Here is a 115343-nt window from a genome sequence, read left to right on the forward strand (position 1 = left end):
CTTCATCCGCGACTGGCTGGCCCGCCACGACCGCCGGGACTGCCCCGTCTACCTCGTCGGCGAGAGCTACGGCGGCCACCGGCTGGCCACGCTCTGCGCGGAGGTCGGCGACATCGACGTGGCGGGGCTCGTCTTCGTCTCGCCGCTGCTGGACGCGACGGCGTCCACCCTCGCGCCCGGCAACGACCTGCCGCACGTGCTCGAACTGCCCACGATGGCGGTCGCCGCCTGGGCGCACGGCCGCGCGTCGGCCGGCGCGCCGGACGCCGCGACGGTGTTCGACCGGGCCCAGGAGTTCGCGCAGTCGCGCTTCCTGACGGCGCTGCACCTCGGCTCGGCGCTCCCCCAGGACGAACGCGCCGCCGTCGCCGAGCGGGTCGCCGAGCTCATCGGGCTGCCCGTCGGGCAGGTGCTGGCCGCGGACCTGCGCGTCGGCAGCGAGGACTTCCTGCGTACGCTGCTCGCCGACCGGGACGAGCTGGTCGGCCGGCTCGACACGAGGGTGACCGGCCCGATGCCGCCCCCACCCGAGGACGACCGGCCGCTCGCGGCCGACGACCCGGCGTTCGGCATCGGCAGGTCCAACGTCATCCTCTCCGAGGAGCTGGCCGACTATCTCAGGCGCGAGGCCGGGGCTACCGACGAGGGCACCTACGTCTCGCTCTCCCTGGAGCTCAACTTCGCCTTCGACTGGCGCGGCGAGCACCCCAAGGCCGACTTCTACCGCAACCCCACCAAGCACGTCGCGCAGCTCCTGCGCGAGCGCCCCGGCATCCGCGTGCTCGTGACCGGCGGCTATTTCGACCTGGCCACGCCCCTGGCCGCGAGCACGCACGCGATCCGGCACGCCGGGGTGCCGGCGTCGAACGTCCACGTGCTGCCGCTCGTGGCGGGGCACTCCCTCGGCGACGGCGAGTCGCTGGAAACCGCCGTCTCCGCCGTACGCGCGCTCCTCGCCCCTCAAGGACAGGCCCGATGACCCTCCCCACGCTCTCCCTCACCCTGTCGCCGCGCCCCGAAGGCATCGACGTCGAATACGTGCTGCAGTCGCCGTCCGTCCCGGCGGGCCAGGCGGTCTGCCGCCTGCCGGGTGTCGTCGTCGGTATCCCCGGCGTCACCCTGCGCACCGCCGACCTGCGCGTCACCGACGACCTCGGCGAGCTCCCGATCAGCGAGGAGGCCGAGCCGCCCACGTCGAGCTGGGCGTATCGCCGGTGGTGCGCCACGCGTGACAGCGTCGGCGATGTCAAGGTGGCCTACTTCGCACCGGTACGCGCCGTGGACTCCACCACCAGGAACGGCCCGATGTTCGACCTGCGCGCCGAGGCGGGCGGCGTGCACGGGGCGGGCATCTCGTTCCTGGCCCTGCCCGACACCACCCACGACTACGCCATCACCCTGCGCTGGGCCGGCCACGGCGTCTCCAGTTTCGGCGAGGGCGACGTCGAGCTGACGGGCACCGCCGAGAAGCTGGCGTTCAGCTACTACTTCGCCGGACCAATAACGAAATATCCGGACTCGGGGCCGTTCGCGATGTACTGGCTGAGCGAGCCCTCCTTCGACACCGTCGCCGTGGCCACCCAGATCGAGCGTATCTACCGGGCGATGTGCGACTTCTTCCGCGAACCCGAGCCCGGGCACCGGGTCTTCATCCGCAAGCACCCCTACCGGGGCAACGGCGGCACCGCGCTGCACCGCTCGTTCATGTTCGGCTGGAGCGAGGCCGAGTCACCGGCCGCCGAAGACCTCACCTCGCTGCTCGCGCACGAGACCGCGCACAACTGGCCGCACCTCGACGGCGAGCACGGCGACGTCAGCTGGTACACCGAGGGCACCGCCGAGTACTACTCGATCGTGCTGCCCCACCGCGCCGGGCTCATCGACGACGACGCGTTCCTCCGCCTGATCAACGACCGCGCCCGGAGCTACTACACCAATCCCCTCCAGACGCTGAGCAACCGGGCGGCCGCCGAGCGGTTCTGGAAGGACCAGCGGGCGCAGCGGGTCCCGTACGGGCGCGGCCTGTTCTACTTCCTCGGCCTCGACGCCAAGCTCCGCGCGGCCGGCCGCCGCCCCCTCGACGAGCTCGTGCTCACCGTGCTCGACCGGAAGCGGGCAGGGGAGAAGGTCGGCATGCCCGAGTGGGTCGACCTGGTGGTCGCCGAGCTGGGCGAGCAGGCCAGGCGCGACTTCGCGGCGCTGGAGGCGGGCGAGTGGATGGTCCCCGCCTCCGACGCCCTCGGGCCCCCTTTCCGGCGCGAGGACCTCCGCGACCGCGTCGCGGAGGTCGGGTTCGACCTCGGCAGCATGGAGACCGGCGTCGTCGCGGGGCTGGTGGCCGGATCGGCCGCCGACCGGGCGGGCATGCGTGAAGGTGACCGCATCCTGGCCGGACCCAGCGGCTCCGACCTGGCCAAGGGCTCACCCGCCGAGGTCACGTTCACGCTCGGGCGCGGCTCGCGACGGTTGGAGGTGTCGTACGAGCCGCGCGGCGCCGAGGTCGCCTCCTACCGCTGGGTGCCGGCGTAGCCGTCGTGGAGGTACCGGCCGCGGAGCTCTGAGATCAGCTCCTCGTCCACGCCGAGCCGGTCGGTGACGTAACGCCGAACGGAGCCGTGAGCCGCCGCCAGGTCGGCCAGGAAGAGCCGCATGATCTCGGCGGGGGCTCTGCCGTACCCGGGCCACCTCAGCTCGCGGCCCGGGTGCGCCGCCCGCCAGTCGGCGATCAGCCGGTCGGTGGCCAGCTCGGTCAGCGCGAAATCCCGCACGATGTCGTCTTCCGGCACCTCCAGCAAGGCCAGCACCAGCGCGGCCACCAGCCCGGTCCTGTCCTTGCCCGAGGCGCAGTGGAACACCAGCGGCTCGTCCGCCGAGGCGATGACCTCCAGGGCCTGCCGCAGCTCCGCGACCCCGTCGAGGGCGACCTCGGCGTAGCGGTCGGCCAGGAAGCGCCACGGGTCGGCGTCCGGGTCGATCTCCGCCTGGTCGTAGGGCCGGTGCTCGATGCTGAGGTTGTGATAGGCGACCCCGTCGTGGTGCGGCACCCGCCCCCTGGCCTCGATCTCCCAGGGGTAGCGCAGGTCGATCACCGTACGGACGCCCAAGCCCAGGAAACGCTCCCAGTCCTCGCCGTCCAGCTTGGCCAGCGAATCGGATCTGAACAGCCGCCCCCACCGCACCACGCTCCCGTCGGCGGCCCGGTAGCCGCCGAGATCCCGGAAGTTGTGCAGCCGCTCGAACGCGATATGTCTTCTCACGCGGTCACTCTACGACCGCCCCAGGCCCGCGTAGTGCCCGGCGATCTCGTCGCTGGTCGTCAGCCATACGCCGTCGTGGCCGGCGACGTACTCCAGCGCCTGGTCCAGGTACTTCGCCCGGAACGCCTGGCCGATGACGAACGGGTGCAGCGCCAGTGCCATGACCCGCCCGCTCTCGGCGGACTCCGCGTAGAGCTGGTCGAACTGGTCCTTGACCAGCTGCACGAAGTCGCCGCCGCTCCTGCCGTGCATCGTGAAGATGCCCAGGTCGTTGAGTTCGAGCGAGTACGGCACGCTCAGCATCCCCGGGACGTTCAGCCGGTACGGCTGGTCGTCGTTGGTCCAGTCGAGCACGTAACCCAGGCCGAGCTCGGCGACGGCGGGTGGACCGCCTGCTGCGGGAGACCACGCTCAGCGTGGAGTCCATCGCCGCGCGGGTCGGCTTCACCGACTCGCGGGCGCTGCGGCGGGCCATCCACCGCTGGTACGGCCACGGCCCCGCCGTCATCCGGGCCGGCGGCCCCACGTAGCCCGCTCCGCGCGGACGGCCGGAGATGACCGGCGTCCCTGATCAACGGCTCGGGCCAATGGACAACGTCACCGTCTGGCTGGTCATCGACGGGCCCCGTAGTCAGGGATCGCTGGCAGACGTCCAGCAGCGCGAGAGGAGAGCAAACGTGAGATCACCTTTGAGGCTGCGCCGTGCGGCGGTCGTCCTGGCCGTGAGCGGCGCGGTCGTCACGAGCGGGTTGACCGCCGGCGCGGCCCGCGCCGACATCGACCCGTTCGGAGGGTTCGACCCCGGCTCCGGATTCCTGCCGTCGGACGACTCGGGCGGCCTCAACATTCCCGGCCTCCCCGGCATCCCGAGCATTCCCGGCATCGGGGACATCGGATCCGGGCCCGCCCGTAGCTCTGGCGAGGACAGCCCTTCCTTGTCCTTGGAGGAGCCCGAGAGCGGCGGGGACACGCCCACCGGTACGGGCGACCAGCCGGGTCCGGCCACTCCGAAGACGTTCCCGAAGACCAGCGGGGGTTCCAAGCTTCCCGCCTGGCTCGAACGGGTTCTGGAGCGTGGCGCGAACGCCGCCATCGACCGGTACATCGTCGGCCGCCCGGGAAGCGGCCAGCCGCAGCGTCCCTCCCAGGGCTCCCCGGCACCGGCGCAGCGGGGCACACCGGGCCAACCGGCCCAGCAAGCTCCCCAGGCCCGGCAGGACTCCTACGGACGGCAGGGCTCCTACGGCCAGGACGGTTCGTACGGACGGCAGGGCTCTTACGGGCGGCAGGTCATGCGGTTGCGGCCGAGCCTGCAGCGGCAGACCTGCCGCGTCCCCGCCTACGTCCGCCTGTACGGGACGACGGCCCGCACGGGCAAGTTCACCCCGAGGTTCTACATCGGCGGCGACAACCTCGGCAAAACACTCGTCCTCGGCGGCAACACCTATCTGGCGCCCTTCGGTGACAAGCTCGCGAAGAGCAGCACGGCCGAGTACGCCTTCCTGTCCGAGTCGGGCGACGAGCTCCGCAACCGGCAGCCCACGGTCGCCAGGAACACCGTCCTGGAGGACCGCACCAGGTACGCCGCCTCCTTCCTGACCAGGGGCGTCCGGTACATCGTGATCGTCCGGTACGTGAACACCTGCGGCGAGCCGGTCGTCGACATCCTCGGCAAGGTCAAGGTGGGCTGACGATGAGACTCATAAACCCGCGCCGCCTGCTGCCCGTCCTCGCCGCGCTCGCGGTGATCACCGGAAGCGGAGCCGTGGCGACCGGCCCGGCCCGCGCCGACGTCATCGACCTGTGGTCCGACCCGGAGGAGCCCAGCTGGTACGAGGACCTCTATGACGATGACACGGAGGACGAGCCCGTGACCGAGGAGGAGGAAGAGCACCAGCGGCCCTCCCCCGGACCGACCCCCCTGAGGCCGCCCGACCCCGCGACGGCCGACAAGGAGTTCCACCTGGCCGTGGAGACCGCGCTGGACCTGCTGGAGCACCGTCCCCGCTGCAACAGCTTCGTCACCGGTCTGGACAGCCCCGGCGGCGAGAGCGCCCTGTCGATCCTGCGGGCGATCTGGAAGGCGCCCAGGCTGTTCGACCTGTACTCCAAGCACGGCACGCCCGCGCCGGACGGGCGCCTGCCGTACGCGGAGTCGACGACGGGCCGCGGCTCGGCCGGAACGATCTATCTCTACCAGGAGTGGCACCAGTCGAAGCCGCAGCCGGTGCAGTACAACAACGACGACGGCGGCAGGCCGCTCGACCCCGACGAGTGGCGCACGCTGATCCTGCTCCACGAGCTCGCGCACCTCACCGGCGCCATGGCGAGCCACCGGACCGAGGCGGGGAACACGAAGAACACCTACACGATGAACGAAGGCATCGTTCTGACCTGCCTGCGGGGCAAGGGCAGAGGGTAGGAAGCCGGACGCCTGGCGGGGAGCGGACGCGCCCCCGCCAGGCGCTTCGCCGCACGTGCAGTCCGCCGGCCGTGTGCCCACGAATAGGGGGCGACACTTCACGGCAGGGGGCACGATGACACACGACGGCACCACGACACGTGGGCGGCGGGAGCGGCCGGTGCCGCCCGGCCCGCTCCAGGACTTCGCCCAAGGATTGCGCGACCTCCGGGGGGCGGCGGGCAATCCGAGTTACCGGGCGATGGAGCGCAAAGCGGGTTACTCGGCCTCCGCGCTGTCCGCGGCGGCGGCGGGCGACCGGCTGCCGAGCCTGGCGGTCACGCAGGCGTACGTCGGCGCGTGCGGCGGCGATCAGGACGAATGGACCCGTACCTGGCACACGATCAGAGCGAGGCTGGACACCACGACGTCGCCGCCGCCGGCCCGTCCGCGCCGCCGCTCGGCGCTGCTCTGGCTGGCCCTGGTGGCGCTCGGGCTGATCGCCCTGGTCACGGCCGGCACGCTCCCCAAGAACCTCATGGCGGCGACCGGGCCCGACCTCGCCTTCACGGCGGTCGCCGCCCCCAGCTGCCCGCGCGACGACACCCGCGGCACCCCGGGCACGGGCTGCGGGAACACCTTCCAGTGGCGGTTCACCACCGGACTGCGCGGCCGGCACCAATGCTTCGTGGACGTCTCCGTGGGCAGCCCTCCCCTCCCCACCCGGCAGATCCGGTACACGGTCAAGGACGGCTTCGGCGACGACGCTCGCACCGTCGCCGAATTCACCCTCGACCAGCACACCCACCAGGGCACCTGGGTCCCCGTCGACACCTCGGACGGCCTGGTCACGGTGGAGATCGCGGACCCGGCAGGCGCGCAGTCCACGGCGGCCGGCCCGGTCCGCCTCTCGTGCCGGTGAGCCTGACGAATAATTCGGTGCGTCGCGGTAATCCAGGGGCGTCCGGAGGGACTACTGGGTGTGGATGATCCCGAGGAACGATTCACAGACCTCTACGACCGGCACTACCGCAGCGTCCTGGGCTACGCCCTGCTGCGGGCCGAGCGCGACCTGGCCGAAGACGTCTCCAGCGAGACGTTCCTGGTGGCGTGGCGGCGGCTCGACGACCTGCCGGAGCCGCCGCTGCCGTGGCTGCTCGGGGTTGCGCGCAACCTGCTGGCCAAGCAGCGCGACTCGCGCCACCGGCGGCAGGCCCTGGTCGACCGGATCGTGGCCCTGACCACCCCGCGCGACCAGGTGGCCTGGGACGTGGCCGAGCACGTCATCGACAGGGAGACCGCGCTGGCCGCTCTGTCGGCCCTGCCGGAGCACGACGTGGAGGCCATGATCTTCGCCACCTGGTACGGCCTGCCGCCCGAGCAGGCGGCCTCCGTCGTGGGCTGCTCGGTCCGTACGTACAACGTCCGGCTCCACCGTGCGCGCAAGCGCCTCACCCTGGCCCTCCGCCTGGGCGGCGCGAGCCCGGCCCGCAGCCTCGACTCCTGACCACACCCTTGGAGGACCCCTCATGACCGACCGAATCTTCACCGAGCTCAAGCCCGACGGGCTGGACGAGCTGGCCGAGGACGGCTACCGGCGGCGCCGCTCGGCCGACCTGGCCCGTGCCTTCGCCACGCCGCGCGTCAGGCGGCGCTCGCGGTGGCCGCTCCTGCTGGTGGCGAGCGCGGCAGCGGCCGGGCTCGCGGCCGCCACCGTGGTCGTCGCCTCCGGCGGGACCCCGGCCCCCAAGACGCCAAGCCCGGCAGTCGCGGCCAAGCCGCTGACCGCCCGCTCCTTCCTGCTCGCGGCGGCCTCGACGGCGATGCGGGAGCCGGCCGAGTCCGGCCGCTACTGGTACCTCCGGGAGCGCACGTTCGCGAAGGTGCACAACGTGCCGGGCGACTACGAGGCCAAGCTCAATGCCCTGCTCAAGGCGCAGAAGGACAAGGAGGCGGGGCTCAAGGGCGCCCCAGAGCGGCTGGCCGCCGCGAAGAAGGAGTTCGACCGCAAGGTCGTGGAGCTGAAGACCAACGGGGTCGCGGAGCTGCCGTACACGGCCTTCTCCGCCGACACCCGTGAGACCTGGCGGCCGATGAAGGCGGGCGAGACCGGCCGCAGCGTGAGCAACCAGGACGTCGAGGTCACCTTCGGCTCCCCGCAGGACGAGGCCGGCTGGCGGGCGGCCGGTTCCCCCGAGCTGGCCGAGAAGAAGCCCAGGACCTACGACGACGCCACCGAGCGGATCCTGTCGATCGACAACCCGAGCCTGAACCTGCGCAACCTCGCGGACCTGCCCACCGACGAAGACGCGCTGCGCCGCCGCCTGGACGACCTCTGGAAGCGCAGCCCGAACAGCGCGGACATCGGCAAGGCCGGCTACCTCTGGCAGACCGCCGTGGACCTGATGACCGCGCCGCTCAAGCCGGGCACCCGCTCGGCCCTGTTCCGCGTGCTGGCCGACCAGCCGTCCGTGACGCTGGAGGGCAAGACCTCGGACGCGCTGGGGCGTACAGGGGTGGCCCTCTCGACGCCGACGGCGCGCGAGCTCACGGTGCGGCTGGTCGTGGACGAGCAGTCGGCGGAGCTGCTGCAGTACGAGCTGTCCGAGAAGGGCAAGCTCCTGCTGCGGGTGGCGCTGGAGGACATGGGCTGGTCCGACGAGCTCGGCAGGCGTCCGGCCGGCTGAGGACCCGGCCGGACACCTGCCGCCGCCCCGGGGGCTCAGCGGCGCCAGATCACCGCGGAGGGGGTGCCGGCGTCGACGGTGACGTCACCGTTCCAGGTGAGGAAGGACGGCTGCGGCAGGTAGTCCTGCCCCAGGAAGAAGCCGCGCTTGATGCCGGTGACGTGCACGACGGCACCGTTGTCGGTGCCGACCACGACGCGGTTGGCGGTGATCTCCTGGATGTCGTCGGCCGTCGTGCCGGGCGGCAGCTCCACCGTGGTCGCGGCCGGGTCGTCCCGCTGGATGGACCAGGTCGGCTCCACGTGGTTCGACAGGTAGACGGTGGCGCCGCTCTTGAGGCGTACGCCGAGCGAGACGCCGACCCAGGACGAGCCGGTGTTGGGCCGGTCGGTCGTCTTCTTGAGCACCGCGTACAGGTAGTTGCGCTGGTCGCTGACCTCCGGCGTGGCAGGCGTCGTGCCGGAGGCGGCCTCGATCTTGCCCTCCCGGATCATCTCCTTGGACATGATCTGGTAGGTCCAGGAGTTGGTGTCCATCATGTACTCGCGGGCCTCGGCGGCCGGCCGGGTCTGCAGCGCCGACAGGAAGAACCGCATCGGGTCGGTGACCTTGTCGCACATGTTGTTGTTGTTCGTGCAGGTCTCCAGCTGGGCGTGGTCGCCCTCGTACGTGCCGGCGAACTGCAGCGTCTGGTGGTTGGCGGCCTGGTAGGTGTCGCTGCCGGCGACCCGGTTGCCGCGCTCGTCGACCTCCACCGCGTAGACCCACTCGATGTCGGTGGTCCGGCCCCAGCGCGCCATCAGCGCCGGCGTGTTGGTCCCGCCGTCCTCGTTGCTCCACACGACGGAGTACGTGAGCCTCGTCCGGCCCGGCGCCGACCCGGGGCCGACCTCGTGCCAGGCGATGAGCGGCGTGTCGGTCGTCGCATTCTGGTACGGGGTGCCGAGCTCGGAGAGGTTGCGGCCGTAGACGATCGGGGCGTAGCGCAGCGCCAGGTACTCGGCGCTGCCCGGCGCGTACGTCGTCACCTTCACCCGGTCGAGCAGGACGGACGTGCTCACCCCGGCGGATCGGTCACCGGCGAAGCGCAGCCGCAGCACGTGCGGCCCCTGCCGCACCGAGCCCAGCGCGAGCTGCCGGGGCAGCCGCTGGTCTCCGGAGACGACGAGGTCGGTGGCGTAGCGGTTGTCGACGTAGACCGACACGACGGCCGACTCGCCGCCCTTCACGGCCCAGTCCGTGCCGGGCGCGGCGGCGTTCAGGTCGACGACCGCCTCGCCGGCCCGCTTCGCGAGGAACGGGACCCGTACGTCGGAGTGGTCGCGGCGAACCTGGATCGGACGGTCGTGATCGGCCTGCGCCACGGCGGGAGCGGCGAGCGTGGCTGCCGTGGCGAAGGCCGCGACCGCGGCGGTGAGCAATGGGACGACTCGCATCAGAGTTTCCTCCGTGGGGGATTGCACCGCGAACCCGCGGTCAAAGAGATTGTCAGACCTGTCGGCCAACACCGAGAGAGCAATCGCTGAAAATCAGGACAACGCCCCAGATCTCCGGCATATCCGGCCCCGAGGCGGATGTCTACGAACGCGAAGGCGGCTCCGGGCAGGGCTGACCGGACGAAAATCCAGCACGGAACTCGTGCTCCCGCACAATCCGCCCCACCGCCCCGGCCGGGTACGGTGCGCCCATGGACACCCATGACCTCGTGCTGAGCGGCGCCCGGGTCCTCGACCCGGAGACCGGTCTCGACGCCGTCGCCCACGTAGGCGTGACCGGCGGCGCGATCTCGGCCGTCTCGACGCGGCCGCTGTCCGGCCGCGAGCACCTCGACGTCTCCGGGCTGGCGATCGCGCCCGGCTGGATCGACCTGCACAGTCACTCCCACACCGTCGCCGGGCACCGGCTGCAGGCGCTCGACGGCGTCACCACCGTGCTCGACCTGGAGGCGGGGATCAGCCCCGTGGCGGAGGCGTACGACACGGCCGCGGCGGAAGGGCGCCCGCTCAACTACGGCTTCTCCGCCTCCTGGGGCATGGCCAGGATGGCCGCGGTCGGCGGGATGCCGCACGGCGGAGGGCTGGCCGCCGCGCTCGGCGCCATCGGCAGCCCGGCCTGGCAGGCGGAGGCGAGCCGGGCACAGCTCCAGGCGCTGCTCGGGCTGATCGAGGCCGACCTCGCCGACGGGGCCCTCGGGATCGGCCTGCTGATCGGGTACGCGCCCAGGGTGGACCCCCAGGAGTACGTCGCGGTCGCCGGGCTCGCCGCCAAAGCGGGCACGCCCACCTACACCCACGCCCGCGACCTGGTCGAGCAGACTCCTGACCTGCCGATCGACGGCGCCGAGGAGATCGTCATGGCGGCCGTCGAAACGGGCGCCCACATGCACTACTGCCACGTCAACAGCACGTCGCTGCGCCAGCTCGACCGGGTGCTGGCGCTGGTGGAGCGGGTGCGGGCCGAGGGCGCGCGGGTGACCACCGAGGCGTACCCCTACGGCGCGGGGATGACCGGCATCGGCGCCGCCTTCCTCGCCCCCGAGGCGCTGCCCGCCTCCGGCATCGGGCCTGAGTCCATCGTCTATGTCCCCACGGGCGAGCGGGTCGCCGACGCCGACATGCTCCGCCGGCTGCGTGCCGCCGACCCGGGCGGGCTCGCGGTCATCCACTTCTTCGACGAGGACGACCCCGCCGACCTGGCCTTCGTCGACCGGGCGCTGCTCAGCCCCGGCACCGTCGTGGGCTCCGACGCCATGCCGCTGACCTGGGTGGGCGGGCCGCCCGAGCCGCTGGCCTGGCCGCTGCCGCCGTCCGCCGTCACGCATCCCCGTACGGCGGGGACCTTCTCGCGCGTGCTGCGCCGCCACGTCAGGGAGACTGGCCGCCTCACGCTGCTGGAGGCGGTGGCCCGTTGCAGCCTGCTGCCCGCCCGGGTGCTGGAGGACGCCGTACCCGCCATGCGGCGCAAGGGCAGGATCCAGCCGGGCTGCGACGCCGACCTGGTCGTCTTCGACCCGGAGACGGTCGGGGACCGGGCCACCTACGCCCGCAGCACCACGCCCTCGGCCGGTTACGCGCACGTGCTGGTCGGCGGCCGGTTCGTGGTGCGGTCGGGAGAGCTCCTCCTCGACGCGCTGCCCGGCCGTCCCATCAGGCGCTGAGCCGGGTGCGCTTCGTCATGCAGGACGGCAAGGTGCGAATGAATTCCGATTAAACAAAAAATGCTCCAACGGTGAACAGGCGATTCCCGCCATCGTTTTAATAACCGATTGACTCGGGTTATCCTCTCGACCGAAACCCCTATAAGGTTGGCCCCGGCACGCGGGCGGACGCGGCAGTCCGCGGCGATATATGAGGTCGAGGGGACACTGGTGGGCGACGATACTCTCCGTGAAGAACAGGCGATAAGCCGGGCCACCGACCACCTGGTTCAGATTTACGCGGGCACTCACTCAACAGAGCACGTCAGAGCCGTTATGGAGGCCGCCCGTAAGCGTTTCGACGGCTTTCCCATCAGGGATTTCGTCCCCATTCTGGTGGAACGCATCGCGCACGGAGAGTTGGCGGCGGAGGCGCGGGCCGACGAGGTCGTGGACATTGAAGTTCCGGAGACGGCCGACGATGTCCCCGATTCACCGGAAATTCACTCGCCGGAAAACGATCGGCCATCCCCGCAGCCGTCCTCCCTCATTCGCAGTAAGGGATTTCTTTCACTCGTCGCGGCGGCGGTCGTCGTGGCCGCCGCCGTCGTCGTGGTGGTGAACGTCAGCCAGGACGACCCCCCGCCACCTCCCCCGCTCACGATCGTGCGCGGTGTGATCGGCTCCGAGAAGAAGGCGTTCTTCGAGGATCCGCGCGTGCAGCAGTCACTCGCCGGCCAGGGCCTGAAGGTCGAGGTCGAGTCGGCGGGCTCGCGCCAGATCGCCACCTCGATCAACCTCGATCGGTACGACTTCGCGTTCCCGTCGAGCGCGCCCGCGGGCGAGTCGATCCAGCGCACGCGTCACGTCAGCACGAAATACACGCCGTTCTCCTCTCCGATGGCGATCGCGACGTTCCAGCCGATCGTGGACGTGCTGACCAAGGCGGGCGTGGTGAAGAAGGGGCCCGTCCCGACCTTCAGCGTCGACCGCTACCTCGGGCTCGTCACGTCGGGCACGAAGTGGGCCCAGCTCTCGCGCAACTCCGCCTATCCCGTCGACAAGAACGTCCTGGTCTCCACGACGGACCCGCGCACGTCGAATTCCGCGGCCATGTACCTGGCGACGGCCGGCTATGTCGCGAACGGCAACGCGGTCGTGCACGGCACCACCGCCGAGAAGAGCGTGCTGCCCCTGATGACCCGGCTCTTCACCAGCCAGGGCTACACCGACAACACCTCCGAGGGCCCGTTCAACGAATACCTTACGGTGGGCATGGGCCCGACCCCGATGGTCTGGATCTACGAGGCGCAGTACGTGGACGCCGCCGCGCGGGGCCGGCTCAAGCCCGGGATGGTGCTGATGTACCCGTCGCCGACCGTGCTGTCCCAGCACACGCTGGTGCCGCTCACCCCGACGGGCGACCGGATCGGACGCCTGCTGAGCACCGACCCGGAGCTGCAGGGCCTCGCCGCCGAGCACGGGCTCCGCTCGGGCGACGCCACCCGGTTCGCCAAAGTCGCCGCCGATCACAACGTGCCCGTCCCGAAGGACCTCATCGACGTGGTCGACATCCCTTCGTACGACACGCTTGAGCACCTGCTCGACGGCGTCGCCAAGTCGTACGGCTAGAGCCTCAGCGCTCGCGCGGGGCGTCGTTCAGGATGTCGAACGCCTGGCGGGCCAGGCCCCGCGCCGACTCCAGCGTGCGCTCCTCCTCGGGCAGCGCGTGGAAGGCCAGGACGGTGGCGCGCAGCGCGGCCACGCAGGCGCGGGCGAGCACGGAGGCGCGCAGCGACAGCGCCCGCTCGTCCTGCCCGCCGCCCGAGTCACCCAGCCGGTCATGCAGGGCGGCCGTCAAGCCGTCCTCCAGCTCCAGCAGCACCGGCTGCGCGGTCCTGGCCGGGTGGGAGAACACCTGGCCGGGCAGGCCGCTGAACAGCAGGGCCACCCCGGTGCCGCGGACCGCGGTCTCGGCGTATCCCCGCTCCTCGAACATGCGTGTAGCAGTTCCTGCAAGGCCTGCCTCGTCGCCCTCTTGTGCAGCTCGCGCCGTCCGGCAGTGACCATGACCGCCACCATCAATAACAGAGCGTATGCGGTGTCGCGTGGGCACACCGCTCACGACCGGAGGCCGTTGAGCGCGATCTCGGTGAACCGCCGCCAGTCACCGGCGGAGTGCCGGATGACGGCCGCCAGCCCGCACACGATCATGTTGACGTCCGCCGCCGTCACGTCCGCCCGGACCGTGCCGCCGGCTCGCGCCGCGTCGATCAGCTCCCCGACGACGGCGTGGAGTTTCGCGCGCGGCTCTCCTTGCGGCTCGGTCGAGCCCATGGCCTGCTCGATCACCTCCGACATGCCGCGATCGCCCGCCAGCACCTCGCCGACGTGCCCCAGGAACCGGGCCAGCGCCTGGGACGGGTCGCCCTCGGCCAGGCATCGCTCCCGCGCGAAGGCGACCATCTCGGCGGAGCGGTGCGCGGCGACGGCCTCGATCAGGGCCTCACGGGTCGGGAACTTGCGGTAGAGGGTGCCGACGCCGACCCCGGCCACGCGGGCGACCTCCGACATCTGCACGTCATAGCCATGCTCCGCGAACAGCGCGCGGGCCGCCTCCAGGACGCGGTCACGGTTGCGCTCGGCGTCGGTACGCGGCTTGCGGCGGGTCGGCGGAGTTGACATGCCTGGCGATCCTCTGTCTAGACTCAATTGCGGAATCAGGATTCCGCATTCCATTATGCCACGTCCGAAAGGGCCGCCATCATGTCGAAGGATCGTTTCATCCTGCTCAACCCCGGCGAGGTGCGGCCGAGCCGGGTCCCCATGCCGCCCGTGTTCGGCCTCAAGGCCAGGACGGAGGACACCGAAGGCAGGCTCTCCCTCCTGGAGGTGACCCTGGCCCGCGACATCCCCCGGCACGTCCATCACGTGGCCGACGAATGCGTCTACGTGCTGGACGGCGTGCTGGAGGTCGAGTTCGACGACCGGGTCGAGCACGTGGCGGCGGGCGGGTTCGTGCTGTTGCCGCACGGCGTCCCGCACGCCCTGCGCAGGGGATCCACCCCGCCTCCGCGGGTGATCCAGATCTCCACGCCGGGCGGATGGGAGTGCTACCTCGAGGACGCCGCCGAGGCCGGACCGGACGCCACCACCACCGACGGGCGGTTCGACGCCAAGAAGCTCAACCTCATCGCCGCCAAGCACCAGATCACCTACGAAGAGCGGTGACCCGAGCCGGGCCCTCCAGACCCGAGCCTGGACCATCCAGCCCGAGCCGGGCCCTCCAGACCCGAGCCGGGCCATCCACTTCCCGGCCCAGCCCGCCCCCTCCGAGACCAAGCCACCCACTAGCCCGCGCGGCGATCACGTCGAGGGTCGTGGCCGTCTTCGCGAGCACGGCCGGCAGCAGGATCCGCCTCGTCCGCGCGGCCAGGAGGTGCGCCGGGCGGCTCAGGCCTTGACGACCTCCACCCGGTAGCGGCCGTCGCCGTCGCGGTGGGCGCCGTGGATCTCGGTGGCCAGGTCGGGGAAGGCCCGGTCGAAGTCCTCCAGGGCCCGCAGATAGGCCATCAGCGGACCGTCGGCCGGGCCGGTCGCCTCGCCCGGCATCAGCATGGGGATGCCGGGCGGGGTGACCACCACCGTGGCCGCGGCGACCCGGCCCGGCAGGTCGGCCAGCCGGACGCGTTCGGTGCGGGCCCGGATCATGGCCTGGTAGCAGTCGGCGGGGGTGGACACCGGCTCGGGCAGGGTGGTGAAGACCTGGTCGAGCAGCTTCCCGAGCTCGGAGTCACGCAGCTTCTCGTGGACCAGCGTGCAGAACTTCTGCAGCGAGACCGCCGGCGGCCCGAAGCCGGGCAGCACCTCCGCCAGGGGCAGGTCATCGTCGTAGGCGTTCTTGAAGTCGGTGAGCGCGTCGATCAGCGTGCCCCATTTGCCCTTGGTGATCCCCATGGAGAACAGCACCAGCAGCGTGTGGTCGCCGGTCTTCTCCACCACGATGCCGCGCCGCTGCAGGTAGGCGGCCACGATGCGGGCCGGGATGCCCCAGTCGAGCGTGCCGGTGACGGCGTCGGCCCCCGGGCAGGTGATCGTCACCTTGACCGGGTCGAGCAGGCCGTAGCCCTCGGACATCCCGTCGAACCCGTGCCACGCCGCCCCCGCCTCCAGGGTCCAGCACCGGGGCTCGGCGCACAGCAGCGCCGGGTCGGCCTCGGCGAACGAGACGCTCTGCCCGGTGCGCGGGTCGGTGACCGTACGGGGCTGCCAGACGCCGAAGAACCAGTCGGGCCGCCGGCCGTCCTCACGGATGCGCGCGGCCAGCCGCACCATCGCCTGCCGGAACCGGACCGCCTCGACGATCGCCTCCCCGGTGAGGAACGGCCCCGACGGGCCGTCCATCATCGCCGCCGCGACGTCCAGCGAGGCGATCATCGGGTAGAGCGGCGAGGTGGAGGCGTGCATGAGGTACGTCTCGTTGAACGCGTCGTAGTCGACCGGCGCCCGCTCCGCTGGGCGGACGTGCAGCATCGCCGCCTGCGACAGCGCGGCCAGCAGCTTGTGCGTCGACTGGGTGGCGAACACGGTGGGGCGGCCGGGACCGGGCAGCGTGCGCTCGTCGATCGCCATGCCGTACCGGCCGGCGTAGAGCGGGTTGAACCGGGCGTAGGCGAACCACGCCTCGTCGAAGTGCAGCCGTGGCACGCCGGCGCCCAGCAGCTCGCCGACCCGCACCGCGTCGTAGCACACCCCGTCGTACGTGGAGTTGGTGATCACCGCGTACGCCGGCGCTCCGGCGGCCAGGGGGTGAGCGGCCACCAGCGCACGGACGGCGTCCGCCTCCAGCGCGGCGGGCGGGATCGGGCCCGCCAGACCGAGCCCGTTGCGCTCGGGCACGAGATAGACGGGGCGGGCCCCGCTGATGGCCAGCGCGTGCTGGACCGACTTGTGGCAGTTGCGGTCGACCAGGACGGTGTCGTCGCGGGCGATCGCGTGGTGACCGACGATGCGGTTGGCGGTGGAGTTTCCGTTGACCACGAAGAACGTGCGGTCGGCCCCGAAGATGCGGGCGGCGTTGCGCTCGGCCTCGCCGATCGGGCCGGTGTGGTCGAGCGGCGACCCCAGCTCGGTGACGGAGATGGACAGATCGGTGCGCAGCAGCCGCTCCCCGTAGAAGTCGAAGAACGCCCGCCCCACCGGCGACTTGAGGAATGCCACGCCGCCGGCGTGCGCCGGGGTGTGCCAGGAGTAGCGATGATGGTCCTCGAGGCGCCGCAGCGCGCCGAAGAACGGCGGCAGGATGTTCTCGGCGTACTGTTCGGCCGCGTAGGCGATGCGCCCGGCGATGAAGCGCGGGGTGTCCTCCAGCGGGAAGACGTAGCCCTGGATGACCTCGTACACCCACAGCGGAAGCTCCTGCTCCTGCGCCATCAGGAAGACGGGCAGGCCGCGGAACCGCCTGGAGACCGCGCCCAGCAGCTCTTCGGCGCCCGGCGCCTCCCACGCCACCAGCACCGCCGACAGCGACGCGTCGGACCCGACCACCGCCAGGGCGTCCTCGGCCCGGTGGGTCCAGCGCACCTGGAGCCCGAGCTCGTCCATCGCCGCGCACACGCGGCGGAGCTGCTCGGCGAGTGCCGAGTCGGCGTCGGGACGTTCGGTGACGGCGGCCAGAACCGTTCGCTCCATGCGGCACTCCGTGGTCAGGGGAAGGGTCGGGAAGGTCCTGCGGGGCCCCACGCAATAGTAACCCTTCGGAGTTGTACGGCAACTTCGCGTAGCGGTTGCGGCAAGTGACCGCCAAGTACGTGAGAGTAAAGTGCAGCCTGTGACTGGACGATGGCAGATGATGGTCGCCCTGAGCTTGTGCGTGGCGCTTTTCTGCGCGAACTGGACAGCGCTGTACGTGGCTCAGCAGGCGATCTCCAGAGACCTCCACCTCACCTCGGCCGCCGGCGTATGGCTGATCTACCTTTATCCCGCCGCCCTGTTAGGGGTGTTGATCCCCGTGAAGGGCCGGCTCGGCGTGCTCCTCCTGGGGCTCGGCGCGTTCTGCCTGGCCTCGGCGGGGGCCGCGCTCGCCCCGAACGGCGCCATACTGATCGGCTGCCGGGCCGGGCAGGGGCTGGCGGCCGCGATCGTGCTGCGGGCGGGCTTCGAGCTCGCCCGGGAGCACTTCCGCGGCACCGAGTGGGGGCCGGCGCTGGTGATCCCGGTGGCGCTCGCCGTCCCGGCACTGATCGCGGGGCCCGTGCTCGGCGGCGTCATCACCGATTTCCTGTCCTTCCGGTGGGTCTTCCTGATCAATGTGCCGCTGACCGTCGTGGCCTTGGTGCTGGTCGCGCTCTTCACGCCCCGCAGGGTCCTGCCCGCGCACCCTCGACCTCGATGAGCGACTTGCGCAGCCATGCGCGCTCCTGACCGGCTTCGATATCGACTTTCCTATCGCAGCGGGGGCGTTGCCAATATTGGACACCGCATGATCGACTCTGGTCTGCTGGGGCGCATGTCGTTCGAGCAGACCAGTCTGTCCCGCCGTACCCTGCTGATCGCCTCGGCCGTCCTGCCGCTGGCAGGAGGCGCGGCCGAGGCGTCGGCCGCCGTGTCGGCCGGGCGCGCGAAGGACTACTACGACCGCGCGGCCGGGCTGGCCGGCGACGACCCGGTCCTGCGGCAACTCGTCAAGGCGCTCTCCCCCGGCGCCGTGATCCCGGACGTGAAGGCCCCCAAACCGCTGCGGATCTTCGACAACGTCGCCGTGGTGAGCACCGGCCTGGTCTCGGCCACGGCGCTCCTCACGTCCGGGGGCGTCATCCTCATCGACGCGCTGGGGTCGCCGGACGACGCCAAGAAGATCATCGTTCCGGAGCTGCGTTCGCTGGGGGTGGACCCCTCGACGATCAAGTACGTGGTGGCCGCCCACGGTCACAGCGACCACTTCGGCGGCGCCCAGTACCTCGCCGACCGGTACGGGGCCCGCGTCATGATGGCCCCGGCCGACTGGAAGCTCGTCGCCGCCGACCGTCCGGCCAACGCTCCGAAACGGGACCTGGACATCGCCGACGGTCAGCGGCTGACCCTCGGCGACACCACGGTCACCTTCCACCACACGCCCGGGCACACGCCGGGCACCGTCTCGTCGATCTTCCCGGTGCGGTGGAAGGGACAGCGGCACACCGCGATGTTGTGGGGTGGCACCAACCCGCCCACCGCCACCAAGGACAAGCGGACCTACCTCGCCTCCGTGCTCGCCTTCGCCGCCCGGATGCGGCAGGCGGGCGTGGACGTCGAGCTGAACAACCACGGGCTCTGCGACAACGGTCTGGCGCGCATGGAGGAGCTGCGTGGCGGGTCGTCCGGGGCCGCGAACCCGTTCGTCATCGGCGCTCCCCGGGCGCAGCGCTTCATGAAGGTCATGGAGACCATGCTGCGCGGCCGGATCGCCTCCGACCGGGAGGCGAGCACCGCCAGCCGCGCGCTCGGGCGGGACAGGTCGTAGCCATCGCGCCGCCGGAACGCGGTCAGGAACGTCTCGGCCACCACGTCGTCGGCGGCGTCCTCGCCCAGCCGGCGCGTAACGTAGCGGGTGGCGTCCGCGGCGTGCCGGCGGAAGACCTCGGCAAACACCTCGAGGTCGCGCCGGGACCGTTCGATGCACGAGGCGTCATCCACCTCTGCCCGGCTCGTCTCGCTCGCTCGGCCTCACGGCTCTGAATTGACGCGCTCTCCGGCCTGAAGGGCCGGAGATTCTGGCCTGTGCCACGCCGTTCATGCGGCGGCACTTCCTCGGCTTCCTGCTTCGCCGGCCCGTGCCGCCGCGAGCGGTGGTCTTATCGGCCCTCCACAGGCGTTTTGTCTCTCCGCCCGTCCGGCGGCGAGAATGTTGATTGCGGCGTTCACGTCCCGATCATGGACGGCGCCACACGGGCAGGACCATTTCCGCACGTTCAACGGCATCGTCTCGGCCAGTGCCCCGCAGGCCGAACACAGCTTGGACGACGGGAAGAACCGGCCGACCTTTGCGAACTGCCTGCCATACAGCTTCGCCTTGTACTCCAGCATGCTCACGAACGCCGACCAGCCCGCGTCATGGACGCTCTTGGCCAGCCTCGTGCGCGCCAGCCCCTTCACGGCCAGGTCCTCCACGTAGATCGCTTGGTTCTCGCGGATCAACTGGGTGGAGGTCTGGTGATGGAAGTCACGGCGCGCGTCGGCAACCTTCGTGTGCTGGCGAGCGACCTTGCTGCGGGCCGTGGCCCGGTTGGCTGATCCTTTCTGCTTACGCGACAGCGCTTTCTGAAACTTCTTGAGTTTCTTCTCCGCCCGGCGGAGGAAACGCGGAGAGTCGATCTTCCGGCCGTCCGCCAGGACGGCGAAATGGCCGAGTCCGAGGTCGATCCCCGTCTCGGCAGGCACGGCGGTCAGCGGCTGCTCACGCACCTCGACCACGAAACTTGCGAAATACCGGTTCGCCGCGTCCTTGATGATGGTGACCGAGGATGGTTGCGCGGGCAGCTTGCGCGACCACCGCACCGGCACATCCCCGATCTTCGGCAGGCGCAGCTTGCCAACGACGGTGACGGCGAAGCGGGCGTTCTTGGTGAACCGGATCGCCTGCCGGTTGTCCTTGCGGGAGCGGAACCGGGGCGGCGCGAGCTTCGGCCCCTTGCGCTTCCCTTTGACCGAGGCGAAGAAGTTGCGGAACGCGGTGGTGCAGTCGGACAGGGCCTGTTGCAGCACGACCGCCGATACCTCGCCCAGCCAGGCCCGCTCGGGGCGTCGCTTCGCCTGGGTGATCGCCGTGCGGGACAGTTGCGCATCGGTGACGAACGGCAGCCCCTGCTCGTGGGCGTGGTTGCGCAGCGCGAGCGCGTCGTTGAACACCACGCGGGCGCACCCGAACGCCTTGGCCAACGCGATGCACTGCCCCGGCGTCGGGTCCATACGGAAGGAATACCGCAGCTGCACGAGAGCCATCGTAGGAGTTGGTCCATGGCTGAGTACGGCGAAATCAGAACCGACAGACACTGCGTTTTCCTCTTGCACGCTCATTTGGTTTGCGTCACCAAGTTCCGGTACAAGGTGTTCACCGGTACCCACGTGACCCGCCTGGAAGAGATCACGAGGGCCGTCTGCGCCGACTCCGAAACCACCCCGGCCAAGTTCAACGACGGGGACAACCACGTCCGTCTGCTGGTCAACTTCCCACCCAAAGTGGCACTGTCGAAGTTGGTCAACTCGTTGACGGGCGTCTCGTCCCGGCGGATGCGCCAAGAGTTCCCCGAACCTGGCCAACTGCTACCAGGCGAACAAGCTGTGGTCCGGCTCCTGCTTCGCCGGATCAGTGGGCAGCGCCCCGATCAGTGTCCTGCGCCAGTACATCGAGCAGAAACCAGGCGTTCTGATCGGGGTGGACGCCAATACGCCCGGCGGCGAATCGGCTGTTCTTGCCCCGCTACACGGGCTGGTCCGCTTCACCCCGGACTGAAGCCCGAAGCACGACGGACGATTTCGGTAGCACGCCTGTTGTTGCCGAGCGGGCGGCGGTCTGTTCCCGCGGCGGGCTTGTCACCGGAAATTCCGCCAATATTGGCCCATAGTCGCATTTCGGTCCTTACCATAATCGCCGCGGCGATCACCGGTGAGAGTCTCCGGTGCCGATGCCGCAGGGAGTTTCACGTGCGAAAGATCGCGGCCACCACGCTCGCCATCATCACCCCCCTCGCCGGAGCGAGCGCCGCTCCGGCAGCCGCCGAGGCCACGCCCGACCGGTCCCAGGTCGTCGTCATCGGCCACCGCGGCGCGGCGGGCCACCGCCCCGAGCACACGCAGGGCGGCTACGAGCTCGCCGTGGCCATGGGCGCCGACTGGATCGAGCCCGACCTGGTGCCGACCAAGGACCACGTGCTGGTCGTCCGGCACGAGAACGAGATCTCCGGCACCACCGACGTGTCGCTCCACCCCGAGTTCGCCACGCGCAAGACCACCAAGGTCGTGGACGGGCGCAACGTGACCGGGTGGTTCACCGAGGACTTCACGCTGGCCGAGCTGAAGACGCTGCGCGCGGTCGAGCGGCTGCCCGCGATCCGCCAGCGCAACACCGTCTACGACGGCTACTACCAGGTGCTCACCTTCCAGGAGGTGCTCGACCTGGCCAAGCGGCTCTCCCGCCAGTACGGCAGGCAGGTCGGCGTCTTCCCCGAGACCAAGCACCCGACGTACTTCCGGTCGATCGGGCTGCCGCTGGAGGAGCCGCTGATCGAGACCGTCAAGCGCAACGGCCTCAACCGGCCGGGCGGCCCGGTGGTGGTGCAGTCGTTCGAGCCGTCCAGCCTCAAGCGGGTGGCCAAGGACCTGCGCGTGCCGCTGTGGCAGGCGCTGGGCACCACCGGCCGGCCGTACGACCTGACCGCGGCCGGAGACCCGACGACCTACGCGGACATGATGAAGCCCGAGGGACTGGCGAAGATCGCGCAGTACGCGCAGTGGATCGGGCCGGACAAGTCCTCGGCGATCCCGCTCAACCCGGACGGCAGCTCGGGCACCCCGACGACGCTGGTCTCCGACGCGCACAAGGCGGGACTGAAGATCGGCGTGTACACCTTCCGCAGCGAGAACCAGTACCTGCCGCTGCAGCTGCGCCGCGGCCAGGTCGCGACCGACCACGGTGACGCGCTGTCGGAGTACCGCGCGCACCTGGACCTGGGCGTGGACGCGTTCGTCACCGACTACCCGGACGCCGCCGTCCTGGCGCGGGGCGAGCGGGGCAAGCCGCACAAGCAGGTGCAGCCCCAGCAGCAGTTCGACAACGGGCTGCCGGAAGAGGGCCAGCAGTAGGCAGTTGACCGGGGCCGCCTCCGTGCGGAGGCGGCCCTCAGCCTCTCCGGAGGCGCTTGATCAACGGCCAGGCGAGCAGCACGAGGATGACGGCGTAGATCGTGTAGGAGACGGGCCCGCCGAGCAGGCCCGACAGGTCTCCGCCGGACAGTTGCAGGGAGCGGCGGCCCTGGAGTTCGGCGCGGGGGCCGAGGATGACGCCGACGATCAGCGGCAGCACCGGCAGCCCGAAGCGGCGCATGCCGAAGCCGAGCAGCCCGAGGAGCAGCAGCAGGATCAGGTCGAACGGCTGGGCGTTGACCGCGTAGGCGCCCATGGAGGCGAAGAACAGGATGCCCGCGTACAGGTAGGGCCGGGGGATGCGCAGCAGCCTGGCCCAGGCGGGGGCCAGGGGCAGGTTGAGGACGAGCAGCAGCAGGTTGCCCACGAACAGGCTGGCGATCAGCGTCCAGACCAGGGTCGGCTGGCGTTCGAACAGCAGGGGGCCGGGCTGGATGCCGTACGACTCGAACGCGGCGAGCATCACCGCGGACACGGCCGTGGTGGGCAGGCCGATGGCCAGCATCGGCACCAGGGTGCCGGCGGCGGAGGCGTTGTTGGCTGCCTCCGGTCCGGCGACGCCTTCGATGGCGCCGTTGCCGAACTCCTCGGGCCGCTTGGCGAGCCGCTTCTCTGTGGCGTACGACAGGAAGGTGGGGATCTCGGCGCCGCCGGCGGGCAGGGCGCCGAAGGGGAAGCCGAGGGCGGTGCCGCGCAGCCAGGGCTTCCAGGAGCGCCGCCAGTCCTCCGCGCCCATCCACGGCCGGCCGACCGGCACGACGGGCACGGCCTTGCGGCGCAGGTGCGCGGCCACCCACAGCGCCTCCCCGACGGCGAAGATGCCGACGGCGACCACGACCACGTCGATGCCGTCCGCGAGTTGCGGGATGCCGAGCGTGAGCCGCTGCTGACCGGTCACCCCGTCGATGCCGACGGTGCCGATGACCAGCCCGACCAGCAGGGAGGCGAAGCCGCGCACCCGCGAGCCGCCCAGCGTGGCCGAGACCGCGACGAAGGCCAGCAGCATGATCGCGAAGTAGTCGGGCGCGCCCAGGCTGATGGCGAACCTGACCACCACGGGGGTGACGAGCACCAGCGCCAGGGTGGCGATCGTGCCGGCCACGAACGAGCCGATGGCCGCGGTCGCCAGGGCCTGGGCGGCCCGCCCGGCCTTGGCCATCTTGTTGCCCTCGATCGAGGTGATCACCGAGGAGGACTCGCCGGGCGTGTTGAGCAGGATGGAGGTGGTCGAGCCGCCGTACATGCCGCCGTAGAAGATGCCCGCGAACAGGATGAAGGCCTGGGTGGGATCCATCCCGTACGTGACCGGCAGCAGCAGCGCCACGGTCATGGCCGGGCCGATGCCGGGCAGCACGCCGACGGCGGTGCCGGCGACCACGCCGATGAGGGCCACCAGGAGGTTGCCCGGGGAGGCGACGTTGGCGAACCCGTCGAGCAGGAGGCGCAGGTTGTCCATCACAGGATCCCCTGCAGCACGCCGGCGGGCAGGTTGACGCCCAGGCCGATCGCGAACGCGTAGAAGGTGATCAGCGCGAGCGCGACGGCGATCAGCAGGCCCCGCACATGGTGCCGGTTGCCCAGGGCGAAGGCCGATCCCCAGAACAGGATCGAGCCGCTGATGACCCAGCCCAGCCGGTCGATGAGGGCGGCGTTCAGCAGGAAGGCGCCGATCAACAGCAGCACCGTGCGCCAGTCGACGCGGGTGGTCAGGTCGACGTCCTCGCCCGCCTCCGGCTCGCCGCGGCCGCCGCGGGCGACGTCGATGCCGTACGCGACGGCGACCGCGAGCAGGCACAGGCCCAGCAGGATCGGCACCGGGCGGGGGCCGATGGGGTCATTGCTGCTGATCAGATGGGTGATGCGGAGGGCGTCGGCGATCACCAGCGCGCCGGTCAGGGTCAGGAGGGCGCAGACGCCGTACTGGGCGCGATCCCGGCTCATGCCAGCCCGAGTTCGGACAGGATCGCCGCGACGCTCTTGTCCTGTTCGGCGAGGTAGGCGGTGAACTGGTCGCCGGGCAGGAAGGCATCGGTCCAGCCGCGCTTGGTCAGCTCGGTCTTCCATTCCTGCGAGTCGTGCATGCGGGTGATGGCGTCGATCCAGGTCTTCCTGTCGGCGTCGCCGATGCCGGGAGGGGCCACGATGCCGCGCCAGTTGCTGAAGACCAGGTCGATGCCGGAGGCCTTGAGCGTGGGGACGTCCTTGACCACGTCGATCGGCTCCGCGCTGGTCACCGCGAGGATGCGCACGGTGCCGGCCTCGACCTGGTCGAGGAACTCGCCGTAGCCGCTCGCCCCGAACCCGATCTTGTTGCCGAGGATCGCGGGCAGCAGCTCGCCGCCGCCGTCGTAGGAGACGAAGTTCACCTGCTTGGGGTCGATGCCGACGGCCTTGGCCAGCTGCATCGGCAGCAGGTGGTCGGGGCCGCCCGGCGAGGAGCCGCCGCCGACGGTGACCTTCTCGGGGTCCTTCTTCCACGCCGCCACCAGGTCGCCGATCGTCTTGTACGGCGAGTCCTTCGACACCACGATCGCGCCCGCCTCCTCGATGAGCTTGGCGATCGGCGTGGTCTTGGTGAGCGTAGCCGTGGACTTGGAGGCGTAGGAGGCGCCGACGACGCCCAGGCCCATCAGCATGGCCAGCTTGCCGTTGCCCTTTTCGTTGATCGTGCGCTGCAGGCCGACCGTGCCGCCCGCGCCGGGCAGGTTGAACACCTGCACCCCCGAGGCGATCTTCGTGTCCTCCATGACCTTGGCCGCCGTACGGGCGGTGGTGTCGTAGCCGCCGCCGGGGGTGTTGGGCACCATCACGCGCAGCCCGCCGACGGGCTCACCGGCCGCGCTCGCGCCCGTGCCTGTCTGCTTGGCCGCGGTCGCCCCGCAGGCGCTGACCGCGAGCATCGACAGCGCCGCCAGTGCGCCGAGGAGGGCGCCGATCCGATTTCTCACAATGGTCTCTTTCGCATGGACAAGTGCAGCGCCATGATTATGCGAACCCGGCCGACAGGCCGTCTGCCTTGTGTGACCAGCGGAGATTGTGTTCATTGTGTTCGTGAGACGCCGCCGCCCGACTCTTGCCGGAGAGATGCTGATCCTGCAACTGGCCATCGTCCTGATGGTCCTGTTCGCCGTCGGCGCCCTCTCGCTGGCCCAGTCCGAGGCGACGTTCGACCGCGTCGAGGGACGGCGGGTGACCGCGCTGGCCGAACAGCTCGCCTGGAACCCGCTCGTACGTGCCCAGATCGACCAGCCGGCGCCCGGCGAGGTACTCGCCCCGCTGGTGCACTCGACGCTGACCCAGTCCGGCGTCACGATGGTCACCGTGGCCGACGCGAGCGGCAAGATCATCAGCTCGACCGACACCACCATCGTCGGGGCCGCGCTGCCGCTGGGCGATCCCGGTGTCGCCCGGGCGCGGGGCTGGTCCGGTCACCTGGTGGTCGACGGGGTGCCCGAGGTCGCCGCCCAGGTTCCCGTCCTGAGCGACGCTCCCGCCGACCACGGCGCTCACCTGGGCACGGTGATGATCGGCGTGGCCGCCCCCACGGTGGGAGAACGGCTGGTCGGCGCCTCCTCGTACCTGCTGACCTACCTCGGCGTCGCCGTCGCGCTCGGTGGCGCCGGGTCGTGGCTGCTGGCCAGGCGGATCAAACGCCAGACCCTCGGCATGGAGCCCCGCGAGATCGCCGGCCTGACCGAGCACCGCGAGGCCATGCTGCACGGCATCGCCGAAGGCGTGGTCGCGCTGGACCCGCAGCACCGGCTCACCATGGTCAACGACATGGGCAGGACGCTGCTCGACCTCCCCGACCACTGCGTCGGCATGAGCCTGACCGCGCTCGGCGTCCAGGGCCGCCTGTACGACGTGCTGAGCGGCGCCGACGAGGCCCACGACGAGATCGCCCTCCACCGGGGCCGCGTGCTGGTCATGAACCGCATGATGATCGACAAGGACGGCCGCCGCCTCGGCTCGGTCACCACCCTGCGCGACCGCACCGAGCTCGCCCAGCTCGAACGCGAGCTCGGCTCCTTCCGCAGCTCGACCGAGCTGCTGCGGGCCCAGGCGCACGAGTTCGCCAACCAGCTCCACGTCATCTCCGGGCTGATCCAGGTCAGGGAGCACGACGAGGTCGTCCGCTACATCCGGGCGATCCGCGAGCACCGCGAGTCCCTCGACCTGAGCCTCAGCAGCCGTGTCCGTGACACCTCCGTCGCCGCACTGCTCATGGCCAAATCCTCCCTCGCCGCCGAACGCCGCGTCGAGCTGCGCCTGTCCGGACGCACCGCCCTGGACCGGCTGGACCCCCTGGACGCCGCGGACGTGGCCACCGTGACCGGCAACCTCGTCGACAACGCCATCGACGCCGCCTGCGGCAGCGGCGAGCCGGCCTGGGTGGAGGTGGAGCTGCGCCAGGACACCTCCAGCGTCGAGATCGTCGTACGCGACTCCGGCCCCGGCGTCGCACCCGAACTCGCAAATGAGGTCTTCACCCGGGGCTTCACCACGAAAGCCGCCCGAGGCGGCGAACGCGGCATCGGCCTGGCGCTCACCCAGCTCGTCTGCCGCCGCCGCGGCGGCGAGGTCGCGGTGACCAACACCGCCGACGGCGCCATGTTCACCGCCCGCATGTCCGTCGGCCGCCTGGCGATGGAGGTATCCCGATGATCGACGTACTGGTCGTGGACGACGACTTCATGGTCGCCAAGGTCAACAGCGGCTTCGTCAACCAGATCGAGGGCTTCCGGGTGATCGGCACCGCCGGCTCCGGCGAGCAGGCCCTGGAGCGCGTCGCCGAGCTCCATCCCGACCTGGTGCTGCTCGACCTGTACCTGCCCGACGTCTTCGGCCTGGACGTCATCACCCGGATGCGCGCCGCCGGGCACGACTGCGACGTCATCGTGATCAGCGCCGCCCGCGAGCTCGACGCGGTACGCGGGGCCGCCCGCCGGGGTGTCAGCAACTACCTGCTCAAGCCGTTCGACGTCGACGACCTGCGCGTCCGGCTGGAGCGCTACGCCGCCCGGCGTGCGGGCCTGGGCAGCACGGTCATCACCAGCCAGGCCGACGTCGACCGGCTCCTGTCCGGGACCGGCTCCGCGATGCCCGCCACGCTGCCCAAGGGCATGAGCGTGGAGACGGCCGAGCTGGTCAAACGCGCGCTCCGGGAAAGCGGCGGCACGCTGTCGGCCACCGAGTGCGCCGCCCAGGTGGGCGTCTCCCGGGTCAGCGCCCGCCGCTATCTCGAGCACCTGGCCGCGATCGGCCAGGTCGAGGTCTCCCTGCGCTACGGCGGCACCGGCCGCCCGGAACGCCGCTACCAGTGGCACCGCCCGGCGTGATTCCCCGGGCCGGCGGGCACGCGGGCGGCCGCATCGGCATTAGGGTCTACTACCAGGTCACAGGCCGCGACAACTGGAGCGACACCCTTGCCGACGACACCGACAAGGCCGGATCCCCACTACCGGATGCGCACTGGCTCGGACAACCCCACACTAATCAGGACATCTCATTTGGGTAGAGCTCTCCAATGACCTGGTCGGCCAGCCGGTGAGGACGTAAGTGATCGCAATGCCCCGCATCCGCACATCGCGAAGGGAAAGCATGACCTCCAGCACCACTCGCGCCACAGGCGAACCGGACCGCCACCACACCGAGGCGGCCCCGGCCCGGCTCGCGCCGAACGACCTCACGTTGTTCCTGGGACAGTGGCTGCGATCCCCGCTGCGGATGGGCGCCGTCGCGCCCAGCTCGCGGCACCTCGCGCGCGCGGTCTCCTGCCCTCTCCCGGAGCGCGGAGAGCCCGTCGTGGTCGAGCTGGGCCCGGGCACGGGGCCGTTCACCGCGGAGATCCAGCGCCGGCTCGACGGCCGCGGCCGCCACCTGGCCATCGAGCTCAACCCGCGCCTGGCCGACCTGCTCCGCCACCGCTATCCGGGAGCCGAGGTGATCCAGGAGGACGCCAAGCATCTGCGGCGGCTCCTGGACGAGCGCGGGATCGAGCGCGCCGACGTCGTGGTGAGCGGCCTGCCCTGGACCCTCTTCCCGGCCGCCGATCAGCAGCAGCTCATGGACGCGACGACCGCGATCCTCGGGCCGTACAGCGCCTTCACCGCCTTCACCTACCTCCACGCCGTCCCGCTGAGCTCCGCGCGCCGCTTCCGCGACCTGCTGGCGGACCGCTTCGAGGAGGTCGTCCCCAGCCGCACCGTCTGGCGCAACTGGCCCCCGGCCTTCGTCCTGCACGCCCGCCGGCCCCGTTCCTGACGGGAAAGCGAGACGCCGCTCATGGCCACGTACCCGGGCCATGGGCGGCGTCAGAGATGGCTGGTTCAGCCGGCCGTCTTGAAGGACGGGGTCACGAACGAGCCGCCCCAGTTGAGCCGGTCGGTCGGCCACAGCCGCCCGGGCTGCCGCTTGGCCATGATCTCGGCCTTGCCGCCCACCTCGCAGCGGTAGCCCTTCGGGGGCACCGTCAGCGAGATCAGGAAGTTGTCGATGGGCACCGTGCTGCACTCGTCCTTGCCGTAGATGCGGTGGCCCCAGCCCTCGTAGGTGAGCAGCGTCGCCTTCGAGCCGAGCTGGCGGCCCACGTTGGCGGACCACATGTACGGAGTGGCGGGATCGTGCAGCGAGTTCCCGAGCAGGATCGGGGCGTCACCCGTGTACCGCAGCACGTGCGGCGGGTTCGTCGGGGTCGAGTTCAGGCAGATCGGCAGGTCGTCGTACGGGAACGGGTGGTACCGCACGTCGGGCGCCAGGCTGTTGGAGACCTTCATGAGAGCCGCGTACTCCGCGTAGTTCCGCACCCGGAGGTTGTAGTCCTGGCACAGGATCCGGGTCGGCAGCTCGGCCACGTCGCCCTCGACGGGGCCCCGCCCCGGCAGCGGCGGCACCCACGACGGCTCAGCGCCGCCGCTCAGCCAGTTGATGACCTCGCTCAGCGTGCGCCAGTCGGGCCCCTCGGTGCCGAGCGCGGCGTTGTAGATGACCTGCAGCTCCGTCATCGGCTTGTCCGGGGCGGTCGGGTAGTACAGCTCCCCGCGCCGCGCCTTGGCCAGCAGGTCCCGCCACATCGCGCGGACGTCACGCCCGTGCAGGATGCAGCTCTCATCAACCTCGCACCAGCCCACGAACTCGTCGAACGCGTCCTCGACCGCGACCGCCTCGGTGGCGAGGAAGCCCGCGACGCCGAGGCTGTGGTCCATGTTGCTGTCCAGCGCGAGCGCCCGGATGCGGTTCGGGAACATCTCGGCGTACATCTGGCCGATCAGCGTCCCGTACGAGATGCCGTAGTAGGTCAGCTTCTCCTCGCCGAGGGCGGCGCGCAGGGCGTCCATGTCGCGGGCCACGTTGCGCGAGTCGACGTGGTCGTACAGAGGGCCGGTGCGCTCCCGGCAGTCCTTGTGCAGCTTCTTGGTGAAGGCGTCCCAGGCGTCGAACTGGGCCTGGGAGGAGATGACGGTGTGCGGCATCTGGTTGTACACCGACGCCGAGCAGATCACCGGGTGGCTGCGGCCCACGCCTCTGGGGTCGAATCCGACGATGTCGAAGCGCCTCTGGAGCTCATCGGTGAACCAGGTGGCGCCGTACACGGACTCCACGCCGGACCCGCCGGGACCGCCCGGGTTGATCACCAGGGAGCCGACCCGGGCCGCGGGGTCCGTGGCCTTGCGCCGGGCGATGGCCAGGTCGATCTTCTCGCCGTTCGGGTTGGACCAGTCGACCGGGACGGCCAGCTTGCCGCACTCGGCGGTGGGCTCCTCCTCGCAGGGCGCCCAGGCGATGCTGCCTGTCGTGGTCTCCCCCGAGGCTCCGTCCCGCGTGGCCGCGCCTGCGGCCGGCGAGACGGGCAAAAGCGCCGCTAACGCCACGAAGGCGGCAGCCAGCACAGAGTACTTTCGTCGCACATTGCTCCAATCGTCGTCGGCTGGCCCCCGCGCGGCACGCGGCCGACTCTGATCATCCCCGTCGACGGCCCCGTAGCCCGGCGGCGCGCGGCGAGCGCGCGCACCATGGGCGGGCCGAGCGCAACATCCAGCCGATCCCTACGTTCGCTCGTACGTCCTACCACGAAACATATGGACGTGTTCGGGACTTATTCAGACACGTCCAAAATCAGCAAGAAGCAACGGCAGGCGTCCCCTGTGGGAACAGGCTGTCGAACACCGCGACCCGGTCGAAGGACATCGCGCGGGCGCGGGCGCGAAGCCCCAGGTCCTGCCGTTCGGCGGCGGGCATGTCGAGGACCACCCGGTCCACGGCCGCGACCAGCCCGGCGACGTCCCCGGGTTCGATGACGACGGCGGTGTCGCCGACCGCCTCGAGGGTCCCGCCCGTCGTGGTGGTGACGATCGGCCCGCCGCCGGAGAGCATCTTCTCGGCCAGGGCGATGCCGAACGTCTCCACGAACTCGGGCTCGGGCTTGGTGGGCAGGACGTAGGCCGCGCAGCCGCGCATGAGCAGCGGCTTCTCCTGGTCGTCGACGTCGGTGAAGAGGACCACCCGGTCGTCGCCCTCGGCCGCCGCCCGCACCTGCTCCAGCGCCGGGCCGGTGCCGACGACGGCCAGTTTCACCCGCGACCGGCAGCGCATCCGGCCGAAGGCGGCCAGCAGGTCGTGGATCCCCTTGGCCCGGGTCACGCGGGACAGGAACAGGATGTATCCGTCGCGCTCCAGGCCGCGTCGCGCGAGCGCGGCGTCCACCTGGGCCGGGTCCGGGTCGAGGAAGGCGGCGGAGTCGATCGGCGGGTAGCTGACGGTGACGCGGCGCCGGCACTGTTCGGCGAACGTGGTGCCGCAGTGGGCGTCCACCTGCTCGGCCGAGGCGACGATCTCCTCCCGGGTGTACTCGGAGACCGCGACGACCTCGTCGTTGGCCAGGAAGGTGGTGAACAGCACGGTCGCCGCGCCGAACCGGCCTTCCCGCAGGCACGAGCGGATCACGTTGGTCACGTCGGAGCCGACGGCTTTCGCGATGGTGTGGACGTCCGGCGCGAACCCGGCCGCCCGCGCGGCCGCGACCGCGTCCACGACCACCGCGGTGTGCGGGGCGAGGTACATGGAAAGGCAGGTCGTGCGTAACGGCTCGGCGAGCAGCTCGACGAGGCGGCCGGTGAGCCCGGCCTGGTGCCGTCCGTCGGGCACCCGGTAGTCGCCGACCGGCTCCGGCCGCTCCACGGTGATCCCGGCGCTGTACGGCAGCAGCCGGTCCAGTGGCTTGAGCGGCAGCCCGGCCGCCTGCAGCGTCGGGATCGGCCAGGTCAGCAGCCGTACGTCGTCAAATCCGCGGGTCAGCGCCACCTCGGCGAGATTGCGGGCCTCGCCGGAGTGGCCGCAGATGACCGGGTCGGCCCTGACCACGATGACGAGACGGCGACGGGGGTGGGTCATCACGGTTCCTCCGGTGTCGCGGGCGGATCGGACAGGGACGGCGGGCGGAGCCCCCGGCCCCACGCCGACGGCTCCGGCCCCAGCCGCAGGTGCAACCGGCCACCCCGGTGCACGGTGGCGGCGCTCAGGTGTGTCGCGTGCAGGGGCTCGCCGTTGAGGGTCGCCGACTGTACGTACTGCGCGGGCGGGTCCTGCTCGATGCCGTCGACGCCGATCGGTGTCTCGCGGAGCCCGCTGGTCTCGATGACGAACTCGTTGCCGCCGGCCCGGAGCACGGCCCGTTCGAACGCGGGCGCGTTGACCAGGAACAGGTTCTGCCCGGCGACCGGGAACAGCCCCAGCGACGCCCAGACGTACCACGAGCTCAGGCCGCCGGAGTCGTCGTTACCGGGAAGCCCTCCGGGACCGGTGCCGAACTGCCAGGTCAGCGCCGCCTGCACCACCTGGGCCGTGCGGTCGGGCCGGCCCGCGTAGTGGTAGGCCCACGGCGCCTCCATGTCGGGCTCGTTGTTCAGCCCTTCGAACCGGTTGAGGGCGTAACCGGCCGCCATCTCCGCCGTGCGCGGGCGGCGGCCGGGCTGCGTCACCGGTGCGGCGCCGAAGCCGAAGAACCTGTCCAGCTTGTCGATGAAGGCCGCGTCGCCGCCGGCCAGGGCGATCCTCGCGGCCATGTCGTGCAGCAGCCTGAACGAGTAGTTCCACTTGCCGCCCTCGTAGAACTCCGAGTCGCGCAGCAGCCCCGTGCCGGGGTCGAAGGCGTTGGACCAGTGACGGCTGCGGTCCTCGAGGTCGGCGGCGAGGTGCCGGTCGTTCAGCGCGCGGGCGACCTGCGCCGTGCAGTGGTGGGCGTAGGCGAGGTCGAGGGTGTGGGTGATCGGGTGCACCACTCCGTGCTCGAAGAAGTCCTCGCCGTACATCCGGCGCAGGTCGTCGACCATGTGCACGAGCGCCCAGTTCCAGTCCAGGCCCGCCCAGCCGAGCGCGTGGGCGTCCGCCAGCGCGGTGTGCGCGAGCGCGCTGGCCTGGCGGAAGAACCGGTCGGCGCCGCGGGACATCCGGTAGCCGATCGGGAAGTTGCCCTCTTCCTCGCAGACCCGGATCAGCGACTCCAGCAGGTCCGCGGCCCGGTCGGGGGCGATGGCCGCGAGCAGCGGCAGCTGGGTCTTGTAGATGTCCCACATGGTGCACACGTCGAACGCGAACGGCCCGGGAGTGGGCCAGAACGGGCTCTCGTCGTCGGCGACGCACGGCTTGATCAGCGCGTGGTAGAGCGCCGTCGCGAACACGGTCCTGCGGGCCGGCGTGCCGCCCTCGACCTGGACCCGGTCGAGGTGATCGCCCCAGCGGGCGCGCGTCCCGGCGCGTACCGCGTCGAACGCCGGCTGCCCCTGCCCGCACTCGCGCTCCAGGTTCTCGCGCGCCTGGTCGCACCCGCGCAGCGAGAACCCCAGCCGTACCTCGATGGTCTGCCCCGGCGCGGCCGGGCCCATGTAGAGCATGCCGAAAGGGCGCAGCGTGGTGTGCCGGATGCTGTCGAAGTCGAGGCGCGTGCCGCCGTCGATGAGCCGCCGGTCGTACCAGAGCATCTGCCGCCAGCCCGGGCTGTCGACGTCCACGACGACCGACAGCGGGACGCCCTCCATCACGACCGTACCCTGGGTCCGCCCGTGCCCCATGCTCTCCACCTGGGCCCGCAGCGGCACCGTACGGCCGAGCTCGATGTCCAGCCCGCCGCAGGACAGATCGATCACCACACGGGCGCTGCTGTGCTGCGGGAACGTGTACCGGTGCACGGCGACCTTGGCGCCCACGGTGAGCTCGCAGCGGACCCCGGTGTCCAGGGTGGCCGCGTAGTAGCCCGCCTCCGCCACCTCGTCGTGCAGCGGCCAGGCCTCCCCCAGCGCGTCCAGCGGCTGCACCATCGGCGTGACCCGGACGTAGTTGTAGTACTTGCGGATCGCGCCGGTGCCGGACTGCTGGAAATGGGTGAACCCGGACGCCTGCAGCCGCTCCAGCATCTCCTCGGGCACACCTTCGGTGTTCTTCGTGTACCTCCCGTACCCCGTCGGGTACGCGCCGGAGTAGGCGCAGGCGGACACCATGCCGAGCGGCGAGGTGGCTCCCGGGTGCGTGTTGCCCACCTGCGGTTTCGGCCACCACCAAGTGGCGGCCAGACCACGTGCCCGGGGCAGGTCGGTCGCCGAGGTGCCGATGAAAGGATCAACGTTGTCGAGGATGGCGGGACTCTATCCGGCGCGATCCCGCCTTGGGTTTCGGCGAGATGAACTTCTTGGCCTGCGGCACGTCAATGAAGATTTGATCCGGGCCGGCACCGTCGAAACGTCACTTAGCCCACCTTCTCCAGGAAGTCCCTGGTGGAGGTGGTGTAGGCGGAGCAGAGCAGGCTGCCCAGCCGCGTCGCCACGCCGTCGCCGAAGCGCCGGGTCGCGACGCCCATGGCGTTCACGCTGCGCTCCACCGCCACGCTGGAGACCGCGACCACCGTGTCACCGCGCCGGTCGACCCAGCGGAACGCCTCCCGGAGCAGCGCGCGGGCGAGCGGCCCGAAACCCACCGTCGCCTTGTGGGACCAGGCGCCCGCGGTGGCCAGCCGGCTGAGCTCCCAGACTGCCGGATCGCACGGTGCCTGGCCCCCGCGTAACGCCTCGGAGAAGACGTCGCGGAGCATGTAGGGACCGACGGTCGGGAGCAGCCGGCAGCACCCCGTGACCTCCTGGCGGTCCTCCGCGTAGCCGATCACGTAGACCGGATCGCAGTCGTCGTAGGAGTCGCGCTCCCTGCCGTGGACGCTGTCGACGTCCCAGTGCAGGCGTTCGTAGAACACTGTGTGGCGCAGGCGGAACATGCCGTCGACCAGCCACTCCGGCAGTTCCCTCGCCCCGCCGACCACGATCCGTTGCGCGCATCTCTCCCCCGGCGAACCGCCCACGAGCGCCTCCGCGAATGATCAGGATCCCCTTTTCTGTGTTGTTCGCGGGAGCGGGGTCTCTGGATTCAGCGTACGGAGCAGATCGCGTCCTCGATCACCCGCGTCACGGCGTCCGGGTGCGAGATGAGCGTGAGGTGGGAGCCGCCGGGGAACTCGGTGACCTTCGAGCCCGCCCGCTTGGCCATCGCCCGCTGCGAGGCCGGCACGATGATCCGGTCGCCGGTGGCGATGAAGTACCAGGACGGGATCGTCCTCCACGCCGCGGCCTTCGACGGCGTCGTGAACGCGACCGTCGAGGCGGCCCGCTGGGAGGCCCACAGCCGGTCGGCCGTCTCGCGGGGCAGGTCGGAGGCGAAGGAGCGGAGGAACACCTCCCGCTTCAGGTACAGGTCGGCCGCGCCGCCGCTCGACCCGGGGTAGGCCGAGCGGTCGTAAAGGGTGGCCGGGTCCCCGCCGAGCGCCGAGCCGGTGCCGCTGAGCTGCCCCGTGGTCTCGCCGACGTCCGGCGCCGCGGCGCTGACGTACACCAGCGCCTTGACGCGCGGGTCGCCGGCGGCGGCGTTCGTGATCACCGAGCCGCCGTAGGAGTGCCCGACCAGCACGACCGGCCCCTGGAGGGTCCGCAGGAAGTCCCGTACGGTCTGCGCGTCACCGGTCAGGCCGCGCAGCGGATTGGCCACGGCCCGCACGGCGTGACCCGCCCGCTGCAGAGCCTGCACCTCCCCGCTCCAGCTGGAGGTGTCGGCCCACGCCCCGTGCACCAGCACGACCGTCGCCCTGCTGGTGGCCGGCGACGGACACGACCCGTGCCGCGCCGCCGCCACACCGGGCACCGGCACGACGGCCACGGCCGACAGGAGAAGAACGCACGAAACCCGGCATCTCATCATGTCGTACCCCTCTCCGGCCGGACCTCGAAAAGGGCCCTATTCATTCACGCTGACATCCGCACCACCCGAACGAGGTCATGAAAGCGACAAACAGCGCCTAAATCATCCGAGCCAGCCCGGCCTGCGCGGCCTCCAGCTCGTAGGGGTCGTCGATCCTCGCCGCGATGTCCAGGGCCGCGCGGAATTGCCTGCCGGCTTCCTCGTGGTCGCCGCGCATCTCGTACGTACGTCCCAGCCCGTTGCGTACCTTGCACTCGGTCAGCCGCCCCCGCAGCTGCTGAGCATGGATCAGAGCCTCCTCCTGCAACCGGAGCGCTTCGTCATGGCGACCCTGCCGCGCCTTTACCTCACCGAGGTGGCACAGCGCCAGGGCTTGGAGTATGCGGTCGCCGAGCTCGCGGGCGATGCGCAGGGCGAGAGTGGCGCTCTCCAGGGCCGCTGTCACATTTCCCAGGCCCAGGTTGGCCATGACGACCTCGAACAGGGCGTACGTCTCGTCGTGGCGCCGGTCGTGCTCGCGTAGATGCGCCAGCGTGCGCTCCATGTGCTCCAGCGCACTGTGCATCTTGCCGAGCCGCAGATGGATCTGCCCCGTCTGGTAGACGATGGCCATCTCCCCCGGCCAATGGTCGTATGCGCGGTAGAGCTCCAGGGCACGCGCGTTGGCGTCGAGGGCTTCGGCGAGCCGGCCGGTCCTGAACAGCCCGAAGGCCACGTAACACTGGGCCTCCGCCTGCATGCGCAGGTCGTTCGTCGCCACGGCCAGTTCGAGCGCCCTGCGCTGGCAGTCCAGGAACTCGCCGTACCGGTCGGCCTCGATGAAGGCGTGGCCCAGAGTGGTGAGGACCTTCGCCTCGCCGTTGAGGTCGCCCACCTGGCGTACGGCCTTCAGCGCCGCCTGGTGGGCGACGATCCAGTCGTCGATGCGTCCGGTCAGGTAGAAGTGGTACGCCGTGATGTAGGCCAGCTGCCAGGCGGCGACCGGCGCACCGTGCCGGGCGGCGTGCACGGTCAGGGAAACGGTGTTGTGGCATTCGGTGTTCAGCCAGGCCATGGCGCTGTCCCGGTCGGCGAAGTCCTGCGGCCCGCCCGCGGGTCCCGGGATGTCCGGCCACAGCAGCCGCACGTCGGGGTCGATGTGGGTCATCGCCGCCCGGGCGGTGTGCGCGTGCCATCCGAGCAGCCGCGCCAGCGCCTCGGCCTGCCCCCCTTCCGCCTCCGCGAGGTCTCTGGCGTACTCCCGGATGAGGTCGTGCATGTTCACGCGCCGGCGCTCGGAGCACTGGACCAGATGGGCGCGTACGAGTGCGGCCACGGCCTGGCGGGTGGCCTCCGGGCTCTGCCCCGTCATGGCCGCCAGGGCGTCGAGGCTGAGGTCCCGTCCCGGGTGGAGGCCGGCGGCGCGGAACACCGTACGTACGGACTCCGGCAGGGCCTGGTAGGACAGCGCGAACGTGGAGCGGACGCCGATGTGCGGGTCCTCCGCGAACTCGAGCGTCTCCAGGCGGTTCCCCGCGCGCAGACGCGCCACCAGGTCGGCCACCGGCTCCTGCGTGTCACGAAGGTGCGCGGCGGCCAGCCGCAGCGCGAGGGGCAGGTATCCGCACAGGGCGGCCAGCTCGCCGATCGGCTCCTGCCCCCGGTCGTCGTCCAGGAAGGCACGCAGCATCGCCTCCGCCTCCTCCGGCGCGAGCACGTCCAGCACGACGAGATCGACGTCGTGCGTGGCGGCCAGGCCCCGCAGCGAATCACGGCTGGTGACGAGGACGCGACTCGCCGACGAGCCGGGAAGCAACGGCCGGACCTGATCGGCAGCGGCCGCGTTGTCCAGGACGACGAGCACGCGCTTGTCGGCGAGGACCGAACGGTACATGGCCGATCGTTCGTCCGTGTCGAGCGGGATCTCCTCAGCCGGTACGCCGAGCCCCCGCAGCAGTTGCCGCAGTGCCTGCACTGAGGTGACCGTGGCGTTGCGCGAATAGCCGTGGAGGTTCACGTAGAGCTGACCGTCGGGGAAATGGGCGGCACGGAGGTGCGCCCAGCGGATGGCCAGGGCGGTCTTGCCGACGCCTCCCGCGCCGGCGATGGCGGAGACCACCAGCGTCTTGCCGGAATCCGCGGACAGGAGCAGGTCGAGCGCTGCCAGGTTCTTCTCACGGCCGGTGAACCGGGCCACGTCGGCGGGCAACTGCCGTGGACGACCTCCGGCCGTGACGGCTGGGTAACGCGCGCCCGTTCGGAATCGTTCAGCTTGAGCAGCTCGGGCTCTCCGGCGAGGATCCCCTGGTGGAGCCCAGTGAGCTCGTCGCTGGGCTCCAGACCGAGCTCGTCGCGCACGCACTGACGGGCCAGCCTGTACTGTTCCAGCGCGTCCGCACGCCGGCCGTCGCGATACAGGGCCAGCATGAGCTGGCCGCGGAAGCGCTCGTGCAGCGGAGCGGCGGCGACGAGTTGCCGGAGCTCGCCGATCAGCTCCGCGTGCCGGCCCAGGGCCAGATCCACCTCGATACGATCCGTGAGCGCGGCTAATCGAGCTTCCTCCAGTGCGTAACCCTGCGCGGTCTGGAACTCCAGGCGCGTCCCGGTCAGCGCGGGCCCGCGCCACAGGTCGAGTGCGGCACGCAGCCGCCCGGCGGCCTGCGACAGGTCGTCCGCGGCCCGGGCCTCGCCGGCGGCGGCGACCTCGGCCCGGAAGACGGCGAGGTCGGAGCCCCGCGCCGAGACCTTCAAGGAGTACCCGCCGGAGCTCGTCGAGAGGTCGTCGTCATCGGCGAGCAGGCGGCGCACCGACCACAGGTAGTTGTGCAGAGCCCGCCGCCCCGCGGCCGGCTGATCGTCTCCCCAGAGCGCATGAAGCAGTTCGTCGTGCGGCACCACCCGGTTGGCCCGGAGCACCAGCAGCGCGACCAACGTCCGCTGTTTCTCGCCGACGATCGGCACCTCGGCTCCACCGCGCCAGATCTCGACCGACCCCAAAATGCGGAACTTCACCCGAACCCCCTTACACGCTGTCGCAGACCTCGCAACATGCGATGACAGATCGACTCCACAATGATCATGACAAGATCTAGACAATCTCTACAGAGGTCTCATCCATGCTCATGTGGCCATCCCCGGTCGAGCCGGTCTCCGGCCTGCTCATCAACCGGGGCTTTCCTAACATGGATGGAGTAAACGGGTGCCCCTTCACCCCCCGATCCCCCCTGGCGGCCGGCGCCGCTTATCGGGAGATCTCCCTCTGGCGATGCCGGCGCCAGCGGCGTCGCCGCCCCGGCGCAGATCCGGCTACGCCGGATGGACGGCCGCGGCGGCCGTCACCGCACTGACCACGTCCCTCTTCGTGGCGCTGCCCGCCGACGCCGATCCGGCCAAGCCCGAGCCTCCGGCCGCCGCGTCGGTCACGACGTTCCCCAAGCCGGAGGATCCGGACGTGGAACTGCGGGCGGCCGTGGCCAAGGCCAGGGAACAGGGCAAGGCGGTTCCGGTGGAGGCCGCCTACACGGAGATGTCGCGCACCTGGGCCTATCCCGACGGGCACCTCACCACCCAGTCCTACGGTGGGCCCGCCCAGCTCAAGCAGGACGACGGCTCGTGGGCGTGGATCGATCCGACGCTGACCGAACGTGACGGCGTGCTCAAGCCCAAGGTGGGCCTGGCCGATGTGGCGTTCTCCCTGGGCGGGAGCCGGCCGTTCGCGTCGTTGGAGCGCGCCAAGGGCCAGAAGATGGCGCTGTCGTGGCCGAAGGAGCTGCCCCGGCCGCAGGTCAGCGGGAACGTGGCCACCTATCGTGACGCCGCCGGCCCAGGGGCCGATCTGGTCGTGACAGCCCTGCCCACCGGGTTCCGGCACGACGTGGTGCTGCGCGAACGGCCCGCCGGGCCGGTGGAGTTCCGCATCCCTGTCGAGGCCGGCGAGCTCAAACTGGCCATGACCAAGCGCGGCAGCCTGAAGCTGACCGATCACGGCGGCAAGACCGTGCTGTCGGCGCCGGGTCCGCGGATGTGGGACGCGGCGGCGAGCGGGGGCCGTGGCCGCGAGGAGAAGGTCACCACCCAGGTGAAGTCCGAGGGTGACGGCCAGGTGCTGGTGCTCAAGCCGGACGCCGAGTGGCTGGCCGATCCCGCGACCACCTACCCGGTCACCGTCGATCCCACCACCACGCTCGGCATCAGCCAGGAGGTCGGCGTCAGGTCGCCCACCCGGCAGTCCTCACCGGGATACGTGGGCCGGTCGAACTCGCGGGACGGTGACACGCTGGACAGGGCGCTGATGGCGTTCGACACCTCCTCGATCGCGGGCCGCCAGGTGGTCAGGTCCACGATGCAGTTGATGTTGCGCCAGGACGTCGGCAACTGCAGCGCCTTCCAGGGCATCGTCGCCCAGCGCATCACTGACAAGTGGGTCGCGGACAGCACCTTCTGGGGCAACCAGCCCGCCACCACGCCGGAGGGGCGCTCCTCGATCGACCCGTGCTCCCTGCCCGGGAAGACCGGCTCGGTGTGGAGCTGGGACCTGACCGCGATGACCCGGCTGTGGGCCTCGGGAACCCCGAACAACGGCCTGATGCTGAGCCTGTCGTCGGAGAGCCCGGTCCCCACGTGGTTCTCCGAGTCGTTCGCGTTCTGGCCGCAGCTGTTCGGGCAGAACGTGCCCAAACTGAGCGTGGACTGGGTGCTCCCGCCGGAGATCCCCACGGTGAGCGCCGAGTCGATCGACTCCATGAGCGGCAACGACGCCATCGCGCGCAGCACCAACGTGAAGGTGACCTACAAGTCGAGCGTCCCCGAGAGCGCGAACCTGGACTACACCGTCACGGTCAACGACTCCACCATGGCACCTCCGGCCGCCCAGCTGCCCGCGGGGGAGGCGGCGTACTGGAAGCTGGACGAGACCAGCGGCGCCACCGCCGCCGACTCCTCCGGCAAGAACCTGCCGGCCACCCTGTCCGGCAGCTACAGCCGCGAGGCCGGTCAGCTCGGCCAGGCGGTCAAGTTCACCGGCTCCGGGTACGCCGCCACCAGCAAGCCCGTGCTCGACACCAACCAGAGCTACACCGTCTCGGCGTGGGTCCGGCTGGACAAGAGCAGCGAACCGCAGACGGTGTTCTCGCAGATGGGCGTCAACCAGCCCGGCTTCGTGCTGAAGTATGAGACCTCCACGGCTCCCGAGTTCGACCAGCGCTGGTGGTTCTCCACGCTGGAACAGGACACGGCCGACACGATCCGCGAGGTGCCGATCCAGTCCAAGGACCTGGCCAAGGTCGCGGAGTGGACGCATGTCACGGTGCAGTACGACCACAGCGCCCAGAAGATCCGGCTGTACGTGGACGGGGCGCTGTCGTCCGAGCGCTCTTTCACGGCCACCTGGAACGCCCGCGGCGCCTTCGAGATCGGCCGCGCCCGCGTCATCTCCAAGAACCTCAGCGGAGCGGTGGACGACGTCCACGTCTACCAGCGAGCTTTGACCGCGGAGGAGATCCGCGCGCTGGTCGGCGTGCCCGGCACCACCACGCACAACAACATCCCTTCCGGGCAGAGCCTGGACAAGGTGTTCACACTGGACAACCCGGCCAGCTTCAAGTTCGTGGTCAAGGCCTGCCGCAGCGGCCTGACGCCGCCTTCCTGCAACGAGAGCCCGGCCTACCGGATCACCTCGGACGCACCGAAGCTGCCCACCGACACCGAAACCGGCATGGCCGACCCGACCCAGCCCATCCTCTCGGGCATGGTCAACCGCCCCTCGGGCGGCCCGGTCACAGCCAAGTACTACCTGTACGACGACCAGAACCTCCCGGTCGGCTCCGCCCCTCTGGGTTCGCGCACGGTCAACGGCGGAGAACGCGCCTCCTTCCAGCTCCCGCCCGGCACGGTGCAGGCGGGGCGCACGTACAAGTGGCAGATGGTCGCCTGCGCCACCGGCCCGGCCGGCGGCTCCACCCCGAATCCGACCCCAACCCCCACCCCCACTCCCACGCCCACCCCGACCCCGACCCCCACGCCGGGCTCGGGCCGCTATGAGGCCGAAGACGCCACCTTGTCCGGTTTCGAGGAGACAACGGACGTCCCTGAGGGGACATCGGGCGGCGCCGCCATCGTCGGTGACAGCGTCAGTGACAGCGCGAAGTGGACCGTCAACGCCACCACCGCTGGCAGCGCGACGCTGCGGCTGCGCTACATGACCGCCATGGCCAGCACGATCGGGCTCTCCGTCAACGGGACCACCAGCGCGTACAGCCTCGCCGAGAGCCCCGACGGCTGGACCGACTTCACCACCACCGTGAATCTCAAGGCCGGGTCCAACACGATCGAGGTCTGGATCAACCAGGCCTGGTTCGGCCTGGAGCTCGACTACCTGGAGGTCCAGCAGGGCACCGCTCCGGCCGCCCGGTCGACGGCCACCACGACGGCGACCGGCGAGGGCGTCGAGGAGGTCTGCACCCCCAAGACCGCCGCGGTCAGCTTCACCACCCCCGGCACGCCGGAACCCACCCCGGGTGGGGAAGTCAAGCACTTGACCTTGGGCAAGGACAGCCTCGTGCTCAAGACCGGCAAGACCGACGCGACGGCATGCGGCGGGGCACCGTGCACCCTGACCGACGGCACTTCGATCCAAGTCGGCGGCGCCGGCGTGGACAAGGTCGCCACCGTCGTGGGAATCAAGCTGGACGAGGTCCCTGACGGAGTCGTATTCACCGAGGCGCTGCTCAAGCTCGGGACACCGTCCTGCGGGTCCGGTGAGTGCCCGGCCGACGCCACGATCTCCGCTGTACCGCTGATCGACCCCGTGACGGCCGAGACCAAGGCATCGGACGCGGCCGCCAATGCCGACCAGAGTGCCGCCTACTCGTTCACGATCGCCGCGCCGCAGGCGGACATCAACGGGAGCGTGTACCAGTGGCTGATGCTCACCTCCGACAAGGAGAACGTCATCACCTTCGGCGAGACGTCCGCCGCCGAACAGCCGTCGCTCGCGCTCACCTACCTGCCGACGGGCCCGCCCTCTAACGTGCTCAATCTGAAGGTGCAAGCCGGCGATGGCGGAGCGATCGCAAGCTGGGGACTGCCCGAGAAGAACGGCAGCTCCGCCACTTTGGAGGGTTATGAGGTGGAGGTCGCCGACAGCGGCGGCAGCGTCGTCACGTCTCTGACGGCCCGCGACGCGTACACCACGATCACCGGGCTCACCAACGGCCAGGCCTACACGGTGAAGGTGCGGGCCAAGACGGCCTTCGGCACCAGCGGCTGGGAATCGGCGGGCGTCACGCCCAAGGCGGTGCCGCCGCCACCTGCCGCAGGCACGGCCTGCGACCCGAACATCGACCGGCAGAACACGTCGGCTCGCGCCCGCGCCACGGCCGAGTCGGGCGCCCAGGACTACGTCGGCCGGATCCGGCAGTACTACCAGGCGCAAGACGCCGTACTGAACGGGCAGGCCGCGACGATCTGGGATGCGCCGGGTGTGACCTCGTCAGCGCCCAGCACGGCGAAGCTCTCGCTGCTGAACACGCAGACGCTCATGGAGCGGGCGGCCATCGTCGAATCCGGCCTTCAGGGAGGTGCCTCGACCACGTTGGGTGGTGCGGTCGTGCACAGCTCTCCGGACGGCACGGTACGGGTGGCGGTAGGCGTCAAGCGGGAAGCGGGAAGCGTCTCCGAAACGGCTGCCAGGCAGTCCGCGCCGGCAGCGGCCGCGGGCGAGGTGGAGCCCAGTGAGTTCACCGTTTCGGTGTTCGTCTTCGACCGCTGCGGAAACATCACCATCATCGAAATGCCGACCGAACTGTGTGAGGACCCGACCGACTTCCAGCCGGTGGGCTGCCCTGGCCAGGTCGAACCGGGCATGCGCGCCGCCGCCGCGACCGCGAGCTGCGGGTTCCCTGATCCAAACGGTCAGCCGTGTATCGCCCCGTACGCCGCGGACTACATGCTCTACGGAAAGTGTCCGTCCGTGGTCGATATCGACGAGACCAAAAAGATCAAACTGGCCTGGCCCGTCTGGGAGAACACCCCAGTCGGCGCCCGGGTCCAGGGGGTCAAGAACGACGGTTGCTCCGCTCCGATCTTCGGGGACAGACCTACGAAGACATTCAGTTTCACGGTCGCGTGCGATTCACACGACTACGGATACGGACTCATCCGGGCGGGCTGGCTGCATCCTTCGAAGAGGTCGGCCGTGGACTCCGTCTTCCATACGATCATGATGGACCGGATCTGCGCCGCCGAGAAGTACACCGTTCTTCCCGGTGCGCCTAACCCGAGGGTGGAGTGCAGAAACTGGGCGAACAAATATTACGGCTTCGTCAGGGCGTTCGGAGGAGATCACATAGGCCCTGTGCTTCCCTACAAGGGTAAATAGCAGCACCATGTGCGGGGTGATGACCAAGGGAAGCGGCCGTCACCCCGCATTTCCCTGCGCACCGACCATCTCTGAGGATTCACATGTCGTCGTCCCGCTTGCTGCCGGAACTGGTCGCGGGAACCTTCGCACTGTCCGTGGTGACGCTGGCAAGCCTCACCGCGACAGGAGCGCTGGGCGACCACCTGTACGGGGCCATTCTCATGGGCGTTCTGACCTTTCCCTTTTCCGCGGTCGGGGTCGCGGTGGGGCTGGCGGCGGAGAAGCTCGATCCGAACGTGATCACCCTTGTGGCCTGGGAGTGGACGTCATTACTCTGGCCCGGGCTGGTCGAGGCGCTTGTGATGTGGTTGCTTCTTCGATTCGGTGCGCGCTCATCCCGAATCAGGCTTTGGGGAAACGTGGTCGCGCTCGTGACGGCATCGCTCGTGCTGTTCGCCGGACTGGTCACTCTCTTCGATCAATGGGCTCCCCGGCGACCGGGCGGAATTCCGCTGATAATCCTCGGGATCGCGCAGGGGTTTTTGTGGTTCCTTGGACATCGCGCGAGGGCGCGAACGGGCCGGATCCGGGAGTGAACCCGACTCCGCCAAGCACGTGCGCGCCCCGGCCGGGCGGCCGGCGCGGGCCCGGCCAGGACCCCCTGCCACCCCATGCTGCTGGACCGGTCGATGCGGGCGCTGGTGGCCATGGCCAGGACCTGGTCGTCACCATGCCGCTCACCGCTCCGAGGTGAGGTTGAGCGGGGTGGTGATGCGCAGGTTCCAGTCGAGGCCGGACGGCGCGAGCGAGTCGTCGATCCAGGCGATCACCGGGTCGCCCTCGGCGTTCATGGTCATGGCCAGTCGTTGGCCGAAGCCGTTCCTGTTCCTGGACACCGGGGTGCTCTCGCAGCGGCTGCCGGTGCAGACGGCGAGCATGAGTCGCTGGTGCTCGAGGCTCTCGAACGCCACCAGCGGGCGCCCCGCGCGGTCCACGGCCAGCACCGGGGCCGCCTGGACCTCGCTTCCGGCGCCCAGCGTGCGTACGTCCGCCTGGGCGCAGTCGGGGGTGCGGCAGTCGAGCAGTTTGGTCGCCTCGTCGCGCAGGTCCCGGTAGGCGATGGCGGGGCGGCCGTCGGGGCGTACCGCCATCGCCAGGCCGCCGTTCCAGAGCCGGTCGGGAGTCGGCGGGACGGGAAGCACGGGGCTGGTGACGCTCGGCTGGTGGCAGGCGGCGTCCAGGCAGGAGATCACCTGGATCTGGCCGGTGGCGGAGTCGTACCGGGCGGCGACCGGACGGTCCCCGGGACCGACCGCGACGACCAGGTCGTGCTCCGTGGACGAGTACCCGGCCGCCTCCAGGCGGGCGACCTGCCTGGCCTCCGGGCGCGCGCAGCTCGGATCCGCGCAGAAGATGAAGGAGACGAGGTCGTGAGTCGGCTGGTCACCCTCCGCCGGATCACTCTCGGCATAGGCCACGACCGGGCCGCCGCCCTGGCGTACGGCCAGCGCCACCCCCACCGACTCCGCCGGTCTGCGCGTCGTCGCGATGGCCCCGCTGCTGCGTACGCACGTGGCCGCCGCGCAGGTGAGCAGTTCGAGCCTGCGGGTGGTCCAGGTCGTGAGAAGGAGGCGCCCGTCGGGCAGCCGTGCGCTGGCCGCGCCCGCCTGCCACCGGGTGCCGGCGCCGTCCGGCTCGGCCCACGCGAAGCTCGCCTTCCGGCACGAGGGGTCGGCGCAGGCCAGCAGGCTGGAGTCGTCCTCGAAGCCGTCCATCACCGCGACCGGGCCCCCATCACGGCCGATGCGCAGGTCCTGCAGATCGAGGGGGCGCAGCTGCGGTTCGCGCTCACGGGAGGAGGCGGAGAACCTCGGGGGCGCCCAGGATTCCGTCACGTTCGTCTCGGCGATCTCCAGCCACCCGAACGGGTTGACCAGCACAACTCCGCCGAACAGCAGTCCGGGCAGCAGCACCGCGGAAAGGAGGCCGGACCACACCGGGTGCGGCGACGGGCCGTCGGGCAGGCCGTGCGCCAGGTCCGAGTCGTCCACCTCGGTGCGCCAGGCCATGCTGTGCAGGAACTGGCGCGCGACCACGGCGGCCTGGAAGGGTGTGATGGCCAGCGCCAGCACGGTTCCGGCCAGGCCCCATCCGAGGGTCGCGAGCGGGCCGGGGAGCAGGCCCAGCCCTGACCCGAGAGCCCACACCGCCGCGCCGGGGACGAGGACGACCCCGAAGGTCAGAGTCAACGCGGTCGGCAGGAAACTCAGCTCGGTCATGCGGTAGGCGCGGCGGATCGAGCCCGGCCCCGAGCATCCGTGCAGGAGAACGGCGGGCACGGCCAGCAGGCCCGGCATCCCCGCGTACGCGGCCACCACCAGCCCCACCCTGGCCAGCCAATGCTGATCGGTCACCATCAGCACGCCGGCTCCCGCGCCCCAGGCAGCCCCGGACACCAGGAGCAGGACCAGCAGGGACGGCAGCCGCCGCACCGTCGCCCGCAGCGCATCGAGAGGCGAGATCCACCGGTCGACCAGGTGCCCCGCGGCGATGATCACGGTCGCGGGGAACACCACGATCTCCCCGGCGAGCGCGACCACCGCCGGCACGAGCGTCCAGATCAGCAGCGCGGCATCGGACGTCCCGATCAGCTGGAGCCGCCCGTTGACCACCGCCGCCGAGCCGCCGTTCGCCACCGTGAGCACCAGCAGGGACAGCGTGGCGAGCGGCACGTGCACCAGCACCCCGGGCAGCGCAAGCCGCACCAGGTGCCGCCCGGCGTCGAGATAGCTCCGGAACGGCACGCCGTCCTCGCGTAGCCGTTCGACGTGCTCCATCGAGCTCACGGGCCAAACGGTGACAGGGCGTTTCGCCGGTTCGCTTCCTACTTGCGGGAAATGGTCTGGGCCCGTTCAGAGCGCAAGCGCGCGGACCGCCTCCTCGTCCACGCCGATCCCCAGACCGGGGCCGGTGGGCACCTGGGCGACGCCGTCGGTGACCGTGATGACCGGATCCGTGGCGTAGGGGCTGGTGATGAACTGCCGGCCGTTGAGGTCCACCGGCGTGTCCACGCCGAACGCCGCGAACAGGTGGAGCGAGGCCGCCAGCCCGATGTCGGACTCGGTGAGGCCGGAGCCCATGATCGCCAGGCCGCAGTCCTCGGCGAGCTGGCACTGCCGCAGCGCCAGGGTCAGCCCGCCGCAGCGCTGCACCTTGGCGACGGCGACGTCGATGGCGTCGAGCCGGACGAACGTCGCCAGGTCGCTCGGATGGCGCAGGCTCTCGTCCACGGCCACCGGGATGGGGCTGGCGTCACGCAGGCGGCGCAGGCCGGCGACGTCGTTGGAGGGCAGCGGCTGCTCGAAGACGGCCACGTCCAGGTCGGTCAGGCGCCGGGCCACCCGGAGCGCGACGGCGGCCGTGTAGCCCTGGTTGGCGTCCACCCAGAGCACGGCGTCGGGAGCCGCGGCGCGCACGGCCTCCACGATGGCCACGTCCTCGTCCTCGGTGTGCAGGCCGACCTTGACCTTGACGTGGCGGTAGCCGAGCGCGCGGCCCTCGGCCACCGAGTCCGCGGCCACGGCGGCCGACTCGGTGGCCACGATCCAGGCCAGCTCGATGGTGTCGCGCCTGCGCCGGCCCCACAGCTCGCCGAGGGACAGGCCGAGGCTGCGGGCGTAGGCGTCGTGGGAGGCCACGTCGACCGCCGCGCGCGCCAGCGGCATGCCGATCGAGAAGCCCTTGCTGATCGTACGGTCGAAGACGCGGCAGAGCCCGTCCAGGTCCCACAGCGGGCGGCCGACGGCCGCCGGGGCCAGGTAGTTCTCGATGGTGGAGACGATGGACTCGGTGGTCTCGTACGTCCAGGAGGGGATCGGGGTGGCCTCGCCCCACCCGATGGCCCCGTCGTCGGCGGTGACCTTCACCAGGACTCTGACGGCCGGGCGGCCGCCCTGGACGACGGACCCGCCCGCCACGGCGAAGTCGCGCAGCGAGGGCAGGCCTACGGTGAAGGTCTCGACGCGTGCTATCCGGTTCACGTGATTCAGTACCATTCGGACTTGTCGACCAGATTGATCAGTTCGCGCCCGGCCACGAAGCGCCGGGCGTTCTCCAGCAGTACGGCGAAGCGCCGCTCGTCGCCGTGCGGACCCACGCCTCCCACATGCGGGGTGATGAGCACGTCCGGACGCCGCCAGAGCGGGTGATCGGCGGGCAGCGGTTCGGTCTCGAAGACGTCCAGGGCCGCGCCGGCCAGGCGCCCTTCGGCCAGGGCGGCCGTCAGGTCGTCGAGCCGCACGATGGGCCCGCGGCCGATGTTGACGACGTATGACCCGGGCTTGGCCAGCGCCAGCCGCCGCGCGTCCAGCAGGCCCTCGGTGGCCGGGGTGTGCGGAACGGTCAGGATGACCAGGTCCGCCTCGGGAAGCAGCCGGTCGAGCGCGTCGGCCGGCAGCACCTCGGCGAAGCCCGGCACGGGGCCGCCGTGCCGGGCGTCCACGCCCACCACCCTGGTGCCGAACGCCGCCAGCAGCCTGCCGACCTCGGCCCCGACCGCGCCGACCCCCACCACCAGGGCGGTGGCCTCGCCCATGGACAGCACGGCGCCGGGGTCCCAGTCGGGCGCCCAGCGCGCGCGGGCCTGTTCGCGGGCGTACCTGGGCAGGCCCCTGGCCAGCGCGAGCACGAGCGCGAGCGCGTGCGCGGCCACGTGGTCGGTGTACGTGTCACGCATGTTGGTGACCTGCACGGGGTGCGCGACCAGGGCCGGATGGTAGAAGCCCGGAGGCGGCCCGGCCTGCGGGGCCTGCAGCCAGCGCAGCCGTCCGGCGTGCGCCAGCAGGTCCGCGGGCAGGGTGCCGTAGGCGGCGTCGGCCTCCGCCAGCGCCCGCGCCGCCTCTTCCTGGGTCTCCGGCTGGAGCACGACGAGCTCCGGCACCGCCTGCTCCAGCCGGGCCCGCCAGCCCGCGGTGGCCGGATCGTGCGGCGGCAGCAGCACCAGGGTGGCTGGGCTCACGCCCTCCTCGCCAGCCCGGACTCGGTGATCTCGTACAGCAGCGGCTCTCCCGCGATGTAGCGGGCCAGCTCCTCGGCCATCGCCTGTCCGTGGCGGCGCCGCTCGAAGCCCAGGCTGCCCGCCACGTGCGGGGTGACGACGATGTTGGGCATCGTGAACAGCGGCGACCCGGCGACGGGCGGCTCCGGTTCGGTGACGTCGAGGACGGCGAACAGGTCGGTCCGCCGGCTCAGCACGTCCACGAGCGCGGCCTCGTCGACGAGGGCGCCGCGCGCCGTGTTGATCAGGGTGGCGTCGGGCTTCATCGACTCCAGCAGCTCGGTGCCGACCAGGCGCTGCGTCTCGGGGGTGAGCGGCGAGTGCAGGCTGACCACGTCGGAGGTGGTGAACAGCTCCTTCAGGCCGACGAGGCGCACGCCGAGCTCCGCCGCCTGCGCCGGGTCGGCGTACGGGTCGTAGGCCTGCACGTCGAGGTGGTGATGGGCGAGCAGCCGCGCCGTGGCCCGGCCCGTGGCGCCGAGCGAGACCAGCCCGACCACCGCGTCGTAGGCCCCGATCTCGGGCCCGCGCGGGGCGGTGGCCGCGGCGGCGCGCGCGGCCAGCACGTAGCGCCAGCCGTGCTTGAGCGCGTACAGGATCTGCGAGAGCGCGAACTCGGCGACCGGCTCGGCGTTGGCCGTGGCCGCCGAGGTGACCCGCACTCCCCTGGCCCACATCTCCGGGGTGACCATCCCCTTGATGGAGCCCGCGCCGTACAGCACCAGCGAGAGCCTGGGTGCGGCGGCGAGCAGGTCGGCGTCCAGCTTGGGCGCCCCCCACCCGGTCACCAGCACGTCAAGGTCGGCGAGCACGTCCGGGGTGATCCGGTCGGCGGTGAGCAGGGGCGAGGCGATGGTCAGGTGCCGCTCGATCGCCTCCCTGGCCTGGGGGCCGTAGACGTCGTCGAAGCGGTTCGGGTCCATCACGTACAGCCCGTTCAGCATTGCCTCTCCTTCACGCGAGCCGCCGCCCGCACGCTGGCCAGGCGGGCAGGCGAGCCCAACCCGGCGTGGTAGTAACGTAGCTGCCGCGCTCCCCCTGCGATGAGGTCGGCGGCAAGTGCCGGGATCCGGGCGTGCCCGTCCTCCAGCACGGTCAGGTTGGCGACGAGGGGGATCTCGGTGCGGCTCGCCGCGGCCTTCACCTGGGCGAGTGCCGCCTCCTCCGGGCCCCAGCACTTGAGCACGTACGCGTCGACCGGCGCGTCGAAGGAGGCCAGGTCGATCCCCACATCGGGGCCGGTGACCTGCGGGTCGTCGGTGGCCATGAGCAGCAGCTCGCGGCCGGCGGCCGGCACCGCCACGTCCCGGACCAGGTCGGCGATGACCCGGCCGCGGTGGTCGTAGACGGCCTGGGCCCGCTCGTGGCCGAGCGCGTCGCCCAGGCTCTCCCCGGCGGGGACGCCCTGCTGGAGCTCCCCGTCCACGGCGGCGCGCACGTCGCGCGCCAGCTCCTCGACGTCCAGGCCGCGCTCCGCCAGCCCGCTCCGGCAGGCCGGGCAGAGGCAGAGCGACAGCAGGGCCCGGCCGCAGGCGGACAGGTGGGCGCCGGAGGTCTTCTCGTGGTGTCCGGCGTGCTCGGCGCCCAGCCAGCCGCACGCCTCCAGCATCAGCGCGGGCACGTCGTACTGGTCGCAGACCTCGCTCACGAGGGTGAGCGCGTAGTCGTGGACGGCGGGCTGGGCGGGGCAGAGCGCGTAGGGATAGGACTCGCCGTACGCGTTCCTGACCGTCAGGTCGGGCGCCTCGCGGCCCAGCACCGAGGAGTGCGTGAGCACCATCCAGGCCTCGGCCCGCAGCCCGGCCTCCGCCAGCGCGGCCAGCGCCGTCCCGAACCGGTCCTCGTCCGGCACCCCCCAGCTCGGCGGGTACGGCTTGAGCCGCCCCCGCCAGCGGTCGGGACGCAGCCGGAAGTAGGCCGCCGCGTGATCGGCCTGCACGATGCGGTGGCGCGGATGCCACGCGGTGGTGGCCCGGACCGAGTGGTAGGCCGCCTGCAGGGTCACCGTGCTCACGCCGAGCCCGGCGATGCGCTCGGCCGCCGCGGGGTCGCCCACGAGGTCCCAGGTGTAGGCGAACGCGCCGTGCCTCGTCTTCAAGCGGACTGTCACCCCTTCGTGGCGCCGGCCAGGCCGCGCGTGAAGTAGTTCTGGAAGAACAGGAAGATCGCCAGCATCGGCAGGAACGAGATCGTCATCCCGGCGGCGAACCCGGTCCAGTCGGTGGCGTGCTCGCCCTGGAAGGAGAGCATCCCGACGGCGAGGTTCTGCAGGTCGGGCTGGCCGAGCGTGAACACCAGTGGGATGTTGAACTCGTTCCAGCTGCTGATGAACTGGAAGATGACCACCACCGCGATGACCGGTTTGGCCAGCGGCAGGATGAGGCCGAACGTCTTGATGAAGCCGGCCCCGTCGAGCTTGGCCGCCTCGAACAGGTCGCTCGGGACGCTGGAGAAGAACCCGACGAACAGCAGGACGTAGAGCGCGCCCGCGCCGCCGGACATGGCCAGGATGACGCCGGCCCGTGTGTTCAGCAGGCCGAGGTTCTCGATCAGCACGAACTGCGGGACGACGATCGAGGCGACCGGGATGAACAGGGTCCCCACGATCATCCGGTAGAGCAGGGTGCGGCCGGGGAACTCGTACCTGGCCAGCACGTAGCCGCACAGGGCCGCCTTGACCAGCTCGACGAGGGTCGAGGCGACCGAGTAGAGCACCGTGTTGAAGAAGTATCCGGAGAACCCGGCGTTGACCCAGGCGCGTACGAAGTTGTCGAAGTTCAGCTGGTCGGGCACGAGGCTCGCGCCGCTGGTGAACATCCCGGCCTGGGTCTTGAACGCGGCCGAGATCGTCCACAGGAACGGATAGACCCACACGAGCCCGATGACCACCAGGATCGGCAGGGCGATGAGGTTGGCCCGGGTCCTGTGGCTGCGCCGGGCGGCCTGGTTGATCGTGGCCATCAGACGCCGTACTCCTTCCTGAGCCGCTGGGCCCGGCGGACCGCGACGCCCTGGGCGGAGACCAGGACGAAGGCGATGACGGAGAACAGCAGCGCCGCGGCCGAGGCGTAGCCGTAGGCGAACGGCACCGAGCCGAAGGCGTTCTGGTAGATGAAGTAGGACACCACGTACGTGCTGGTGCCCGGGCCGCCCGCGGTGAGGGTGACGACCAACCCGAAGACGTGCATGGCGTTCACGATGCCGAGCAGGGCGATGATCACGGCGACCGGCCTGATCATCGGCAGCGTGATGCGGGTGAGCTTCTTCCACTCGCCCGCGCCGTCGATGTCGGCCGCCTCGTAGACCTCCTCCGGCACGTTCTGCAGCGCCGCGATCCAGTAGATCATGTACTGGCCGAAGATCTGCCAGACGGAGACGAGAACGAGCACGAGCAGCGCGCTCCACCGGTTGGCGAACACGTCGAACCCCTGGTCGACCAGGCCGAGGTCGCGCAGGATCGCGTTCAGCGCGCCGTTGGACGGGTTGAGCAGGTAGGTGAAGACCAGGCCCGCCATGGCGACGGGGATGATCAGCGGCGCGAAGAACAGGGTCCGGAAGAACCGCTTGCCGCGCAGCCACTTGCGAGTGAGCACGATCGCCGCCAGGAGCGAGATCGGGAGCTTGATGACGGTGGTCAGCACGGCGAAGATCAGCGTGTTGACCACCGAGAGCCAGAACAGCGGGTCGACCAGGATCGAACCGTAGTTCTCGGCCCCGACGAAGTTGTCGATCGGGCCGATGCCCGACCAGTCGAAGAAGGAGTAGTAGATCGTCGCGGCCAGCGGCCAGAGGGTGAAGCCGAGGTAGAGCAGGAGGAAGGGGGCCAGGAAGACGACCAGCCAGACCCTGTCGAAGCCGCGGACGCGCTCGCGGGAGTGATCGACGCGTTCGGGCACGCGCTCGGCGGGCGGCCGGTCCCTGTCCGGCACCCTCTCCCTACCGGGGGCGGGGGCGGTGGTTGTCATGGATGTCCTCACGAGGGAGAAGGGGGCGCCGGCCGGTCAGTTCTTGTACATGTCCTTCGTGTAGTCCTTGGTGTAGTCCCAGTCGGGGAAGGTGTAGCAGTCCATCGACACCTTCAGACCGGCGGCGGCCTCCTGCTTGAGCCCTTCCTCCAGGGCGGTCTGCCGCTGCTTGACGATGGCGGCGCCCACCGACTCCAGCGACTGGCCGCTGACCAGCGCCTCGCCCATGGCCTCCCACTCCCCGTCGGGGCTCTTCGCCAGCGCGTTCACGTACGCCTTGGACTTGGCGATGTCGGGGCACTTGAGCAGCGGCACGGGAAGCTGGACGCGGTAGCCCGGCTGCGCGCCGATCTGCATGATCTGCTTGAGCGCCGGGTCGCTGACCATCTTCTGGTTGTCGACGTAGGCCAGCGTGCCGAAGGCGCTCTTGTAGTACTGCTTGACGAAGTAGCCGTTGGGGTCGGTCATCCACTGGATGAACGTCCACATGGCGTCGGCGTTCTTGGTCTGCGAGCTGACCCAGTACTTGTTGGTGTCATACCTGCGGCCGCCCGCGCCGGTCGGTCCCCCGTCCGGGTTGACGCGCGGCGCCACCACGTACTTGTCGCTGCTGAAGCCCTGGCTGGCCCACACGCTCGGCAGCCAGGTGCCGTCGAACATGATGCCGGCCTGGTCGGCGGCGAACTGCTGGCGGGAGAAGTTCTTGTCGTTGGTGCCCGGCGCCAGGTATCCGGCCTTGCTGAGCTCCTGGATGTAGGCGAAGGTCTTCACCTGCCCGGGCTCGGTCAGGTCGAACTTGCCCGTCTTGTAGTCGAAGAACTCATCCGTCGAGACGCTGCTGATCAGCCCGAACCAGATCCGCTGCATGTCCACGCCCTTGGTGGGTGCGGCGATGCACTCCGCCTTGGTCTTGGCCTTGATCTGCGCGCAGGCGCTCTTGAGGTCGGCCCAGGTCTTGGGCGGGCTGTTGACGTCCAGCCCGGCCTGCTGGAAGACCTGCTTGTTGAGGAACATGTAGCCGGAGCCCCAGTAGAGGTTCTCCGAGAACGGGAAACCGTACGTCTTCCCGTCCTGCATGTTGATGCCCTCCAGGAAGGACCCGTCCGGCCAGCGCTTGGTGAAGTCGGCGGGGACGGTGCCGCTCGGGCTGAGCGGGCTGATCCACTTCTGGTCCAGCAGCTGGGACAGCCCGGTCGCGTTCCAGTAGAACATGTCCGGCGCCTGGTTGCTCTGGAAGGCCAGGGGCAGGGTCTTCATGTAGTCGGCCTGGGTGATCGAGCGCCACTCGATCTTGATGTTGGGATGTTCCTTGGTGAACTGCGCGCCGATGTCCTTGTGGAAGTTCACCTGTTCGGCGGAGAAGTCCCAGATCTGCAGCGTGGTCTGCGAGCCACTGCCGCCGTCGCGGCCGGTGCTCGACGTGCCGCACGCCGCCACGAGCAGCGAGGCCAGGATCGCGGTGATCATCGCGGGCCGATGGAGTTTCATGAAGCCCTCCCGAGAGACGGAGGTCAGAGGGGTGTCGGGCATCGGGTAAGCGCTTGCCCGAGAGGTGGGTCCGAGAGTAACCCCGGTCACAGGCCGATTCAAGACTTGTGAGAAAGCGGTTTCAGATCGATGCTCGGTCATGACACCTGTCCGTCGACGACCCGTACCGCCAGAAATATGCTGATTTGCCTGGCACTTTTCGGCGGCGCGCGCCGATAAGATCATCATCTCGGCGCGCCGGAAAAATCTTTACAAGCGCTTTCAGAACTTCGGGAGTACGTGTGCGCCTGCTCGCCTTCACCAAGCCCTTCGGCCCGATCGACCCCGCCCGGCTGGCCGAGACCGTGGCCTCGGTGGGCGCCGACGGGGTCGACCTCGTCGTGCGCGAGGGGCAGACGGTCAGCCCCGCCGACCCGGGCGGCATCGCCGTCGTCGCCACCGAGCTCGAACGCCGCGGGCTCACCCTCGACGTCGTCACCACCGACCTGCTCGACGCCGACGCGGACGCCGAACGGATCATCGCGGCCTGCGGCGAGAGCGGCGTCCCCCTCATGCGGGTGGGCTTCTTCCGCTACGACCCCGCCGCCGGATACCGCCGTCAGCTGGATGAGTCCAGGGCCGCGCTGTCCCGCCTGGCCGCCGTCGCGGCCCGGCACGGCGTGCGGCTGGCGGTCCAGTTGCATCACGGTACGATCCATCCATCCGCCTCGCTCGCCCTCGCACTCGCCGGCGACCTGGACGACGTGCGCTTCTACGCCGACCCCGGCAACCAGGCCAAGGAGGGCAGCGAGGCATGGGCGCTCAACGTCGACCTGCTGGGCGATCGGATGGCCTGCATGGGAGTGAAGAACGCCGTCTGGCGGTCCACCGCGGACGGCTGGGTGTGCGAGTGGCAACCGTTCGCGGACGGAGGCGTGGTCCCCTGGCCGGAGATCGTCCCCGGGCTGCGCGCACGCGGCTACACCGGAGTGCTGTCGCTGCACGTCCACTACCCGGCGGCCGACCCGGCGGCGGCCGTACGGCGGGATCTTGATCATCTACGCGGGCTGCTCGGCTGACGGGCGCTCCACGGGGGCAGGAGGAGCGGGTGCGTAATCTGCGGCAGGGCCGCTCGGCCCGGGTGACGATCAGCGACGTCGGGGCGGCGGCGGGGGTGTCGGCCTCGACGGTCTCCCGCGTGCTCAACGGCACGGCCAAGGTCGCCCCCTCGCTGGCGGCGCGCGTCCACGACGCGGTCAGGCAGCTGGGCTACCGGCCCAACGCCGCGGCGCAGGGGCTGGCCCGCGGGGAGTGGGGCACCATCGGCGTGCTGGTCCCCAACCTGGCCAACCCCTACTTCCCCGACGTGCTCAAGGCGGTCTCGGCCGTCGCTCGCTCCCACGGGCGGCGCGTCATGGTCATGGAGTCGGACGACGACCCCTCGATCGAGCACGACCTGGTCGCGGACCTGATGCGCAGCTGCGACGGGGTGCTGCTCTGCTCCTCCCGCCTGGAGCGCTCGGACCTGGTCGTGCTGACCGCCCGGGACCACCCGCTCGTCCTGCTCGACCGGATCGTCCCCGGCATCGCCGCGCCCGCGGTCTCCGCCGACTTCTTCGGCGGGATGATGCTGATCTGCGGCCACCTGGCGCAGCTGGGCCACCGCCGGGTCGCCTACCTGAGCGGGCCCGAGGTGTCCTGGGCCAACGCCGAGCGGATCAGGGCGCTGGAGGCGGCCAAGGCGTTCGGGATCTCCGTCACGATCCTGCCGTGCGGGTCCACCAGCCGCTCCGGGTACGACGCCGCCGCCGAGGTGGCCGGCACCGGCGCCACCGCGCTCACCACCTACAACGATCTGGTGGCGCTGGGGGCGGTGACCCGGATGCGCGAGCTCGGGGTACGGGTTCCCGAGGACCTGTCGGTGGTCGGGTTCGACGACATCGCGCTGGACCACGTGGCGCACACGAGCCTGACCACGGTGTCGGTGCCGCGCGGTCAGCTCGGCAGGCAGGCGGCCGAGATGCTGGAGGCCCTCATGACCGAGGGGCACGACGGGGAGCCGGTGTACCTGCCGATGGAGTTGCACGTCCGCGACAGCACGGCGCCGCCCCACTGTTGACAAGTGCGGCCGGCGGCGGGAACCCTGTCTTCCTGAAAGCGCTTTCCCAGCGGAGGAGAGAGAACCCGTGGACACCGACGACCGCGCAGGGCGGCCTGGCAGCGACCGAGACGACCTGCAGCGGCAGGTCCTGGACCTGGTCGCACCACTGACCACCAGATTCAGCGCGGGCGGGGGGCGGCTGCGGCTGGGGTTCAACACGGCGCACTACGACCAGGCCGCCTCCGAGCTGGAAGCGTTCGCTCGGCCGCTGTGGGGGCTGGCGCCCCTGGCGGCCGGCGGCAGGGCGTTCGACCACTGGGAGCTCTGGCGCGCCGGGCTGGCCGCCGGGACCGACCCCGAGCACCCCGACTACTGGGGCGCCGCCTTCGACCGCAACCAGCGGCTGGTCGAGACCGCCGCCATCGGCCTGGCGCTCGCCCTGGCCCCCGAGCAGGTCTGGGACCCGCTGACCGGCCCGCAGCGCGACACGGTGGCCGCCTGGCTGCGGCACGCGGTCACCGTGGAGCCCAACGACAACAACTGGCTGTTCTTCCCGGTCATGGTGGGGCTCGGGCTCGACCGCGTCGGGGTCGCCCACGACCGCGACGCCAACACGGCCAGGCTCGACCGGCTGGAGGAGTTCGACCTCGGGCGCGGGTGGTACTCCGACGGGCCCAAGTGGCAGCGCGACTACTACATCCCGTTCGCCATGCACTACTACGGCCTCATCTACGCGGCGCTCGGCAACGACCCGGCCAGGGCCGGGCGCTTCCGCGAGCGGGCCGCGGCGTTCGCCCATGACTTCCAGCACTGGTTCACCAGCGAGGGGGTCGCGGTCCCGTTCGGCAGGAGCCTGACCTACCGCTTCGCGCAGTCGGCGTTCTGGGGGGCGCTGGCCTTCGCCGGGGTCGAGGCGCTGCCGTGGGAGGTGACCAAGGGCCACCTGCTGCGGAACGTGCGCTGGTGGGGCGGCCGGCCCATCCGCGACGCCGCCGGGCTGCTCACCATCGGCTACGGCTACCCCCAGCCGCACCTGGCCGAGCAGTACAACGCGCCCGGCTCGCCGTACTGGGCCATGAAGGCGTTCCTGCCGCTCGCCCTGCCCGCGGAGCACCCGTTCTGGGCCGCGAAGGAGGCCGACGCGCCGCCGCTGCCCGAGGTCAGCACCCAGCCGGAGGCGGGCGTGGCGCTGCTGCGCTGCGAGGAGGGACGGCACGTGGTGCTGCTGAGCGCGGGGCAGCACGCCCCGTGGATGCGGCACGGCGCGGCCAAGTACGCCAAATTCGCCTACTCCACGCGTTTCGGCTTCAGCGTGCCGGCCGGGACGCTGGGGCTCGAACAGGGCGCCTTCGACAGCACGCTGGCGCTCAGCGAGGACGGCGAGCACTGGCGGCCGTGCGAGCTGCCGTACGACGTCTCCGCCTCCGACGGCGTGCTGCACGCGCGCTGGAAGCCCTGGGACGACGTGGAGATCGAGACCTGGCTGGTGGCGCTGCCCCCGTGGCACGTACGGGTGCACCGGATCAGGACCGGACGGGCGCTGCGCACGGCCGAGGGCGCCTTCGCGGTCGACCGGGACCGGCCGCCTACCCGAGTGGAGACCGGCACCGGGTGGGCCAGGCTCGACTCGCCGAACGGCCTGTGCGTGATCGAGGATCTGTCCGGCGGGCGGGAGGGAGCCCTGGTCACGCCCCTGCCCGGCACTAACGTGTTCGCCCCGCGCACCACGATCCCCACGCTGACGGGCGAGCTGCCGCCCGGCGAGCACCTGCTGGCCTGCGCGGTCATCGGCCTGGAGGCTGTGGAGGGGAGCGAGTGGCCGGCGCCTCCCACGTGGGACGCCGTCGAGCCGCTGCTCGGCCCCTGAGCGCCGACCGCGCGGGCCGGGCTCATACGGCGATGGGGAGGTCCGCGCGCTGGTGCAGGGATTCGGCGGCGTTGATGAGCATGCTCGTCGCGTGACCGAGCAGGGGGTTGGGGTCGGTGGCGCGGCACACGGTGAAGACCCTGCGGACCTGGGAGGGGTCGCCGAGCCGGAACACGCACACCTCGCGCGACTCGATCATCGCCAGCTCCGGCACGATCGCCACCCCGAGCCCCTTGCGTACGAGCTCGAAGGGCAGGTTGTAGTCGTTGGTGCGGAACAGCACGTCGGGGTCGAAGCCGCTGGCCGCGCAGATGTGCGACAGGTTGAGCGAGGCGTCCATCCCCTCGGTGTAGGAGATCCACCGTTCGGCTGACAGCTCGCCGAACTGGATGCGCTTGCGGGCGGCCAGCCGGTGACCGGTCGGCACGAGCACGTAGAGCGGCTCCTCCATGATCAACGTCATGGTCAGGTCCTTCGGCCAGTTGTGCGGCACCATGCCATACTCGAAGACCACGGCCAGGTCGAGCCGCCCCTCGTTGACGGCGGGAATGGTCCGGTGCGGATCGCCTTCCTCGTAGCGGATGTCCACGTTGGGCCGGTCGCGCAGGAACTCGGCCAGCACGGCGGGCACCAGCCGGAACCCGGCGGACCAGAAGCTGCCGAGCCGCAGCCTGCCCCGGTGGGTGGTGGCGAAGGAACGCATCTCCTCCTCCGCCGCCTCGAGGTCGGCCAGCAGCCGGGCTGCCTTGCGGGCCAGCTCGGCCCCCGCCGCGGTGGGCCGGATGCTGCGCGGCAGGCGCTCGAACAGCTGGACGCCCAGGGTCCGCTCCAGCGAGGAGACCTGCTGCGAGATGGCCGAGGGGGTGAACCCGAGGCGCTTGGCGGCGGTCCGGAGCGAACCGGTGGCGACCACCTCACGGATCGCCTGAAGCTGGGCGGGAGTAAGCATCGGCTCAACTTAACAGTCCGGCAGTAAGCATCACCAGACCGCGGACCATCTTGAGGCGAGGCAATCGATCACCTGGGCGGCTACCTGGGGCGGGTGAGAAAGAGGATAAGGAGGAGTGAACAGGTTGTGCACCAATGCGCATGCTCGCTTACCTTGTCGTATCCAAACGGACCCCCAATATTGGTGTTTACGGAACGTAGTAGTACCAAGCGCGAGAGGTGGTGTCCTGCGCGATGCGGTTCACCCAAGCAGCCGCCGCATTCGGCCTGGCGGGACTCCTGTCCCTGACAGCTTGTTCCGGAGGCGGCGCCTCCCAGGCGGCCGCCCCGGCACAGCAGAAGAATCAGGAACTGCACGACCTGCTGCCCGACAAGATCAAGAAGAGCGGCACGCTCAACGTGGCCGCTGGTCACAACTACCCGCCGCTGGTCTTCCTCGACACCGACAACAAGTCGGTCATCGGCCTCGAACCCGAGCTGATGAAGGCCATCGGCCAGGTGCTCGGCGTCGAGGTCACGTTCAGCCAGGCCAGCTTCGACAGTCTCATCGCCGGTGTGCAGGCACGCCGGTACGACCTGGCCATCCAGGCGATGCTCGACAAGCCGGAACGCCGCGAGAAGGTCACCTTCGTCGACTACTTCAAGACCAGCAGCTCGCTCCTGGTCCAGGAGAAGGACGCCCAGGCGATCAAGTCGCTCGACGACCTCTGCGGGAAGACGGCGGCCGTCGAGCAGGGCACCGCCCAGGCCGACGACGCCGAGCAGCAGAAGAAGAAGTGCACGGACGCGGGCAAGCCGGCGGTCCAGGTGCTGGTGTTCCCCGACACGGTCGGCTGTCTGCAGGCCGTCTCCACCGGCCGGGCCAACGCCTTCATCGGCGGCACGCCCACCATCACCTACCAGGCCGAGCAGTCCGGCGGCCGGATGAAGCAGGTCGGCGAGCCCTACCGCTTCCTGCCGTACGGGATCCTCGTCAACAAGGAGGACCAGAACCTCTCCAAGGCCGTGCAGCAGGCGCTGCAGAAGCTGATGGAGAACGGCTCCTACGCCAAGATCCTCGACAAGTGGAAGATGTCGTCGGGCGCCCTCGACAAGGCCGTGCTCAACGGCGGCGAGTCGTGACCACGACCGGGCAGACCGCTCCCCCGGCTCCACGGGAGCGGATCCAGGCCGTCCCGCTTCGCCATCCGGGGCGCTGGGTGAGCGCGGCCGTCCTCGGCTTCCTGGTGATCTTCCTGCTGCAGGGCTGGGTGGCCAACCCGCGCATGGAGTGGAAGGTGGTCGGCGAGTACCTCTTCTCCCCCGCGGTCCTGAGCGGGCTCGGCACCACGCTGCTGCTCACGGTGCTCGCCATGCTCGTCGGCGTCGCGGGCGGCATCGTGCTGGCCGTGCTGCGCATGTCGCCCAACCCGTTGCTGGCGGCGCTGAGCGCGTTCTACATCTGGGTCTTCCGCGGCGTGCCGCTGCTGGTGCAGCTGCTGTTCTGGTACTTCCTGTCCGCGGTGGTGCCGAAGATCGGGCTCGGCGTGCCCTGGGGGCCGACGTTCTTCGAGGTCGACACCAACCTGATCATCACCCAGCTCACCGCGGCGGTGCTGGGCCTCGGCCTGCACGAGGCGGCCTACATGGCCGAGATCGTGCGGGCCGGCATGACCTCCGTCGACCACGGTCAGACGGAGGCGGCCCACGCCCTGGGCCTGACCCGCTTCCAGACCCTGCGCAAGATCATTCTTCCGCAGGCCATGCGGGTCATCATCCCGCCGACGGGCAACCAGGTGGTCTCCATGCTCAAGACCACCTCCCTCGTCTTCGCCATCGCCGTACCTGAGCTCCTGACCTCGATCCAGGGCATCTACTCCAGGAACTTCCAGCAGGTCGCCCTGCTCACGGTCGCGTGCTTCTGGTATCTGGTGGCCACGACCGTCCTGAACGCCGGGCAGCACTACATCGAACGCAGGTTCAGCCGATGACGACCCTCATCCGCGCGGAAGGCGTGCACAAGCGGTTCGGAGCGCTCGACGTACTCAAAGGCATCGATCTGGAGGTCGCGGAGGGAGAGGTGCTGGCCGTGATCGGCCCGTCGGGCTCCGGCAAGTCCACCTTCCTGCGCTGCATCAACCACCTCGAACGCATCGACGCCGGCCGCCTCTACTTCCGCGACCACCTGATCGGCTACGAGGAGCGCGACGGGAAGGTCTACGAGCTGCCGGACAAGGCGATCGCCGCCCAGCGGGTGGACATCGGGATGGTCTTCCAGCGCTTCAACCTCTTCCCGCACATGACCGCGCTCGAGAACATCATGATGGCGCCGATCATGGTCAAGAAGGAGCCGAAGGCCGAGGTACGCGAGCGCGCCCACGCCCTGCTGACCAGGGTGGGGCTGGCCGACAAGGCGAACAGCCGCCCCGACCAGCTGTCCGGCGGCCAGCAGCAGCGCGTCGCCATCGCCCGCGCCCTGGCGATGCGGCCCGACCTCATGCTGTTCGACGAGCCGACCTCGGCCCTCGACCCGGAGCTCGTGGGCGAGGTCCTGGACGTCATGCGCGACCTCGTACGCGAGGACGGCATGACGATGATCATCGTCACCCACGAGATGGGATTCGCCCGCGAGGTGTGCGACACCATCGTCTTCATGGACGACGGTGTCGTCGTGGAGTCCGGGCCGCCCGGCGCCGTGCTCGGCGAGCCCCGGCACGAGCGCACCCGGGCATTCCTCAGCAAGGTCCTCTGACTCCCGAAGGAAAGATATCCACGTGTCCCGCGTCATCGTTCTCGGCGCCGGAGTGCTCGGTGCCTCCGTCGCCTACCACCTGGCCGTCGCAGGGGCTCAGGTCGTCGTCATCGAGGCCGGCGGCCCCGCCGCGGGCACCTCCAGCGCGACCTTTTCCATGGACGTCACCCACCTGAAGACCCCGCGCGCCTACTACGAGCTCAACCGCGCCAGCGCAGCCCTGCACGCCACTTTGGCCGAGGAGCTCGAAGGCCCGTCGTGGCGGCACCCCATGCCCGCCATCCAGTGGGGCGACAGCGAGGAGAGCCAGCGGGGGCTCAGGGAGCGGGCCGTCCGCCTCAAGTCGTGGGGGCACCCCTGCCGCATCGCCGACCCGTCCGAGCTGGGCGAACTCGCCCCCGCCGTCGACCCGGCGGCGTGCACGGCGAGCGAGCTCGTGGTCCACGACCAGAGCGCGTGGTACGACGCCCCGCTCTTCGTGCAGCGCCTGCTCGATCGCGCCGCCACGCTCGGCGCCGACATCAGGTACGGCCTGCGGGCACAGGCGCTGATCCGCGACGGCGACGCCGTCACCGGTGTCGAGACCGGCACGCGGCGCTGGGAGGCCGACTGGGTGGTCAACTGCACCGGCCCGGACGCCGACCGCATCGCGGCGCTGGCCGGCACCGACCTGCCCATGACCCGGATCCCCGGGCTGGTGGGAGAGAGCACCCCGGTCCCCGGCCTGCGGCTCGACGCCATCCTGGCCACGCCCGAGGTGGACCTGCGCCCCGCCCCCGGAGACCGGATCTGCTCCATCTCCTGGCCCGTGGACGCGCTGCTGCCCGGCCAGAGCGACGACGCCCTGGCCGAACGGTTGCACGCCGGCGGCCAGCGGGTCCTTCCCGCGCTGCGCGACGCCCGGCTGGCCGGCGTACGCCTCGGCGTCCGGCCCGTGCCGGCGGACGGCCTGCCGCTGGCGGGCACGCACCCCGAGGTCCCCGGCCTCTACCACCTCGTCACCCACAGCGGCGTCAACCTGGCGCCCGAGCTCGGCCGGCTCGCGGCTCAGGAGATCATCGACGGTGACGGCCCCGGCCTCGCCGGATACCGCATCACCCGTGGCGTCACGGCCTCCGTGCAGGACGAGAGCCTGACCCTCATGACCACCCGCTGACCCCGCCCGAGGCCGCATGCGCAGTGTGCGGCCTCGGGGGTGTCCGGCACCGGGATCATCCCAGCACGGCCTCGTCGTCGCAGCGGACCGTGACCAACGCGAAGAACACGTGCGTCCGCGCATCCTGGGAGACCACCGACTCGAACACGTCGCACGCCGTAAACCCGTGGTCGAGCGCGTTCTGCCTGGCGGCGCTCTCCGCGTTGGCGAGCGCCGTGTCCTCCACGACTCCTTTTCCGAAGCCGTCGAACAGCGCGCCGCTCTGGGCGGTGGCCACGGTGGTGGTCGCAGTGACGGTCGCGGTGACCAGCGTCGCCGCGACCAGCAGCTTTTTCATCAGGTACGACATGGGAGCTCCTCATGGCTCGTCGGTGGGTCTACACCCGATGGGCGTTCCATCCCGTTCCACGTGCCGACGAGGACCGCGTTCACCCTCCTTCGGCGCGCCCTCGGTCGTACGATCACTGGGCATGAAGATCCCCGACCCGCCCGAGACCGGACCTGAGGCTTTCGAGGCGGCGCTGCGGGCCGCGGACTGGACCGCGTTCGTCCCGGAACACGACCTTGTCCCGCTGCGCGCCGCACTCGTCGAGCTGGAGCGACGCCACGGTGTCGTCGACGCGCACCGGTACGCGACCGAGCGGATCCGGGAGCACGGCGCGCTGCTACGCCATCCGGACGTCCACCAGGTCGAGATCACCGCGCAGGCGCTCAGCCCGTCCGGCCGGTATCTGGCGGTGGGCGACTTCGGGGGCGACGACTACGACCGCGGAGCCACCCTGCAGATCTGGGAGGTGACCACCGGGCGGTGCGTCAACGTCATCGACTGGATCGAGGGCGGGATCGGCTGGCCCGGCTACGGCGAGGTCATCCAGTGGTCGGCGGACGATTCGCGCCTCGCCATGGCCTACCGGTCGAACAACGTGGGCGTCTGGGACCCGTTCGGCGAGAAGAACGAACCCGTCGGAACCGCTCGCCTCACCTACTCGGGACGCCCGGACCCGTTCGCCCTGGCGCCCGACGGCGTGCGCGCCTACGTCCTTCAGGAGGCCGACGCGCGCGCTCACGGCGCCGTCGTCCCGCTGGACGGCGGGGAGGTCTGGCCGGACGACGCCAGGATCGAACCGCTGTCGGACGGCAACCGGTTCGTCCTGGACCGGGTCGTCTGGTCGCGAGATGGCCGGCGGCTCTACGGGAACCTGCACGACGGGCGCATCTGCTCGATCGACGCCGCGTCGGGCCGCGTCACGTGGATGACCGAGGGCGACCGCAACTACACGTGGCCGTCCGGCGAATGGAGCCCCGACGAAAGCCTCCTCGCCTTTCACCACGACGGCCGCCTGGTGATCGCCGACGCGCTCACCGGCCGACGGGTGTCCGAGGGGCCCGGGTACGCCGAGGTGACGTTCATGTCGTGGGGGACGCGCCTGGCGATCGTCGAATGCGGTTCGCGCGTCGGCATCGTGGACAGAACCGGGCAGCACCGCTACGACCTCGACCTCGAGCTGCGGTCGCCGAGTTACGACCTGGACGTACGCCCCTGGGCTTGGGAGCCGGACGGCGAGCGTGCCGCGTGCCTGACCGCCGAGGGCCGCGTCGAGATCTGGTCGCTCGGTGACGAGGGAGGCGAACGGCTGCGCTCCTTCGACGCGCCCGCCGAGGCCACGGGGGTGCACTGGGGCTCCGACGACGTGCTCGTGGTGCTGGGCACGACGGTGCTGCGGTTCCTGCGCGCGGACTCCGGCGAGGTGATCGGCGACTTCAGGTTGCTGCGGCAGCCGTCCGCGCCACGTCCCCTGATGCTCGACGACGAGGACTTCGGGGAGGACATGTACCCCGAGCCGAACCCCACGTTCGCGCTGGACGACGAGACCTGGGCCGTCGCCCTGCTGCCCGGAGTCGTGATCGCCCCTCCCGGACGCGACGACGACCTGGCCGCGGCCCTCGCGTGGGCGCCCGCCCGGCGGTTCGCCTGGCCCGTGCACTGGGGTGAGCTGGAGGTCGTCCCGGACGCGCCCGCCGCGGCCGAACGCGTGCCCGAACCGCTGTACGAGTACTTGGAGCCCTTCCGGGGCCGGACGATGACGGACCCGAGCCCTCAGGAGTGGCCGCCGCCCAACATTGCCACCGTCGACGACCTTTTCCGCGCCTTCCGGGAGGCGGTCGTGGAGTACGGGGTCAACCGCCGCAACACCTGGGCCGGCGAGGCGCTCCACTCCGCGGCCGTGCTCAGGGCGCTGCGCGGGGAGACGGCCGGGGCGCTGGAGCTGATCGGGACGTTGCCCGAACATCGCCGGCCACGCGTCGCCGCCGAGGTGGCAATGATGCTCGCGGCCTCGGGGCTGGAGGACGACGCGCGTTCCGTCTTCAGCCGTACCGACGGAATGTGGGGTGAGTCCGCCTCGACGGCGGGCTCCATGGGCGCCGTCCATGCGCTGCTGGGCGACGGCGCACAGGCCGACGCGTGGTTCGACCGGGCCCGGGAGAAGGTCCGCGAGAACGACGGCGGCTGGGACCACAGTCTCCGGGTCGTCCGGGCGCTGATGGAATGCGGCCGCGAGGACGAGGCACGCGCGCTGCTCGCCGAGGGCGCCGGCGCGGCCGGCGACGACGTCGGCATCCCGTTCCTGGGCTACCTGCTGCGCAAGGGCAAGGTCGAGCTCGCCGAGGAGTTGCTCCGGTCCGGTGACGGCTGGTTCCAGGGCTGGGGCGCGCAGCGGCTCCTCGTCGAGCACGGGCTGCCGCGCATGCTCGTGGACTGGGGTGAGCGCTACAACTGCTGGGTGAAGGAGACCGTGCCGATCGCGGAACGCAACGCCGCCCACGGCCGCCCGGCCGGGCCCGGCGGCGCGTCCGGACCCGGTGACGCGGATGTCGAGGCCCTCGCGCAGGCGCGTGCCGAGCTGCTCCGCATGCCCCCGGGACGCCGCCACGGCCCGACCGTCAAGCTCACCGTCCAAGCCGCCGAATGCCGCCACCTGAGCGCGGTGCTCGCCTTGCTCCCCGAGCTGCCGATGCCGTCCTACGGCGGCATCAGCTCTCACGACCGGCCGTGGGTCGCCTCCACGGCCCTGCGAATCGTCACCACCGGCGTCGACGTCGACCCCTGGTGACACCCGGGCGGACGCCGGCGGTAGCCCCTGCCCGCTGATGCGGCCTACTCGGCTTCGGCCGGCGAGTCGGTCTTGACGGGCGCCGGCCGGACAGCGAGCTCTTCGTAGTCCCTGATACGGACAGGCGGGAGCGAGCGTATCCGTGCGGGTCTGATCCGGGAGGTGTCGAAGCCGTCGGGCCAGGCGGTGGTCTCGTCGAAGACCACGCGTTTCAGCGAAGCACCGGTCAGGACGGCGCCGGTCAGCGTGGCGCCACGGAGGTCGGCGTAGTCCAGGCGAGCGCCGCGCAGGTTCGCGTTCCGCAGGTCGGTCCTGGTCAGATCGGTGCCCCGGAGGTCGATGCCCTCGGCGATGACTCCGGTCAGGACCGCGTCGCGCAGATCGGCCTGGTAGAGGATCGCGTCGGCAAGGACCGCCCCCGCCAGTCGTACTCCGCTGAGATCCGCGCGGGTCAGGTCGGCTCCGACGAAAGCGGCCTCGGTCAGATCGCTGAAATGGAAGTCCGCGTCGCGCAACCGCGCGGAGGCGAGGTTGACCTTGGGCAGGACCAGGCGGTCGAGGCGGAGCACCTGTCCCCGGACCGCGTCCCGGCGGCCGAGGACGGTCAGTGCGGCGTGGATGTCAGGGGCGCGGAGGGAGAGGTTGACCGAGCTGCCCGCCGCCGTGGCGGCGTGACGCGCGTGCCGGGCGTCGCGTTGCGGCTCGCAGGCTCGGTTGCCGACGAACGCGGAGAGGATCTCCCCGATGGTCCGGCGGTCGGCCGTGGATGAGCGGGAGATGCGTTCCAGCGCGTAGATGCCGCCGAGGCGGACGTCCACGCTCGGGTCACCCAGATGCGCTATGGCGGCGGCGAAGGACTCGGTCGCCTGCCCGTGACGGCTGAGATGTAGCTGGCGCCAGGTGAGATAAGCGCCGATCAGCAGCACCAGGCCACCGACGCCCTGGAGCAGGGCGGTGCGGATGTTGTTCACGGCGGTGGCGTAGTCGGCCGGTGGCTTTGCCGCGCCCAGGTCCCATGCGAGCAGGTAGCGGGGCAGGAAGAGGGCACCGGCCAAGGCGCCGAATCCCAGGAGCGCGGTGAGGAGGAAGGGCCCCGAGATCCGGTACCGCCAGGAGGGGCCGACGCGTGCGATCTTGTCCGTTCGCACGGGGTGTCCGGGGAGCGGAGGTGTGTGATCTTCGATCCTGCCGCCGCCAAGGCCTCTGAATGGCTTCTTCATCTGTGCGGCGGCTCTCCGATCGTCACTGACCTCTGCGGTTCGACAGCCCTTCGTGGCTTCACTCCTGGGAGAAGCAGTACGACTATGACACTTCGCCGCCGACCTCAACACAGCTGGATCTGTGTGAGGTCGTGCCGGCCGAGTTCTCCATGGACCTCGGCCGCACAGCTACACCTCATCGGCCGGCATGCCCCTGTACGCTCACGTCTACTGCTCGCCCTGGGACAGGTGGGCCTTGGCGTCGTCGTAGGAGGCGTCACCGCTCGCCCCGGCGGGCCGGTAGACCAGGTACAGCACGCCCGTCGCGAACGTCTCCGACTTGATCAGTTCCAGCGGGATGGAGTTCTCCCCCTCGTCGAACAGGCGCTCACCCTTGCGGACGGCGATCGGGTGCACCAGCAGGTGCAGTTCGTCCAGCAGTCCCGCGGTCAGGAGCTGGCGGACCACCGACACCGAGCCGCTGACGGCGATGCGGCGGCCCTGCTCGTTCTTCAACGCGGTCACGGCCTCGACCAGGTCGCCCTGGAGCAGCTCGGAGTTCCGCCAGCTGAACTCCAGGGGCTGGCGCGACACGACGATCTTCCGCGCGTCGCCGAGCGTCTTCGCGAAGCCCGCGTCCTCGCCGCCCTCGGCCTCCCGCTCCGGCCACGCTCCGGCGAAGCTGTCATAGGTCTTGCGGCCCAGGAGCAGGGTGTCGGCCATCTGCGCCGTCACGGCGGCGCCCATCTCGTCGTTGAAGTACGGGAAGTGCCACTGTGCCGGCTCCTCGACGACCCCGTCGAGCGAGATGAACAGGCTTGCAGCGATCGTCCTCATGATGTTCCTCCAAGGAAGGGGCGGAGCCGTCCGGCTCAGCCGCTCTGATGTTCTGTAGCCTCGCGGAATCACCTTACGGATCTCTTAAGGTCTCCCTTCGGAACGGGAGTTTGATCCCTGTACGGTCACCTCCATGAACTGGCAGCAGGACTCGGTGACCGCGGTGAACGCATTAACCGCCCGGTGGGTGCAGACCTGTTCGGGTGGATCGGTCGTGATGGCCGGCGCAGGAGCCTGGCCGCTGCTGGCCCACCTGGCATCGGCCGCCGGGGGACGAGGCCGCACAGAACTGCAGGATGCCGTCGGGATGGACGCCGCCACCGCGTCCCAGGCGGCCCGAGCCGTTGACCGACCGCGTGCTCCTCGTCCTGGCCGTGGCGCTGACCGTCCGCACCACCTGGCTACGCCCGTTCACCGACGGCATCGACCTGTTCGAGACCGGCCCGTGGGCCGGACGTGAGATCCACGTCCTACGCCGCAGCACCCGCGTACTCGACCGCGCCAGAGTCGCCGACACCCCCGCCGGCCCGCTGACCATGCTCCGCGTCATGGGCACGGGCGGAATCGACGTCCACCTCGTTCTCGGTGACGAATCGACGAAACCCGGCCACGTCCTCACCGCCGGCATCGACGTACTGGCCGGACGCCACCCCACCACCCCAGCCGACCTCCTGCGTGCGGGCAGCCCGAGCCCCGGATTGACCGTCCGCCACGTCCGCGACCACACCCCCGACGACGCCTTGAACGTCACGGTCCCGCGCTTCACCATCGCCTCCGCGCACGACCTCCTGGACCTGCCCGAGGTCTTCGGCCTGGCAACGGTGACCGACGTGACCCGCGGGCACTTCCCCGGCATCAGCACCCAACCGCTCGCCGTCACCCAGGCCCGGCAGGACGCCGTCGCCACCTTCCAGGCCACCGGCTTCGAGGCCGCCGCCGTAACCGCCCTCGGCGCCGTCGGAGGCGGAATCGCCCCACCACCCCCCTACCGCGTCAGACACATCGACCTCGACTTCAGCCATCCCTTCGGATTCCTCACGGTCGACCGCCGAAGCCGCCTCATCCTGACCGCCGGCTGGGTCGCCGAACCCCAGAACCTGAGCAGGCTTGAAGAGTGAAGGAGCCGAGCAGCCGGGCTGCCGTCAACCGAGGCGTGCGAACAGGACCAGCCCGGCGACGGTGACGGCCACTCCGATCCCCAGCACGCCCAACTGCCCCATGACACCGGCCCGGCCTTGCCTGTCGCCGAGCCACACTCCGGCCACCGCCGCCGGGGCGGTGACGAACACGAGCCACGGGCTCCAGGCCAGAAGCAGGGTGAACCCGACCTGGGTCGCGATCGACGACGCGGTCTTGACGAGCCTCATCCCCAGGGGGAAGCGCTCGGGGGCGTCCTTGGCCAGGGGGTCGGTGTGGCTGAGGATGACGGCCAGCGTGCCCATGGCCAAGCCGGTGACAGCGCCGGTCAGCTCGTACCCGAGGGCCAGCCATACGGCCTCGTCGACGTCGGCGTGCAGCAGCGTCACCAGCGCGAGCCGGACCGCCTCGAAGAGCGCGCCGACGAGCAGGAACGTCCGGTGAACGGGTTCGCCGTGGTCCCGAGGCCGGTAGCGAGTGATCACCGCATAGGTCGCGAGGCCGACCACGAACAGCAGGCCGGCATAGAGCACGCCGGTGATCAGGGCCGGCCAGGAGAAGGGGACGAGCCAGCTGCCCGTCGCCGCGGTGACCGCCACCACGGGCAGGAACCCGCCGAGCAGTCCGGCATTACGTATGCGCCGGGCCTTGCGCACGCTCCGGCTGACAGCCGAGTCCTCGTCGGTGAGGTCGCGTTCGATCTCCTCGACCCGCGCCCTCGCCCGCTCCCGCCCCCGTCCTTGCCCTCGTCGCTGACGGTCGCCGTCTCCGCGCATGTCCGCCCCCCGTTTGGCGTCTATTCGCGATGACGAGCGGCAACGGGGAGAAAGTTCCCTACCCTTTCCCGGACGCCGACGTTGACGCGGCGGCAATCCGGGTGGCCCACTAACCGGACGCCACAACCTCACCGGCCGTGACCTGAGGAGCGTTGGGAAGCAGGGAGACCATGCGCTCCCGCACGAAGTCCGCGGCCCTCTTGGTTGATTCTTCGGCTCCATCCTGATCTTCGAAGACGCTGGTGGAAAGCATCACCCCATCCCCGGCGTCAACCCAGAAGTAGGCCACGAACCCGGGGATCGGGCGGATGAGTGGCACGAACTCCTCACTCACCAGGCGCCCGGCCCCGGCGGGATCGGTTACCCCCTCGTACCGCCGTACCATTGCGTACATCGTCGACCTCCTCCTGGAGCCCAAGATCGCCCCACGAGGGAGGAACTACCCCCGCCACGGGCCCTGTGAAGCCAAGGGCCGGTAATGAATGCCACATTCAGGACCTGGAAAAGAAGATGACCACGCAGCCCCACCACGTCGACCACGAACTCATCGAGGCCGCGGCGCACGTCGCCCGCACTCGCTGCCGGGGTGACAACCACACCATGGCAGCCGCGGCCCGTGCCCGGGACGGCCGGATCATCACCGCCGTGAACGCCTACCACTTCACGGGAGGACCCTGCGCCGAGCTGGTCCTCATCGGCGCGGCAGCCGCCCAGGGCGCCTACGAGCTGGACACCATCGTCGCCGTGGGCGATCGCGACCGGGGCGTCGTCCCCCCGTGCGGCCGCTGCCGTCAGGTCCTCCTCGACTACTTCCCCGCCCTCAAGGTCATCGTCGGCAAGGACGACCGCATCCGAACGGTCCTCATCACCGATTTGCTCCCCGAAACCTACGTCTGGGCCGACCACCAGCTCGACGCCGGGTAAACCGCGCCTCGTACGGTGTCAGCGGCGGGCCCTCGGCGGGCCCTCGGCGGGTCCTCGGCGGGGCTGAGCAGAGTCTCACGGTGCAGGTCGATGGGGCCGACCGCGGAGTGGGCGCGTCGCGCTCGCCGCCACCCATCCGCTGGGGCGGGTCCAGGACGCCTTTCGCGAGCTGGAGAAGCGCCACACGCGCGGCAAGATCGTCCTCAAGCCGTGACCGGCGCCGTCCGAGCGAACGCACCGGCCACCGCCGCGCGACAGTGTGGGCCGTCCCGGCGAGGGGATCTGACCGCGACACAACCCGCGTCAGTCGCAGGCCTGAGTGTTGACGGGCTGGGTGGCGCCGGCGGCGCGGCGGGCGTCGGAGGAGACCTCGGAGGCCGTGAGCACGTACCCGGTGTCGTCCGCGCTGACGACGGCGGCGAAGACCACGCCCAGCACCCGGCCGTCGGGGCTCAACAGGGGGCCGCCCGAATTGCCTTGCTGGACCTTGCCCCGGATGAGGTACACCTCCCGCGTCACCTCGGTGACCCGGTAGATGTCGGGGACGCGAGCCCGCTGCCGTGCCGCGACCCGGGCCGGCTGTGTGGTGAACCCCTGGTTCTTGGGATACCCGGCGATGACGGCGTCATCGCCCTTGTCCGCCTCGGCCTCGAAGGTCAGGTACGGCAACCCGAGGTTGAGCGTATACAGCACCGCCACGTCCCGCTGCGGGTCGTAGTGGACCACCACAGCGGGGTGCGATCGGCCGGTGTGATCGATGACGACCAACTCGCTGTCGACCCCGGCGACCACGTGCGCGTTGGTCATGATGTGATCGGGCGCGTACACGAATCCGGTGCCGGTGATCTGCTTGTTGCAGGAGCGGGCCACTCCCTGCACCTGAACGATGCCTGTCCGCGCCGCTCGCAGGCCGGCGCTGTCGAGCACCTCCGTGTCCGGCGGCGGGACGTTCACGGTCGGCTGGCCGGCGATCGCGTCCAGCACCGGCGGGAAATCGGATCGGTCGATGAACCGCTTGAACGGTTTCTGCCAGTCACGTGCCGCCTGGGGTATCGCCTGGTCCACCGTCCCCAGGATCAGTGAGCCGCGGATCTGCTCCACGATGGTGGTCAATGAGCTGGACACCAGCACACTGCCGACGAGCCAGGCGATGACCAGCACCGATAAACCGGAGACGAGTGTGCCGCCCAGCGCGTCCAGCATCCTGCCCGGCTCGTGCCGCAGGTAGGAGCGGATCACCGCGCCGACAGCGGACGTACCGAACTGGAAGATCATCGCGGTCAGGAACACGATGATGATCGCCAGCATGGATTCCGGGACATCCCCGTCCACGACCAGGCCCGCCACAGGTGGCGCGATGTAGATCCCGAGCACGCATCCGCCCACGAAGCCGACGAAGCTCGCGGCCCCGACGATGAATCCCTGGCGATAACCGGAGACGCCGGAGAGGATGAGCAGGGTCAGCAAAATGAGGTCGAGTAGATCACCGGGCACAGAGAAAGGTAAGCACAATATGAGCTCTGGCGCTTCACCCGGATCGATCTCGCCAGAATGTGGAATTTCAGATTTCCTGAGACCCGGCTGGAAGACCTCATCCTTCTCTTCGCTCGCCGACAGGACGGCATTCATCCTGGCGGATATCGGCCCGACTTCACGCCTTTGTGCGCCATGCGCGATCGGCGCCGACCATAAACGCAATGAATTGATCCATCACTCATTGTTGATGTTGCGAGTTCATGGCCACCACGCCGCTTCTCAATATCCGGCAAGAGCGCGCTCGGCCGGCGCCGGGATCGTCCGGGACTCACTCGTCCTTGCGCCGGCGGGCGCGCAGGTGGAAGGCGGCGGTCTTGGGACGGCGGTCGCGCGTGAAGACACCCTTCTTGTTGCCGTCGACGCGGAAGACGCCCGGTGTGGTGGCGAAGTCGGCGAAGTTCCAGACCTGCTCGCCCACCACCGCGTCGACCCGGTCGAAGACCTGGTGATACACGTCCAGCAGGTCGGCCTGGTACTCCTCGGTCCACAGGGAATCGACCAGGCACTCGGCGAGGCCCCTACGCCAAGACCGCGCTCCTCGTGGCCGTCCTCGAGAACGCCGACTCCGCACCGTCCGCCGGGACCAGGACGAGGGCCGCATCCCCAACGCCAGGGACCCCAAGGGCATCGCCGGGTCCCCGGCGGCCCTGTGGAACGGGCATGGTGGCAACGGCGTGAGGATCGGAGCGGGTAGAGGCGGGCATGGAGAGCGTGCTACGGCACCACCACGGGTGCGGTACGCGCGGTGGGGGTCGTCATGATCGTGGCACTGCGCTGACGAGAATCCGAATGCTTGCGGTATGTCACGAGATGGACCGGAGCCGGCCGTGGGACCGGCGCCGGAGTCGGTCGACGGCCTCGGCCGTCTGGTCGTCGGCTGGGAGGAAGACGACGAGTTGCTGGGCCTCCGCAGGCAGTTCGAGCGTCTCGCGAAGCAGTCGAAGCTGGTGCCCGGCCGGGTGGTTGAGCCGGAGAACGCCACGTCGCGGCACCACATGACGCTTCAGGCGGCGGGTGAAGTCGGGCCCGGCGATGGGTGTGAGCTCCGCGGTGAGCCACTCGAGGTTCTCGAGGGATGGCGCCTGCCACAGGTCGAAGGCCTGCTCGTCCGCGATGTCGTCCCAGTCGGCGAAGAACGTCCGGGCGCGGGGGTCGGTGAACAGGTAGCGGTTGAGGTTCGGATGGGCGGCGTCGAGCAGTCCGGTGCCGCTGGTGACCAGCTCGTAGCCGCCGGTGTGGGCGAGGACGTCGCCCAGCCGGTTGGTCACGATGGCGACGCCGGGTTCGAGGAGGCGGAGAGTCCGCAGGACGGACGGTCGTACGTGCCTGGAAGGTGCCACGGGCCGGATGTGGACGGAGCATTCGTCGCCGGTGATCTTCGCGAGGTAGCGCAGGTGGTTGCGTTCCGAAGGGGTGAGGCGCAGCGCGTCGCCGAGGGCGTTGATGACCGCCGGCGACGGATTGCGGTCGCGGCCCTGCTCGATGCGGGTCAGGTATTCGACGCTGATGCCGGCCCACGTGGCGAGGTCCAGCCGGCGCAGACCCGGTGACCGGCGGCGGCCGCGGTCCGGCAGTCCACGGGATTCCGGCTGGATGCTGTCGCGCTTGGCCCGGATGAAATTCCCCAGTGGCGTCCCCACGTCGCCACGCTACCGGGCCGCCCTGCGATCGCACAGTGCGGAGGGTGACCCTCCGGGGGCTAGCCTGAGCTCGGTCTGGCTGCCGGCCGCGGTGCGGCCCGATCGTGGTGTGCATGGAGAGTACGTCGACGCGGCGTTCCGGTCGGGCGTTGCTGGTGTGGGGGCTGCTCGTGGTGGCCGCGAACCTGCGGGCGAGCTTGACCGGCGTCGGGCCGTTGCTGGATCAGGTGCAGGCCGATCTGGGTCTGGCCCCGGCCGTGGCGGGCCTGCTGAACACGCTGCCGTTGCTGACGTTCGTGGTGCTGTCCCCACTGGTGCCCCGGCTGGCCGCGCGGTGGGGAGCCGAGCAGTTGCTCGGTGCCGCGCTCGTGGTGCTGACGTTGGGGATCGCGCTCCGGTGGGTGCCGGCGGCGGTCGGTCTGTTCGGGGGAACCGTGCTGATCGGGGCGGGCATCGCCGTCGGCAACGTGCTGCTGCCGAGCCTCATAAAGCGCGACTTCCCCACCAAGGTGGGACTGCTGACCAGTGCCTATGCCACCGTGATGGGCGGTGTCGCCGCGGTGGCGTCCGGGGTGGCGGTGCCGATCAGTGAGGTCGCCCCCGGCGGTTGGTACACCGCGTTGGGTTCCTGGGTCCTGTTCGCGCTGGCGGCCGTCCTGCTGTGGCTTCCCCAGGTGCGGGCTCCGCGGCGTGCCGCACAGGCGATTCGCGGACACCGGTTGCCGTGGGGTTCCGGGCTGGCGTGGGCGGTCACGGCGTTCATGGGACTGCAGTCGCTGGGCTTCTATGTCGTCGTGACGTGGCTGCCCCAGGTTTTCCAGGACAACGGCATGAGCGCGGCCACCGCGGGCTGGCTGCTGTTCCTGTTCCAGGCGGTCGCGGTGCTGACCAGCCTGGCGGTGCCCGGCGCGATGCGGTGGGCGCGCAACCAGCGCGCGCTGGCGACGATCTGCTCGGCGGTCATGCTCCTCGGCTACCTCGGACTCTTCGTGGCGCCGGGACTGGCGTTGCTGTGGAGTGTCGTCCTCGGGTTGGGCGGCGGCGCCTGCCTCGTGCTCGCGCTGGCCTTCATCAGCCTGCGTGCCCAGGACGCGAGCATGGCGGGCGCGTTGTCGGCGATGGCGCAGTCGATCGGTTACCTGCTGGCCGCCGCGGGGCCGGTGGTTTTCGGGCTGCTGCACACGGTGAGCTCCGGCTGGCGAGCGCCGATCATGCTGATGTGCGTGGCCGCGGCCGGCCAGACGGTCGTCGCTCTGGTGGCCGGTGGGGGCACGGTACGCTCAGCCGCCCGCGATTCGACAAGCCCGTGAAACTGTTTTGTCCACAACGGCGTCACCTGCGTTCTTCTCCCTGTGACCCCACCTGCGCGATCGCGTGCTATTTTTTCCGGGTTATTGACGAAATATGAACGACTAGGCACACTCTCCGCAAGCTGCCCATCGGATGGGCGCTGACGTGGAGGACGTGAGTGATGACTGATGCCGACAACGGGTTGAACGTCGACCGACGGTCCCTGCTGGCGGGCGCCGCCGGCCTGCTGGGAGCGGCGGCGCTGCCCGCGACCGCCGCGCAGGCGACGCCGACGAACGCCGCATTGAAGCGATACCCGTCGAACTGGCCCGACCTCGAGCCCTACGGCCTCGCCGACACCCGGCTCGACCTGTGGCCGCGCGAGGACAACTCCTTCATCCTCCCGCTGGAGCTCCGCCCCCGTGACCAGGAGCTCGGCCGGGTCTGGATGCGGGACACCTACGTCAACTGCTTCGTGGTGAAGGGCCGTCCGGTCTACGTCGCCACCGGCACCACCCGGGCGCCAGGGACCGCGGGGGCCGCCCCGTGGAACGACGGCATCTTCGTGTGGACCTCCCCGTCCCTGCGCGGGCCGTGGAGGCTGGCCGACACCACGGGGATCCGCCCAGGCGCCGAGAAGGGCAAGGTCTGGTCGCCCGAGTTCGCCGACGAGAACCGGCCCGGACGCACAGTGGTCGCTCCGTGGCAGGAGTACTGGAACGACGACCAGTTCGGCAAGCGCGGCGACGTCTGGGCCCCGGAAGTGCACTACTTCCGCGGCAAGTGGTACATCGTCGCCTGCATGGGCGACCACTCGAAGAAGGTCGGCTCGTTCGTGCTGGTGAGCGAGGGCGGGGTTGAGGGCCCGTACCGGCTGGTCCAGGGCAACTACGACAAGCCCTTCGGCGACTCCTTCACCGGCGGGCCCGGCTTCATCCTGCCCGGCGCCTACCACCACATCGACGGCAGCCTCTACACCGAGGGCGATGACGCCTGGCTGGTGCTGCACAACCACCTGTACGCGAAGTTCCGGGACGACATGGAGGACATCGTCCCGACCACCAACCTCCCGAGCTTCCAGCAGGTGCCCTACGCGCCCGAGCCTTATCTCGAAGGCGCGTACGTGTTCAAGCACGGCGGCAAGTACTTCCTGCTCCAGGCCGCCTGGAACCGATCCTCGACCAATGCCGACGGCAGCACCCGGTACGCCTACGACCCGCCCGGCGCCGGGCGCACGCAGTACCACTACGACGCGGTCGTCGCCGTCTCGGACACGTTCGAGGGACCGTACTCGAAGCGGTGGACCGTGGGGGTCGGCGCCGGCCACAACAACTTCTTCGTGGACCACAGCGGCAGGCTGTGGGCGACGTTCTTCCGCAACCCCAGATTCGGCTACTGGTCCGACCCGTCGCGCGTCGGCGACACGGCGGTGCCCGGGGTCGTGCGGGTGGAATGGACGGGGCCGAAGGGCAACCGCCTGTACGTCCAGCGCCGGAACCACACGATCGACGACTGACCGGGGCTCAGGTCACCAAGCCCCTGCGGTAGGCGTAGACCACCGCCTGCACGCGGTCACGCAGGTCGAGCTTGGTGAGAATGCGCGACACGTACGTCTTGACGGTCTCCTGGCTGATCACCAGCGTCGCGGCCACCTCGCTGTTGGACAGGCCGTCGGCGATGAGGCGCAGCACCTCCAGTTCGCGTGGGGTCAGCGCGGCGTCGTCCGGCGTGTCCTCGGCGGGGCGGATCCGCGAGGCGTACCTGCCGACGAGCTGCCGTGTCACCTCGGGTGCCAGCAGCGCGGCGCCGGTCGCGACGGTGCGGATGCCGTGCAGCAGTTGCGCCGGCGGGGCGTCCTTGAGCAGGAACCCGCTGGCTCCCGCGCGCAGCGCCTCGTACACGTACTCGTCCAGGTTGAACGTCGTCACCACGAGCACCTTGACGGGATCGGCCACCCCGGCGCCGGCCAGCAGGCGGGTCGCCCCGATGCCGTCGAGCACCGGCATCCGCACGTCCATCACCACGATGTCCGGGTCCAGCCGGCGGGCGAGTTCGACCGCGGCGCGGCCGTCCCCGCACTCGCCCACCACCTCCAGGTCGGGCTGCGCATCGATGATCGTCGCGAACCCGGTGCGGATCAGCGCCTGGTCGTCGCAGACCAGGACCCGGATCGGCGCGGTCACGACGCGCTCCCGGCGGGGATACGGGCCCGTACGTCGAAGCCGCCGCCCGCCCGCTGGCCGGCGCTGAACTCGCCGCCCAGGGCATCGACCCGGTCGCGGAGCCCGGCCAGGCCCCGCCCGCTCCCGCCGGGAGAGCGGGTGCGGGAGCCGGAGCCGTCGGTGCCGACCTCCACGGTGATCTCCTTCTCGCCGTAGCCCACGCGGACCTCGGTGTGGCTGCCGTGGGCGTACTTGAGGGCATTCGTCAGAGCTTCCTGCACGACCCTATAGGCCACGAACTCCGCGCTGCCTGCCGACTCCGCGGGCTCCCCCTCCTCGGTGAACGTCACCGGCTGCCCGGCCTGACGCGTCTGCTCCACGAGGGTGTGCAGATCGCCGGCGGAGGGCGTACCGGCGTCGGTGTCGTGGTCGGCCTTGAGCAGGTCGAGCAGGTGCCGCAGATCGCTGATGGCCCGCCGGCCGGTGTCGGTGACGGCGGTCAGGGTCGCGTCGAGGCGGTCGGGTGCGGCGGTCAGGTAGCGTGCCGCCTCGGCCTGTACGACCATCGCCGTCACGTGGTGGGTCACGACGTCGTGGAGTTCGCGGGCGATGCGGGTGCGTTCGGCGGCGCGGGTGGCCTCGGCGACGTGGCGGCGGCGTTCGGCCTCGGCGGCCCGGGTGGAGCGCAACCAGGTCCCGATGCCCCACGCGAGGACCAGCGCCAGGTAGAACAGCACGATGTCGGCCGGCGTCTCCTTCGAGCCGAGCCGGTCGAGCGCGAACATCAGCGGCGGGTACGCGGCGGAGAGCAGGATCACGGTGACGCGCCGGCCACGTTCCAGATGGGCGCCCGCGCTGATGAGCGCGATGGGCAGCGCGGTTCCGGCCAGCGCGTGATAGGCGAAGAGCTGGTCGAGGGCGAAGCCGAGCGACACCAGGACGAGACCGGCGGCCGGCCACCGCCGGCGCACGGTGAGCGGGAGACACTCGAGAGCGATCACGACGACGGCCAGCGCGTCATAGGGGCGGGGCGGCAGGTCGCCGATCTGCGTCCCGCGGCCTTGGAACGCCGGCAGGAGTGACGCGACGGTCAGCAGCAGCGCGAACGGTAAATCCCGTACCGTGACGTCACACCGCCGCCACAGGTCCTGGACCCGGCGGAGATCGATCATCGGACGAGCCTAGCGGTCACACCGTCGCCCACGTGTCCCCCTTGCGAGCTACCTGCGAATGTCCACCGTATGGTGACGATTCCGGGACAGTCGACTCCATAGCGTTACGACGTGGCACGGCGCCTCAGCCGCCGTCTCGCTGGAGGACATCATGCTCCGCACATACAAGACCGCCGTTGTGGCCGCGCTGTGCAGCACCGTGGTCGGCACGGCGGTCGCCGGCTGCGCCGGCGACTCGCTGGACAACTGGGACCCGCTCGCCCCCACGACGCAGAAAGCCGATGCCGGCCCGATCTCCGGAACCAAGAAGATCGATGTCGCGGGCCGGTCGGTGAACGTGTCCTGTTCGGGCGACCCGGCGAAAGGCAGGCCGGTCATCATGCTGATGCACGGAGGGGGTGACGGGCTGGACAAGATGGCCGCCCTCCAGAAGACGCTGGGCAAGAAGAACCGGGTCTGTTCCTACGACCGGCTCGGCGCGGGCGCGAGCGACCAGCCGGACGGCCCTCAGGACTTCGCCGTCACCGGGAAGATCCTCACCGGGGTGCTCGACCGGGTCGCCGGTGACGGCCCGGTCGTCCTGGCGGGGCACTCGCTGGGCGGGCTGATCGCCGCCAGGTACGTCCCCGACCATCAGGACAGGGTCAAAGGGCTGGTCCTGATGGACACCACGTCGCCCACGATGGTGGACGACATCACGAAGGCGATCCCCGAGTCCGCCAAGGGTCCGGCGGCCGAGGTACGCGCGCAGAACCTCGCGATATTCCAGGGTCAGAACCCGGAGAAGCTCGTCATCACCGACGGGAAGGTCCGCTCCGCCGGGAACATCCCGGTGGAGGTGATCCAGCATGGGAAGCAGTACCTCGCGGCCATCCCCACGTACGGGCCGCGCCTGGAGCAGGCGTGGTCCGCGGGCCAGCGCAAGTGGCTCGCGGTGTCCAGCGGCAGCACGCTGAGCACGGCCACCGACAGCGGGCACTACATCTACGTCGACCAGCCCGATGTCGCCGTCCAGGCCATCGAGCGCGTCACCTCGCAGGTGGCCGGCGAGTAACCGGCCGGCCGAGGGCCGCGACGGTCAGTGCCTGGACGGCGCCAGATGGGCGCGCTCTCCTTGCGCGCCGAACAGGGTGAGCAGCTCCGCGGGCCGCTCGTCGGCACTGCCGATCCAGTGCGGGACGCGGGTGTCGAACTCCACGGCCTCGCCCACGCCGACCAGGAACTCCTGCTCCCCGAGCACGAACCTGACCTGTCCGTTGAGGACGTAGAACCACTCATATCCCTCGTGGGTCTGCAGCTTCGTCGTGGCCGATCGGCCGGCGGGCGGATAGATCACCTTGTAGGCCTGGACACCGCCGGCGCGCCTGGTCAACGGCACCATCACCAGCCCGGATCGCCGCACCGGCCGCAGGTGGATGCGCGGGTCACCGGTGGGCGGCGCCGCGACGAGATCGTCGAGCGGTACGTCGTGCGCCCGGGCCAGCGGCAGCAGCTGCTCCAGCGTGGGGCGGAGCTTGCCGTTCTCGAGACGGGACAGCGTGCTCGCGGTGAGGCCGGTCTCGTTCGCCAGCGCCGCCAGCGTGGTGCCCCGCGCCCGGCGCAGAGCACGCAGGCGCGGCCCGACTCCGGCCAGAACGTCTTCGGAGGTGTCCATGCCGTCGATGATGCGGATCCGCAACTTTTCTTGCAAGTCCGCGATGACGGCGGCGATGCTGCCGGTACACCACCGGCGCTTCCGGATCACGCCGGCCGACGAAGGGCGACTCACGTGGACACCACCCGACACCGCCACCCCACCGACGTCTCGAGCGACCAGGACGCCGAGCTGTTCTGGGAGCGGCACTACCGCGCCCGCCGTACCTGGGACGCGCGCGTCAACCCGCTGCTGGCCGAGACCGCCGCGCCGCTGCGCCCCGGCGCCGCCCTGGATCTGGGCTGCGGCGCCGGCGGCGACGCCATCTGGCTCGCCCGGCAGAGCTGGCACGTCACCGCCGTGGACATCTCCATCACCGCCGTCGAACGGGTCCGGGAACGCGCCCGCGAACTCGGCATCGCCGACCGGGTCGCCACCGAACAGCACGATCTGGCCCGAAGCTTCCCGGCCGGTCGGTTCGACCTCGTCTCCGCCCAGTACTTCCACACCCCGTTCCCGCTGCTCCGAAGCCAGGTCCTGCGCACCGCCGCGCAAGCCCTGCGCACCGGCGGGCTGCTGCTGATCGTCGACCACGGCTCCACCGCGCCCTGGTCGTGGAACCAGGACCCTGACCTCCACCACCCCACACCCACCGAGATCGCCGCCGAACTCGATCTCGACCCCGCGCACTGGACCGTCCTGCGCGCCGACATGCCCCACCGCCGGGCGACCGGACCCGCCGGCCAGACGGCCACCGTCATCGACCACATCCTGCTCATCCAGCGAACCGCCGGATGACCGCCCGAACCACACCACACGACGTCACGTCGGAACGGAGCGACTCGATGCCGGCAAACCGCGCGCAGCGATCCAAGGACACCACGCCTCCGCGGACCGGTGCCGACGAGAAGGCCACCCTGCGGGGCTTCCTCGACTACCTGCGCGACGCGGTCGCGGACAAGGTCGCCGGCGCACCCGAACCGCAGGTCCGAACCGGCGGAGTACCCTCGGGCACCAACCTTCTCGGGCTGCTCAGGCATCTGGCGTTCGTCGAACGGTTCTACTTCCTCGGCGAGGACGTCGGCGACTGGCGCGCCACCATGCGACCGTCCACAGAAGACACCGTCGACGGCGTGCTCGCCGACTACCGCAAGACCGTCGAGCGAGCGAACCAGGTCATCGACGCCTGCCCGGACCTGGCCCTTCCCGCCCCGCGAGCCCCACGTCCGGGGCCGGCGCCATCGATGCGATGGGTCCTGGTGCACATGATCGAGGAGACCGGCCGGCACGCCGGCCACGCCGACATCCTCCGCGAGCAGATCGACGGATCCACCGGCCGCTGACGGATGCGTGGCAGGTGCCTCGGTTCGGGGGTCGAAACCCGCGTGTCACTTGGTCCAGATGGCGGCGTAACGGCCCAGCTCGGCGTTGATGTTGATCGGGTAGAAGCCCTTGGCCTTGAGTTCTTCGAACCGGCTCTGGTAGCCGGCGGCGGTCATACCGGTGTAGGAGTACCAGGCGCCGGGCTTGTCGTTGCGCCAGACGGTGGTGTAGTGGCCGGTGGCGCTCACCGCGATGGCGGTGGGGCGGTAGCCCTTCGCCACATGGCGCTTGAACTCGAAATCGTGGTCTTCCTGGGTCAGGTCGGTTCTGACCAGCCAGCGCACGTGGCCCGGGTTGGCCACCCAGACCGCGACATAGCGCGGGGCGTCGGCGGTGCCGTACACGTCGACCGAGGCAAGCAGCAGGCCGTCCTCGCGGGCGGTGCCGGTCATTTGGAGAAGCTGGGCGGGGCTGATGTCGTGCTTGGCGACGAACCGGGAGCCGGCGTTCTTGACGAAGATGGCGGCGAAGCGCGCGCGGGCGCCGGAGCCGGTGGCGCTGACCGCGGCGGGCTGGTAGCCCTGGGCGGCGAGTTGGTCGAAACGCTTCTGGTAACCGTCTGCGGACATGTCCTGGTACATGGCCCAGGGAAGGTCACCGCCCATGGCACGGCCGGAGGTCGACCACATCCCGGCGTACCGGATGCGGCCCGAGCAGTCGGTGGAGATGTTGACCGTGATGGGCCGGTAGCCCTGGGCGCGCAGGGTGTTGAAGCGCTCGGTCTGCTGGGCGGAGGTGAGGTCGTGGTAGGCGACGAACGGCGGCGCCGCCTGCGCGTGCGCCGCGGGCGCGATGGCGGTGGTCAGCGTGAGTGCGCCCATGGCCGCTAAGATCCTGCGGTTCTTCTGCATGGAACGTTCCCTTCGGTGGAAAGCCGAGGTCGGGTCAGCATGGCTCCGCGCGAGCCGGGGCCGCGGGCAGATCACGGGGTGGTGTCCGGTGGTGGACCGATGATCTGGTAGCCACGGCGGGCGGCCACCTCGGCCAGCAGGCCAGGGTCGGTGTCACGGGCGGCGATGTCGGCGGCGAAGTGTTCGAAGCCGGCCGGCCAGGTCAGTTGGAGCAGGCGTAGCGGAGAGTCCTGGCGGTTGGCGAAGGCGTGGGGCAGGTGGCGCGGCAGCAGGACGAAGGCGCCGGCTCCGGCCTGCCAGGTCTGGTCGCCGCAGTACAGCTGGACGGTTCCCGACAGCACATAGAACGCCTCGTCGTCGCGCTGGTGCACATGCCAGGGAGTGGCGAAGTACGGCGGGCACTCCTGCTCGATCAGGGTCAGGGCCTTGCCGGTCTCCGGCTCCCCCGCCTTCACGGTCATCGTGGTGCCGAGAAACCGATGGGTGGCACCGGCCCCGGCGGGCAGGTGGAGCGCGCTCATGGCCGCCTCTGCCGGGTGTAGAGCCGGATCTCGATGCCGTCGGGGTCGATGATGCCGCCGATCAGCCATCCCACGCTGCCTTCGGCGATGCCGGAGTGCTCCACACCGAGCGCGTCCAGGTGATCGGACCAGGTGTGGAGCGCCTGCAGGGTCGGCACGGCCAACGCGACCGGATCGAACCCGCTCAACCCGGCGGCCCGCTCGGGCTCCTCACGCAGCGCGATCATGAGCGTCTGGTCCGTATCGGCCAGCGCCACGCCGCGCAGCACGCCGTCCTCGACGAACTCGATCGCCACCTCGAGTCCGAGCACGCGCCGGTACCACTCCAGGCTCTTGTGCACGCTGGAGACGGGCAGCTTGACGTGGTGGAACCCGCCTAAGAGCACCATGCCCCACCTCTTTTGTAGTGCCACTCTAAGGTCATACTCTAAAGTGGTACTCTAAATCGGTGGAAGACGTCAAGAGTCCGAAGCGGCGCTCGGCACAGACCAGAAGCCGGATCGTGAACGCCGCCCAAGGGCTGTTCGTCGTGCGGGGCTACGCCGGAACGACCTTCCAGCTGGTCGCCGACGCGGCCGAGGTGTCGGTGCAAACGGTGTACTTCCATTACGGGACCAAGAGCCAGCTGCTCAAGCACGTGGTCGACGTCGCCTCCGCCGGGGACGACGAGCCCGTTCCGCTCCTCCAACGGCCCTGGTTCGCCGCGTTGCAAGCGGCACGGGACCCGAGGGAGGTCGTACAAGGATGGGTGCACCAGAGCGGGGTCATCCTCGACCGGGTCGCCCCCGTCCTGGCGGTGGTCCGCGACGCGGCGGCCGGCGACCCTGACATGACCGCCCAATGGACTGCCAACAGCGAGCAGCGGCACACCGCCCACGGGCAGGTCGTCGCCATCCTGAGCCGCCTGCAGGCTCTGCGGCCCGACCTGACCGAGCACCGGGCGACCGACGTCACCGTCGGGATCCTGTCGCCGGATCTGTTCCTGGTGATGAGGCGGGAGTGCGGGTGGACCACGGCGCAGTGGGAGGACTGGGCCGCCGACCAGCTCTCCCACGGCCTGCTGGCCGTCTGACGACCGGCACCGTGTCATGCGCCGGTCCGGCGTCAGCCGGATGCCCGCTCGATGATCTCCTGCTCGGTGAGTGGATCCGAGGGATGATGGCTCAGGCACTGGCGTCCTCGGATGAGCACCTCGGATATGCCGTCGCTCGCGGCGTAGAACTGCCCGGTATCCAGCCGTCCGACCCGGTCGGCGTGGCCTCCGCGGGCCCGCGCCAGCCCCTTGACCACGTCGATCTGCGTGGGGCTGTTGATCCTCCCGATGAACTGGGTCGTGGCGTTCCCCGCGATGTGGTTGTGCAGACCGCGGGGTGTCTGGGTGGCGAAGACGAGGCCGAGGCCGTACTTGCGGGCCTGTGAGGCCAAGGTCAGCGTGCTGGCCAGCGCTTCGGTCTTCGGTGTCGCCGGTACGAGGGCCTGCGCCTCGTCCATCACGTACAGGCCGTTGAGAGGACGGCCGCGCGCCGGATTCCGTTTGATCCAGGAGAACAGGGCCATCTGGAGCTGATTGACGAATCCTGGTCTCGCCTGGTCACTGAGACCGATGAAGCTGATGACGGAGACGCGCGCCCGCTTGCCCCCGGACGGGCTGAGCAACTGCTCAGGGTCGGCCGGCTCACCGCTGCCCGCGAAGAGTGGATCGTTGATCGTCGCGGCGGTGAGGAGCTGCCCCAGTTCGGCGGCGATCTGGTCCGCGCGGTCGATCTGGCTGACCTCCAGCGGCAGGGCGGCGAGAAGGCCGAGGAACGCGGTGAAGTCGCCGCCGCCCGAGCGGGCGAAGTGACCCAACGCCTGGCGGAGGATGGCCTTCCCCTTGCGGGCCTTGGCGCTTGCCCCGTCCACGTTCGCCCGGGAGGCGAGCGCTTCGACGGCCAGGCCGAGGGCGGAGTCCAGCTCATCACGATCATCGAGCACGGGCGCGAAATCGGGGAGCGGCTGGAAAGTCAGCGGGCGTCCACGGGAACGGCCCGGGGTCCAGATCACGACCTCGGTCTCGGCGAAGTAGCGCGCTGCTTTGTCCGCGTCCTCGTCGCTCCAACCAGGAGGCGGGCTGGGCCAGGGATCGCCCAGCCGGGCGAGGTCGTTGTTGGAGTCGAGCACTATCGACGACACGCCGTGCAGCGCGCACTCCTCGATGAGCCGCCGCAGGAACACGGTCTTGCCGGAGCCGGATCCGGCGAACACGGCCGTGTGGCGGGTGAGGAGGCTCAGCTTCAGTTCCAGATCGGCGCCGGTGTCCAGACGCCTGCCGACCGGGATGACCGCGATGCGGTCGCCCGTGACCTCCGGAACGGTCCTCGCCGGGCGTTCGAATCCCGCCGTCGACGGCTGAGGCGGTGCTGGAACAGGAAATGTCAGCGCGCCGAACAGGCTGCTGAGCAACTCGGTGCCGCCGGCCGGACGGCGCGCACGCAGCCAGGTCTCGAACTCCGGGTCCTCATCGGCCGCCATCTGCCGCAACGCCTCGAAGACGCGCAGGTCGTCACCCCGTACGGCAAGTGACAGCCCGCCCCATTCCTTGAGCTGTGTCAGGCAGGCTTGCGTGGCCGGCCCGTCCGACCATGCGAGATTCCGCAGCACGACGAAACACCGGTCGGGCATCTCCGGCCCCAGGCCGGACGCCGCGATGCCGTCGTTCAGCCGTTTGAGCGCTGCGATGTGGTGCGACGCGCCGATCATCCGGAACGTCCAGTGGCGCTGCTCCTCGGAGTTGGGGTCCAGTGCCTGCCGCAACCTCGCGTGCAGGCTGGGCCGGCGGCCCGGCGGCGGATCGACGGAGAAGGCCTCGCCCGCTTTGTCCTGCTCGGTGATCCAGGCGTTGAGACCTGCGGTGAGCAAGGAAGGGGCGAGTTCGTCCTCGTGTTCCGGATCGAACGCGTTGGATACGTCGGCCCGTCCGTACAAGTCGGCGAACCGCGCGTCGAGCCGGGCCAGATTCGTCTCCGGCACGACGGTCTCGGCAACAGGCGCCACCGCGGGAACCGGCTCGTCTCGATCGAAACGTTCCAGCGGACGTACTTCACCTTCCGCCCGACATGTCGCGACATGTGCGCTGATGAGGCGGAGCAGCGTCCTCGGCGTATGGCCCGGCGCTGTCGCGAACGCGGCAGGGGCGATGGGCCAGGCGGGAGTGGGAGGGGTGAAGCCCGCATGCGTGAAGGCCACGGCGAACCTTCGCTCAACCAGGTTCCGGGCGATGTCCGCGCTCGCGATCGTGGTGAGGATCAAGGAAGGCCGGAACCTGTCCTGCGCCGTGCCGATGGCCCGGTTCCTGATCAGATTCCACGACGAGGGCAGGCAGGCCACCAGGCACAACGTTCTCTGGGTGGCGTGCACCAGGGCCATGAGCCCGCTCGCGACCTCGTCGATCACGTCCTTGCGCGGCTTGGCATCGGGTGGCGGCGCGACGGAGTCCTGGGTGCCGGCCGCGCGGGAGTGTTCGAGGAGCGCGTCGATCTGATCCACCGCGATGACGCTGGGGCCGGTCAGCGCGAGGATCATCGACAGCTCGACCGCGATGTCATGCGGTTTCTTGACTCCTTTGCTCAGTCCCCAGGCTGCGCGGTCGCCTTCCTCGGCCTCCTCGGTCGACATCAGGTGATCGTAGGCGACGTCGAGGGCCGGGCCCGAGGCGACGGCGTAGAGGGCGAGCGCTCGGATGGTGTCGCGGCACCGTAGCAACTGCCTGTTCCGGGCCACCAGACCGTTCACCAGAGCGTCGAGGTCCTCGCGGGTGATGCCCGTCCCGCGCTCGGCGGCTGCCCCGATCCGGCCATCGGCTCCCGCGAGAACGGACAGGGCACGCAGGGCCACCATCGCCTGGCTCGGGGCGTCCGGGCCCGCGGCCGAACGGCCGAGGTCCTCGACCATCGCGCTCATGGTCCGATGCCAGAAGTCGTCTCCGGCGCTGAAGTCCACGAGAAAGAAGTAGCCGCCGGCCTGCGCGATCTTGCCTCTGACCCAGCCGAGAAGGTGAGTCTTGCCGGCGCCTCCCTCACCCTGGATCACGACGCCGAGCGGGCTGGTCCGGGAGGCCGCGGACGCCTCGTCGATACCGTCGAGGATCAGCTGTTCCGCCCGCGGATGCATCCCGTCGATGTGGAAGGGTGGCGGGTTCCAGGCATGCTCGGCCGTGGTCGCCCAGTTGAGGACCCTGGAGATCGCGCGTAGTGCCCGTTCCTCGGTCTCGTTCATCGCGCCTCGATCGCCAGCAGATGCTTGCTCACACCGCCTACGACGACGGCCGATTCCCTGTCCTCGTCGGTCAGGGTCTTCTGGTCCGCCTCCGGTACGAGATGGACGTCCGGAAGTCGTTCCAGTTGCCGCAGCGCCTCGTCGACCTCCTCCCGGGGGACACCTCCCAACTGTGCGCGCAGATGTGTCAGGAGCACCCAGTCCTGTGGTTCGCGAGCCAGGTGCCAGTAGGCGTCACGGATCGCCTTGGTCGGATCGTCCGGAGCCGGGGCCCCGCCTTCGCGGGCCTTGACGACGAACTCGGCCAGGCTCAGATCCGCGGCGTCGAGGTAGCCCTTGATCATGCGGAGGACGCCGTAAAGGGTGCGGCCGAGCGATCCTCCGCGTTCCGGAGCCGAGCCTTCCAGCTCTGTCACGCACCAGGCCCAACCGTCCTCGGTGAGCGTGTGGCGGTAGGACCTGCCCGGCTTCTCGCTTGTGACGAGACCGAGCTTGTTCACCCGGCGCCGGGGCTCTCCGTCGAGCGTGTCCCCGACATGGGCTCGCAGCTCCGGATTGGACGCCGTCCCGCCGAGCGTCATCAGCCCCAGGAGCAAGGCCCGCTCCCGGGTTCCGAAGGCGGTGTTCTTCATGATCAGCTCTCCTCGGATCGATCGTCCACAACGGTGTGGAAGCTGGTCGCTATGAGTTCCCGGCGGCCGTTGACGTCCTTGAGCGTGCCGGCCGCACGCACGAGGGTCCGGTTGCGGTGCGCTTCGACGGCCACGTCGTAGGCCGCCTCGTCGGGCAGGCGCACCCATATGGAGCCGCGTGGCTCGCCGTCCCCGATGGCCACCTCGCCGCGTACGTGGACACGGAACCGGTCCTCACCGCCGTTGTCGAAGAGCGTGCCGATGAGGCCTGTGACAGAGGCGCTCTCGCGGTGGAGGCGCCGCAGCCTGTGGGCGACGCGGCGCAACAGGGTGCCGGTCTCGGCCTCGAAGACCACCGTCCGCGCGGGGACCTCGAAGGGCAGCGCGCGGGCCCAGCGGAAGCCGACCTCGAACCGGGTCCCGGGATCGGTGCCGGCGAATCGCGCGAGCGCGACGCACAGGTCGGCCGACACGCCGTCCCGGACCGTGTCGTCGAAGACGCTGATGTCGCCGGTTCTGCGTACCTCGGCGCTGGCTTCGCGCAGGAGCAGCGTGGCGCGCTGCAGCAGGGTCAAGGTGCGGCGCGCCAGCGGAGGATCGCCGGAATTCTCCCCGTCCAATGGGATGCGTACCGTGAGGAGGTCCCCTGACGGCACGATCGGTCCGATCCAGACGCGGGCGAGCAGATCACGCACTGCTTTGGGGGCCGTGCCGTCGAACACCGGCCGAGGTCCGTCCAGAGCGGCACGCGCCGCCGCGCTCAGGGCGGCGTGCGCGCTGTTGAGGGCTGTGACCGCGTCCACCAGCCCGAACTCCCCATCCATGGGGACGATCGGTGCGCGATACCACTGGACATCGGCCATGGGCGAGCTGATGTCGGATGCGATGTCCTCGACAGAGCGGCCCTCCACCCTCGCCAGCAGCGAAAGGGTCTCTCTGAGACGCCGCGGTCCGTCGGCCAGATGGTCCGCTCCGGGCACCAGGATCTCGTGATCGCCCTCATGCACCCAGACAGCCGCGCCCCTCCAGCCCTCCGGCTGGCGAACCCAGCCGGTAGCGGCCAGATAACTGCTGACATCGGCGACTGACACGTTCCTCATCAGGCGAGCGGTCCCGTGGGCGCTCCGACGAGCTCGCGTAACGCGCGGACCGTGAGAACGTTCCCCAACGGCACCTGGATGGGGACCTGCCGTTTGGCGCTGGGAGAGGCGATGGGCCGCTCCCCCTCGAACCCGCGGTAGTAGCAGAGCCGGCTCAACGTCAGCCCCTCGGTCTCCACGCGTGCGTATCGGTCGCTCTCCGGTGGGACCACGACGAGGAAAAGGTAACGGGGAACGAGAAACGGACCGGCGACGAGCTTGTTGTACTGCACCTCGTCAAGCCCGCGAAACTGCAGATCCGGGCCCTTGCTCAGCGGCTTCGACCACGACTTGACCTGTACCTCGATAGCGGGCGAGGAGATGTACCCCGTTCGTCCGGCATATCGAAATCCCAGGTCGATGCCGTCATGGTCGAGATCGTCCTTGTAGACGAGAAGGCCCGCGGCCGAAGCGAGCACCCTCACATAGTCCTCGGCGAACTTCCCTTGATGATTCCGCTGGTCCAGCACGCAGTCTCCCTCACCCGCCGACCGCTCGATCCGCACGCTAGAGAGTATCCACAAGGCAGCCGAGAGGAGAGGGAGTTTCGCTTTGGCGAAGCATGAGGCGAATAATCCCTGATTTATTATGGCCACCCTGAATACGGCAATTACTTGCAGCCATTTCGGGCCGGCTGCGCACATCCTGCCTGGATGTCCCTATCCGGGCCTGGCTCCGTTCACCCGAGAACACGCTCGATGGTTCTTCGGCCGCGACCGCCTCACCGCCGACCTGATCGATCGCCTCGATTGACGTCAGCGAACGGGCGGAGATCCTCTTCACCTCCACCGCCAGACCCGTACACGCTCCAACTCGCTGGGACGGCTGCCTTGCACGAGCCCTCGTTGATGGGACGCGGGCGGCCGGACGAGATTGAGGCATTTGTCGGATCTGTCATCACCCGCGACCGGGAAGTGCCTTGTGACATGGGCTTTTGAAGCGAATTCCTTGGCCAACTAATAGATGAACGGCCGCCCGTTACGGAATCCTTGAGCAGGCGAGAACGCCGCAGCCCGCCATACCGGCTGCTCCCCTGAAGCGATCAACGAGTGCGATGGCGGATCCGTGGAACAGCAGGCATACCGAAGGCTCATCAAGGTGCTCGAGCAAGTGGCCGGTGCTCGGGAGGGGGAGCTCTATCCGGTGCTGGCCGAGGCTGTGGCCGTACATCTCGGGTGGATCGACGCGTTCGTGGCCGAGAACCCCGCGTATCTGGCGCTGGGACGCGATGGCGAGGAGCAGTACCTCACCATGTTCCGGCCGGACTTCGTGGAGGAATACGTCGAGCGCTGGCGCTGGAACAATCCGTTCGCCTCGCGCGACGGGATCGCCTGCCTGAGCCGCCACGGTGTGGCGACCCTCGGACGGCTCCGCCTGCGGGCGACCGAGCCGGAGCGGGACTTCGCCGACACCTTCCTGCGCCGCAACGGCATCGACGACATGCTGAAGATCGTCGTCAGGTCCCCGGCCACGGGTGCGGTCAGCACGCTGGGGGTGCCGTTCGACGGTGATCGGCGCGCCATCGAGCCGAGCGACCTGCTGATGGCGGCCACGCTGGGCCCGTTGCTGATCCCGTACTTCGACGCGAACCTCGCACCGGCCTCCCTGCGGGACCTCACCTCGGGTGAGCGTGACGTGGCCGAGTGGAATCGCCGTCCGATGAGCTGACCGAACGCGAATGAGCCTCCCGTTTGACGAACATCCGGGATCGGGGGTTCATCAAACGGGAGGATGTCCAGGACGGAAGGCATGCGGAAGGAGAAGCCGCGTCGCGCATGCTACGTTGTGCCCTTCCCACCACGGGCTTCGCCGCAGGCCCGGCTCCTGGACACAGCGGTCGGCTCGTACGGCCGGCCCATGCGACACCTCATCTCTGGAGGAACAGCCAGTGGAGAAACACGCGCCCACCGGGTCCAGACCGCGGAAGGCCCACTTATGCGACGATGACGCGTCCTGCCGCATGTCGACGGCATGACGATGATGCTGGCAGGCCGCTATTCGCTGATGTCGCAGCTCGGCCAGGGCGGCATGGGCACGGTGTGGCTGGCCGTCGACGAACTGCTGCGGCAGCAGGTCGCCGTCAAGGAAGTACGGCTGCCCGCCGATCTGGACGAGGCGTCCCGGGCCGAGCTGACCGAGCGGACCCTGCGTGAGGCGCGGGCCGCGGCGCGGCTGCGTTCGCATCCGTCGATCGTCACGGTGCACGACGTCGTCATGGACAGCGGCCGGCCGTGGATCGTGATGGAGCTGGTCAACGGCCGCTCCCTCGACCGGATCGTACGCGAGGACGGGCCGCTGCCGCCCGCCCAGGCCGCCTGGGTCGGGCGGCACGTGCTCGACGCGCTGGCCGCCGCGCACGCGATGGGAGTCCTGCACCGCGACGTCAAGCCGGGCAATGTTCTGCTCACCCAGGACGGGCGGGTGCTGCTGACCGACTTCGGCATCGCCACCGTGGCGGGGGACGCCGCGCTGACCCAGACCGGCCTGCTGAACGGCTCGCCCGGCTACATCGCGCCGGAGCGGTTGCGCGGCGAGGCCGACGGCCCGGAGGCCGACCTGTGGTCGCTGGGAGCCACCCTGTACACGGCGGTGGAGGGCAGAACCGCCTACACCGGCCCCAATTCGGCGGCCGTGATGGCGGCCGTGCTGCTGCACGAGCCCGCTCCCCCGCAACGGGCCGGTTCGCTCACGCCCGTCCTCGCCGCGCTGCTGGCGAAGGATCCCCGGCAACGCTGCGGCCCCGCGCAGGCGGCCGCGTGGTTGCAGGCGGTGGCCCAGGGCGAGGTTCCCGCGGACACCCGCCCCACGTCCCGGCGGCGGCCCGCACCCACGTGGCGCCGGTTCGCCGTCGTGGGCGGCGCGCTGGTTCTCGCGCTCTCCCTGACGGCGGGTGCGGTGATCTGGGGGATGACCCGTCCCGGAGAGAGTACGGGCGCCGAGCCGACGCCGGCCGGCGGCACCACAACACAGTCCAAACCCGTGTCGTCCTCACCGGCCGGGAAACCGCTCTTCGGCACCGGCCTGCACTCCTGCAAGGTGCTGACCGCCGCGCAGGTCCGCACGCTGCTCGGCAGCAAGCTTCAGAGCGACAATCTCGACCGGAAGATCTGCCAGTACTTCGGCGCCAACGGCTCCTACGCGACCGTCTCCCTCTACCGGGTCGACACCCTCAAGGGGGCCAAGGCCAACTTCGTCGGCATCAAGCAGACCTTTCAGGATCTGCGGGACGAGCATCCGGACATCGCGTTCTCCCGGGCTCCGGTGGTCGGCGAGGAGTCGTTCGCGTCCGTCCACCGGGCGAACGGCACGTACGTGGCCAACATGGTGTTCCGCATGTCCAACGTCACCGCCACGCTCAGCTACAGCGGCCCGCGGCCCGGGACGAAGGCCATCGGGCGTGCGGCCGCGTCCGTGGCCGCGGCGATGGAGGCGGCCCGCCCGGCACGCTGATCGGCGCCGGTGGTTGAGATTACTCACAGGGCGAAATGTCCGAATTGTCATGACAAGTCGGTAATGGATCAGGCAGAATGCGGGACCACCAGCGTCTCCCTCCACCGGAGGAAATCCTCATGCGTCGACCCCTTGGGGTACTCGCCGTCGTCGCCGGCCTCGCCTCTTGCGCCCCGTCCACCGGCGGGGCGGCCGGAGCGGCGCCCGAGATGACCGCGCCGACCACCCCGCCGACGCAGACCGAGGAGGCGACTCCCGAGCCGACCTCCGAATCGGACAAGTGCAGCGTGAGCGTGGCCAGGCCGGGCATCTCCGCGCTCAGGATCCAGACCTCGGCCGTCCGCCGCGGCTGTGTGCGCCCGGCGCTGCTGCGCATCCGAGTCATGCGCGCCGTCCCCGGCGACGATCCGGTCGTCAAGAGCGGCGCCACCAGGAAGGACCGCATCACCCTGAAGCTGCCCTGCAAGCCGGGCACGTACTACGCGGTCGCCACCGACTACCGGGGCGGCACCGCCAAGTCCAAGGCCGTACAGCTGACCTGCGCCACCCCCACTCCCACTCCCACTCCCACGACGCGGGATACGGGGTCACCGCCGGTTTCCGAGACGAAGAAGACCGCCACCTCCGTCGGCACGGCGCTGGAGAAGGAGGTCGTCCGGCTGACCAACGCCGAGCGGGTCAAGGGCGGCTGCGACCCGCTCAAACACGACGCGCGGCTGCGCAGGGCGGCGTTCGGGCACTCGGCCGACATGGCGAAGAACGACTACTTCGACCACGACTCCCAGGACGGCCGCGACATGGTCGACCGCATTCGCGCGACCGGCTTCACCGGCTCGACCCTGGCCGAGAACATCGCCATGGGGCAGCGGTCGGCGGCCGAGGTGGTCAAGGGCTGGATGAACAGCGACGGCCACCGGAAGAACATCATGAACTGCTCGTACACCCTCATCGGGGTCGGCGCGGCCAAGGACGCGCAGGGGCAGATCTACTGGACGCAGGACTTCGCCGCCGGCTGATTCCCAGCCTGTCACGAGAGATCTCTGTCCTCACCGCGCAGGTGATCCTCGAAGGTGGGGCGTCGATCCGCCGTACGCGACCACACGATCAAGGCAACCAGCCGGAAGGGAGCCAGTACGAGCCTGAGCACCCGACGCCCCAGTCGACGGATCAACCCGAAGAGTTCCTTGAGCGTCTCCCAGGGGCGTCCCAAGGCCACGACGGCCAGGAGGAAGGCCATGCGGCCGAAACCGATCCCGCCGAAGTCGTCGGAGTCGTCTCGCTCCTTCTTGCTCACCGCGGATCCTCCCGAGCTGGCCTGGTGAACAAAGATCCATCAAATCAGCCCTCCTGAGCGAGGTCCAGGAAGAGAGCGGCGGACCAGCCGAAGGCGGTCGTCGCGCGGCCCGCGCGACGGCCGGTCAGCGGGTTCCAGTACTCGTGGAGGCCGCCACCGTCGCGGACCATGGCCAGCGTGCGCTCGCGCAGCTCGGCGGCCGTCTCCTGATGCCCCGAGCGGCGCAGGCCGTCGATCAGCAGATAGTTGACGTTCAGCCAGACAGGTCCGCGCCACATCCCCTCGGGGTCGAATCTCGGGTCGTCGAAGGCGACAGTCGGCACCGGGCGTTCGGCCCAGAAGCTCGGCGAGCGCAGGCCGGCGACGAGCCGGTCCGCGATCCCCGCCGGGAGCCTCCCGGTGAAGAGCGGCATCAGCTCCAGCGGGGTGCGCACGTCCGCCTCGCGACCGCCGACCAGGGTGGCGAACCTCGTGCCGTTCCACCGACGCGTGATCATGCGGTCCACCAGGGCCTGCGCCCTGGCCCGCCACGGCGCGGCGTCCTTGCCGAGCGCCTGTGCGATGTCGCCCAGGCGGTCGTACTGGAGGGCGAGGTAGGCGTTCAGGTCGGGCGGCTCGGCGCGGGGGCCGCCGTCCCAGATGGGGCTGTCGTCCAGGCCGGACGAGTACGGGTGCAGGTACTCGGCCAACCCGTCGCCGTCGGGATCGGAGCGGGTGAACCACCACTCCTGGGAGCGGGCCAGCGGCTCGTACACCTCGGCGAGGAAGGCGGGGTCGGGGTCCACCTCGTGGATCTTCCACACCGCCCAGGCGGTGAGCGGCGGCTTGGTGACGGGGACGGCGTCCCCGATCGGCCCGCCCCCGACGTGCTCGGCCAGCCGGGCCAGATCGGAGCGGGGCAGGTCCGTGGTCTCGGCCAGCGCGCCGTGGTCGTGTACGACGTCGGGGATCAGGCCGTCGGGGCGCTGGTGGTCGAGCAGGATGCGGATCTGCTCCCTGGCCAGGGCGGGGTCGGCGTGCCTGAGCGCGATGGCGTGGAAATAGGAGTCCCAGTTCCACAGGCCGACGTAGCCGTACTTGGAGGGGACGAGGGACTCTCGGCCCTGGATCCGTACCAGGTTCACCGCCAGCGTCCACCACGCGTCCTCCGCTCGTTGGCGCAGGTCCGCACGCACGGCGGGCATGCGGGCGAACCAGTCGCGCCACCGTGCGGCGGCCGCGTCGAGCACCGCCGCCGCATCGTGCCTCGCGCGATCCGGGCCGACGAGGGTGACGCAGCCGTCGATGTCGGCCTCGCCGCCGTCCCACACGGCCCGCGCGCCCGCACCGGTCAGGACGAGGGTGTCCGGGTCCGCGAAGGCCATGGCCACGCCGCCCGCGAACTCCACGCGGTCCGGCAGTACCCGCAGCACCGGCAGTTCGCCGCTCCCCGAAAGGATCCGCAGGCCGGTGAGCACCTTCGTGTCGGCGAGCCTGGTCTCGTACAGGGCTCTGGCGATCCAGAGCGAGCCGTCGTCCGCCGCCATCACCAGCAGCCGCGAGCCGCGGTCGGTGAACGGGCGTTCGCGTAGGTCCGGCATCAGCGACCTCCCAGGCCGGAAGCGGCCATCGAGTTGATGATCTTCCGCTGGCCGATGAGGAACGCGATGAGCGTCGGCACGACGGCGATCGCGGAGGCGGCCAGGATGAGCCCGTAGTCCACGGCCGTACGCTGGCCGGAGAACTGGCTGAGCAGCAGCGGCACCGTGGCCAGCTCGGGCGAGTTCAGGAAGATCAGGGGGAAGAAGAAGGAGTTCCAGGACGCGAGGAAGGCGATGATGCCGAGCGCGCCGAGGCCGGGGCGGATGTTCGGCAGCACGACGTTCCAGAAGCAGCGCCAGCGGCCCGCCCCGTCGATCCTGGCGGCCTCCTCCAGCTCCACGGGCACGGCCCTGATGAACTGGCGCAGCAGGAACACCGCGAACGGGTTCGCGATGCTCGGCACGATGAGCGACAGATGCGAGTCGATCCAGCCGAACCTGGCCAGCATCAGGTAGAGCGGCACGACCGTCACCTGCGCGGGCACCATCTGGGTGGCCAGGAACACCACGAACAACACGCCGGAGCCGCGGAACCTGATCCGGGCGAAGGCGTAGGCGGCCATGGCCGAGGTCAGCAGCGTGAGCGTGACGTTCAGCGCGGCGATGTAGAAGCTGTTCCAGTACGCGGTGCCGAACGGCACCGCGCCGAGCGCGTCGGGGTAGTTCTCCCAGCGCCACGGGTCGGGCAGCCAGTCGAGCGGGTTGTTCAGCATCTGCCGCACGCCCTTGAACGACGTCAGCAGCATCCAGACGAACGGGAACAGCATCGCCAGCCCGCCGAGGGTGAGCCCGGCGTGCAGGGCTACCTGCCTGGGTCGCATCCCGGCCCCCTCACGAGTCGTAGTGGACGAGGCGCTTCTGCGCCGCGAACTGGACGAGCGTCACGAGCAGCGTCAGGACCAGGAGGATCAGCGCGGCGGCGCTGCTCATGCCGAACTGGAAGTCCTTGAAGCCCAGCTCGTAGACCTGGTAGACGATCGTCCTCGCGCCCTCGTTGTCCTCCGGGTCCACCAGCACGTAGATCTGGTCGAAGGCCTGGAACGAGCTGATCACCGCGACGACGGTGGAGAAGAAGATCGTCGGCGAGAGCAGCGGCAGCGTGACCGAGCGGAAGATGCGCAGGCTGCCCGCGCCGTCCATGCGGGCGGCCTCGACGATCTGCGGCGGGATCGTCTGGAGCCCGGCCAGGAAGATCACCACGTTCAGGCCGAGCGACGACCAGATCGTCACGACGGCGATGGCCACGATCACCCAGCCGGGGTCGCCGAGCCAGTCGGGGGCGCTGATGCCGAACCAGCGCTCGAGCGACGAGTTCAGCACGCCGTAGTCGTTGCCGGCCAGGATGATCTGCCACATCAGCGCGACGGCCACCGAGCTGGTGACCACCGGGAGGAAGTACAGCACCCGATAGAAGCCGCCGCCTTTGACGTTGTTCAGCGCGACCGCGATGAGCAGCGCGAAGACGAGCCCGAACGGCACGGTCAGCAGCGCCAGCTTGACCGTGTTCCACACCGCCAGCCCGAACTCGGGATCGGAGAGCTGGGCGGCGAAGTTGTCGAAGCCGACCCATTCCTTCTGCCCGAGCCCGTCCCAGCGCATGAACGCCAGCACGACGGCGAAGCCGAGCGGGAAGACGAGGAACACCAGCAGCGCGGCGACCTGCGGCGCGAGGAAGAACGCGGCCCACCAGCCGTCGCGGTTGCGGACGGGCCGCGCCCGGTGGAGCGTGCGGGGCCGGGCCCGTGCGAGGACGGTCACGGCTAGCCCAGCTTGCCGTCGACGAGCTTCTGGAGCTGGGTCATGCCCTCGTCGAAGCCGACCTTGCCGGTCCACACCTTCATCAGGTGCTCGTTGATGTCGGCGGTGAGGCCGGGCACGGCGACCTCCTCGGGGTAGTTCGCGAAGCCCGTGTCACGCACGTCGAGGAAGGTCCGGGCGTGGGCGGGGTAGCCGTCGGCGAGGACGATCTGCTCGGCGCCCTTCACGGACGGCACGGCGCCGCCGTCCTTGAGCCTGATGAGCTGGCCCTCCTTGCCGACGAACTCGGTGAGGAAGGTGAACGCCTGCTCGGGCAGCTTGGTGTCCTTGTTGAGCGCCAGGTAGGAGGCGGCCACCGCGCCGGGCATGGGCTGGCCGGTCTGCGAGGGGAACGGCACGATGTCGTAGTCGTCCAGCTCGCCGCCCTTCTTCAGGGAGTCGATCATCCACCGGCCTCCGGCGTAGAAGCCGGCGCTGTGCTTGAGGAACTGCGTGCTCGGGCCGTTGCTGTCGGGCAGCAGGTCGGCGCTGAGGAAGGTCTTGTCCTGGTAGCCCTTGGCCAGAGTCTGGAGGGCCTGGCGTGCCTTGGGGTCGGTGGTGGCGACGAACTTGCCGCCGTCCCAGACCTTCCCGCCGAAGCCGTTGATCATGGAGTACGTGGAGCCGTACCAGTTCCAGAAGATCGACCCGGCCTTGCCCGCCGCCTTGAGCTTGGCGTTCATGTCGAGGTACGTGGCCATGGTCCACCGCCCGGCCTCGTTGAGCGCGGCGGGGTCCTCGGTGATCCCGGCGTCCTTGAGCGCCTTCTTGTCGAACCAGAGCACCTCGGGATTGGTGTCGTTGGGGACGCCGTAGATCTGGCCGTCCTTCCTGGCGCCGCCGTAGATGCCCTCGAAGAACTCCTCGGGCTTGCTCTTGGAGGAAGGGCCGGCCAGCTTGTCGTTGAGCGGGGTCAGCACCCCGGCGGAGACGAACTTGCCGATGCTGTCGTCGCCCACGAAGAACACGTCGGGGGCGGTCTTGCTGGTGAGCTGGGCCAGCAGCTTGGGGTGGTAGTCCTCGTACTTGGCGACCGGCTCCAGTTTGAGCTTGATGTCGGGGTGGCGCTTCTCGAAGTCCTCGGTGAACTTCTCGTAGAGCTTGATGTCCTCGGCCGATCCCCAGGTGGACCAGCGGACGGTGACCGGGCCGGATCCGCTGCTCATGCCTGGGACGTTCCCGCCGCCGCTGCCGCTGCACGCGGTCGTCGCGACGGCGAGGATGCCCAGGACTGCCAGGGCACGGTTCATGGTCGGCTCCTTATGGGGGTTGCGTGGGGGGTGTGGGTCAGGCGAGCCCGCCGCCGTCGACGACGAGGGCGGAGCCGGTGATGTAGCTGGCCGCGTCGCCGGCCAGGAAGAGCACGGCCTGGGCGATCTCGTCCGGGGTGCCCGCGCGGCCCATCGGCCGGTCCGCCGCGTCGGACCGGAAGGCGGCCCAGTCCTCGCCGAGCTGGCGGGCCTCGTCGCGCAGCATGGGCGTGTCGGTGTCGCCGGGGTTGACGGAGTTGACCCGGATCCCGGCCTTGGCGTGGTCGATGGCGAGCGCGCGGGTCATGTTGACCACGGCGGCCTTGGAGGCGCAGTACGAGATGGCGTTGCCGCCGCCCTTGAGGCCCCACCCCGACCCCGTGTTCACGATCGAGCCGCCGTCGGTCATCGCGGGGATGGCATGCTTGCACATGAGGAACACCGAGCGGACGTTGACCGCCATGACGCGGTCCCACTCCTCGACGTCGAGGTCGAGCGCGGTGGTGCGGCGGATGATGCCCGCGTTGTTGAACAGGACGTGCAGGCCGCCGAAGGTCTCGACGGCGGCGCCGACGACGCGCCGGCAGTCCTCGGGGTCGGAGACGTCGGCCTGCACCGCGATCGCGTCTCCCGCCTCCTCGGCGATCCGCGCCACGGTGGCGTCCGCGCCGGCCGCGTCGATGTCGGCGACCACCACCCGGGCGCCCTCCCGGGCGAAGAGCAGGGCGGTGGCCCGCCCGATGCCCGAGGCGCCGCCCGTGACGATCGCGACCTTTCCGTCGAGCGTCTTCATCCGTCGAACTCCTCACTTGCCGCACAAATGCGATAAATCGTGCTTTCGCGGTATCCAGTGATCACCTGGACGTGCCCGCCGAGCTTCTTGTCGAGGTCCTCGTCACCGCTGTCGGCCAGCAGCGGCCGTCCTTTCAGCGACGCGAGCTTCTGCTGGGTGGCCAGGACGAGGAGCCGTACGGAGTCGCCCCCATCGAGCACCGCGTCGAGCACCCGGGGCGACACCTGCTGGTTGCCCCGCCCCAGCACGAACCCCTGCCCGCCGATGACCGACAGAACCAGCGCCGACTCCCTGCCGCTGACCAGGCCGAACAGCTCGGCCTCCGCGACATCCGCCGCCACCAGGCGGCCGCCCTCGTGGACGCGTTCGACCACGTCCACGCCGAGCAGCGTGGTGGCGAGGCCCAGCGCGCGGCCGACGGCCCGCGTGGTGGCGCCAGGCCCGAGGACGTATCGGACGCCGGGCCGCATTCTGGCCACGACCTCCCGTGCGACCCCCTCGGCGGTGGCGGGCTCCACGCCTGACGATCCGGACTTGCGCCCCGACAGCGCGGCGCGGGCGGCGGGGACGCGCAGGCTGCCGTACAACCGGGGGCTGACCAGGCCGCGGCGGTAGGCGTCCTCATCGAGATCCACCACCTCGGCCTCGGCCGTACGCGCCGGGTCGAACTCCGCCGCGACGAATCCGGCGGCGGCCGGGCTGACGGCGAAACAGCCGGAGTACACCTTCACCCCGGCCGGGACGCCCAGCACGGGCGGCGCCTGGTCGCCGAGCGCGCGGACCGCGTCGAGCACGTCGCGCGCCGTCCCGTCACCGCCCGCGAACAGCAGCAGGTCCACCCCTGCCAGGGCGGCCACGGCGCGCCGCGTGTCCTCCGCGCTCGTCCCGGCGGACCCGCCGGACGACGGCCGGACCAGGTCGTACGGGGTCCCAGAGGCGCGCACGCTGTCCTCGCCCATCCGGCCCGGCACGGTCAGGACCCGTGTCCCGGGACGGCGGGCCACCAGCGTGCGGACGGCCCGCGCCGCCCGCTCGCCGGCCCTGGGCGTCGCGCCCATGGCCAGGGCCGCGCGCTGCACCTCCACGCCGTCGCTGCCTTTGAGCCCGGCCGCGCCGCCGAGCCCGGCGACCGGGTTGACGACCAGCCCGACCACCGCCGCGCCCGTCATGACAGATGCTTGCGGACGTAGGCGCGCCAGGTGGGCGCCCACTCCTTGGGGTCGTCGAGCGACGTCATGTCGATCTTGTGGACGGACTGGTTGTACGGCGCGCCCTTGACGAACTCGGGATCCCGCCGCGCCTCCTCGGCCACGTGCGCCAGGATGAGCGCGTACTCGTCGAGGTCCTCCCTCGAGTACGACTCCGTGGGCTCCAGCGTGAACGGCTCGGGCACCACGTACGGGTGGTGGCTGGTCCAGTAGTGCACCCCGAAGTCGGCCGCTCTGACGCCGATCTCCTCCGAGTGCACCCCGGTCTGCTCCGACAGCTCCTGCCACGAGTAGCGCACCTGCTCGACCCTGCGCCTGTCCCACGGCGCGGACGCGCCCGGGATCTGCAGGATCTTGTGCATCAGGTAGTTGTTGTTGAGTACGGCCGTCTCGGCGACCTGCCGCAGGCCCTCGGCGCCGAGCGCCATGATCCAGGCGTAGGCGCGCACGATGTTCGGGGTGACGCCGAGGAACGGCCGCACCTTGCCGATGGAGGCGGGCGGCGTCTCCAGGCGGTAGGACTCGCCGTCGAAGGCGACGACCGGGCCGGGCAGGAACGGTGCCAGGTCCTCGGAGACGCCGCACGCCCCCGCCGCGGGGCCGCCGCAGGCGTGCGGCGTGGAGAACGTCTTGTGCAGGTTGAAGTGGCACAGGTCGAATCCGGCGTCGCGGGCGCGGGTGATGCCGAGGATGCCGTTGGCGTTGGCCTGGTCATAGCAGGCCAGGCCGCCCGCCTCGTGCACCAGGTCCACGAACTCCCTGATCCGGGGGTTGAAGATGCCGGTGTCCTCCGGGTTTGTGATCATCAGTGCGGCGGTGCGCGGGCCGACTGCGGCGCGCAGCGCCTCGATGTCGGGCAGGCCGTCGGCGTCCGGCATCAGGGTGATGACCTCGTAGCCCGCGGTCTTGGCGCAGGCCGCGTTCGACGGGTGGGAGAACATCGTGGTGATCACCTGGTCGCGACCCGCCTCGCCGCGGGCCGCGTGGTACGCGCGGATCATGGCGATGTTGGCGTAGATGGCCGCCGATCCGGAGCCCGGCTGGAGCGAGACCCGCGCCATGCCGGAGATCTCCGCCAGCATGCGTTCGAGCCGCCAGTAGATCTCCAGCACGCCCAGCACGGTGTCCTCGTGCTGGAGCGGGTGCAGCTCGGCGATGGCGGCGGCGAACCTGTCATTGACCTTGGGGCTGTACTTCATCGTGCAGGTGCCCTGCCCGACGTCGATGTTGAGGTCGACGCCCAGGTTCTCCTGCGACAGCCGCAGGTAGTGCCGCAGCACGTGCAGCTGGGACATCTCGGGCAGCTTCGGCGGCTGCGCGCGGCCCACGGAGTCCGGCAGCTCGACGCGGGGCGCGCCGGGCTCGGGCACGGCGAGGCCGCGGCGGCCGGGCGCCGACAGCTCGAAGATGATCGGCTCGTCCCAGCGCGCCTGGTGGAAGCGGCGCAGCGGCGGCTTCGGCGCGACGGGGAGCTCGGCGAAGGACTCCGTGGTGTTCACAGCGTCTCCTGTACGGCTGCGGCGAGCCGGTCGATGTCGGCGATGGAGTGGCGTTCGGTCACACAGACCAGGACCGTGCGGTCGTCGAGCGGGACGCCGCCGTAGATGCCGCGCTCGCGCAGCCCGTCGAGCAGGGCCGCGCTGGAGGGCACCTCGATGGCGAACTCGCGGAAGTGGATCGCGTCGCGGTGCGGCACCGTGACCGACGCGGCCAGGGCCTCCATGGCGTAGCGGGTGCGGGCCAGGATCGTCTCGCCCAGGTCGCGCATGCCCTGGGGGCCCATGAGCGCCAGGTAGACCCCGGCCGTGATGCCCCAGAGGGCGGCGGCGGTGCCGACCCACTCCTTGCCCTCCTCGCGGTGCGCGAAGGAGGTGCGGTCGTAGTAGACGTCGCCGAAGCCGTACTCGCCGGGCACCTTCGTCGGCGCGATGCCGAACAGCCGGGACGGGAACTCCGCGACCAGCGGCTCGTGGTCATGGGTGGCGATGTAGCCGGCGTGGCCGCCGCCGTAGCTCTGGTGCATGCCGAGCGACTGGATGTCGCCGCAGACGATGTCCGCGCCGTAGGACGCGGGCGGGGCGAGCACGCCGAGGGAGATCGGGTCGGCGCCGACCACGAGCAGCGCGCCGTGCGCGTGGGCCAGGTCGGCCAGCTCGCGGCCGCGGGTCTCGACGACGCCGTAGACGTTCGGGGTCTCCAGGTAGATCGCGGCGTAGGAGTCGTCGAACGCCTCGACCGCGATCTCGCCGCCCTCGCCCACCTCGGCCAGGACGATCTCGACGTCCGGGGCGAGGAAGTCGCGCAACTTGCTCAGTTTGTCGGCGGTGATGGCGGCGCTGACGCAGACCTTCGAGCGCCCGGTGTAGCGGCACGCCATGCGCAGGGCGGTGCCGGCCGCCTGGAAGCCGTCGTAGGTCGGGACGTTGACGACGTCCATCTCCAGCAGCTCGCCCATCATGCTGACGTACTCGAACAGGGCCTGGAAACGGCCGTGGTCCTCGTACGGCTCCCCCGCGTACGCGGTGAGGAACTCGCTCCTCCCGTTCACCTCGTCGCACACGGCCGGGACGTGGTGCGGGTAGCAGCCGTGGCCGAGGAAGCTCAGCGCCTGCTCCGTGTCGGTGACGCGGTCCAGCAGGCCCTTCATGTGGCGTACGAGGTCGTGCTCCGCCGTGAACGGCTCGGGCAGGTCGAGCGGCCGGGCCAGGCGCAGCTCGGAGGGGATGTCGGCGTAGAAGTCCTCGACGCTCGACGCGCCGATCGCGGCGAGCATCTCGGCCCGCACGCCGGGTTCGGCGTTCGGGATGTACGGGTGCGTCACGTGTCTCCTTCGATCCTGAGCACTACGGCGTCGCGCGGGGCGAGCTCGATGTCGCCGCGCAGGCGGGTCTGGGTGAGCAGGTCCGTGCCGGGGTACGGCAGGGTGACCTGCTGCGGGGTGGTCGTGTGGTTGAGCAGGAAGAGGTGGCACCCGCGGCGGACCGCCTCCACGCCCGCGGGCACCTCGACGGCCGCGACGCCGCCGAGCACCTGGTCGAGCACGGGGGTTACGTCGTCGAGCAGGCAGCTGACGTAGGTGACGTTGCCCTTGCGGGTGATCGCGGGCAGGCCGTCAAGGTCTCCGCCCTCGTACGCGGCCAGCACCGCCGCGGGGCCGTCACCGCGTTGGTCGTCGCTGCCGAGGCGCACCCACTCCGTCCAGGTCCTGGCCACGCCGCTGGCGCCCCCCGCGTACCGCACCCGCTGGGTCGCGCCATCGGCGAGCGGCCAGAACTCGTCGATCGTGACGCCGAGCAGGTCGCGCAGCGGGCCGGGCGCGCCGCCGTCGTGGACGCGGTCGGCGGCGTCCACGACGCCGCTGAACGGGCCGATCACCAGCTCTCCGGTGACCGACGCCAGCCTCCCGGCCTGCTCGGGTGTGCACAGGTAGAGGTTCGGGACGATCACGACGCGGTAGCCGGACAGGTCGCGGTCCGGCGGCGCGAGATCGACCGTGATGCCGCGGGCGTGCAACGGCGCGTACCAGGCGAGCAGCAGGTCCTTGAGCTTGAGCCGGTCGGACGGCATCGACTCCGGCGCCTCCAGGCCCCACCAGCTGTCCCAGCCGAGCACGAGTGCCACCTCGGCCCGCGTGTCCGTACCCGCGACCTCCGCGAGTCGCCGCAGGTCGGAGCCGAGGCGGAGGGTGTCCTGCCAGCCGCGCGTGCGCGTGCCGCCGTGCGGGAGGAGGGCCGAGTGGAACTTCTCCGGGCCGTACCTGGCCTGACGCCACTGGAAGAACATCACGCCGTCGGCGCCGTGCGCCAGCGCCTGAAGGCTGTGCAGCCGCATCATGCCGGGCGGTTTGGGGACGTTCACCTCGCGCCACGACACTGCCGACGGCGCCGACTCCAGCAGCAGCCAGGGGCGCCGTTTGAGCGAGCGCATCAGGTCGTAGCTGAGCGCGACCGCCACGTGCGACTCCGGGTCGGCCGGGTCGGGGTAGGCGTCGTCGCTCACCAGGTCCTCGGCCGCGGCCCATGCCCAGTAGTCGAGGCCGTGCAGGATGCTCATGAAGTTCGTGGTGACGGGAACGTCCGGGGTCACCACGCGCAGCACGTCACGCTCGGCCGTGAACAGCTCCAGGAGCGCGTCGCTGCAGAACCGGCGCCAGTCGAGGAGCTGAGCCGGGTTGATCGGCCCTGGCGCCTTGCGCGGCGGCTCGACCTGGCCGAACGCGGTGTAGTGCTGTCCCCAGCAGGACGTGCCCCAGGCGGCGTTCAGCGACTCGATCGTGCCATGGCGGGCCTCCAGCCAGGCGCGGAAGTGCCGGGCCGACTCCGGGCAGAAGCACTCCAGCGTATGGTCGGCGTACTCGTTGCCGACGTGCCACATGGCCAGGGCGGGGTGGCCGCCGTACCGCTCGGCCATGGCGGTGGCCAGCCGCACGGCGTGCTCGCGGAAGACCGGCGAGCTGGGGCAGTAACCCTGGCGCGAGCCGAACTCCAGCCGCACCCCCTGCGCGTCGACCGGCATGACCTCCGGGTGCTCACGGACCAGCCATGGCGGCGGGGTCGCGGTCGCGGTGGCGAGGTCGGCCGCGATGCCGTGCTCGTGCAGCAGGTCCAGGACGCGGTCGAGCCAGCCGAAGTCGTACGCGCCGGGCCGCGGCTCCAGCCGCGACCACGAGAAGACCGCGACGGTGACCATGGTCACCCCGGCCTCGGCCATGAGCCGCATGTCCTCGGCCCAGACCTCCTCGGGCCACTGCTCGGGGTTGTAGTCGCCACCGAACAACAGCCCCGGCACGCGCGTCAGGCTCACTCCCGCTCCTTCCTCGTGATATTTTGTATTCAGAATTCATAGTGCAGTATTTTGTATCGCGTCAAGCGGTAAGCTTGGCCCGGCCGAAACCCGAAGGAGCCTCATGCCCATCGAGCGGCGACCGCTTCGCGAGCAGATCAGGGAAGAGCTGCTGACCAGGCTCGACCGGGGCGACTTCGTCGCGGGCACCGACGTCAACGAGGCCGCGCTGGCCGCGGAGCTGGGCGTCAGCCGCACTCCCCTGCGCGAGGCCCTCATCACCCTCGCGGGCGAGGGCGTGCTGGAAAGCAACCAGGGCCGCGGCTTCAGGTTCGCGCCGGTGAGCCGCAAGGAGTTCCGGGAGCTGTGCGAGATCGTCGCGGCGCTGGAGTCGCTCGCACTCGACTGCTCCGACCCCGACCACCTGCGCCGCATCGCGCCCGAGCTGCTGACGATGGCCCAGGAGTTCCCCGACCGGATCGCGGAGCAGCAGGAGATAGAGCGTCACGATGACGAGTGGCACGACCTGCTGCTGAGCGGCTGCCGCAACGAGCGCCTGCTCGACCTCATCACCAGCGTCAAGGCGGGGATGCGCCGCTACGCCCACCTGCTGGCGGGCGACGACACTCCGCTCGAACGGGAGGCGACCGAGCACCGCCTGGTGGCCGAGCTCCTCATCGCCGGAGACCTCCCCAAGGCCGCACAGGCCCTGCGCGACAACTGGGTCAACGGCATGGAACGCATGATGTCCCGCATCCCCTCAGCCGATTAGCCCCCCGGCCCGCGCCTCCCTCTCTCATCCGCCCACCGCTCATCCCAGCGGCACAATCCCCGCACCCCGTTTCACCAGCCGCACCACCGGGCCGGCCCCATCATGGCCCGCACCAGCCGGTCGACGGGGCGAGGTCTTGGTGGCCGGTCAGCACCACGGCGGCGGGCCTGCCGTTCACGGCCGGCAGCGACACCGCCACCGGCCGGTCCAGTTCGCTATGTCAGCACCTCGAACAGCCGGCACCTCGGCGCGCGGGGCTTTGGTGGCGGGGTCACGACGGGCAGGGCGGTCAGCGACGCCCGTCAACTTCTGCCAGACCAGCAGATAGCCGGCCTCGAGAAACAGGCGAGGGCAGAGAACGCAGGCGGCCTGCACGTAGCACGCCCACGAACTCGACAGCGACATCCTTCTGAGCAGGCGCGCGGAGGTGTCCCGCAATCGCTCTGAGCGCTAACGTGATCTGATGCCCCGCCTGCCCGCTCTCATCGCATCGAAGTACGCGGGCAACGCTCTCTACACTGCGCTGATCTACACGCTGGTGACGCCGCCGCCCCTCCCCGAAGCGAAACCCTGGGTGGCGGCCGGCACCGGCTGGATGATCGAGTTCACCCAGCTCGGCGATATCCCGGCCACGCTGCGACCGCTGCTGCGCAGCACGTTCAACCCGCCCGACCTCTCCTGTTACACGGTGGGCCCCGCAACAACCCGGACCGCGCACACGCTCTGACTACGGAGGACGAAGACGGAATGACAGCGTGGCGGATCCTGCTGCTCACGGCGACCGTGGCGGGCCTGGCATGCCTGGCGACGTCAATCGGTCGCCCCTGGGCGTACTTCACAGTGCAGAGCAACGTCATGCTCGCGCTCTACTACGGCTGGCGGCTGGTCACCTACCGCAGCAGGTCGGCCTCCCCCGACGTCAAAGGCGCGGTGACCTTATACCTGCTGGTCACGTGCCTGGTGAACTACATCTCACGCGACCTCGCGAACCCACTGGCGCTGCTCGACGGCGGCGGCGTGCGCGGGCTGGGCAACTTCCTGCTGCACTACGTGACGCCCGTCATGGCGCTGGTCGACTGGGCCGCCTTCGACCGGTCGCGCCGGGTGCGCTGGGCCGCCCCGTTCGCCTGGCTGGGCTACCCGCTCCTGTACGGCGCCTTCGTGCTGCTCGCCGCCCCCAACCTGCCCCGCCGCTACGTCTACCCGTTCCTGAACGTTGAACGACTGGGCTGGCCGACAGTCGCGTCGCTGGCAGCCGCCGCACTGGCCGCCTTCGTGGTGCTGGGCTACGTCCTGTTCGGCGTCCACCGGCTCACGACCAGACCAGCGGACGCTTGAGCCCGCACCGAATCTGGCATCGTCCGCAGAGGGGATCGACCTTGACGACCCCGGCCGCCACCTCATCCAGCCCTAAGGAATCATCCCTTCGTAGGAGCAAGCGAACAGGTGGAACCTGGCGGCGATGAGCTTTCGCGACTCGGAGCGCACGACCAGGCGGGCCGCCCCCGCGATCAAGAAGTCCTGACGAACGGGGCAGCGACGTGTCCACCGGCCCTGATCCCTTCTCCGAACCAAGGCCAAGCGAGTCGTACTCAGCGGCACATCGCATCGACGAGTTCCGAGAAATGCGGGAACTCTGCTCGTGCGGCAGCCACGATCTGGGCGGGGGCACGGCGGCGACCGGGTGCGTGTCGTTCAGCGATCGCATGGAAGGCCTCATTCGGCTCCGCAGGCAAGTCGGGATCACTGAATGCCTCCGCGGGACCCAGACCAGCGGCGAACAGCCAGAGGAGATCACCAAGGTCCCGGGCAATCACACCGCGCTCACCCTCGGAACCGATGTAGACAACGGGCTGGTCGGTGATCGCCACATCAGGCCGTACCAGCCAGAAGCCGGTGTAGTCACCCGTCCCGGTCGCGCCGAAGAAGCGGAACTCGCTACCATCGACCTCTTGGTTGCCGGTCCACAGCTGGAACCACCACGCCGTCCGATCGGGCTCCTCGAACTGATCGTATAGCTCGAAGTCACAGCCGCGAGCCTCGTCGGCTTCCTCATCCCACTCCCACTCGAAGCCAACCTGAGCCACCTCGGCCAGGGCAGTGGGCAATACGAGACCTTGAGACATGTCCGCCATCCCAAAAGATTAAACGATCACCAAAGGCTGCTGGAAACGTGGCGCTTAAAGCGCGGGAGCGCTCGAGGATCGCCCGACAACAGGTGCTCCGGAGTGCCCGAGGTCGTTGCGGCCATCACCATCGGCCGGGCCAAGGCCGACAGTTCCGTCGCCCGCACCATCACCAAGCTCTGCCGATCCGACCTCCTCGCGATCGACGACATCGGCCTGCTCCCGCTCAGCCACAAGACAACCGAAGCCTTGTACCGCCCGGTCGATGCCGCCTACCAACACCACCTCTCGCCATCACCATCAACATCCATCCCTCCGGGTTCAACACGATCATCCCCAAGCCCACCGCCACCGCCTCATGCGCCACGCACACATGGTCAAGGCCAGCGGTGAATGAGATCTCATGGCCGCTTGCCTGGACCGGGGTGGCCGCCCGCCTGGACAAGATCGTGGCCGTCCACATCCAGCGATTACATGGGCAACATCAACAGCTGAGCGGCTGGTACTCGAAGACACCTACCACGTGTGAGTACCAGCCGCTTTGACTGGTGGCGGCCCCCACTCCGGCAAGGCTTTGGTCGTACGGACGGCACCGCCTCATGATCGCTGCCTGTCGGCCGATTGTCCCGTCTCGCACGGGTTCGGGGTTTCGTCCTCGGTCTACCTCAGCGCCCCGCGAACCGGTGCAAGGCGTCGAGCACAGCCGGGGCGGGGGTATTCGGGTGGTCGGCGTCGTGCAGCAGGTGGTCCACTCCGGGCAGTGGCACCCGGCCCGGTCCGCCGACGTGCGCGCGGCGTAGGGCGGCGGTCAGGGCGTCCGTTGTAGCGCAAGGGACTTGGGCGTCGTTCGTGCCGCAGGTCAGCAGTACCCTGGTCCACGGCCGCAGGGCCGCGGCGGAGTCAGGCGGGTAGACGGCGTCGTCGCTGATCACAAACCGGCCGCTCGCCCCTTGGAAGGCCTCGAAGAGCTTGGCGATGGCGGGCGGCAGGTTGGTGGTGTCGACCGGTCGGTGTTCGCGCAGGGCGGTGACGGCGGCGTCGATCGCCGCATCGATCGCGCGCTGCTGCTCCGGGGTGAACTGACCCTGCCGGGTCGCCTCGGCGATCTGGGCGTGCAGTTGCAGCGCGACCAGGTCCAGCATGCGGATCGCCTGCGGTTGCAGCAGCGCCAGGCCGGTCGGGCGCGGGTGGACGGTGCCGCCGAGCAGCAGCGCGGTCATCGCGCCCTCGCTGTGCCCGACGACCATCAGCGCGTGCGGGTCGGTCTCCGGCTGATCGCGCAACGACTCGTAGGCGGCCTTTGCCTGACGGACGACCCGCGGCGACGAAGACCGCGTTCGCCGACGCGGTGGCCGCCGTCGTCGCCGTGTCCATGGCCGTGGGGCGGCGCTTCGCCAGGAGCTTCGTCGTCGACGCGTTGTCCCCGTGGCTGGTGGCCTGCGCGGTGACCGGCGGTCGTCTGCTGGCGCCGGCCGGGCGAGGCGAGTTGATCAACACGAGTGCGCTCTTGGGAGCGGTGATGTGAGCGCGGCATCATTCCCGGTGATCTGCGTGTTCACCGAGGCCTTTGGTACGAGGCACCCACTCCGCGACCGTGGTATTCGCAGGTTAACCATCAGGGTCACCCTGGGGTGCTGTCACTGTGGCTGGACACGTCCGCTGTACGGCTGGACGCGCCGCCGGCCGGCTGCCGCGGAGCCAAACGAGACGGGCCGGTACCGAATGGGTGTCAGCGTGCGACCCGGTGCGAGCACGGCCACGATCACGGTGAACGACTTCAGCACCGAGGTGTCCCTGGCACGGGCGTTTCCGGCCGAGACCTGGCCGCATCTGGGCGCGTACATCGACGACGACGCAACCACCACCACCTTCGACAACCTGGCGGCTTCGGCGTATGCGTCCGAAGTACTCCAGACGTGTGCCCCGCGGTCCTGCGTCGTCTACACGGGGCACGAATTCTTCCAGGGGTGTGACACCCGCCTGTGGTCTCTACGACAACCATCGCGATCTTCCCGTGGACTCGGCCTGCGCCTTGTTGATCATGTTTGGTGATCGTCCCTGAGCTGCTGGAAGTCTTCCTCCCCCACTTGGCCGGTGTCCGCATCGAGCGAGTCTTCCGTTCCGGTGAGTCGGTACGGATCCAGGCCAGAACGGGCACGTCGCAGGCGGCATGTCCTGCGTGTGGAGGGGTGTCGGAGAGGTTGCACAGCCGATACGAACGGCGGCTGTGCGATCGCGCCATCGGTGGCCAGGAAACCTGTCGGAGACGGCCGTCACGGCCGGCGTGCTCGCCTGGCGAGAGCAGGCTCGCGCAGGGGCCGTCATGTTCGCCGGCAGTCGGCCGGCTCAGCTGTCGCCCGCGCGGAGTACCTCGCTCAGCCGTCGTCGGCGGCGTAGCGCCGATTCGACGGGCACCATGACGGCGACCGCCGCCAGGAACACGACCGCCACCAGGCCGAGCCCCCACCACGGCAACGCCAGGGCCGGATCGGCGCCGGTGAGCAGGCGCAGGGCGAGCGAGCCGAACGTCAGGCGGGCGAGCAACACCCCGAGCAGCGGACCGCCCGCAGCGGCGACCACCACCGGCGGCAGCAGTTCTCCCGCGGCGACCCAGCGAGCCTCCCGGGGCCGCAGTCCGAGGGTGCGCAGCCGGGTCAGGGTCTGCCATCGCTCCGGCGCGCCGGCTGCCGTGCCGAGAACGAGTCCCAGCAGGCCCAGAACCGGCAGGGTTACAGCCGAGACCCACGCCAACCGCAGGAGCCCCGAGGCCAGCGGCCCATCCGCAGTCCCGTGGCCGACAGCGGCGCCAAAGGTAAGCGCGTACGAGGTCAAGGCCACGGAGGTCACGAGCACCAGCAGCGGCAGCACCCGGGCCGAGGTCGCCGCCGCCTTCGCGGCCCCGAACACCGCCAGCGGCCGGCTCGACCGCAGAAGCCGCTTGAGCACGAAGCGCATCACGAGGGGCAGCGCCCGCGCCAGCACGAGCGCGCCTGCGAGCGCGCAGAGGGCAGGCGCGCTCGCGGGCAGCACCCCGCCACCGACTCCACGCTGGTACAGAGCGACGATGGCGCCGGACGCGGCCGCCAGCACCCCGGTCTCAAGGGCGGCCCGCCGCAGTCGTACGGTGTTACGCACCCACCGCCGCGCACTCCGGTTGGCCGGGACGCGGCGATCCCGGGTGGCGCGGGCGGCGGTGAGCGTGCCGAACGCCGGTCCGGCGGCGACGGCGGTGACCACCACGGGAGCCACCCACTCCCAGGAGGCCCCCGGCGCGACGGCCCGGGCCAGACCGAGCCCGGCCGCCGCGGCCAGCAGCGCCATCACGGTGGATTCGAGCAGCAGTTCGCCACCGATCACCGGTAGCGACATCCCTCTCTGCCGGGCGGCGGCCAGGGCGGGAGCACGGCGGTGCACCAGCAGGTCGGCCGCGAGCAGCAGTACCAGGACCGCGACGGCGAGCAGGGTGATGAGCAGGATGGACGCCTGCGCGGACGCGGCGTCGACCTGGGAGCTCACGTTCCGCAACACCCCGTCGAGCCGGGTCTCCCACTTCAGCGAGCCGTCCCGGGCGCCAGAGGAGCCGGAGGCCGCCTTGAGCGCGACCACCTTCGCGGCGACCGACGGGACCTCGTCCCAGGTGAGCCGGGTCGGTTCGGGCGTGAACCAGACGGTACGCCGCAACTCGTCCTGGCCGAAGGCGAGCCGGGCGTCGGGCAGCGAGTCGCGTGACAGCAGCCCGGCGAACCGGGTGCTTCCCGTGCCGTCCGCGCCGGCGACGGGACTCAGCAGCGAGGGGAGGAGCCGCCAGGCGGGATCGGCGCTGTCCCGAGGCCGGAAGATGCCGCTGACCTGGACCTTCTTGACATTCCCCTGGTCGTCTGCCAGCGGGAGGCGGGAGCCGGGACGGAGCTGGAGAGCGGCGGCGTCCGCCTCCGACAGGCCCACCTGCACCGGCCACGGCGGCGCGCCGTAGGGAACCTCCGCCGTCGCGGAGGCGGTGGGCCGGGGCGGGCCGCCCGCGATCCAGGTCACGTCGGGCCCACCGTCGCGGGCCACATAGGCGAGCTGGAACGTACGCAGCACGCTGCCATCGGTGATCTTGAGGGTGGGGCTGGTGACGGTGCCGACGGGTGGACGCAGGGCGGCGCGCAGGCCGGGGCCGAGTTCGTCCGTCGCCCTGGCTCGGAAGTCGTCGACGTCCTCGGCGAGGCGGGGGTGCCGGACGCGGCTGCCGTTCGGCCCGTCGTCGCCTTCCATGCGGGCGTGGACCTGAAGGTCGCCGCCGGTCCTGCGTACCGCGTCCCGTACGGCGGCGTCGGCGGTCGCGGACAACGTCGGCGGCATCGCGCCGGCGAGCAGCGTGACGACCGCCACCACGACGGCGGCCAGGAGCAGCGGCCCGGCGTCCGCGCGGGCGCGGCCGACGACGCTGGGCCAGTGCGGTGCCGGGATCCTCACGACGCCACCCGCAGATACGCGGCATCGGCAAGCTGGGCCTGGACGACGACCACCGCGCTCACCGCCAGCGCGCACCCGGCCAGCAGCCCGGTGAGCAGGGCGGCCTCGGCGGCCCACGGCCAGACGGGCAGAACCTCGGGGACGGGAGCGGCGCCGGTGTCGGAGCGGACGAGCAGAGGCGCGACGACGCGGGTGGCCAGCGCGCCGACGACCGCGCCCGCCGCGAGCAGCGGCAGCAGGATGCCGACGTGCTGGCCGAGCAGCACGGTACGGATCTCGCGCCGGGTCATCCCGAGACCCCGCAGGCGCGCCATCTCGACCGCGCGGGCCCGCAGGTCGAACGTCACGTGCAGGACGATTCCGGCGATCATCAGCAGCACTGCGGCCGGTACGAGCAGCCGGAGCACGGCCGGGAGCCCGGCCCGCAGCGGGCCGCCGGTGAGCCGGGCGGTCTCGGACGCGCGCGTGGTGACGCTGCCGAGGCGGAGATCGGCCGCATCACCTCTGGCGGGATGGCCGACCCACCACGCGTCCACGGGCACGTCGAAGTCGCCGCTGACGGCGAGGGCACGGGAGAGGGCGTCGAAGTCGGCCAGGATGGCCGCGGCACCCGGAGCGGACGGCACGGCCGGCAGCACCTCGGCCACGCTGACCTGTACGGGGGTGAGGCCGACGGTGAGGTCGAGCCGGGAACCGCGCCGGGCGTCCACCTCGTCGGCGAAGCGGGCGGAGACGGCGACGGGCACCGGTCCCGGGGCCGGGAAAGCAGTGGCGACCAGGTTCCTGGCTGCGTCCGGCGGGCCCTTCAGCGCGACGGTCGTGGTCATCCTCAGCTCGGTACCCGCGGGGGTGCTGGTCAGGGCGACGGCCGGATTGCCGAGCTGCCCGGGGGCCGGCCCGGCTGAGGTGGCGGTCCAGGGCGATGCCCCAGAGGCTGTTCCCGCCACGGTGAGAGTCACGGCGACGCGGCTGTCCCCCGTCGGGGGGTCCGCCAGGGCATCGGAGTGGCCGGTGCCCACGTTCCCCGTTGCGATCGCGAACGGAAGGGACACCGCGACCAGCCGGAGCCCTTCGGCCGTCGCGCAGTCCGGCAGCGGATGCGCTTTGCCGTCGAGCGGGATGGGTTCACCAGTGCAAGGAGTACGCAGCCCTGTCGCATCCTGGAACAGCAGCCGGGGCGTCACGGTGAGCGGCGTCGTACCGGTTGCGTTGGCGACCAGGGAGAGCGCGGCTCCGGCCGGGACGGGAACACCGGCGGCGCGCGTCGGCGGCGCGAGACCGGCGCCCACAGCGTTCCAGGTGCGTCCGTCGTTCAGCCGTCCGCGCAGCAGCGCCCCGGCACGAGTGGTGTCCACGGCGATCAGCCGCGGCGGGTCACCGGCGCCGCCGAGCCACTGCCCGACCGCGACGCCACGATCGGTGGCCGGGCTCACCTCTCCCCCGCTGGCCGCGCCGACCACCGGGCCCTGCCCGGCGGCGGGCGGGGCGGTGAGGGTGAGCGCGAGATCGGTGCCGACGGACAGATCGGCCTGGTCCTGCTGGGAGCGCTGCCACGTGGCGTCGAACCCGATCCCGTACGTGGCCGCCGCGCAGCCCAGCCCGATGAGCAGCCCCGCCGCGACCGCTTGTGGCCTGCGGGCGGCTTCGAACGCGGCCAGCGGAACCATCAGCCCGCGAGCCCGGCCGGCCAGCCGTTCCACACCGCGCAACGCGGGCCACACCAGGCGCAACGTCACCGCGGATCCGGCGATGAGCAGCAGCGCGGGAGCGAGCACTCGTACGGCGTCGACGGGAGACCCTGAACCGGTCGGCTGATCGCGTAACTGCCACCAGCCGACGGCGGCGAGCGCCACGAGCAGCAGGTCGGCGCCAGATCGGGCAAGCAGATCCCGCCGCCCGCGTACACCTCCGGAAGGGGTCCGCAGCGAGGGCACGACGAGCACCACCGCCAGCGTCAGCGCGCCGCCGGCGACGGACAGCACCTGTACGGCGTTCACGCCGAAAGATGTGGCGAGCCCGGCCCCGGCCATGGGCGGCAGCCGGGTCAGCCCGGCGTGCAGGGCGGACGACGCCGGGATCGCGACCGCGGTGGCGAGCACGGCGAGCGCGCCGGCCTCGACGAGCGCGGCGGTGGCGAGTTGACCGCGGCCGACGCCCAGCGCGGCCAGCAGGGCGGTCTCGTCGCTGCGCACACCGGCGCTGAGCCGACCGGCGAGGGCGAGGGCGGTCGCGGTCAGGACGAGGCCGATGGCGGCGACGGCGAGCACGGCGGCCGTGGTGACCCGCTGCTGATCGTGGGCGGCCAGCAGGGTCGAGGGCAATCGGGAGGCGACTCGCTGGATCCGTACCCGGTCGCCGAGCGTCTGTCCCAGCCGGCGGTCGGCGCCGAGCACGG

General features: G+C 70.5%; 101 protein-coding genes and 3 pseudogenes (2 of these 104 cut by a window edge). 46 read left to right on the forward strand and 58 right to left on the reverse strand.

What is annotated here, in order from left to right; translation table 11 throughout:
* Both ACWEPL_RS11805 and ACWEPL_RS11810 read left to right on the forward strand, forming a co-directional pair.
* Positions 1–979, forward strand: partial view of a S10 family serine carboxypeptidase-like protein gene (locus tag ACWEPL_RS11805; protein ID WP_452436015.1) — the 3' portion only. Its footprint begins 374 nt before the window's first position; the window shows 979 of its 1353 coding nt (coding positions 375–1353); the start codon falls outside the window, past its left edge; its stop codon occupies positions 977–979.
* Positions 976–2529 carry a M61 family metallopeptidase gene (locus ACWEPL_RS11810; protein WP_452436016.1) on the forward strand — a complete coding sequence of 518 codons (1554 nt, stop codon included), beginning with the start codon at positions 976–978 and terminating at the stop codon, positions 2527–2529. Before ACWEPL_RS11805 ends, ACWEPL_RS11810 begins: the two co-directional genes overlap by 4 nt.
* Here the strand turns inward: ACWEPL_RS11810 and ACWEPL_RS11815 are convergent.
* The gene (locus ACWEPL_RS11815; RefSeq protein ID WP_452436017.1) at positions 2508–3257 is read right to left on the reverse strand and encodes a tyrosine-protein phosphatase; all 750 of its coding nucleotides are present in this window, start codon (positions 3255–3257) and stop codon (positions 2508–2510) included. The genes ACWEPL_RS11810 and ACWEPL_RS11815 overlap by 22 nt on opposite strands.
* Positions 3258–3266: 9 nt before the next feature.
* Positions 3267–3611 carry a hypothetical protein gene (locus tag ACWEPL_RS11820; protein ID WP_452436018.1) on the reverse strand — a complete coding sequence of 115 codons (345 nt, stop codon included), beginning with the start codon at positions 3609–3611 and terminating at the stop codon, positions 3267–3269.
* A gap of 29 nt (positions 3612–3640) precedes the next feature.
* Here ACWEPL_RS11820 and ACWEPL_RS11825 point away from each other — a divergent pair, with 29 nt between their 5' ends.
* The 6 genes from ACWEPL_RS11825 (at position 3641) to ACWEPL_RS11850 (ending at position 8345) form a co-directional block, all read left to right on the forward strand.
* Entirely contained in the window at positions 3641–3787 is a 147-nt protein-coding gene (locus tag ACWEPL_RS11825) for a helix-turn-helix domain-containing protein (protein WP_452436019.1), read from the forward strand.
* Positions 3788–3934: 147 nt separating this feature from the next.
* The gene (locus ACWEPL_RS11830) at positions 3935–4948 is read left to right on the forward strand and encodes a hypothetical protein (protein WP_452436020.1); all 1014 of its coding nucleotides are present in this window, start codon (positions 3935–3937) and stop codon (positions 4946–4948) included.
* Positions 4949–4950: 2 nt separating this feature from the next.
* Entirely contained in the window at positions 4951–5679 is a 729-nt protein-coding gene (locus ACWEPL_RS11835; protein ID WP_452436021.1) for a hypothetical protein, read from the forward strand.
* A gap of 115 nt (positions 5680–5794) precedes the next feature.
* Positions 5795–6580: a helix-turn-helix domain-containing protein gene (locus ACWEPL_RS11840; protein WP_452436022.1), complete on the forward strand. Its 786-nt coding sequence runs from the start codon at positions 5795–5797 to the stop codon at positions 6578–6580.
* Positions 6581–6640: 60 nt separating this feature from the next.
* A complete protein-coding gene (locus ACWEPL_RS11845) occupies positions 6641–7165 on the forward strand; it encodes an RNA polymerase sigma factor (protein WP_350731760.1) in 525 nt (174 codons plus the stop codon).
* A gap of 22 nt (positions 7166–7187) precedes the next feature.
* Positions 7188–8345: a CU044_5270 family protein gene (locus tag ACWEPL_RS11850; protein ID WP_452436023.1), complete on the forward strand. Its 1158-nt coding sequence runs from the start codon at positions 7188–7190 to the stop codon at positions 8343–8345.
* Positions 8346–8380: 35 nt separating this feature from the next.
* Here the strand turns inward: ACWEPL_RS11850 and ACWEPL_RS11855 are convergent, their stop codons facing one another.
* Entirely contained in the window at positions 8381–9781 is a 1401-nt protein-coding gene (locus ACWEPL_RS11855) for a hypothetical protein (protein ID WP_452436024.1), read from the reverse strand.
* A gap of 251 nt (positions 9782–10032) precedes the next feature.
* Between ACWEPL_RS11855 and ACWEPL_RS11860 the strand changes: the two genes are divergently transcribed.
* From ACWEPL_RS11860 to ACWEPL_RS11870, 3 genes and pseudogenes are all read left to right on the forward strand, one after another.
* Positions 10033–11502 carry an amidohydrolase family protein gene (locus ACWEPL_RS11860; RefSeq protein WP_452436025.1) on the forward strand — a complete coding sequence of 490 codons (1470 nt, stop codon included), beginning with the start codon at positions 10033–10035 and terminating at the stop codon, positions 11500–11502.
* Between the two features lie 210 nt (positions 11503–11712).
* Positions 11713–11892, forward strand: a pseudogene (locus tag ACWEPL_RS11865) (three-helix bundle dimerization domain-containing protein); the annotation flags it as partial.
* A 183-nt stretch (positions 11893–12075) separates the two neighbouring features.
* Positions 12076–13113 (forward strand): hypothetical protein, encoded by a 1038-nt coding sequence (locus ACWEPL_RS11870; RefSeq protein ID WP_363981081.1) that lies wholly within the window; start codon positions 12076–12078, stop codon positions 13111–13113.
* A gap of 4 nt (positions 13114–13117) precedes the next feature.
* On the opposite strand, the gene ACWEPL_RS11875 is transcribed toward ACWEPL_RS11870, so the two are convergent.
* Together ACWEPL_RS11875 and ACWEPL_RS11880 are read right to left on the reverse strand one after the other, a co-directional pair.
* Positions 13118–13480: a hypothetical protein gene (locus ACWEPL_RS11875; RefSeq protein WP_452436026.1), complete on the reverse strand. Its 363-nt coding sequence runs from the start codon at positions 13478–13480 to the stop codon at positions 13118–13120.
* Between the two features lie 122 nt (positions 13481–13602).
* Positions 13603–14166 (reverse strand): TetR/AcrR family transcriptional regulator, encoded by a 564-nt coding sequence (locus ACWEPL_RS11880; protein ID WP_357745009.1) that lies wholly within the window; start codon positions 14164–14166, stop codon positions 13603–13605.
* 81 nt (positions 14167–14247) lie between these two features.
* On the opposite strand from ACWEPL_RS11880, the gene ACWEPL_RS11885 reads away from it, so the two are divergent.
* The gene (locus ACWEPL_RS11885) at positions 14248–14712 is read left to right on the forward strand and encodes a cupin domain-containing protein (protein ID WP_350731773.1); all 465 of its coding nucleotides are present in this window, start codon (positions 14248–14250) and stop codon (positions 14710–14712) included.
* 222 nt (positions 14713–14934) lie between these two features.
* On the opposite strand, the gene ACWEPL_RS11890 is transcribed toward ACWEPL_RS11885, so the two are convergent.
* Entirely contained in the window at positions 14935–17172 is a 2238-nt protein-coding gene (locus tag ACWEPL_RS11890; RefSeq protein WP_452436027.1) for an Orn/Lys/Arg family decarboxylase, read from the reverse strand.
* A 139-nt stretch (positions 17173–17311) separates the two neighbouring features.
* On the opposite strand from ACWEPL_RS11890, the gene ACWEPL_RS11895 reads away from it, so the two are divergent.
* Both ACWEPL_RS11895 and ACWEPL_RS11900 read left to right on the forward strand, forming a co-directional pair.
* Entirely contained in the window at positions 17312–17875 is a 564-nt protein-coding gene (locus tag ACWEPL_RS11895) for an MFS transporter (RefSeq protein ID WP_452436028.1), read from the forward strand.
* Between the two features lie 87 nt (positions 17876–17962).
* A complete protein-coding gene (locus tag ACWEPL_RS11900) occupies positions 17963–18982 on the forward strand; it encodes an MBL fold metallo-hydrolase (RefSeq protein WP_452436029.1) in 1020 nt (339 codons plus the stop codon).
* Positions 18983–19251: 269 nt separating this feature from the next.
* On the opposite strand, the gene ACWEPL_RS11905 is transcribed toward ACWEPL_RS11900, so the two are convergent.
* Entirely contained in the window at positions 19252–20451 is a 1200-nt protein-coding gene (locus tag ACWEPL_RS11905; protein ID WP_452436030.1) for an RNA-guided endonuclease InsQ/TnpB family protein, read from the reverse strand.
* A 24-nt stretch (positions 20452–20475) separates the two neighbouring features.
* On the opposite strand from ACWEPL_RS11905, the pseudogene tnpA reads away from it, so the two are divergent.
* Positions 20476–20971 (forward strand): annotated as a pseudogene (gene tnpA / locus ACWEPL_RS11910) (IS200/IS605 family transposase).
* Positions 20972–21162: 191 nt separating this feature from the next.
* Positions 21163–22320, forward strand: a complete 1158-nt coding sequence (locus tag ACWEPL_RS11915; protein WP_363983260.1) for a glycerophosphodiester phosphodiesterase — start codon at positions 21163–21165, stop codon at positions 22318–22320.
* Positions 22321–22357: 37 nt separating this feature from the next.
* Here ACWEPL_RS11915 and ACWEPL_RS11920 read toward each other — a convergent pair whose 3' ends face one another.
* The 3 genes from ACWEPL_RS11920 to ACWEPL_RS11930 are packed head-to-tail and all read right to left on the reverse strand — an operon-like array spanning position 22358 to position 25328.
* Positions 22358–23836, reverse strand: coding sequence for a tripartite tricarboxylate transporter permease (locus ACWEPL_RS11920; RefSeq protein ID WP_452436031.1), 1479 nt, complete (start codon positions 23834–23836; stop codon positions 22358–22360).
* Complete coding sequence (locus ACWEPL_RS11925; protein ID WP_452436032.1) at positions 23836–24321, reverse strand: tripartite tricarboxylate transporter TctB family protein; 486 nt, start codon at positions 24319–24321, stop codon at positions 23836–23838. The genes ACWEPL_RS11920 and ACWEPL_RS11925 overlap by 1 nt, the downstream gene beginning before the upstream one ends.
* On the reverse strand, positions 24318–25328 hold the full coding sequence (locus ACWEPL_RS11930; protein ID WP_452436033.1) for a Bug family tripartite tricarboxylate transporter substrate binding protein: 1011 nt from the start codon (positions 25326–25328) through the stop codon (positions 24318–24320). The genes ACWEPL_RS11925 and ACWEPL_RS11930 overlap by 4 nt, the downstream gene beginning before the upstream one ends.
* A 103-nt stretch (positions 25329–25431) precedes the next feature.
* On the opposite strand from ACWEPL_RS11930, the gene ACWEPL_RS11935 reads away from it, so the two are divergent.
* From ACWEPL_RS11935 to ACWEPL_RS11945, 3 genes are all read left to right on the forward strand, one after another.
* Positions 25432–27045 carry an ATP-binding protein gene (locus ACWEPL_RS11935; RefSeq protein WP_452436034.1) on the forward strand — a complete coding sequence of 538 codons (1614 nt, stop codon included), beginning with the start codon at positions 25432–25434 and terminating at the stop codon, positions 27043–27045.
* On the forward strand, positions 27042–27719 hold the full coding sequence (locus ACWEPL_RS11940) for a response regulator (protein WP_452436035.1): 678 nt from the start codon (positions 27042–27044) through the stop codon (positions 27717–27719). Before ACWEPL_RS11935 ends, ACWEPL_RS11940 begins: the two co-directional genes overlap by 4 nt.
* Before the next feature lie 262 nt (positions 27720–27981).
* A complete protein-coding gene (locus ACWEPL_RS11945; protein WP_350731785.1) occupies positions 27982–28644 on the forward strand; it encodes a class I SAM-dependent methyltransferase in 663 nt (220 codons plus the stop codon).
* 65 nt (positions 28645–28709) lie between these two features.
* Here the strand turns inward: ACWEPL_RS11945 and ACWEPL_RS11950 are convergent, their stop codons facing one another.
* The 7 genes from ACWEPL_RS11950 to ACWEPL_RS11980 all read right to left on the reverse strand — a co-directional run bounded on the left by ACWEPL_RS11950 (position 28710) and on the right by ACWEPL_RS11980 (position 38601).
* Complete coding sequence (locus ACWEPL_RS11950) at positions 28710–30287, reverse strand: alpha/beta fold hydrolase (protein ID WP_452436036.1); 1578 nt, start codon at positions 30285–30287, stop codon at positions 28710–28712.
* A 208-nt stretch (positions 30288–30495) separates the two neighbouring features.
* Positions 30496–31770 (reverse strand): glycosyltransferase, encoded by a 1275-nt coding sequence (locus tag ACWEPL_RS11955; RefSeq protein WP_452436037.1) that lies wholly within the window; start codon positions 31768–31770, stop codon positions 30496–30498.
* Entirely contained in the window at positions 31770–34007 is a 2238-nt protein-coding gene (locus ACWEPL_RS11960) for a GH92 family glycosyl hydrolase (RefSeq protein ID WP_452436094.1), read from the reverse strand. Before ACWEPL_RS11960 ends, ACWEPL_RS11955 begins: the two co-directional genes overlap by 1 nt.
* A gap of 110 nt (positions 34008–34117) precedes the next feature.
* Complete coding sequence (locus tag ACWEPL_RS11965; protein WP_363983281.1) at positions 34118–34720, reverse strand: acyl-homoserine-lactone synthase; 603 nt, start codon at positions 34718–34720, stop codon at positions 34118–34120.
* Between the two features lie 65 nt (positions 34721–34785).
* Positions 34786–35568 (reverse strand): alpha/beta fold hydrolase, encoded by a 783-nt coding sequence (locus ACWEPL_RS11970; RefSeq protein WP_452436038.1) that lies wholly within the window; start codon positions 35566–35568, stop codon positions 34786–34788.
* A 139-nt stretch (positions 35569–35707) separates the two neighbouring features.
* Positions 35708–37708, reverse strand: coding sequence for a tetratricopeptide repeat protein (locus tag ACWEPL_RS11975; protein ID WP_452436095.1), 2001 nt, complete (start codon positions 37706–37708; stop codon positions 35708–35710).
* Entirely contained in the window at positions 37603–38601 is a 999-nt protein-coding gene (locus ACWEPL_RS11980) for a BTAD domain-containing putative transcriptional regulator (protein ID WP_452436039.1), read from the reverse strand. Before ACWEPL_RS11980 ends, ACWEPL_RS11975 begins: the two co-directional genes overlap by 106 nt.
* Before the next feature lie 253 nt (positions 38602–38854).
* Between ACWEPL_RS11980 and ACWEPL_RS11985 the strand changes: the two genes are divergently transcribed.
* Positions 38855–43966, forward strand: coding sequence for a phospholipase A2 (locus tag ACWEPL_RS11985; RefSeq protein WP_452436040.1), 5112 nt, complete (start codon positions 38855–38857; stop codon positions 43964–43966).
* Positions 43967–44049: 83 nt separating this feature from the next.
* The gene (locus ACWEPL_RS11990; protein WP_452436041.1) at positions 44050–44544 is read left to right on the forward strand and encodes a hypothetical protein; all 495 of its coding nucleotides are present in this window, start codon (positions 44050–44052) and stop codon (positions 44542–44544) included.
* A 141-nt stretch (positions 44545–44685) separates the two neighbouring features.
* On the opposite strand, the gene ACWEPL_RS11995 is transcribed toward ACWEPL_RS11990, so the two are convergent.
* From ACWEPL_RS11995 to ACWEPL_RS12030, 8 genes are all read right to left on the reverse strand, one after another.
* On the reverse strand, positions 44686–46794 hold the full coding sequence (locus ACWEPL_RS11995; RefSeq protein ID WP_452436042.1) for a hypothetical protein: 2109 nt from the start codon (positions 46792–46794) through the stop codon (positions 44686–44688).
* 66 nt (positions 46795–46860) lie between these two features.
* Positions 46861–47988: a mandelate racemase/muconate lactonizing enzyme family protein gene (locus tag ACWEPL_RS12000; RefSeq protein ID WP_452436043.1), complete on the reverse strand. Its 1128-nt coding sequence runs from the start codon at positions 47986–47988 to the stop codon at positions 46861–46863.
* Positions 47989–47993: 5 nt separating this feature from the next.
* Complete coding sequence (locus ACWEPL_RS12005) at positions 47994–48965, reverse strand: D-2-hydroxyacid dehydrogenase (protein WP_452436044.1); 972 nt, start codon at positions 48963–48965, stop codon at positions 47994–47996.
* A complete protein-coding gene (locus ACWEPL_RS12010; RefSeq protein ID WP_452436045.1) occupies positions 48962–49948 on the reverse strand; it encodes a hydroxyacid dehydrogenase in 987 nt (328 codons plus the stop codon). The genes ACWEPL_RS12005 and ACWEPL_RS12010 overlap by 4 nt, the downstream gene beginning before the upstream one ends.
* Positions 49942–51102 (reverse strand): hypothetical protein, encoded by a 1161-nt coding sequence (locus ACWEPL_RS12015; RefSeq protein WP_452436046.1) that lies wholly within the window; start codon positions 51100–51102, stop codon positions 49942–49944. The genes ACWEPL_RS12010 and ACWEPL_RS12015 overlap by 7 nt, the downstream gene beginning before the upstream one ends.
* Before the next feature lie 8 nt (positions 51103–51110).
* The gene (locus ACWEPL_RS12020) at positions 51111–51965 is read right to left on the reverse strand and encodes a carbohydrate ABC transporter permease (RefSeq protein ID WP_363983308.1); all 855 of its coding nucleotides are present in this window, start codon (positions 51963–51965) and stop codon (positions 51111–51113) included.
* Positions 51965–52969 (reverse strand): carbohydrate ABC transporter permease, encoded by a 1005-nt coding sequence (locus ACWEPL_RS12025; RefSeq protein WP_452436047.1) that lies wholly within the window; start codon positions 52967–52969, stop codon positions 51965–51967. The genes ACWEPL_RS12020 and ACWEPL_RS12025 overlap by 1 nt, the downstream gene beginning before the upstream one ends.
* A gap of 36 nt (positions 52970–53005) precedes the next feature.
* The gene (locus ACWEPL_RS12030) at positions 53006–54457 is read right to left on the reverse strand and encodes an ABC transporter substrate-binding protein (RefSeq protein WP_452436048.1); all 1452 of its coding nucleotides are present in this window, start codon (positions 54455–54457) and stop codon (positions 53006–53008) included.
* A gap of 281 nt (positions 54458–54738) precedes the next feature.
* On the opposite strand from ACWEPL_RS12030, the gene ACWEPL_RS12035 reads away from it, so the two are divergent.
* From ACWEPL_RS12035 to ACWEPL_RS12045, 3 genes are all read left to right on the forward strand, one after another.
* Positions 54739–55515 carry a sugar phosphate isomerase/epimerase family protein gene (locus ACWEPL_RS12035; RefSeq protein WP_452436049.1) on the forward strand — a complete coding sequence of 259 codons (777 nt, stop codon included), beginning with the start codon at positions 54739–54741 and terminating at the stop codon, positions 55513–55515.
* A 29-nt stretch (positions 55516–55544) separates the two neighbouring features.
* Positions 55545–56555 carry a LacI family DNA-binding transcriptional regulator gene (locus ACWEPL_RS12040; RefSeq protein ID WP_363983320.1) on the forward strand — a complete coding sequence of 337 codons (1011 nt, stop codon included), beginning with the start codon at positions 55545–55547 and terminating at the stop codon, positions 56553–56555.
* Positions 56556–56622: 67 nt separating this feature from the next.
* Positions 56623–58404 (forward strand): DUF2264 domain-containing protein, encoded by a 1782-nt coding sequence (locus ACWEPL_RS12045; protein ID WP_452436050.1) that lies wholly within the window; start codon positions 56623–56625, stop codon positions 58402–58404.
* 22 nt (positions 58405–58426) lie between these two features.
* Here ACWEPL_RS12045 and ACWEPL_RS12050 read toward each other — a convergent pair whose 3' ends face one another.
* Entirely contained in the window at positions 58427–59353 is a 927-nt protein-coding gene (locus tag ACWEPL_RS12050) for a LysR family transcriptional regulator (protein ID WP_363983332.1), read from the reverse strand.
* A gap of 233 nt (positions 59354–59586) precedes the next feature.
* On the opposite strand from ACWEPL_RS12050, the gene ACWEPL_RS12055 reads away from it, so the two are divergent.
* Genes ACWEPL_RS12055 through ACWEPL_RS12070 form a run of 4 tightly spaced genes read left to right on the forward strand, consistent with a single transcriptional unit; the run spans position 59587 to position 63239 of the window.
* Positions 59587–60474 carry an ABC transporter substrate-binding protein gene (locus ACWEPL_RS12055; protein WP_350731817.1) on the forward strand — a complete coding sequence of 296 codons (888 nt, stop codon included), beginning with the start codon at positions 59587–59589 and terminating at the stop codon, positions 60472–60474.
* Positions 60471–61322 (forward strand): amino acid ABC transporter permease, encoded by an 852-nt coding sequence (locus tag ACWEPL_RS12060; RefSeq protein WP_363983335.1) that lies wholly within the window; start codon positions 60471–60473, stop codon positions 61320–61322. The genes ACWEPL_RS12055 and ACWEPL_RS12060 overlap by 4 nt, the downstream gene beginning before the upstream one ends.
* The gene (locus tag ACWEPL_RS12065) at positions 61319–62083 is read left to right on the forward strand and encodes an amino acid ABC transporter ATP-binding protein (protein WP_350731821.1); all 765 of its coding nucleotides are present in this window, start codon (positions 61319–61321) and stop codon (positions 62081–62083) included. The genes ACWEPL_RS12060 and ACWEPL_RS12065 overlap by 4 nt, the downstream gene beginning before the upstream one ends.
* A gap of 22 nt (positions 62084–62105) precedes the next feature.
* Positions 62106–63239 (forward strand): NAD(P)/FAD-dependent oxidoreductase, encoded by a 1134-nt coding sequence (locus ACWEPL_RS12070; protein ID WP_452436051.1) that lies wholly within the window; start codon positions 62106–62108, stop codon positions 63237–63239.
* 55 nt (positions 63240–63294) lie between these two features.
* Here ACWEPL_RS12070 and ACWEPL_RS12075 read toward each other — a convergent pair whose 3' ends face one another.
* Positions 63295–63588, reverse strand: coding sequence for a hypothetical protein (locus ACWEPL_RS12075; RefSeq protein ID WP_452436052.1), 294 nt, complete (start codon positions 63586–63588; stop codon positions 63295–63297).
* A gap of 121 nt (positions 63589–63709) precedes the next feature.
* On the opposite strand from ACWEPL_RS12075, the gene ACWEPL_RS12080 reads away from it, so the two are divergent.
* Entirely contained in the window at positions 63710–66352 is a 2643-nt protein-coding gene (locus ACWEPL_RS12080; RefSeq protein WP_452436053.1) for a WD40 repeat domain-containing protein, read from the forward strand.
* A 44-nt stretch (positions 66353–66396) separates the two neighbouring features.
* Here ACWEPL_RS12080 and ACWEPL_RS12085 read toward each other — a convergent pair whose 3' ends face one another.
* Both ACWEPL_RS12085 and ACWEPL_RS12090 read right to left on the reverse strand, forming a co-directional pair.
* Positions 66397–67500, reverse strand: coding sequence for a pentapeptide repeat-containing protein (locus ACWEPL_RS12085; protein ID WP_452436054.1), 1104 nt, complete (start codon positions 67498–67500; stop codon positions 66397–66399).
* 279 nt (positions 67501–67779) lie between these two features.
* Entirely contained in the window at positions 67780–68388 is a 609-nt protein-coding gene (locus tag ACWEPL_RS12090; RefSeq protein ID WP_452436055.1) for a dihydrofolate reductase family protein, read from the reverse strand.
* A gap of 296 nt (positions 68389–68684) precedes the next feature.
* Here ACWEPL_RS12090 and ACWEPL_RS12095 point away from each other — a divergent pair, with 296 nt between their 5' ends.
* Complete coding sequence (locus ACWEPL_RS12095; RefSeq protein ID WP_452436056.1) at positions 68685–69506, forward strand: serpin family protein; 822 nt, start codon at positions 68685–68687, stop codon at positions 69504–69506.
* Between the two features lie 24 nt (positions 69507–69530).
* Here the strand turns inward: ACWEPL_RS12095 and ACWEPL_RS12100 are convergent, their stop codons facing one another.
* Positions 69531–70301 carry a hypothetical protein gene (locus ACWEPL_RS12100; protein ID WP_452436057.1) on the reverse strand — a complete coding sequence of 257 codons (771 nt, stop codon included), beginning with the start codon at positions 70299–70301 and terminating at the stop codon, positions 69531–69533.
* Between the two features lie 109 nt (positions 70302–70410).
* Positions 70411–70695: a hypothetical protein gene (locus ACWEPL_RS12105; RefSeq protein WP_363983358.1), complete on the reverse strand. Its 285-nt coding sequence runs from the start codon at positions 70693–70695 to the stop codon at positions 70411–70413.
* Between the two features lie 116 nt (positions 70696–70811).
* Between ACWEPL_RS12105 and ACWEPL_RS12110 the strand changes: the two genes are divergently transcribed.
* Both ACWEPL_RS12110 and ACWEPL_RS12115 read left to right on the forward strand, forming a co-directional pair.
* Positions 70812–71225, forward strand: coding sequence for a hypothetical protein (locus ACWEPL_RS12110; RefSeq protein WP_449901411.1), 414 nt, complete (start codon positions 70812–70814; stop codon positions 71223–71225).
* A gap of 124 nt (positions 71226–71349) precedes the next feature.
* A pseudogene (locus ACWEPL_RS12115) lies at positions 71350–71439 on the forward strand (zinc-binding dehydrogenase); the annotation flags it as partial.
* 89 nt (positions 71440–71528) lie between these two features.
* Here ACWEPL_RS12115 and ACWEPL_RS12120 read toward each other — a convergent pair.
* The 3 genes from ACWEPL_RS12120 to ACWEPL_RS12130 all read right to left on the reverse strand — a co-directional run bounded on the left by ACWEPL_RS12120 (position 71529) and on the right by ACWEPL_RS12130 (position 74401).
* Positions 71529–72923, reverse strand: coding sequence for a MarP family serine protease (locus ACWEPL_RS12120; protein ID WP_452436058.1), 1395 nt, complete (start codon positions 72921–72923; stop codon positions 71529–71531).
* 106 nt (positions 72924–73029) lie between these two features.
* Entirely contained in the window at positions 73030–73389 is a 360-nt protein-coding gene (locus tag ACWEPL_RS12125) for a glycoside hydrolase family 2 TIM barrel-domain containing protein (RefSeq protein ID WP_452436059.1), read from the reverse strand.
* A gap of 175 nt (positions 73390–73564) precedes the next feature.
* Positions 73565–74401 carry a helix-turn-helix transcriptional regulator gene (locus ACWEPL_RS12130; RefSeq protein WP_363983369.1) on the reverse strand — a complete coding sequence of 279 codons (837 nt, stop codon included), beginning with the start codon at positions 74399–74401 and terminating at the stop codon, positions 73565–73567.
* 113 nt (positions 74402–74514) lie between these two features.
* On the opposite strand from ACWEPL_RS12130, the gene ACWEPL_RS12135 reads away from it, so the two are divergent.
* Positions 74515–75711, forward strand: coding sequence for a CynX/NimT family MFS transporter (locus ACWEPL_RS12135; protein WP_452436060.1), 1197 nt, complete (start codon positions 74515–74517; stop codon positions 75709–75711).
* Between the two features lie 161 nt (positions 75712–75872).
* Positions 75873–77207: a family 43 glycosylhydrolase gene (locus tag ACWEPL_RS12140; protein ID WP_452436061.1), complete on the forward strand. Its 1335-nt coding sequence runs from the start codon at positions 75873–75875 to the stop codon at positions 77205–77207.
* A gap of 7 nt (positions 77208–77214) precedes the next feature.
* Here the strand turns inward: ACWEPL_RS12140 and ACWEPL_RS12145 are convergent, their stop codons facing one another.
* Positions 77215–77874 (reverse strand): response regulator transcription factor, encoded by a 660-nt coding sequence (locus tag ACWEPL_RS12145; RefSeq protein ID WP_363983378.1) that lies wholly within the window; start codon positions 77872–77874, stop codon positions 77215–77217.
* Entirely contained in the window at positions 77871–79025 is a 1155-nt protein-coding gene (locus ACWEPL_RS12150; RefSeq protein ID WP_452436062.1) for a sensor histidine kinase, read from the reverse strand. The genes ACWEPL_RS12145 and ACWEPL_RS12150 overlap by 4 nt, the downstream gene beginning before the upstream one ends.
* Before the next feature lie 151 nt (positions 79026–79176).
* On the opposite strand from ACWEPL_RS12150, the gene ACWEPL_RS12155 reads away from it, so the two are divergent.
* The gene (locus ACWEPL_RS12155; RefSeq protein ID WP_452436063.1) at positions 79177–80079 is read left to right on the forward strand and encodes an alpha/beta fold hydrolase; all 903 of its coding nucleotides are present in this window, start codon (positions 79177–79179) and stop codon (positions 80077–80079) included.
* Between the two features lie 24 nt (positions 80080–80103).
* Here ACWEPL_RS12155 and ACWEPL_RS12160 read toward each other — a convergent pair whose 3' ends face one another.
* Positions 80104–80679, reverse strand: coding sequence for a helix-turn-helix domain-containing protein (locus ACWEPL_RS12160; protein WP_452436064.1), 576 nt, complete (start codon positions 80677–80679; stop codon positions 80104–80106).
* A gap of 114 nt (positions 80680–80793) precedes the next feature.
* Between ACWEPL_RS12160 and ACWEPL_RS12165 the strand changes: the two genes are divergently transcribed.
* Both ACWEPL_RS12165 and ACWEPL_RS12170 read left to right on the forward strand, forming a co-directional pair.
* Positions 80794–81456, forward strand: a complete 663-nt coding sequence (locus ACWEPL_RS12165; RefSeq protein ID WP_452436065.1) for a class I SAM-dependent methyltransferase — start codon at positions 80794–80796, stop codon at positions 81454–81456.
* 47 nt (positions 81457–81503) lie between these two features.
* Entirely contained in the window at positions 81504–82001 is a 498-nt protein-coding gene (locus ACWEPL_RS12170; protein ID WP_452436066.1) for a DinB family protein, read from the forward strand.
* 45 nt (positions 82002–82046) lie between these two features.
* Here ACWEPL_RS12170 and ACWEPL_RS12175 read toward each other — a convergent pair whose 3' ends face one another.
* The 3 genes from ACWEPL_RS12175 to ACWEPL_RS12185 all read right to left on the reverse strand — a co-directional run bounded on the left by ACWEPL_RS12175 (position 82047) and on the right by ACWEPL_RS12185 (position 83802).
* Positions 82047–82862: a hypothetical protein gene (locus ACWEPL_RS12175; protein WP_452436067.1), complete on the reverse strand. Its 816-nt coding sequence runs from the start codon at positions 82860–82862 to the stop codon at positions 82047–82049.
* Positions 82863–82963: 101 nt separating this feature from the next.
* A complete protein-coding gene (locus ACWEPL_RS12180) occupies positions 82964–83413 on the reverse strand; it encodes a cupin domain-containing protein (protein ID WP_452436068.1) in 450 nt (149 codons plus the stop codon).
* Positions 83410–83802 (reverse strand): VOC family protein, encoded by a 393-nt coding sequence (locus tag ACWEPL_RS12185; protein WP_452436069.1) that lies wholly within the window; start codon positions 83800–83802, stop codon positions 83410–83412. The genes ACWEPL_RS12180 and ACWEPL_RS12185 overlap by 4 nt, the downstream gene beginning before the upstream one ends.
* 59 nt (positions 83803–83861) lie before the next feature.
* Between ACWEPL_RS12185 and ACWEPL_RS12190 the strand changes: the two genes are divergently transcribed.
* Positions 83862–84485: a TetR/AcrR family transcriptional regulator gene (locus tag ACWEPL_RS12190; RefSeq protein WP_452436070.1), complete on the forward strand. Its 624-nt coding sequence runs from the start codon at positions 83862–83864 to the stop codon at positions 84483–84485.
* 32 nt (positions 84486–84517) lie between these two features.
* Here ACWEPL_RS12190 and ACWEPL_RS12195 read toward each other — a convergent pair whose 3' ends face one another.
* The 4 genes from ACWEPL_RS12195 to ACWEPL_RS12210 are packed head-to-tail and all read right to left on the reverse strand — an operon-like array spanning position 84518 to position 89944.
* Positions 84518–87667: an ATP-binding protein gene (locus ACWEPL_RS12195; protein WP_452436071.1), complete on the reverse strand. Its 3150-nt coding sequence runs from the start codon at positions 87665–87667 to the stop codon at positions 84518–84520.
* On the reverse strand, positions 87664–88299 hold the full coding sequence (locus tag ACWEPL_RS12200) for a hypothetical protein (protein WP_452436072.1): 636 nt from the start codon (positions 88297–88299) through the stop codon (positions 87664–87666). The genes ACWEPL_RS12195 and ACWEPL_RS12200 overlap by 4 nt, the downstream gene beginning before the upstream one ends.
* Positions 88300–88301: 2 nt before the next feature.
* The gene (locus tag ACWEPL_RS12205) at positions 88302–89399 is read right to left on the reverse strand and encodes a hypothetical protein (RefSeq protein ID WP_452436073.1); all 1098 of its coding nucleotides are present in this window, start codon (positions 89397–89399) and stop codon (positions 88302–88304) included.
* The gene (locus tag ACWEPL_RS12210; protein WP_452436074.1) at positions 89399–89944 is read right to left on the reverse strand and encodes a DUF4365 domain-containing protein; all 546 of its coding nucleotides are present in this window, start codon (positions 89942–89944) and stop codon (positions 89399–89401) included. The genes ACWEPL_RS12205 and ACWEPL_RS12210 overlap by 1 nt, the downstream gene beginning before the upstream one ends.
* 82 nt (positions 89945–90026) lie before the next feature.
* On the opposite strand from ACWEPL_RS12210, the gene ACWEPL_RS12215 reads away from it, so the two are divergent.
* The 4 genes from ACWEPL_RS12215 (at position 90027) to ACWEPL_RS12230 (ending at position 93904) form a co-directional block, all read left to right on the forward strand.
* Positions 90027–90191, forward strand: a complete 165-nt coding sequence (locus ACWEPL_RS12215; RefSeq protein ID WP_452436075.1) for an nSTAND1 domain-containing NTPase — start codon at positions 90027–90029, stop codon at positions 90189–90191.
* 345 nt (positions 90192–90536) lie between these two features.
* Complete coding sequence (locus ACWEPL_RS12220) at positions 90537–91106, forward strand: hypothetical protein (protein ID WP_363983414.1); 570 nt, start codon at positions 90537–90539, stop codon at positions 91104–91106.
* Between the two features lie 303 nt (positions 91107–91409).
* Entirely contained in the window at positions 91410–92888 is a 1479-nt protein-coding gene (locus ACWEPL_RS12225) for a protein kinase domain-containing protein (RefSeq protein ID WP_452436076.1), read from the forward strand.
* Positions 92889–93007: 119 nt separating this feature from the next.
* Complete coding sequence (locus tag ACWEPL_RS12230; protein ID WP_452436077.1) at positions 93008–93904, forward strand: CAP domain-containing protein; 897 nt, start codon at positions 93008–93010, stop codon at positions 93902–93904.
* Between the two features lie 11 nt (positions 93905–93915).
* Here the strand turns inward: ACWEPL_RS12230 and ACWEPL_RS12235 are convergent, their stop codons facing one another.
* Genes ACWEPL_RS12235 through ACWEPL_RS12280 form a run of 10 tightly spaced genes read right to left on the reverse strand, consistent with a single transcriptional unit; the run spans position 93916 to position 105613 of the window.
* Entirely contained in the window at positions 93916–94182 is a 267-nt protein-coding gene (locus ACWEPL_RS12235; protein WP_452436078.1) for a hypothetical protein, read from the reverse strand.
* 44 nt (positions 94183–94226) lie between these two features.
* Entirely contained in the window at positions 94227–95762 is a 1536-nt protein-coding gene (locus ACWEPL_RS12240) for an amylo-alpha-1,6-glucosidase (RefSeq protein WP_452436079.1), read from the reverse strand.
* Positions 95762–96583, reverse strand: coding sequence for a carbohydrate ABC transporter permease (locus tag ACWEPL_RS12245; RefSeq protein ID WP_350731869.1), 822 nt, complete (start codon positions 96581–96583; stop codon positions 95762–95764). The genes ACWEPL_RS12240 and ACWEPL_RS12245 overlap by 1 nt, the downstream gene beginning before the upstream one ends.
* 10 nt (positions 96584–96593) lie before the next feature.
* Positions 96594–97520 carry a carbohydrate ABC transporter permease gene (locus ACWEPL_RS12250; protein WP_363983432.1) on the reverse strand — a complete coding sequence of 309 codons (927 nt, stop codon included), beginning with the start codon at positions 97518–97520 and terminating at the stop codon, positions 96594–96596.
* A gap of 2 nt (positions 97521–97522) precedes the next feature.
* Positions 97523–98809, reverse strand: a complete 1287-nt coding sequence (locus ACWEPL_RS12255; protein WP_452436080.1) for an ABC transporter substrate-binding protein — start codon at positions 98807–98809, stop codon at positions 97523–97525.
* 37 nt (positions 98810–98846) lie between these two features.
* Positions 98847–99602 (reverse strand): SDR family NAD(P)-dependent oxidoreductase, encoded by a 756-nt coding sequence (locus tag ACWEPL_RS12260; protein WP_397367238.1) that lies wholly within the window; start codon positions 99600–99602, stop codon positions 98847–98849.
* The gene (locus tag ACWEPL_RS12265) at positions 99599–100771 is read right to left on the reverse strand and encodes an ATP-NAD kinase family protein (protein ID WP_452436081.1); all 1173 of its coding nucleotides are present in this window, start codon (positions 100769–100771) and stop codon (positions 99599–99601) included. Before ACWEPL_RS12265 ends, ACWEPL_RS12260 begins: the two co-directional genes overlap by 4 nt.
* A complete protein-coding gene (gene gcvPB / locus ACWEPL_RS12270) occupies positions 100768–102309 on the reverse strand; it encodes an aminomethyl-transferring glycine dehydrogenase subunit GcvPB (protein ID WP_452436082.1) in 1542 nt (513 codons plus the stop codon). Before gcvPB ends, ACWEPL_RS12265 begins: the two co-directional genes overlap by 4 nt.
* Positions 102306–103631, reverse strand: a complete 1326-nt coding sequence (gene gcvPA, locus ACWEPL_RS12275) for an aminomethyl-transferring glycine dehydrogenase subunit GcvPA (protein ID WP_452436083.1) — start codon at positions 103629–103631, stop codon at positions 102306–102308. The genes gcvPB and gcvPA overlap by 4 nt, the downstream gene beginning before the upstream one ends.
* Positions 103628–105613, reverse strand: coding sequence for a beta-galactosidase (locus ACWEPL_RS12280; protein ID WP_452436084.1), 1986 nt, complete (start codon positions 105611–105613; stop codon positions 103628–103630). The genes gcvPA and ACWEPL_RS12280 overlap by 4 nt, the downstream gene beginning before the upstream one ends.
* A 103-nt stretch (positions 105614–105716) precedes the next feature.
* On the opposite strand from ACWEPL_RS12280, the gene ACWEPL_RS12285 reads away from it, so the two are divergent.
* The 3 genes from ACWEPL_RS12285 to ACWEPL_RS12295 all read left to right on the forward strand — a co-directional run bounded on the left by ACWEPL_RS12285 (position 105717) and on the right by ACWEPL_RS12295 (position 107702).
* Complete coding sequence (locus ACWEPL_RS12285) at positions 105717–106364, forward strand: GntR family transcriptional regulator (protein ID WP_363983452.1); 648 nt, start codon at positions 105717–105719, stop codon at positions 106362–106364.
* 463 nt (positions 106365–106827) lie between these two features.
* On the forward strand, positions 106828–107091 hold the full coding sequence (locus ACWEPL_RS12290) for a DUF2809 domain-containing protein (protein WP_452436085.1): 264 nt from the start codon (positions 106828–106830) through the stop codon (positions 107089–107091).
* Between the two features lie 20 nt (positions 107092–107111).
* Positions 107112–107702, forward strand: a complete 591-nt coding sequence (locus tag ACWEPL_RS12295; protein ID WP_452436086.1) for a Pr6Pr family membrane protein — start codon at positions 107112–107114, stop codon at positions 107700–107702.
* Between the two features lie 254 nt (positions 107703–107956).
* Here ACWEPL_RS12295 and ACWEPL_RS12300 read toward each other — a convergent pair whose 3' ends face one another.
* Positions 107957–108499, reverse strand: coding sequence for an SMI1/KNR4 family protein (locus ACWEPL_RS12300; protein WP_452436087.1), 543 nt, complete (start codon positions 108497–108499; stop codon positions 107957–107959).
* 656 nt (positions 108500–109155) lie between these two features.
* On the reverse strand, positions 109156–109773 hold the full coding sequence (locus ACWEPL_RS12305) for a hypothetical protein (protein ID WP_452436088.1): 618 nt from the start codon (positions 109771–109773) through the stop codon (positions 109156–109158).
* A 17-nt stretch (positions 109774–109790) separates the two neighbouring features.
* On the opposite strand from ACWEPL_RS12305, the gene ACWEPL_RS12310 reads away from it, so the two are divergent.
* Positions 109791–110015, forward strand: coding sequence for a hypothetical protein (locus tag ACWEPL_RS12310; protein ID WP_452436089.1), 225 nt, complete (start codon positions 109791–109793; stop codon positions 110013–110015).
* A gap of 821 nt (positions 110016–110836) precedes the next feature.
* Here ACWEPL_RS12310 and ACWEPL_RS12315 read toward each other — a convergent pair.
* On the reverse strand, positions 110837–112948 hold the full coding sequence (locus ACWEPL_RS12315) for an FtsX-like permease family protein (protein ID WP_452436090.1): 2112 nt from the start codon (positions 112946–112948) through the stop codon (positions 110837–110839).
* Positions 112945–115343, reverse strand: the 3' portion of a protein-coding gene (locus ACWEPL_RS12320; RefSeq protein ID WP_452436091.1) for an FtsX-like permease family protein. Its footprint extends 772 nt past the window's final position; only the last 2399 of its 3171 coding nucleotides appear in the window; the start codon falls outside the window, past its right edge; the stop codon is at positions 112945–112947. The genes ACWEPL_RS12315 and ACWEPL_RS12320 overlap by 4 nt, the downstream gene beginning before the upstream one ends.

The organism is Nonomuraea sp. NPDC004186, assembly GCF_053603495.1.

Bases quoted from the DNA above. Each gene is read 5' to 3' on its own strand.
- ACWEPL_RS12125 (WP_452436059.1), bottom strand. From the start codon at position 73,389: ATGCCCTTGGGGTCCCTGGCGTTGGGGATGCGGCCCTCGTCCTGGTCC.
- ACWEPL_RS12170 (WP_452436066.1), top strand. From the start codon at position 81,504: ATGCCGGCAAACCGCGCGCAGCGATCCAAGGACACCACGCCTCCGCGG.
- ACWEPL_RS12260 (WP_397367238.1), bottom strand. From the start codon at position 99,602: ATGAAGACGCTCGACGGAAAGGTCGCGATCGTCACGGGCGGCGCCTCG.
- ACWEPL_RS12140 (WP_452436061.1), top strand. From the start codon at position 75,873: ATGACTGATGCCGACAACGGGTTGAACGTCGACCGACGGTCCCTGCTG.
- ACWEPL_RS11880 (WP_357745009.1), bottom strand. From the start codon at position 14,166: ATGTCAACTCCGCCGACCCGCCGCAAGCCGCGTACCGACGCCGAGCGC.
- ACWEPL_RS12080 (WP_452436053.1), top strand. From the start codon at position 63,710: ATGAAGATCCCCGACCCGCCCGAGACCGGACCTGAGGCTTTCGAGGCG.
- ACWEPL_RS11855 (WP_452436024.1), bottom strand. From the start codon at position 9,781: ATGCGAGTCGTCCCATTGCTCACCGCCGCGGTCGCGGCCTTCGCCACG.
- ACWEPL_RS11940 (WP_452436035.1), top strand. From the start codon at position 27,042: ATGATCGACGTACTGGTCGTGGACGACGACTTCATGGTCGCCAAGGTC.
- ACWEPL_RS12155 (WP_452436063.1), top strand. From the start codon at position 79,177: ATGCTCCGCACATACAAGACCGCCGTTGTGGCCGCGCTGTGCAGCACC.
- ACWEPL_RS12195 (WP_452436071.1), bottom strand. From the start codon at position 87,667: ATGAACGAGACCGAGGAACGGGCACTACGCGCGATCTCCAGGGTCCTC.
- ACWEPL_RS11945 (WP_350731785.1), top strand. From the start codon at position 27,982: ATGACCTCCAGCACCACTCGCGCCACAGGCGAACCGGACCGCCACCAC.
- ACWEPL_RS11985 (WP_452436040.1), top strand. From the start codon at position 38,855: ATGCCGGCGCCAGCGGCGTCGCCGCCCCGGCGCAGATCCGGCTACGCC.
- ACWEPL_RS11850 (WP_452436023.1), top strand. From the start codon at position 7,188: ATGACCGACCGAATCTTCACCGAGCTCAAGCCCGACGGGCTGGACGAG.
- ACWEPL_RS12185 (WP_452436069.1), bottom strand. From the start codon at position 83,802: ATGGTGCTCTTAGGCGGGTTCCACCACGTCAAGCTGCCCGTCTCCAGC.
- ACWEPL_RS11990 (WP_452436041.1), top strand. From the start codon at position 44,050: ATGTCGTCGTCCCGCTTGCTGCCGGAACTGGTCGCGGGAACCTTCGCA.
- ACWEPL_RS11955 (WP_452436037.1), bottom strand. From the start codon at position 31,770: ATGACCCACCCCCGTCGCCGTCTCGTCATCGTGGTCAGGGCCGACCCG.
- ACWEPL_RS11920 (WP_452436031.1), bottom strand. From the start codon at position 23,836: ATGGACAACCTGCGCCTCCTGCTCGACGGGTTCGCCAACGTCGCCTCC.
- ACWEPL_RS11835 (WP_452436021.1), top strand. From the start codon at position 4,951: ATGAGACTCATAAACCCGCGCCGCCTGCTGCCCGTCCTCGCCGCGCTC.
- ACWEPL_RS12150 (WP_452436062.1), bottom strand. From the start codon at position 79,025: ATGATCGATCTCCGCCGGGTCCAGGACCTGTGGCGGCGGTGTGACGTC.
- ACWEPL_RS12225 (WP_452436076.1), top strand. From the start codon at position 91,410: ATGACGATGATGCTGGCAGGCCGCTATTCGCTGATGTCGCAGCTCGGC.
- ACWEPL_RS12110 (WP_449901411.1), top strand. From the start codon at position 70,812: ATGACCACGCAGCCCCACCACGTCGACCACGAACTCATCGAGGCCGCG.
- ACWEPL_RS12205 (WP_452436073.1), bottom strand. From the start codon at position 89,399: ATGAGGAACGTGTCAGTCGCCGATGTCAGCAGTTATCTGGCCGCTACC.
- ACWEPL_RS12095 (WP_452436056.1), top strand. From the start codon at position 68,685: ATGCCGTCGGGATGGACGCCGCCACCGCGTCCCAGGCGGCCCGAGCCG.
- ACWEPL_RS12105 (WP_363983358.1), bottom strand. From the start codon at position 70,695: ATGTACGCAATGGTACGGCGGTACGAGGGGGTAACCGATCCCGCCGGG.
- ACWEPL_RS12160 (WP_452436064.1), bottom strand. From the start codon at position 80,679: ATGGACACCTCCGAAGACGTTCTGGCCGGAGTCGGGCCGCGCCTGCGT.
- ACWEPL_RS12010 (WP_452436045.1), bottom strand. From the start codon at position 49,948: ATGCTGAACGGGCTGTACGTGATGGACCCGAACCGCTTCGACGACGTC.
- ACWEPL_RS12030 (WP_452436048.1), bottom strand. From the start codon at position 54,457: ATGAAACTCCATCGGCCCGCGATGATCACCGCGATCCTGGCCTCGCTG.
- ACWEPL_RS12135 (WP_452436060.1), top strand. From the start codon at position 74,515: ATGGAGAGTACGTCGACGCGGCGTTCCGGTCGGGCGTTGCTGGTGTGG.
- ACWEPL_RS12020 (WP_363983308.1), bottom strand. From the start codon at position 51,965: ATGGCCACGATCAACCAGGCCGCCCGGCGCAGCCACAGGACCCGGGCC.
- ACWEPL_RS11875 (WP_452436026.1), bottom strand. From the start codon at position 13,480: ATGTTCGAGGAGCGGGGATACGCCGAGACCGCGGTCCGCGGCACCGGG.
- ACWEPL_RS12215 (WP_452436075.1), top strand. From the start codon at position 90,027: ATGGCCACCCTGAATACGGCAATTACTTGCAGCCATTTCGGGCCGGCT.
- ACWEPL_RS11810 (WP_452436016.1), top strand. From the start codon at position 976: ATGACCCTCCCCACGCTCTCCCTCACCCTGTCGCCGCGCCCCGAAGGC.
- ACWEPL_RS11890 (WP_452436027.1), bottom strand. From the start codon at position 17,172: ATGGAGCGAACGGTTCTGGCCGCCGTCACCGAACGTCCCGACGCCGAC.
- ACWEPL_RS12295 (WP_452436086.1), top strand. From the start codon at position 107,112: ATGACAGCGTGGCGGATCCTGCTGCTCACGGCGACCGTGGCGGGCCTG.
- ACWEPL_RS12180 (WP_452436068.1), bottom strand. From the start codon at position 83,413: ATGAGCGCGCTCCACCTGCCCGCCGGGGCCGGTGCCACCCATCGGTTT.
- ACWEPL_RS12100 (WP_452436057.1), bottom strand. From the start codon at position 70,301: ATGCGCGGAGACGGCGACCGTCAGCGACGAGGGCAAGGACGGGGGCGG.
- ACWEPL_RS12050 (WP_363983332.1), bottom strand. From the start codon at position 59,353: ATGCTTACTCCCGCCCAGCTTCAGGCGATCCGTGAGGTGGTCGCCACC.
- ACWEPL_RS12200 (WP_452436072.1), bottom strand. From the start codon at position 88,299: ATGAAGAACACCGCCTTCGGAACCCGGGAGCGGGCCTTGCTCCTGGGG.
- ACWEPL_RS12230 (WP_452436077.1), top strand. From the start codon at position 93,008: ATGCGTCGACCCCTTGGGGTACTCGCCGTCGTCGCCGGCCTCGCCTCT.
- ACWEPL_RS11925 (WP_452436032.1), bottom strand. From the start codon at position 24,321: ATGAGCCGGGATCGCGCCCAGTACGGCGTCTGCGCCCTCCTGACCCTG.
- ACWEPL_RS12075 (WP_452436052.1), bottom strand. From the start codon at position 63,588: ATGTCGTACCTGATGAAAAAGCTGCTGGTCGCGGCGACGCTGGTCACC.
- ACWEPL_RS12255 (WP_452436080.1), bottom strand. From the start codon at position 98,809: ATGAACCGTGCCCTGGCAGTCCTGGGCATCCTCGCCGTCGCGACGACC.
- ACWEPL_RS11885 (WP_350731773.1), top strand. From the start codon at position 14,248: ATGTCGAAGGATCGTTTCATCCTGCTCAACCCCGGCGAGGTGCGGCCG.
- ACWEPL_RS12245 (WP_350731869.1), bottom strand. From the start codon at position 96,583: ATGCGACCCAGGCAGGTAGCCCTGCACGCCGGGCTCACCCTCGGCGGG.
- ACWEPL_RS12300 (WP_452436087.1), bottom strand. From the start codon at position 108,499: ATGGCGGACATGTCTCAAGGTCTCGTATTGCCCACTGCCCTGGCCGAG.
- ACWEPL_RS12025 (WP_452436047.1), bottom strand. From the start codon at position 52,969: ATGACAACCACCGCCCCCGCCCCCGGTAGGGAGAGGGTGCCGGACAGG.
- ACWEPL_RS12290 (WP_452436085.1), top strand. From the start codon at position 106,828: ATGCCCCGCCTGCCCGCTCTCATCGCATCGAAGTACGCGGGCAACGCT.
- ACWEPL_RS12065 (WP_350731821.1), top strand. From the start codon at position 61,319: ATGACGACCCTCATCCGCGCGGAAGGCGTGCACAAGCGGTTCGGAGCG.
- ACWEPL_RS12265 (WP_452436081.1), bottom strand. From the start codon at position 100,771: ATGACGGGCGCGGCGGTGGTCGGGCTGGTCGTCAACCCGGTCGCCGGG.
- ACWEPL_RS12055 (WP_350731817.1), top strand. From the start codon at position 59,587: ATGCGGTTCACCCAAGCAGCCGCCGCATTCGGCCTGGCGGGACTCCTG.
- ACWEPL_RS12090 (WP_452436055.1), bottom strand. From the start codon at position 68,388: ATGAGGACGATCGCTGCAAGCCTGTTCATCTCGCTCGACGGGGTCGTC.
- ACWEPL_RS11860 (WP_452436025.1), top strand. From the start codon at position 10,033: ATGGACACCCATGACCTCGTGCTGAGCGGCGCCCGGGTCCTCGACCCG.
- ACWEPL_RS12175 (WP_452436067.1), bottom strand. From the start codon at position 82,862: ATGGGCGCACTCACGCTGACCACCGCCATCGCGCCCGCGGCGCACGCG.
- ACWEPL_RS11900 (WP_452436029.1), top strand. From the start codon at position 17,963: ATGATCGACTCTGGTCTGCTGGGGCGCATGTCGTTCGAGCAGACCAGT.
- ACWEPL_RS11840 (WP_452436022.1), top strand. From the start codon at position 5,795: ATGACACACGACGGCACCACGACACGTGGGCGGCGGGAGCGGCCGGTG.
- ACWEPL_RS12240 (WP_452436079.1), bottom strand. From the start codon at position 95,762: ATGCCGGACCTACGCGAACGCCCGTTCACCGACCGCGGCTCGCGGCTG.
- ACWEPL_RS12285 (WP_363983452.1), top strand. From the start codon at position 105,717: ATGCCCATCGAGCGGCGACCGCTTCGCGAGCAGATCAGGGAAGAGCTG.